At 65.6% G+C, this 111,493-nt stretch carries 111 protein-coding genes and 2 tRNA genes (2 of these 113 running past the window's edge); 61 read left to right on the plus strand and 52 right to left on the minus strand.

Annotated elements, in window-relative coordinates:
- The 3 genes in view from PV773_RS06650 to PV773_RS06660 are tightly spaced (at most 57 nt apart) and all read right to left on the minus strand, a layout consistent with a single transcriptional unit that may run on beyond the window.
- Positions 1–103, minus strand: partial view of a multicopper oxidase family protein gene (locus PV773_RS06650; RefSeq protein ID WP_347965582.1) — the start only. Its footprint begins 1,343 nt before the window's first position; 103 of the gene's 1,446 nt are visible here — the first part of the coding sequence; the start codon lies at positions 101–103; the stop codon falls past the left edge of the window.
- A 23-nt stretch (positions 104–126) separates the two neighbouring features.
- Positions 127–333, minus strand: a complete 207-nt coding sequence (locus PV773_RS06655) for a hypothetical protein (protein WP_347965583.1) — start codon at positions 331–333, stop codon at positions 127–129.
- Positions 334–390: 57 nt separating this feature from the next.
- A complete protein-coding gene (locus tag PV773_RS06660; protein ID WP_347965584.1) occupies positions 391–933 on the minus strand; it encodes a DUF305 domain-containing protein in 543 nt (180 codons plus the stop codon).
- A 295-nt stretch (positions 934–1,228) separates the two neighbouring features.
- Between PV773_RS06660 and PV773_RS06665 the strand changes: the two genes are divergently transcribed.
- The 8 genes from PV773_RS06665 (at position 1,229) to PV773_RS06700 (ending at position 12,289) form a co-directional block, all read left to right on the plus strand.
- On the plus strand, positions 1,229–2,659 hold the full coding sequence (locus PV773_RS06665) for a YfcC family protein (RefSeq protein WP_347965585.1): 1,431 nt from the start codon (positions 1,229–1,231) through the stop codon (positions 2,657–2,659).
- Positions 2,660–2,676: 17 nt separating this feature from the next.
- Complete coding sequence (arcA, locus tag PV773_RS06670; RefSeq protein ID WP_347965586.1) at positions 2,677–3,903, plus strand: arginine deiminase; 1,227 nt, start codon at positions 2,677–2,679, stop codon at positions 3,901–3,903.
- A 10-nt stretch (positions 3,904–3,913) separates the two neighbouring features.
- The gene (gene argF / locus PV773_RS06675; RefSeq protein ID WP_347965587.1) at positions 3,914–4,915 is read left to right on the plus strand and encodes an ornithine carbamoyltransferase; all 1,002 of its coding nucleotides are present in this window, start codon (positions 3,914–3,916) and stop codon (positions 4,913–4,915) included.
- 1 nt (position 4,916) lies between these two features.
- Positions 4,917–5,825, plus strand: coding sequence for a carbamate kinase (locus PV773_RS06680; protein ID WP_347965588.1), 909 nt, complete (start codon positions 4,917–4,919; stop codon positions 5,823–5,825).
- Positions 5,826–5,986: 161 nt separating this feature from the next.
- A complete protein-coding gene (locus PV773_RS06685) occupies positions 5,987–6,997 on the plus strand; it encodes a ribose-phosphate pyrophosphokinase (protein WP_347965589.1) in 1,011 nt (336 codons plus the stop codon).
- A 26-nt stretch (positions 6,998–7,023) separates the two neighbouring features.
- Positions 7,024–9,393: a xylulose 5-phosphate 3-epimerase gene (locus PV773_RS06690; protein WP_347965590.1), complete on the plus strand. Its 2,370-nt coding sequence runs from the start codon at positions 7,024–7,026 to the stop codon at positions 9,391–9,393.
- Between the two features lie 8 nt (positions 9,394–9,401).
- Positions 9,402–10,760 (plus strand): MBL fold metallo-hydrolase, encoded by a 1,359-nt coding sequence (locus tag PV773_RS06695; protein ID WP_347965591.1) that lies wholly within the window; start codon positions 9,402–9,404, stop codon positions 10,758–10,760.
- A complete protein-coding gene (locus PV773_RS06700; RefSeq protein ID WP_347965592.1) occupies positions 10,757–12,289 on the plus strand; it encodes a thymidine phosphorylase family protein in 1,533 nt (510 codons plus the stop codon). Before PV773_RS06695 ends, PV773_RS06700 begins: the two co-directional genes overlap by 4 nt.
- Before the next feature lie 20 nt (positions 12,290–12,309).
- Here PV773_RS06700 and cls read toward each other — a convergent pair whose 3' ends face one another.
- From cls to PV773_RS06725, 5 genes are all read right to left on the minus strand, one after another.
- A complete protein-coding gene (cls, locus tag PV773_RS06705; RefSeq protein ID WP_347965593.1) occupies positions 12,310–13,743 on the minus strand; it encodes a cardiolipin synthase in 1,434 nt (477 codons plus the stop codon).
- The gene (locus tag PV773_RS06710) at positions 13,740–14,447 is read right to left on the minus strand and encodes a DUF6629 family protein (protein ID WP_347965814.1); all 708 of its coding nucleotides are present in this window, start codon (positions 14,445–14,447) and stop codon (positions 13,740–13,742) included. The genes cls and PV773_RS06710 overlap by 4 nt, the downstream gene beginning before the upstream one ends.
- Before the next feature lie 104 nt (positions 14,448–14,551).
- Positions 14,552–15,679, minus strand: coding sequence for an ABC transporter permease (locus PV773_RS06715; RefSeq protein WP_347965594.1), 1,128 nt, complete (start codon positions 15,677–15,679; stop codon positions 14,552–14,554).
- Between the two features lie 2 nt (positions 15,680–15,681).
- Positions 15,682–18,459, minus strand: coding sequence for a ribosome-associated ATPase/putative transporter RbbA (gene rbbA, locus PV773_RS06720; RefSeq protein WP_347965595.1), 2,778 nt, complete (start codon positions 18,457–18,459; stop codon positions 15,682–15,684).
- Positions 18,449–19,435, minus strand: coding sequence for an HlyD family efflux transporter periplasmic adaptor subunit (locus PV773_RS06725; protein WP_347965596.1), 987 nt, complete (start codon positions 19,433–19,435; stop codon positions 18,449–18,451). Before PV773_RS06725 ends, rbbA begins: the two co-directional genes overlap by 11 nt.
- Positions 19,436–19,728: 293 nt before the next feature.
- Between PV773_RS06725 and PV773_RS06730 the strand changes: the two genes are divergently transcribed.
- Together PV773_RS06730 and PV773_RS06735 are read left to right on the plus strand one after the other, a co-directional pair.
- Complete coding sequence (locus PV773_RS06730) at positions 19,729–22,122, plus strand: heavy metal translocating P-type ATPase (protein ID WP_347965597.1); 2,394 nt, start codon at positions 19,729–19,731, stop codon at positions 22,120–22,122.
- A gap of 14 nt (positions 22,123–22,136) precedes the next feature.
- Positions 22,137–23,393, plus strand: a complete 1,257-nt coding sequence (locus PV773_RS06735; RefSeq protein WP_347965598.1) for an MFS transporter — start codon at positions 22,137–22,139, stop codon at positions 23,391–23,393.
- A gap of 42 nt (positions 23,394–23,435) precedes the next feature.
- Here PV773_RS06735 and PV773_RS06740 read toward each other — a convergent pair whose 3' ends face one another.
- From PV773_RS06740 to PV773_RS06770, 7 genes are all read right to left on the minus strand, one after another.
- Positions 23,436–23,999: a helix-turn-helix domain-containing protein gene (locus PV773_RS06740; protein ID WP_347965815.1), complete on the minus strand. Its 564-nt coding sequence runs from the start codon at positions 23,997–23,999 to the stop codon at positions 23,436–23,438.
- A 193-nt stretch (positions 24,000–24,192) separates the two neighbouring features.
- Entirely contained in the window at positions 24,193–24,810 is a 618-nt protein-coding gene (fixJ, locus tag PV773_RS06745; protein WP_347965599.1) for a response regulator FixJ, read from the minus strand.
- Positions 24,803–26,308 carry a PAS domain S-box protein gene (locus PV773_RS06750; protein WP_347965600.1) on the minus strand — a complete coding sequence of 502 codons (1,506 nt, stop codon included), beginning with the start codon at positions 26,306–26,308 and terminating at the stop codon, positions 24,803–24,805. The genes fixJ and PV773_RS06750 overlap by 8 nt, the downstream gene beginning before the upstream one ends.
- A gap of 211 nt (positions 26,309–26,519) precedes the next feature.
- Positions 26,520–26,906, minus strand: coding sequence for a hypothetical protein (locus PV773_RS06755; protein WP_347965601.1), 387 nt, complete (start codon positions 26,904–26,906; stop codon positions 26,520–26,522).
- A gap of 77 nt (positions 26,907–26,983) precedes the next feature.
- The gene (locus PV773_RS06760) at positions 26,984–28,234 is read right to left on the minus strand and encodes an MgtC/SapB family protein (protein ID WP_347965602.1); all 1,251 of its coding nucleotides are present in this window, start codon (positions 28,232–28,234) and stop codon (positions 26,984–26,986) included.
- A 10-nt stretch (positions 28,235–28,244) separates the two neighbouring features.
- Positions 28,245–30,227 carry a heavy metal translocating P-type ATPase gene (locus PV773_RS06765; RefSeq protein ID WP_347965603.1) on the minus strand — a complete coding sequence of 661 codons (1,983 nt, stop codon included), beginning with the start codon at positions 30,225–30,227 and terminating at the stop codon, positions 28,245–28,247.
- 17 nt (positions 30,228–30,244) lie between these two features.
- Positions 30,245–30,391 carry a hypothetical protein gene (locus PV773_RS06770; protein WP_347965604.1) on the minus strand — a complete coding sequence of 49 codons (147 nt, stop codon included), beginning with the start codon at positions 30,389–30,391 and terminating at the stop codon, positions 30,245–30,247.
- A gap of 167 nt (positions 30,392–30,558) precedes the next feature.
- On the opposite strand from PV773_RS06770, the gene PV773_RS06775 reads away from it, so the two are divergent.
- Positions 30,559–31,395 (plus strand): universal stress protein, encoded by an 837-nt coding sequence (locus tag PV773_RS06775; protein ID WP_347965605.1) that lies wholly within the window; start codon positions 30,559–30,561, stop codon positions 31,393–31,395.
- Positions 31,396–31,443: 48 nt separating this feature from the next.
- On the opposite strand, the gene PV773_RS06780 is transcribed toward PV773_RS06775, so the two are convergent.
- Both PV773_RS06780 and PV773_RS06785 read right to left on the minus strand, forming a co-directional pair.
- On the minus strand, positions 31,444–31,893 hold the full coding sequence (locus tag PV773_RS06780) for a pyridoxamine 5'-phosphate oxidase family protein (protein WP_347965606.1): 450 nt from the start codon (positions 31,891–31,893) through the stop codon (positions 31,444–31,446).
- 644 nt (positions 31,894–32,537) lie between these two features.
- The gene (locus PV773_RS06785) at positions 32,538–33,704 is read right to left on the minus strand and encodes an NnrS family protein (protein ID WP_347965607.1); all 1,167 of its coding nucleotides are present in this window, start codon (positions 33,702–33,704) and stop codon (positions 32,538–32,540) included.
- Between the two features lie 151 nt (positions 33,705–33,855).
- Here PV773_RS06785 and PV773_RS06790 point away from each other — a divergent pair, with 151 nt between their 5' ends.
- Positions 33,856–34,218, plus strand: a complete 363-nt coding sequence (locus tag PV773_RS06790) for a hypothetical protein (RefSeq protein WP_347965608.1) — start codon at positions 33,856–33,858, stop codon at positions 34,216–34,218.
- Positions 34,219–34,220: 2 nt separating this feature from the next.
- Here PV773_RS06790 and PV773_RS06795 read toward each other — a convergent pair whose 3' ends face one another.
- Together PV773_RS06795 and PV773_RS06800 are read right to left on the minus strand one after the other, a co-directional pair.
- Entirely contained in the window at positions 34,221–34,793 is a 573-nt protein-coding gene (locus PV773_RS06795) for a UbiX family flavin prenyltransferase (protein ID WP_347965609.1), read from the minus strand.
- 2 nt (positions 34,794–34,795) lie between these two features.
- Positions 34,796–36,298, minus strand: a complete 1,503-nt coding sequence (locus tag PV773_RS06800) for a UbiD family decarboxylase (RefSeq protein ID WP_347965610.1) — start codon at positions 36,296–36,298, stop codon at positions 34,796–34,798.
- A 152-nt stretch (positions 36,299–36,450) separates the two neighbouring features.
- Here PV773_RS06800 and PV773_RS06805 point away from each other — a divergent pair, with 152 nt between their 5' ends.
- From PV773_RS06805 to PV773_RS06820, 4 genes are all read left to right on the plus strand, one after another.
- Entirely contained in the window at positions 36,451–36,690 is a 240-nt protein-coding gene (locus tag PV773_RS06805) for a hypothetical protein (RefSeq protein WP_347965611.1), read from the plus strand.
- 125 nt (positions 36,691–36,815) lie between these two features.
- On the plus strand, positions 36,816–37,355 hold the full coding sequence (locus PV773_RS06810; RefSeq protein WP_347965612.1) for an SCP2 sterol-binding domain-containing protein: 540 nt from the start codon (positions 36,816–36,818) through the stop codon (positions 37,353–37,355).
- Positions 37,352–38,350: a peptidase U32 family protein gene (locus PV773_RS06815; protein ID WP_347965613.1), complete on the plus strand. Its 999-nt coding sequence runs from the start codon at positions 37,352–37,354 to the stop codon at positions 38,348–38,350. The genes PV773_RS06810 and PV773_RS06815 overlap by 4 nt, the downstream gene beginning before the upstream one ends.
- A gap of 4 nt (positions 38,351–38,354) precedes the next feature.
- Positions 38,355–39,254, plus strand: coding sequence for a U32 family peptidase (locus PV773_RS06820; protein WP_347965614.1), 900 nt, complete (start codon positions 38,355–38,357; stop codon positions 39,252–39,254).
- A gap of 19 nt (positions 39,255–39,273) precedes the next feature.
- On the opposite strand, the gene PV773_RS06825 is transcribed toward PV773_RS06820, so the two are convergent.
- On the minus strand, positions 39,274–39,555 hold the full coding sequence (locus PV773_RS06825) for a DUF2249 domain-containing protein (protein WP_347965615.1): 282 nt from the start codon (positions 39,553–39,555) through the stop codon (positions 39,274–39,276).
- Between the two features lie 212 nt (positions 39,556–39,767).
- Between PV773_RS06825 and hemN the strand changes: the two genes are divergently transcribed.
- Entirely contained in the window at positions 39,768–41,120 is a 1,353-nt protein-coding gene (gene hemN / locus PV773_RS06830; RefSeq protein WP_347965616.1) for an oxygen-independent coproporphyrinogen III oxidase, read from the plus strand.
- A 69-nt stretch (positions 41,121–41,189) separates the two neighbouring features.
- On the opposite strand, the gene PV773_RS06835 is transcribed toward hemN, so the two are convergent.
- The 6 genes from PV773_RS06835 to PV773_RS06860 form a co-directional block, all read right to left on the minus strand.
- A complete protein-coding gene (locus tag PV773_RS06835; protein ID WP_347965617.1) occupies positions 41,190–43,091 on the minus strand; it encodes a nitric oxide reductase activation protein NorD in 1,902 nt (633 codons plus the stop codon).
- Between the two features lie 9 nt (positions 43,092–43,100).
- The gene (locus PV773_RS06840) at positions 43,101–43,928 is read right to left on the minus strand and encodes a CbbQ/NirQ/NorQ/GpvN family protein (protein WP_347965618.1); all 828 of its coding nucleotides are present in this window, start codon (positions 43,926–43,928) and stop codon (positions 43,101–43,103) included.
- Between the two features lie 68 nt (positions 43,929–43,996).
- The gene (locus PV773_RS06845; protein ID WP_347965619.1) at positions 43,997–45,343 is read right to left on the minus strand and encodes a cbb3-type cytochrome c oxidase subunit I; all 1,347 of its coding nucleotides are present in this window, start codon (positions 45,341–45,343) and stop codon (positions 43,997–43,999) included.
- A 16-nt stretch (positions 45,344–45,359) separates the two neighbouring features.
- A complete protein-coding gene (locus PV773_RS06850) occupies positions 45,360–45,812 on the minus strand; it encodes a cytochrome c (protein ID WP_347965620.1) in 453 nt (150 codons plus the stop codon).
- Between the two features lie 152 nt (positions 45,813–45,964).
- Positions 45,965–46,234 (minus strand): cytochrome C oxidase subunit IV family protein, encoded by a 270-nt coding sequence (locus tag PV773_RS06855; protein WP_347965621.1) that lies wholly within the window; start codon positions 46,232–46,234, stop codon positions 45,965–45,967.
- A 5-nt stretch (positions 46,235–46,239) separates the two neighbouring features.
- On the minus strand, positions 46,240–46,797 hold the full coding sequence (locus PV773_RS06860; protein ID WP_347965622.1) for a cytochrome c oxidase subunit 3: 558 nt from the start codon (positions 46,795–46,797) through the stop codon (positions 46,240–46,242).
- A 112-nt stretch (positions 46,798–46,909) separates the two neighbouring features.
- Here PV773_RS06860 and PV773_RS06865 point away from each other — a divergent pair, with 112 nt between their 5' ends.
- The 4 genes from PV773_RS06865 (at position 46,910) to PV773_RS06880 (ending at position 49,800) form a co-directional block, all read left to right on the plus strand.
- A complete protein-coding gene (locus tag PV773_RS06865) occupies positions 46,910–47,065 on the plus strand; it encodes a hypothetical protein (protein WP_347965623.1) in 156 nt (51 codons plus the stop codon).
- Positions 47,066–47,086: 21 nt separating this feature from the next.
- The gene (locus tag PV773_RS06870; protein WP_347965624.1) at positions 47,087–47,524 is read left to right on the plus strand and encodes a hemerythrin domain-containing protein; all 438 of its coding nucleotides are present in this window, start codon (positions 47,087–47,089) and stop codon (positions 47,522–47,524) included.
- Positions 47,525–47,720: 196 nt separating this feature from the next.
- A complete protein-coding gene (gene nirK / locus PV773_RS06875; protein ID WP_347965625.1) occupies positions 47,721–48,839 on the plus strand; it encodes a copper-containing nitrite reductase in 1,119 nt (372 codons plus the stop codon).
- 88 nt (positions 48,840–48,927) lie between these two features.
- The gene (locus PV773_RS06880; protein ID WP_347965626.1) at positions 48,928–49,800 is read left to right on the plus strand and encodes an SUMF1/EgtB/PvdO family nonheme iron enzyme; all 873 of its coding nucleotides are present in this window, start codon (positions 48,928–48,930) and stop codon (positions 49,798–49,800) included.
- A 77-nt stretch (positions 49,801–49,877) separates the two neighbouring features.
- On the opposite strand, the gene PV773_RS06885 is transcribed toward PV773_RS06880, so the two are convergent.
- Together PV773_RS06885 and PV773_RS06890 are read right to left on the minus strand one after the other, a co-directional pair.
- The gene (locus PV773_RS06885) at positions 49,878–51,086 is read right to left on the minus strand and encodes an NnrS family protein (RefSeq protein ID WP_347965627.1); all 1,209 of its coding nucleotides are present in this window, start codon (positions 51,084–51,086) and stop codon (positions 49,878–49,880) included.
- Between the two features lie 85 nt (positions 51,087–51,171).
- Positions 51,172–51,615 carry a pseudoazurin gene (locus PV773_RS06890; protein WP_347965628.1) on the minus strand — a complete coding sequence of 148 codons (444 nt, stop codon included), beginning with the start codon at positions 51,613–51,615 and terminating at the stop codon, positions 51,172–51,174.
- Between the two features lie 210 nt (positions 51,616–51,825).
- Between PV773_RS06890 and PV773_RS06895 the strand changes: the two genes are divergently transcribed.
- Positions 51,826–52,530, plus strand: a complete 705-nt coding sequence (locus tag PV773_RS06895; protein WP_347965629.1) for a Crp/Fnr family transcriptional regulator — start codon at positions 51,826–51,828, stop codon at positions 52,528–52,530.
- Between the two features lie 10 nt (positions 52,531–52,540).
- On the opposite strand, the gene PV773_RS06900 is transcribed toward PV773_RS06895, so the two are convergent.
- The 8 genes from PV773_RS06900 to PV773_RS06935 all read right to left on the minus strand — a co-directional run bounded on the left by PV773_RS06900 (position 52,541) and on the right by PV773_RS06935 (position 58,312).
- Positions 52,541–52,741, minus strand: coding sequence for a DUF1858 domain-containing protein (locus PV773_RS06900; RefSeq protein WP_347965630.1), 201 nt, complete (start codon positions 52,739–52,741; stop codon positions 52,541–52,543).
- 90 nt (positions 52,742–52,831) lie between these two features.
- Positions 52,832–53,548 (minus strand): cytochrome c3 family protein, encoded by a 717-nt coding sequence (locus PV773_RS06905; protein WP_347965631.1) that lies wholly within the window; start codon positions 53,546–53,548, stop codon positions 52,832–52,834.
- Between the two features lie 4 nt (positions 53,549–53,552).
- Entirely contained in the window at positions 53,553–53,996 is a 444-nt protein-coding gene (locus PV773_RS06910; RefSeq protein WP_347965632.1) for a nitrate reductase cytochrome c-type subunit, read from the minus strand.
- 29 nt (positions 53,997–54,025) lie between these two features.
- Positions 54,026–56,530, minus strand: coding sequence for a periplasmic nitrate reductase subunit alpha (gene napA / locus PV773_RS06915; protein WP_347965633.1), 2,505 nt, complete (start codon positions 56,528–56,530; stop codon positions 54,026–54,028).
- A complete protein-coding gene (locus PV773_RS06920) occupies positions 56,527–56,793 on the minus strand; it encodes a chaperone NapD (protein ID WP_347965634.1) in 267 nt (88 codons plus the stop codon). The genes napA and PV773_RS06920 overlap by 4 nt, the downstream gene beginning before the upstream one ends.
- Complete coding sequence (napF, locus tag PV773_RS06925; protein WP_347965635.1) at positions 56,786–57,289, minus strand: ferredoxin-type protein NapF; 504 nt, start codon at positions 57,287–57,289, stop codon at positions 56,786–56,788. Before napF ends, PV773_RS06920 begins: the two co-directional genes overlap by 8 nt.
- A 4-nt stretch (positions 57,290–57,293) precedes the next feature.
- Positions 57,294–57,485, minus strand: coding sequence for a periplasmic nitrate reductase, NapE protein (gene napE, locus PV773_RS06930; protein WP_347965636.1), 192 nt, complete (start codon positions 57,483–57,485; stop codon positions 57,294–57,296).
- Between the two features lie 482 nt (positions 57,486–57,967).
- The gene (locus PV773_RS06935; protein WP_347965637.1) at positions 57,968–58,312 is read right to left on the minus strand and encodes a DUF6522 family protein; all 345 of its coding nucleotides are present in this window, start codon (positions 58,310–58,312) and stop codon (positions 57,968–57,970) included.
- A gap of 141 nt (positions 58,313–58,453) precedes the next feature.
- On the opposite strand from PV773_RS06935, the gene PV773_RS06940 reads away from it, so the two are divergent.
- The 3 genes from PV773_RS06940 to PV773_RS06950 all read left to right on the plus strand — a co-directional run bounded on the left by PV773_RS06940 (position 58,454) and on the right by PV773_RS06950 (position 61,040).
- Complete coding sequence (locus PV773_RS06940) at positions 58,454–58,918, plus strand: group III truncated hemoglobin (RefSeq protein WP_347965638.1); 465 nt, start codon at positions 58,454–58,456, stop codon at positions 58,916–58,918.
- 47 nt (positions 58,919–58,965) lie between these two features.
- Positions 58,966–59,397, plus strand: coding sequence for an Rrf2 family transcriptional regulator (locus tag PV773_RS06945; protein WP_347965639.1), 432 nt, complete (start codon positions 58,966–58,968; stop codon positions 59,395–59,397).
- A 1,103-nt stretch (positions 59,398–60,500) separates the two neighbouring features.
- Positions 60,501–61,040: a hypothetical protein gene (locus tag PV773_RS06950; RefSeq protein WP_347965640.1), complete on the plus strand. Its 540-nt coding sequence runs from the start codon at positions 60,501–60,503 to the stop codon at positions 61,038–61,040.
- 268 nt (positions 61,041–61,308) lie between these two features.
- On the opposite strand, the gene PV773_RS06955 is transcribed toward PV773_RS06950, so the two are convergent.
- Together PV773_RS06955 and PV773_RS06960 are read right to left on the minus strand one after the other, a co-directional pair.
- Positions 61,309–61,384: transfer RNA gene (locus PV773_RS06955), tRNA-Ala, on the minus strand.
- Between the two features lie 150 nt (positions 61,385–61,534).
- Positions 61,535–61,921 carry a TIGR02300 family protein gene (locus tag PV773_RS06960; protein WP_347965641.1) on the minus strand — a complete coding sequence of 129 codons (387 nt, stop codon included), beginning with the start codon at positions 61,919–61,921 and terminating at the stop codon, positions 61,535–61,537.
- Between the two features lie 193 nt (positions 61,922–62,114).
- On the opposite strand from PV773_RS06960, the gene aroA reads away from it, so the two are divergent.
- The 5 genes from aroA to PV773_RS06985 all read left to right on the plus strand — a co-directional run bounded on the left by aroA (position 62,115) and on the right by PV773_RS06985 (position 68,085).
- Complete coding sequence (gene aroA / locus PV773_RS06965; RefSeq protein ID WP_347965642.1) at positions 62,115–63,467, plus strand: 3-phosphoshikimate 1-carboxyvinyltransferase; 1,353 nt, start codon at positions 62,115–62,117, stop codon at positions 63,465–63,467.
- A 13-nt stretch (positions 63,468–63,480) separates the two neighbouring features.
- A complete protein-coding gene (locus tag PV773_RS06970; RefSeq protein WP_347965643.1) occupies positions 63,481–64,182 on the plus strand; it encodes an SDR family oxidoreductase in 702 nt (233 codons plus the stop codon).
- Between the two features lie 19 nt (positions 64,183–64,201).
- On the plus strand, positions 64,202–64,840 hold the full coding sequence (gene cmk / locus PV773_RS06975) for a (d)CMP kinase (protein WP_347965644.1): 639 nt from the start codon (positions 64,202–64,204) through the stop codon (positions 64,838–64,840).
- A gap of 170 nt (positions 64,841–65,010) precedes the next feature.
- Positions 65,011–66,708, plus strand: a complete 1,698-nt coding sequence (gene rpsA / locus PV773_RS06980) for a 30S ribosomal protein S1 (RefSeq protein WP_347965645.1) — start codon at positions 65,011–65,013, stop codon at positions 66,706–66,708.
- Between the two features lie 234 nt (positions 66,709–66,942).
- On the plus strand, positions 66,943–68,085 hold the full coding sequence (locus tag PV773_RS06985) for an alpha/beta fold hydrolase (protein ID WP_347965646.1): 1,143 nt from the start codon (positions 66,943–66,945) through the stop codon (positions 68,083–68,085).
- 44 nt (positions 68,086–68,129) lie between these two features.
- On the opposite strand, the gene PV773_RS06990 is transcribed toward PV773_RS06985, so the two are convergent.
- From PV773_RS06990 to PV773_RS07000, 3 genes are read right to left on the minus strand one after another with little or no spacing between them, the layout of a single operon-like run.
- The gene (locus tag PV773_RS06990) at positions 68,130–68,837 is read right to left on the minus strand and encodes an SDR family NAD(P)-dependent oxidoreductase (RefSeq protein ID WP_347965647.1); all 708 of its coding nucleotides are present in this window, start codon (positions 68,835–68,837) and stop codon (positions 68,130–68,132) included.
- A gap of 31 nt (positions 68,838–68,868) precedes the next feature.
- Positions 68,869–70,443: a 5-guanidino-2-oxopentanoate decarboxylase gene (locus tag PV773_RS06995; protein WP_347965648.1), complete on the minus strand. Its 1,575-nt coding sequence runs from the start codon at positions 70,441–70,443 to the stop codon at positions 68,869–68,871.
- Positions 70,440–71,087 (minus strand): TetR family transcriptional regulator C-terminal domain-containing protein, encoded by a 648-nt coding sequence (locus tag PV773_RS07000; protein ID WP_347965816.1) that lies wholly within the window; start codon positions 71,085–71,087, stop codon positions 70,440–70,442. Before PV773_RS07000 ends, PV773_RS06995 begins: the two co-directional genes overlap by 4 nt.
- 233 nt (positions 71,088–71,320) lie before the next feature.
- On the opposite strand from PV773_RS07000, the gene PV773_RS07005 reads away from it, so the two are divergent.
- From PV773_RS07005 to PV773_RS07030, 6 genes are all read left to right on the plus strand, one after another.
- Positions 71,321–72,133 carry an ATP-binding cassette domain-containing protein gene (locus PV773_RS07005; protein WP_347965649.1) on the plus strand — a complete coding sequence of 271 codons (813 nt, stop codon included), beginning with the start codon at positions 71,321–71,323 and terminating at the stop codon, positions 72,131–72,133.
- 54 nt (positions 72,134–72,187) lie between these two features.
- Positions 72,188–72,964, plus strand: a complete 777-nt coding sequence (locus tag PV773_RS07010) for a transporter substrate-binding domain-containing protein (protein ID WP_347965650.1) — start codon at positions 72,188–72,190, stop codon at positions 72,962–72,964.
- A 119-nt stretch (positions 72,965–73,083) separates the two neighbouring features.
- Positions 73,084–73,947 (plus strand): ABC transporter permease, encoded by an 864-nt coding sequence (locus PV773_RS07015; protein WP_347965651.1) that lies wholly within the window; start codon positions 73,084–73,086, stop codon positions 73,945–73,947.
- On the plus strand, positions 73,944–74,753 hold the full coding sequence (locus tag PV773_RS07020) for an ABC transporter permease subunit (protein ID WP_347965652.1): 810 nt from the start codon (positions 73,944–73,946) through the stop codon (positions 74,751–74,753). The genes PV773_RS07015 and PV773_RS07020 overlap by 4 nt, the downstream gene beginning before the upstream one ends.
- 3 nt (positions 74,754–74,756) lie before the next feature.
- Positions 74,757–75,782, plus strand: a complete 1,026-nt coding sequence (locus PV773_RS07025) for an Ldh family oxidoreductase (protein WP_347965653.1) — start codon at positions 74,757–74,759, stop codon at positions 75,780–75,782.
- Between the two features lie 186 nt (positions 75,783–75,968).
- On the plus strand, positions 75,969–76,352 hold the full coding sequence (locus tag PV773_RS07030) for a hypothetical protein (protein WP_347965654.1): 384 nt from the start codon (positions 75,969–75,971) through the stop codon (positions 76,350–76,352).
- 177 nt (positions 76,353–76,529) lie between these two features.
- On the opposite strand, the gene PV773_RS07035 is transcribed toward PV773_RS07030, so the two are convergent.
- Positions 76,530–76,727, minus strand: coding sequence for a CsbD family protein (locus PV773_RS07035; RefSeq protein ID WP_347965655.1), 198 nt, complete (start codon positions 76,725–76,727; stop codon positions 76,530–76,532).
- 199 nt (positions 76,728–76,926) lie between these two features.
- Between PV773_RS07035 and PV773_RS07040 the strand changes: the two genes are divergently transcribed.
- From PV773_RS07040 to PV773_RS07050, 3 genes are all read left to right on the plus strand, one after another.
- Positions 76,927–77,379 (plus strand): DoxX family protein, encoded by a 453-nt coding sequence (locus tag PV773_RS07040; protein ID WP_347965656.1) that lies wholly within the window; start codon positions 76,927–76,929, stop codon positions 77,377–77,379.
- A gap of 153 nt (positions 77,380–77,532) precedes the next feature.
- Positions 77,533–78,507 (plus strand): complex I NDUFA9 subunit family protein, encoded by a 975-nt coding sequence (locus tag PV773_RS07045; protein ID WP_347965657.1) that lies wholly within the window; start codon positions 77,533–77,535, stop codon positions 78,505–78,507.
- A 16-nt stretch (positions 78,508–78,523) separates the two neighbouring features.
- Positions 78,524–79,291 (plus strand): sulfite exporter TauE/SafE family protein, encoded by a 768-nt coding sequence (locus tag PV773_RS07050; protein ID WP_347965658.1) that lies wholly within the window; start codon positions 78,524–78,526, stop codon positions 79,289–79,291.
- A 47-nt stretch (positions 79,292–79,338) separates the two neighbouring features.
- Here PV773_RS07050 and PV773_RS07055 read toward each other — a convergent pair whose 3' ends face one another.
- Complete coding sequence (locus PV773_RS07055) at positions 79,339–80,145, minus strand: undecaprenyl-diphosphate phosphatase (protein WP_347965659.1); 807 nt, start codon at positions 80,143–80,145, stop codon at positions 79,339–79,341.
- 160 nt (positions 80,146–80,305) lie between these two features.
- On the opposite strand from PV773_RS07055, the gene PV773_RS07060 reads away from it, so the two are divergent.
- The 12 genes from PV773_RS07060 (at position 80,306) to PV773_RS07115 (ending at position 90,536) form a co-directional block, all read left to right on the plus strand.
- Complete coding sequence (locus tag PV773_RS07060) at positions 80,306–80,998, plus strand: glutathione S-transferase family protein (RefSeq protein ID WP_347965660.1); 693 nt, start codon at positions 80,306–80,308, stop codon at positions 80,996–80,998.
- Positions 80,979–82,142 (plus strand): tRNA epoxyqueuosine(34) reductase QueG, encoded by a 1,164-nt coding sequence (gene queG, locus PV773_RS07065; RefSeq protein WP_347965661.1) that lies wholly within the window; start codon positions 80,979–80,981, stop codon positions 82,140–82,142. Before PV773_RS07060 ends, queG begins: the two co-directional genes overlap by 20 nt.
- Complete coding sequence (locus PV773_RS07070; protein WP_347965662.1) at positions 82,139–83,053, plus strand: SDR family oxidoreductase; 915 nt, start codon at positions 82,139–82,141, stop codon at positions 83,051–83,053. Before queG ends, PV773_RS07070 begins: the two co-directional genes overlap by 4 nt.
- 90 nt (positions 83,054–83,143) lie before the next feature.
- Complete coding sequence (gene mepA / locus PV773_RS07075) at positions 83,144–84,241, plus strand: penicillin-insensitive murein endopeptidase (RefSeq protein WP_347965663.1); 1,098 nt, start codon at positions 83,144–83,146, stop codon at positions 84,239–84,241.
- Positions 84,242–84,320: 79 nt separating this feature from the next.
- On the plus strand, positions 84,321–84,704 hold the full coding sequence (locus PV773_RS07080) for a methylglyoxal synthase (protein WP_347965664.1): 384 nt from the start codon (positions 84,321–84,323) through the stop codon (positions 84,702–84,704).
- A 35-nt stretch (positions 84,705–84,739) separates the two neighbouring features.
- Entirely contained in the window at positions 84,740–85,756 is a 1,017-nt protein-coding gene (locus PV773_RS07085) for a glucokinase (protein WP_347965665.1), read from the plus strand.
- A 34-nt stretch (positions 85,757–85,790) separates the two neighbouring features.
- The gene (locus PV773_RS07090; protein WP_347965666.1) at positions 85,791–87,692 is read left to right on the plus strand and encodes an ABC transporter ATP-binding protein; all 1,902 of its coding nucleotides are present in this window, start codon (positions 85,791–85,793) and stop codon (positions 87,690–87,692) included.
- A complete protein-coding gene (dapB, locus tag PV773_RS07095; protein ID WP_347965667.1) occupies positions 87,689–88,498 on the plus strand; it encodes a 4-hydroxy-tetrahydrodipicolinate reductase in 810 nt (269 codons plus the stop codon). Before PV773_RS07090 ends, dapB begins: the two co-directional genes overlap by 4 nt.
- Positions 88,499–88,535: 37 nt before the next feature.
- On the plus strand, positions 88,536–89,153 hold the full coding sequence (locus PV773_RS07100) for a 2,3-bisphosphoglycerate-dependent phosphoglycerate mutase (protein ID WP_347965668.1): 618 nt from the start codon (positions 88,536–88,538) through the stop codon (positions 89,151–89,153).
- Positions 89,154–89,371: 218 nt separating this feature from the next.
- Positions 89,372–89,456: transfer RNA gene (locus PV773_RS07105), tRNA-Leu, on the plus strand.
- A 140-nt stretch (positions 89,457–89,596) separates the two neighbouring features.
- The gene (locus tag PV773_RS07110) at positions 89,597–89,866 is read left to right on the plus strand and encodes a hypothetical protein (RefSeq protein WP_347965669.1); all 270 of its coding nucleotides are present in this window, start codon (positions 89,597–89,599) and stop codon (positions 89,864–89,866) included.
- 184 nt (positions 89,867–90,050) lie between these two features.
- Positions 90,051–90,536 (plus strand): hypothetical protein, encoded by a 486-nt coding sequence (locus tag PV773_RS07115; RefSeq protein ID WP_347965670.1) that lies wholly within the window; start codon positions 90,051–90,053, stop codon positions 90,534–90,536.
- Between the two features lie 497 nt (positions 90,537–91,033).
- On the opposite strand, the gene PV773_RS07120 is transcribed toward PV773_RS07115, so the two are convergent.
- Together PV773_RS07120 and PV773_RS07125 are read right to left on the minus strand one after the other, a co-directional pair.
- Entirely contained in the window at positions 91,034–91,399 is a 366-nt protein-coding gene (locus PV773_RS07120; RefSeq protein WP_347965671.1) for a hypothetical protein, read from the minus strand.
- 177 nt (positions 91,400–91,576) lie between these two features.
- Positions 91,577–92,548: a glycosyltransferase gene (locus PV773_RS07125; RefSeq protein WP_347965672.1), complete on the minus strand. Its 972-nt coding sequence runs from the start codon at positions 92,546–92,548 to the stop codon at positions 91,577–91,579.
- A gap of 178 nt (positions 92,549–92,726) precedes the next feature.
- On the opposite strand from PV773_RS07125, the gene PV773_RS07130 reads away from it, so the two are divergent.
- Together PV773_RS07130 and PV773_RS07135 are read left to right on the plus strand one after the other, a co-directional pair.
- The gene (locus PV773_RS07130; protein ID WP_347965673.1) at positions 92,727–94,613 is read left to right on the plus strand and encodes a glycosyltransferase family 2 protein; all 1,887 of its coding nucleotides are present in this window, start codon (positions 92,727–92,729) and stop codon (positions 94,611–94,613) included.
- A 364-nt stretch (positions 94,614–94,977) separates the two neighbouring features.
- Positions 94,978–95,337 (plus strand): septal ring lytic transglycosylase RlpA family protein, encoded by a 360-nt coding sequence (locus PV773_RS07135; RefSeq protein ID WP_340038494.1) that lies wholly within the window; start codon positions 94,978–94,980, stop codon positions 95,335–95,337.
- A 31-nt stretch (positions 95,338–95,368) separates the two neighbouring features.
- Here the strand turns inward: PV773_RS07135 and PV773_RS07140 are convergent, their stop codons facing one another.
- The 6 genes from PV773_RS07140 to PV773_RS07165 form a co-directional block, all read right to left on the minus strand.
- Positions 95,369–96,424, minus strand: coding sequence for a D-alanine:D-lactate ligase-like protein (locus tag PV773_RS07140; protein ID WP_347965674.1), 1,056 nt, complete (start codon positions 96,422–96,424; stop codon positions 95,369–95,371).
- Positions 96,425–96,553: 129 nt separating this feature from the next.
- Positions 96,554–97,426, minus strand: coding sequence for an SMP-30/gluconolactonase/LRE family protein (locus PV773_RS07145; RefSeq protein ID WP_347965675.1), 873 nt, complete (start codon positions 97,424–97,426; stop codon positions 96,554–96,556).
- Positions 97,427–97,429: 3 nt separating this feature from the next.
- Positions 97,430–98,065: a 2-dehydro-3-deoxy-6-phosphogalactonate aldolase gene (locus PV773_RS07150; protein ID WP_347965676.1), complete on the minus strand. Its 636-nt coding sequence runs from the start codon at positions 98,063–98,065 to the stop codon at positions 97,430–97,432.
- Between the two features lie 4 nt (positions 98,066–98,069).
- Positions 98,070–99,008, minus strand: a complete 939-nt coding sequence (locus PV773_RS07155) for a 2-dehydro-3-deoxygalactonokinase (RefSeq protein WP_347965677.1) — start codon at positions 99,006–99,008, stop codon at positions 98,070–98,072.
- Complete coding sequence (locus tag PV773_RS07160; protein ID WP_347965678.1) at positions 99,005–99,772, minus strand: SDR family oxidoreductase; 768 nt, start codon at positions 99,770–99,772, stop codon at positions 99,005–99,007. Before PV773_RS07160 ends, PV773_RS07155 begins: the two co-directional genes overlap by 4 nt.
- A 221-nt stretch (positions 99,773–99,993) precedes the next feature.
- Entirely contained in the window at positions 99,994–101,334 is a 1,341-nt protein-coding gene (locus PV773_RS07165; protein WP_347965679.1) for an EAL domain-containing protein, read from the minus strand.
- 323 nt (positions 101,335–101,657) lie between these two features.
- On the opposite strand from PV773_RS07165, the gene gshB reads away from it, so the two are divergent.
- Complete coding sequence (gshB, locus tag PV773_RS07170) at positions 101,658–102,602, plus strand: glutathione synthase (protein ID WP_347965680.1); 945 nt, start codon at positions 101,658–101,660, stop codon at positions 102,600–102,602.
- Between the two features lie 15 nt (positions 102,603–102,617).
- On the opposite strand, the gene PV773_RS07175 is transcribed toward gshB, so the two are convergent.
- Positions 102,618–103,712, minus strand: coding sequence for a zinc metalloprotease HtpX (locus PV773_RS07175; RefSeq protein ID WP_347965681.1), 1,095 nt, complete (start codon positions 103,710–103,712; stop codon positions 102,618–102,620).
- A 215-nt stretch (positions 103,713–103,927) separates the two neighbouring features.
- Here PV773_RS07175 and dnaK point away from each other — a divergent pair, with 215 nt between their 5' ends.
- The 7 genes from dnaK to PV773_RS07210 form a co-directional block, all read left to right on the plus strand.
- A complete protein-coding gene (dnaK, locus tag PV773_RS07180; protein WP_347965682.1) occupies positions 103,928–105,844 on the plus strand; it encodes a molecular chaperone DnaK in 1,917 nt (638 codons plus the stop codon).
- A gap of 192 nt (positions 105,845–106,036) precedes the next feature.
- On the plus strand, positions 106,037–107,179 hold the full coding sequence (dnaJ, locus tag PV773_RS07185) for a molecular chaperone DnaJ (protein WP_340038504.1): 1,143 nt from the start codon (positions 106,037–106,039) through the stop codon (positions 107,177–107,179).
- A 99-nt stretch (positions 107,180–107,278) separates the two neighbouring features.
- Entirely contained in the window at positions 107,279–107,884 is a 606-nt protein-coding gene (gene pmtA, locus PV773_RS07190) for a phospholipid N-methyltransferase PmtA (protein WP_347965683.1), read from the plus strand.
- 131 nt (positions 107,885–108,015) lie between these two features.
- Positions 108,016–108,714, plus strand: coding sequence for an orotidine-5'-phosphate decarboxylase (gene pyrF, locus PV773_RS07195; RefSeq protein WP_347965684.1), 699 nt, complete (start codon positions 108,016–108,018; stop codon positions 108,712–108,714).
- Between the two features lie 23 nt (positions 108,715–108,737).
- A complete protein-coding gene (locus PV773_RS07200; protein WP_347965685.1) occupies positions 108,738–109,025 on the plus strand; it encodes a DUF1330 domain-containing protein in 288 nt (95 codons plus the stop codon).
- Between the two features lie 274 nt (positions 109,026–109,299).
- Entirely contained in the window at positions 109,300–110,577 is a 1,278-nt protein-coding gene (locus PV773_RS07205) for a polyhydroxyalkanoate depolymerase (protein ID WP_347965686.1), read from the plus strand.
- Positions 110,578–110,926: 349 nt separating this feature from the next.
- Positions 110,927–111,493, plus strand: the 5' portion of a protein-coding gene (locus PV773_RS07210) for a transglutaminase-like cysteine peptidase (RefSeq protein WP_347965687.1). The gene runs 3 nt beyond the window's last position; only the first 567 of its 570 coding nucleotides appear in the window; it begins with the start codon at positions 110,927–110,929; its stop codon lies beyond the right edge, outside the window.

Here is a 111,493-nt window from a genome sequence, read left to right on the forward strand (position 1 = left end):
TCGATGATGCAGGATTCGCCGCGGCAGCCCTCATCAGGAGCGTCGGAGCCGAAGCCGCGATCGACGCGGCGAACGATGCCTTCAAGAATGACCGGCGGTCCATTGCCATATCCTTTCGTCGACGGACTATTTGGCGCCGCGCGCGGCATCGCCCGAGCAGCAGCCGCCGCCGTGCTCGTGGGCAGGCTTCCGTTCGGAGCCTCCGCAACAGCCGCCGGACGCCTTCGGCGCGGCCTGCGCCTTGTCGCCGCAATGCCCGGCTGCCGCAGCGTGGTCGTGCGCATGCTCTTCACACCCGCCGTGGACGTGATTGGCTTTCGTTTCGGTGGTCATGGTCATTTCCCTTTGCTGGTGTTGCCTTGGCGCCGTTCCGGCGCAAACGTCTTGGTTTTACTGGCCGCGCTCGCGCAGCCACTTCTGCATTTCGTCGATTTCGCCCTGCTGGGCCTTGATGATGTCGTTCGCCCAGCCACGCACCCGCTCGTCGCGGCCGTGCTGCAGAACTGCCTTCGCCATCCCGATCGCCGCCTGATGGTGGGCGACCATCCCCTTGACGAAGGCCACGTCAGGGTCGGTCGCGACCATCGCTTCCATCATCTGGGCGTTTATGCCGCTCATGGCGGCCATGTAGGCCTTCGATGCTTCGGGCAGGCTGTTCATGCAGGCAGTCATCTGCTGCGCCATGTCGCCACCCATCATCTGCTGGCCCATGTTGCCGCCCATCATCTGCTGCCCCATGCCACTCATCATCTGCATCATCGGGGCGCATGGTCCAGCCATGGCATTCTGCTGGGGCGCAGTCTGGGCGCCGCCATCGGTCTTCGGGTGGTGGGTATCACTTTGGGCCAGGGCCAGGGCCGGCGACATCGCCAAGCCGATCGCAAGAGCCAGTCGTGCTGCATGTTTCATGGGGGCATCCTTTCCATTGTCCATCAGCGCTCGACCTGGGCGACGCACGCGAGGCCTTCCTCGCCGTGGCCATCGCCCGAACGGCTTCGAGCCGGATGATTTGCCGTCATGAAGGAACGATAGGCGGAGATGCGACCGCGGGATTTAATCTAGATCAAAGATAAACAGCCCCCCGGCGCGCATTGTCGCGACCACGGCACGAAGAGCGGGCGGCAAGAACCGCAGCGCAGTTCGAAGGAGCGGATCCCGATCAGCGGTCCTGCTCGCCACAGGGATTTGGGGGACATCGCTGCTCCCCGAACGCACAGGGGAACTTGTCATGACCTCTATTTCAGACACGTCGCAGAAGCGGCGATTCCGATTTCCGACCGCCTTCACGATCCTTTTCGGCCTGATCATCGTCGTCGCCGCGCTGACATGGATCGTTCCGGCCGGCCAGTACCAGCGCACCCTCAATGCGGCACTCGGCCGCGAGGTCCCGGTTGCCGGCACCTATGCGCTCACCGATCCCAACCCCCAGGGCGTGTTCGATGTGATCATGGCCCCCATCGCCGGCCTCTACAATCCGGCGACCAACCAGGCCAACGCCATCGACGTCGCCTTGTTCGTGCTGGTCATCGGCGGATTCATCGGGGTGGTCGCCTCGACCGGCGCAATCAACGCCGGCATCGTCCGCGCCATGACGGCGCTCCGGGGCCGGGAGAAGTGGATGATCCCGGTGCTGATGGCACTGTTTGCCATCGGCGGCACCACCTACGGCATGGCGGAGGAGACGCTTGCCTTCTATGTCCTGCTGATCCCGATCATGATCGCCGCCGGCTACGACGCCGTGACCGCCGTCGCAATCATCCTGCTCGGGGCAGGCGTCGGCGTGCTGGGCTCGACGGTCAATGCCTTTGCGACGGTCATCGCCTCCGATGCCGCCGGCATCCCCTTCACCCAGGGCATCGTGCTGCGTTTCGCCATACTGGGTCTCAGCTGGCTTGCCTCGGTCGTCTACGTCATGCGCTACGCCGAACGAGTACGCCTCGACCCGTCGAAGTCGCTCGTCTACGACCGCAAGGCCGAAAACGAGGCGCATTTCCTCTCGACCCAGGTGGCGACGCTGGAGTTCACCGGCCGGCACAAGCTGATCCTCGCCGTCTTCGCGCTGACCTTCGCCGTGATGATCTGGGGCGTGCTGCTCGGCGGCTGGTGGATGGGCGAGATGAGCGGCCTGTTCCTGGCATCGAGCGTCCTTGTCGGCCTGATCGCCCATCCGGGCGAAGCGAAGTTCGTCGATGCCTTCCTCAGCGGCGCGCGCGACCTGCTCGGCGTTGCCCTCATCATTGGCCTGGCGCGCGGCATCGTCGTGGTGATGGATGCCGGAAAGATCACCGACACGATCCTGAACTGGGCGGAGCTTTCCGTCGCCGGGCTCCCGCAGGTCGCATTCATCAACGTGATGTACTGGATCGAGGTACTGCTCTCCTTCTTCGTGCCCTCCTCCTCCGGGCTGGCAGTGCTGACCATGCCGATCTTGGCACCCGTGGCGGATTTCGCCGGTGTCGGCCGCGAGCTGGTCGTTACCGCCTATCAGTCCGCCAACGGCCTGGTGAACCTGATCAACCCGACCTTCGCGGTGGTGATGGGCGCGCTGGCCATCGGGCGCGTCCCCTACGAACGCTGGCTGCGCTTCATGTGGCCGCTGCTTCTCATCCTGACCGTCATCATCGCTGCGAGCCTCAGCTTCGCAGCCCTGCTGAGCTAACTCCAACGGAGCCTTCCATGTCCATCACCTATGGCGTCCACTCCGAAGTGGGCAAATTGCGCCGCGTGCTCGTCGACCGCCCGGGTGCGGCGCTGTCGCGGCTGACACCGTCGAACTGCCGGGAGCTGCTGTTCGACGACGTCATCTGGGTCAAGCAGGCCCGCGTCGAACACATGACCTTCGTCGACGCCATCCGCCATCGCGGTGCGGAGGTGGTCTTCCTGCGCGAGCTGTTGGCCGACACGATGAGGATACCGGAGGCACGCCGCTGGCTGCTCGAACGTCGCGTCAACGACGATACCGTCGGCGTCGGGCTGGCCGACGACCTGAAGGCGCATCTGATGGAGGTCGATGCGGATGCCCTGTCCATGATCCTGATGGGCGGCATGAGCCGGGCCGAGCTGCCGATGCAGCCCGGCGGCCTGCTGGCGCCCGTGCTGCGGCCGGAGGATTTCGTCCTGCCCCCGCTGCCCAACCACCTCTTCACCCGCGACACCACCTGCTGGATCTATGGCGGCGTGACGCTCAATCCGATGCGCTGGAACGCACGCAAGCTGGAGACCGTCAACATCGCCGCAGTCTACCGGTTCCATCCGGATTTCCGCGACGCGGGCTTCCCCGTCTGGTGGGGAGACCCCGACCAGGATCATGGCCTGGCGACGCTCGAGGGCGGCGACGTCATGCCGCTCGGCAACGGGCTCGTGCTCGTCGGGATGGGCGAGCGCACCACCCCGCAGGCCATCGGGCAACTGGCTCGGTCTCTCTTCGCCCAGGGCGGCGCGAGCCACGTGGTCGCCTGCAAGCTGCCGATCGAGCGTGCGTCCATGCACCTCGACACGGTCTTCACCTTCTGCGACCGCGATCTCGTCACCGTGTTTGCCGAGGTGGCCGACAGGATCGAGCCCTATTCGATCCGGCCCGGCGAGAAGGCCGGCACCCTCGATGTCCGCGCCGAAAACCGGCGGCTGGTCGAGGTGGTGGCCGAGGCGCTCAGCCTGGAGAAGCTCCGCGTCGTCGAGACCGCCGGCGACGCCTACATCGCCGAGCGCGAACAATGGGACGACGGCAACAATGTCGTCGCTCTCGAACCCGGCGTCGTCGTCGCTTACGACCGCAACACCTACACCAACACCCAGCTGCGCAAGGCGGGCGTCGAGGTCATCACCGTGCCCGGCGCCGAGCTGGGCCGCGGCCGCGGCGGCGGCCATTGCATGACCTGCCCGCTGATACGCGATCCGGCTTGAGGAGGACGATATGCCAGTCAATCTGCAGGGCCGCAGCGTCCTCAAGCTGCTCGACTTCACCCCCGACGAGATTCGCTTCCTGCTTCGCCTGTCCGCGTCGCTCAAGCAGGCCAAATATGGCGGCTACGAAAGCCAGCGCCTGAAGGGCAAGAACATCGCTCTGATCTTCGAGAAGGATTCGACGCGAACCCGGACGGGCTTCGAGGTCGCCGCCTATGACCAGGGCGCCCATGTCACCTATCTCGGGCCGACAGGCACCCAGATCGGCAAGAAAGAATCGATGAAGGACACCGCGCGCGTGCTCGGCCGCATGTATGATGCCATCGAGTACCGTGGCTTCGGGCAGCAGCAGGCCGAGACCCTGGCCGCCTACGCGGGGGTTCCGGTCTACAACGGCCTGACCGACGAGTTCCACCCGACGCAGATACTCGCCGATTTCCTGACCATGCGCGAGTTTACCCGCAAGCACCTGTCGCAGATCGCCTTCTGCTTCCTCGGCGACGCGGGCAACAACGTGGGCAATTCGCTGCTGGCCGGAGCCGCCCAGATCGGCATGGACGTCAGGCTCGGCGCACCCAGGGCATGCTGGCCGGACGAGGCACTCGTCGAACAGTGCCGTGCCATCGCCGGCAAGACCGGCGCAAAGATCACCTTGACGGAAGACCCGGTCGAGGCCGCGCGCGGCTGCGACTATGTCTACACCGATGTCTGGGTGTCGATGGGCGAGCCGGATTCGGTCTGGGCAGAAAGGATCAAGCTCCTGACGCCCTACCGCGTCACCACCGGGATCATGGCGGCGACCGGCAATCCCCACGCCAAGTTCATGCATTGCCTGCCGGCCTTCCATAACCGCGAGACCGAGATCGGCGAGAAGATCTTCCGGCAGTTCGGTATAGACTGCATGGAAGTCGCCGAAGCGGTGTTCGAATCGGAAGCATCGGTTGTCTTCGACCAGGCCGAGAACCGCATGCACACGATCAAGGCCATCCTGGTCGCCACACTGGGTGCGTGAGATGCTGATCGTGGCAGCCTTGGGCGGCAATGCCCTCCTCAAACGCGGCGAGCCGATGACGGCCGAGGTGCAGCGCGCCAATGTCCGCAAGGCGGCACTTGCCCTCGCCGACCTCGCCAGGGACCACAGGATCGTCGTCGCCCATGGCAACGGCCCGCAGGTCGGGCTGCTGGCCCTGCAGGCCGCCGCCTACACCGACGTCGCGCCCTACCCGCTCGACATACTCGGCGCCGAAAGCGTCGGCATGATCGGCTATCTGGTCGAGCAGGAGATGGCGAACGCGCTGCCGCAAGGCGCCCGGCTCGCCACGCTCCTCACCCAGATCAAGGTCGAGCGCAGCGACCCCGCCTTCGACAAGCCCGAGAAGCCCATCGGCCCGTCCTACGATGCCGCCGAGGCCAAGGAGGTCTCGCGCCTCCACGGCTGGCCTCTCGTCGAGGAGAGCAAAGGGCGCTGGCGTCGCGTGGTGCCCTCGCCCTTGCCACGCAAGATCACCCAGATCGACACGATCCGGCTCCTGGTCGAAAACAGCGTCACCGTCGTCTGCGCCGGCGGCGGCGGCATCCCGGTCATCGAGAACGGGGCTGGCGACCTGGTCGGCATAGAGGCCGTCATCGACAAGGACCGTGCCGCGGGCCTGCTCGCGGACGAGCTCTCGGCCGACGCGTTCCTCATGCTGACCGACGTCGAGGCCGTCTACCAGCACTGGGGAACGCCGCGACAGGCTCGGATCAGCCGCGTCCGCCCCGGCGACCTCGATTCCGCTTCCTTCCCGCCCGGCTCGATGGGCCCCAAGGTCGAGGCCGCCATGGCGTTCGCAGCCAGGGACGGCCGCATGGCCGGCATCGGCCGACTCGAAGATGCCCGCGCCATCCTCGAAGGCAGGAAGGGAACGCTCTTCGCCAGGTGACGGGCGGCGTCGGCGGGCACAGCCCTTTCACGCATCCGGCGCGTCGATCGCGCCGGATTTAACCTGGATCAAGGACTGCCGGCCGGGGAGCGGCAAAGATCGGTCACGATAGAGCCCTGCCGCCTTGGTGCGGTTGGCACGACCGAGTGGGAAATTTCGACATGCGCCTCATCCTGCCGATGCCGGGCAACGAGACCCTCGCCAGCGATCTGGCGACGACCGGGGGATGGGAGCTCGGCCGCCTTGAGACGCGCCGCTTTCCCGACGGCGAAAGTTATGTGCGCATCCTTTCGGACGTCGCAGATCGCCCCGTCGATTTCGTCTGCACCCTGGCGCGGCCCGACGAGGGCTTCCTTGGCCTCGCCTTCGCCGCCGATGCTGCCCGCAGCCTCGGCGCGACGCAGGTAACGCTGATCGCCCCCTACCTGGCCTATATGCGCCAGGACCGCCGGTTCCAGCCGGGCGAGGCCGTCACTTCGAAGACTTTCGCACGGCTCGTATCCTCCACCTTCGACCGGCTCGTCACGGTCGACCCGCACCTTCACCGCTATCCGGCGCTGTCCTCGCTCTACGGGATTGCTGCCGTTGTGCTGCATGCCGCACCCCTTCTGGCCGCCTGGATCGCCGCCGAGGTCGCAAGCCCGCTGGTTATCGGCCCGGACGAGGAGAGCGAGCAGTGGGTTGCGGCCATCGCGGCACGCATCGGCGCGCCCTATGCGGTGCTGCGCAAGATCCGGCACGGCGACCGCAATGTCGAGGTCGCCGTGCCCGACCTCACGCAATGGCGCGGGCGCCAGCCGGTTCTCGTCGACGACATCGCCTCGTCCGGCCACACGCTGATCGACGCCGCGCGCCAGCTGCCGCTCCAGGGCTTCCCACGGCCGGTCTGTGCGGTCGTCCACGGCATCTTCGCCGAGCAGTCCTATCGCAATCTCCTCCAGGTGGCCGACCGCATCGTGTCGACGGATTCGGTCCGGCACGAAAGCAACGCCATCCGTCTCGCGCCGCTGATTGCGGGGACCATCGATGCGCTGGGCGCAGCCGATGGCGATCTCGTGCGCCACAGGCGCCCGCCCGAGCCGATGGACGAAGTCGAGGGTGCCGGCTTCGACTCCTTTCCGGCAAGCGACCCGCCGCCATGGACGAGCGGCGTCTCCAGGCCCGGCGAATAGACCCGACACCGAAACGAGGTGGCATCATGACCGACAGACCTTCATCCGCATTCGAAACCTGGCGCAGGGAATACGGCCCCATCATCCACTCCGATCAGACGGTGGAGCGCATTGTCCGATTGGCATCGGACAGACGGTTCGACCCTGAAAAGCTCTACGGGCTGCTTGCGGCCGCCGACAGGCTGGCCTGCGCGGCGATGTGGACCGTCGTCCACATGACCTATGCGCGCCGCGTCGACCTGTCCGGTGCGCCTCTCGCGCCAGAGGATTTCAAACCTTCTCCGGAAGGCCATACCGGCGGCTCGCTCAACATGGTCCCGGCCTTCGTCGGCTATCTCGCCGCCAACACGCTGAGCGCCAAGACCAGATCCTGGGTGATGGGCCAGGGCCACTGCGTCGCCGCGGTCGAGGCGGTCAACGCGCTGACAGGCGATGTCTCGCCGGCACAGAAAGGCCGCTACGACCGGACGGAAAAGGGACTGTCGCAGCTCGCCGCCGACTTCTATTCCTACGCGATCGATGCCGAGGGCCGGCCGGCCGTTCCGATTGGCAGCCATGCCGGGCCGAACACCGCAGGGGCGATATCCGAGGGAGGCTATCTCGGCTTCGCCGAGGTGCAGTATGCGCACATGGCACTGCCCGGCGAGAGCCTCGTCGCGTTCCTGAGCGACGGTGCCTTCGAGGAGCAGCGGGGCTCGGACTGGACGCCGCGCTGGTGGCGCGCCGAGGATTGCGGACTGGCCATACCGGTGATGATCCTCAACGGACGGCGGATCGAGGAACGCGCCCAGATCGCCCAGCAGGGCGGCACCGGCTGGCTCGAGGCCCATCTGCGCCTCAACGGCTTCGATCCGATCGTGATCGACGGCAGGGATCCGGCGGCATTCGTATGGGCGATCCTCACCGGCGAGGGCCGGCTGGAGCAGTTCCGCGACGGCCCCGATCGCCGCTATCCGGCACCTGTCCCCTATGCGATCGCCGAAACGGTCAAGGGCTTCGGCTTTCCAGGAGCCGGCACCAACGCCGCGCACAACCTGCCCCTCGGCGGCAATCCGTCCCGCGACGAGGCCGCCCGACATGCGTTCAACGAGGCGGCCAGGGCGCTCTACGTATCTCCCCAGGACATCGAACGTTCCGTCGCGGCGCTGGCGACCCACCGGTCCCAGGTCCGGCCGCGCGAAAGTGGTCACCCACTGGCTGTCCGGCATCCCGCGGCGCCGAGCCTGCCCGAGCCCAAATGGGCGATGCCGGACGCGCCCGCGGATTGCGCCATGCACGCGCTGGACCGCTGGTTCGTCCGCGTCGTCGACGCCAATCCGCAGTTGCGGCCGCGCGTGGGCAATCCCGACGAACTGAGCTCGAACCACATGGGTGCAACGCTCGAGAGGCTGCGGCACCGGGTCAACATCGCCGAACCGGACGTCGCCGAGGCCAGGGACGGCGCGGTGATCACGGCCCTCAACGAGGAAGCCGTCGCCGGGGCGGCGGTCGCCAACAAGGGCGGCATCAACCTGATCGTCAGCTACGAAGCCTTCGCCATGAAGATGCTCGGCGGCTTGCGCCAGGAGATCATCTTCGCGCGGCGGCAGCGCGAGGTCGGGCATAAACCCGGCTGGATTTCGGTGCCGGTGGTGGTGACCTCCCACACCTGGGAAAACTCCAAGAACGAGCAGTCCCACCAGGATCCGACCATCGGCGAGGCGCTGCTCGGCGAGATGTCGGACACTGCACGCGTGCTGTTCCCCGTGGACGCGAACAGCGCGATGGCGTCTCTGCAGTCGGTCTACCGGGGCCGCGGCCAGGTCGCGTGCATCATCGTGTCGAAGCGCGACATGCCAAACCGCCTCGACGGCGAGGCGGCGCAGCGCTTCATCGCCACGGGCGCGGCCCATGTCGAAGGCGACCCGGCAGCCGCCGACTTCCAGTTCGTCGCCATCGGCGCCTACCAGCTCGAGGAAGCGCTCAAGGCGGCCGAGAGGCTGAAGGCGCGCGGCCGGCGGGTGGCGGTGACGGCGGTGGGCGAGCCGGGGCGCTTCCGCATCCCGCGCGACCCGCTCGAAGCGGCCTTCACCGCAACCGACGAGGAGCTCGCAAGGCTCTTCCCGCCGCACCTGCCGCGCCTCATCATCACCCACACCCGGCCCGAGCCGATGATCGGCCTCCTGCGCCGCCTCGATGGCGGACCGCTGCGGACCAAGGCGCGCGGCTACATCAGCCGCGGGGGAACGCTCGACGTGGCGGGGCTTCTGTTCGCCAACCGCTGCTCCTGGGCGCATCTCGTCGACGGCGCGGCAACACTCGCGGGCTGGCCGCGCGACGGCCTGCTCACGCCGGCCGAGCGCGCCGCCGTTGATGGAAGCGGCAATCCCGCCGACCTCAAGACACCAGGGAAATGAGATCAGAGATGCTCACCTTAAGCAGCCTCGGCGGCGCCGGCACGGTCACGGGTTCGAAACACCTCCTCAGTCACCAGGGCAGCCGCATCCTGGTCGATTGCGGCCTGTTCCAGGGCCTGAAGAACTTGCGCGAACTCAACTGGGCGCAGCTTCCCGTCGAGGCGTCGAGCATCGACGCCGTCGTCCTGACCCACGCCCACCTGGACCATTCGGGCTATCTGCCCAAGCTGGTGCGGGATGGCTTCCGCGGGCCGATCTTCGCCACGGCGGCAACGAAGGACGTCAGTGAACTCATCCTGATGGACAGTGCGCATCTCCAGGAAAAGGACGCCGAATACGCCAACCGGAAGGGCTATTCGAAGCACAAGCCGGCGCTGGCGCTCTATGGCGTCGCCGATGCCGAGCGCGCCTTGTCGCTGTTCAGGCCCGTGTCCTTCGACAAACCCGTCAAGCTTCCGGGTGGAGCCACCGCAACCTATCGTCACGCGGGGCACATTTTGGGCGCGGCCACGGTGGATATCGAATGGGCAGACCGCCGCGTCGTCTTCTCGGGCGATCTCGGACGCTACGACGATCCGATGCTGCCCGACCCGGTGGCGGTGCCGGAAGCGGACTACGTCATCGTCGAATCCACATATGGCAATCGGGTGCACGAGGCGGGCGACCCGTCCGAGTTGCTCGGCGCGATCATCGAGCGGACCGTCCGCCGTGGCGGCACCCTTTTGATACCGGCATTCGCGGTCGGCCGCGCCCAGTCGCTGCTCTATCATCTGTGGAAACTCAAGACGGCCGGCCGGCTTCCCGACGTGCCCGTCTTCCTTGACAGTCCGATGGCCATCGATGCCACGGAACTGCTTCATACGCACAGCGCCGATCACCGCCTGCCGCCCGAGGTCTGCGACGCCATCTGCGCCGTCGCGACCTATACGAGGGATGTCGAGGCGTCCAAGGCGATCACCGCGAGCCGCTACCCGAAGATCGTCATCTCGGCGAGCGGCATGGCGACCGGCGGCCGCGTGCTGCACCACCTGAAGGCCAACGCCCCGTCGCCCAAGAACACCATCCTGTTCGGCGGCTTCCAGGCCGCGGGAACGCGCGGCCGCGCCTTGGTTCAGGGCGCACAGGAAATCAAGATCCATGGCGAGTGGATTCCGGTCCGCGCCGAGATCGCGGAGCTGCCGATGCTGTCGGCCCACGCCGACTCCAACGAACTGGTGCGGTGGCTTTCGGGCTTCCGCAAGCGGCCCAACCGCGTCTTCATCGTTCACGGCGAGGACGAGGCATCGGAAGCGCTGCGCGTGCGGATCGACCGTGAGCTCGGGTGGGAGGCCACCACGCCGCGGCAGGATCAGGTCTTCGAGCTATGACCCAGTCGCACGGTTCCGCCGCTCCCTTCGCGCAGCCCGCACTGCACGCCAGGCGGCTCGGCCTGCACACCCAGCACCAGCCGGTCGTGGTGATGCGCACCGATTGCCACGTCTGCCGGGCCGAGGGGCTTTCGGCCCGCTCGCAGGTTCTCGTCTCCGCCGGCGGGCGCCAGGTGCAGGCAACCTTGTTTCAGGTCGAGGGCGGCACGATGCTCGGCATCGACGACGCCGGCCTGTCGGAAACCGCCTGGACGGCCCTTGGGGTCCAGGAAGGCGAGGAAGTGCGCGTGACCCATGCGCCTGCCATCGAGTCCCTCGCCAATGTGCGCCGGCGCATCTATGGCAACCGCCTCGACGCACGCGCCCTCACCGACATCGTCCGGGACGTGACCGCCGGTCGCTACACCGACGTGCATCTCGCCGCCTTCCTCACCGCGAGTGCAGCCCTGCCCCTCGACGAAGCCGAAACGGCCGACCTTACCGCCGCCATGGTGGGCGTTGGCGACCGCCTCGGCTGGGATGCCCCTATCGTCGTAGACAAGCATTGCATCGGCGGCCTGCCGGGCAACAGGACCACACCCATCGTGGTGGCGATCGTTGCCGCGAACGGGCTGCTCATGCCCAAGACCTCGTCGCGCGCCATCACCTCGCCGGCCGGCACGGCCGACACGATGGAGACGCTGGCACCGGTGGACCTCGACGTCGTGGCCCTCAAGCGCGTCGTCGAAGTCGAGGGCGGCTGTATCGCATGGGGCGGTGCGGTGCATCTGAGCCCGGCCGACGACATCTTCGTCCGCGTCGAACGCGAACTCGACGTCGACACCGAGGGGCAGCTCATCGCCTCCGTGCTTTCCAAGAAGATCTCCGCCGGCTCCACCCATGTCGTGATCGACATTCCCGTGGGTTCGACGGCCAAGGTGCGCAGCGAGGAGGCCGCCGACGGCCTTGCGGCGCGGATGCGCGCGGTCGGATCGCGCTTCGGCCTCGATGTCACCTGCATCCGCACCGACGGCTCGCAACCCGTCGGGCGCGGGATCGGGCCTGCGCTCGAGGCACTCGACGTGCTTGCCGTCCTGCAGAATGCGCCGGGTGCGCCCGAGGACCTGCGCCGGCGCGCCGCCATGCTGGCGGGAGCAGCCCTCGAAATCGGCAGCAAGGCGGAGCGCGGAACCGGCGCCGCATTGGCGCTCGAAACGCTGAGGAACGGTCGCGCCTGGGCGAAATTCGCGGCGATCTGCGAGGCGCAGGGCGGCCTGCGCACGCCGCCGAAGGCAGCCATGGTCCACGCGCTCGTCTCACCGCGCGCCGGACGCGTGGTCCACATCAACAACCGCAAGCTTGCCCGATTGGCCAAGCTCGCAGGCGCGCCCGACACAAAGGCAGCCGGCATCCACATGGAGATTCGCCTCGGCGACGAGATCGACCGGGGCCAGCCCTATTTGCACGTCCATGCCGAGACCTCCGGCGAGCTTGCTTACGCGCTCGACTACGCCGGATCGGCCGGCGACATCATCGAGGTCGAGTCGTAAGGCCGTTCAGCCCGCTCCACTCACAGGAGCGGGCTTGCCAGCCGTGCGATGTTCTCGCCGATCTTCCTGAAGACCGAACGCGTCTCCCAGATGTCGAGCTTGAGGTCGGTGCTTGTGGCGAAGTAGCGGTCCTGCACCCGTCGCAACTGGTCGACGACCTTCGGGGCAAAGGCGACCAGGCTGATTTCCGCGTTCAGCACGAACGACCGGATGTCGAGGTTGCTGGAGCCAACAAGGGCGATGTCATCGTCGAAGGTGACGTGCTTGGCGTGCAGGAAGCGCCCTTCATAGAGGTGAATACGCACCCCGGCGGTGAGAAGCTCCGCGTAATAGGACCGCTGGGCCCAGCTTACCAGGACCTGGTCGACGAGCGAGGAGACGACAAGGTGCACCTCGACCCCGCGCAGCGCGGCGATCTTCAACGCCTGGAGAAGCGCTTCATCGGGCACGAAATACGGGGTCGTCAGCACGATCCGCTCGTTGGCGCCGTGCACGAGCGCGACCATGAGGTGACCGATGCCGGCGTCTGGATGGTCTGGTCCGCTCGCCAGCACCTGGGCGACCACCTTGGCGCCGGGAGCGTTGTGGGGGAACAGGGCGGGTGCGTCGAGCTTCTCGCCCGTTTCCATGTACCAGTCGGCGACGAAGACGGCCTGGAGTTCGGCGATGACCGGTCCGACGACCCTTGCGACGAGTTCCTCATTGATCAGGCCGCTGCGGAACTCCGCATTGGTGATGTTCTGCGAGCCGACATATCCGATGCGGCTGTCGACGACGGCGATCTTGCGGTGGTTCCTGAGGTCGGCGCGTGCCGACCTGCGGCGGAATATCCCCACTTCCAGCGCCAGCTGGACCTGCACGCCGGCGGCCGCGAGTTGAGCGGACACCGGCCCCGCCCATCGCCGCGAACCGATTGCATCGATAAGCACACGACACTTGACCCCGCGCCGGGCGGCGCGGTCGAGCGCATCGATGACCCGGCGGCCGGTTTCGTCGTCGACGAAGATGTAGAACATCAGATGGACGGTCTCGCGCGCCCCGTCGATGTCCGTGATCAGCCGGTCGATCGCCTCGCCATAGTCGGAGACGAACTCGATCTCGTTCCCCGACAGGGCCGGAAAATGCCCGAGCTTCTCGATCAGGGCGGCCGGACCCTCCAGATTGGCGGGCAGGTCCGGACGCCGGCAGAACTGCGAGTGCCTTATCTCCTTCGAGGCCGCCGAAAGGACTGCGTTCAACCTGCCAAACCGCCTGCGGCGCCAGGCAGGATAGGTCGGCCTTCCGATCAGAAGGTAAATGAGCAGCGCCGGAATGGGCAGGAAGAACACCAGAAGCAGCCAGCTGCGCGATGCCTCCGCCGAACGCCGCAGGGGCACCACCACCACCATCACGAGGCGGATTGCCCACTCCACCGACAGATATGCAATCGCCCAGACATCGCCATTTCCAATCATTGGGTCCTCGAGCAACTCCCGTCTGGCTGGGCTGCGTCCCGGCTGCCTGTTCCATGTCCCTTGCGCCAGACCACGAAGATCAGGTGGAAAGAGACGATGGCCGCGCCGAAGCAGAATACCGAGATGTAGGCATAGGAAAAGAAGACATAGGTGACGATCACGACCGCCATGACAAGCAATCCGAAAATCTTGACGTCGCGATCACGCACCAGAAGGAACGGCACGATGACGAGCGTCAAATAGATCGCGTATGTCACCGCGCGAGGAATGAGGTAATCGAGCAGGTTGATATCCTGATACCGCACCGACCATTGGAAGAACGATGTCGTCAGCCAGCCCTGATGGGCGAAATAGGGCAAATATTGCAGGCCGCCCAGCATCGCGCCTGCGATGATGAAGGGGATGAGGATGCGCCGTCGTGCCCCGGTTTCGAGCGCATAGGCCGAGAGCGGCACCCAGATGGGCCAGACGATCCAGGTGAAGAACATGTAGACGAGCGAATATTGGCTCGCGAGAGCGGCGTCACCGGCGGCACCGGCCGTCCAGACGAGCCCCTCCACGAACTGCTGCAGGCCGAACAGCAGCGGCAGCGTGCCGATCGCCAGGTAGCGCACATCGCTGCGGATGGCTCGGACCATGGTGGCGGTCCCGGCAGGCACCAGGACGGCCGCCGCGGCGAAGCTGACCTCAGCAGATAGGCACATGTCGGACCTCGATGGTTGGAGGGAGAGCCTCGGAAAACGGCCTGGGCCGCATTGGCAACGGCGGCTTGTCGCGCGTGCCGCCATGCCGATCCGAATTTGCGAGACTAGGTCTGCCGCGCCAGCATGATCCGGAAGCGTGACAGTGCCGTCGCCAGAAAGGCGGCGCCGAGCAATGCCATGATCGAAAGATCCATCCATGCGACGTCGAGGCCCGCACCTCGGAAGAGCACGGCCTGGGCAAAACGCACGAAATGCGTCGACGGCGATATGTACATGATGTCCTGCAGCAACGGCGGCATGCTCTCGAACGGGGCGAAGCTGCCCGACAGCAGGAACATCAGCACGAACACCGGGATGGACAGGAGCGAGAACTGGGGCATCGAGTTGGCGATCGTGGCGAGCATGATCCCGAGCGAGGTCACCGCGAACAGGTAGACGGCGGCTCCGACGAGGAACAGCTCGACCGAACCGACGATGGGGATGCCGAGCGCGGTGTTGACCACGACGCGGAGCGAGAAGGCGGCCGCGAGCAGTACGACCAAGGCATTGGCCCATATCTTGGCGACCGCGATCTCGCTCGATCGCACGGGCATCACCAGGAGGTGCTCGATGGTGCCGCGCTCGCGCTCGCGCATGACGGCCGCACCGACCAGGATTATGGAAAGGATGGTGATGTTGTTGATCACCCCCATGCTTGCCGAAAACCGCATCGCCTCCAGGTTCTGGTTGAACATGGCGCGGACAACCGGCTCGATGGGAATGACCGAACCGGCGCCCTCGGCCTTGAGGAACGCGGCGGTCTCGCGGGCGATGATCTGCTGGATGTAGGCCGTGCCCACGGCGGCCTGGCTCACGGCTGTCGCATCGACGTTGATCTGGATGGATGGGCCCTGGTTTGCTATCAGATCGGCTTCGAGCTTCGGCGGTATCTCGAGAATGAACGTGAAGTAGCCCTTGTCCAGCAACCGATCGACCTCCGAGCGGTCGATCTCGCGCGGCGGCTGGAAGAAGGGCGGCTGGAGCGCATCCTTGATGCGGGCGGACAGCGCCGACTGGTCCGCGTCCACGACCGCGACCAGCGCGTTGTTCACGTCGGTCCGCATGGCGGTCGATTCGGTATAGACCGCGAAGGTGAAGACGTAGGCGATGAGCGCCATCATCACCACGTCGCTCGACAGGCTGGCGAGTTCCTTGAAGCCGAGCCGAAGCACGTTCTGCAGCCAGCGCAGCATGGTCAGGCCCCCTGCTTGCGGACGGCGAGGCGGGCCGCCAACAAAAACAGCATGCCAAAGCCGAAGAGCACGCCCATTTCCTTCAGGAATGCGCTCATGCCCAGCCCCTTGGCGAACACGCCGAGGCTGACGGTCTGGAACCACAGCGACGGGAAGATGAGCCCCATCAGGCGTCCCGGGCCCTCGAGCGCCGACGGCGGGATGAGAAAGCCCGAATAGTGCGCAGCCGTCATCGCGGTTACGACGGCGGTGCCGAAGATGGCCGCCACCTGGGTCGACACGAAAGCCGAAACCAGAAGGCCAAAGGCGGTTGCGGCGAACACGTAGAGAGCCGCAGCAACCGAAAGGGCGACGATCGAACCTTTCGGCCAGACGCCCAAAATGCCGCCCGCCATGACGAGCAAGCTCGCATAGGTGAGCAGGCCGATGGCGATGTAGGGCAGTTGCTTGCCGAGCAGATACTCGCCGACGGTCGCGGGCGACGCATAGACGTTGGTGATCGAGCCCAGTTCCTTCTCCCGCACCACGCCGAGCGCGGTCAGCATTGCCGGGAAAATGATCAGCAGGAGCATGATGCTTCCCGGCGTGATCGCAAACACGCTGCGGAAGTCCTGGTTGTATCGGAACCGAGGCTCGACGGAGACCGGAAGCAGTTGCGGCTCCCTGCCCTCCGCGCGGCGGTAGCGCTCGTTGGTATAGGCCAGCACCGCGCCGCCGATATAGGCGCGGGCGGTCTCGGCAAGGAAGGTATTGCCGCCTTCCAGCCAGAAGCTGACCTCGGGCTGGCGTCCTTGCAGCAGATCCCGGCCGAACCCCGGCGGGATGTCGACGGCAAAGCGCAGTTCCCCCGACTGCAGGCGCCGATCGATCTCGAGTTCGCTCGCCAGCGGCGACCGCTCGGCGAAATAGCGGGAATTGGAGAACTGTTCCAGAACGAGCCGGCTTTCGTAGGATTGGTCGCGGTCGAGCACGGCATAGCGAAGATTCTCGATGTCGAACGAGATGCCGTAGCCGAAGGCCGCCATCAGGATGATCGGTCCGAGCAGCGCGAACGCCAGTCGGATGCGATCGCGTAGCACCTCGATCGCTTCGCGCCGCGCAAATGTCCAGATCCGGTAGAGGGACGCAGCGACAGTGCGGTCGGACGCGCTGCGGTCGCGTCCCGCCGCCCGCTCCGGACGGGCAATGGCTGCCACCTCGGCGCGCAGGGGAGCCTGGTTCGCCGCGGGCAGCGCCGGGCTTTGGGCCTCCTCCTGGAGATAGGCGATGAACGCATCCTCGAGGCTCGCCGCATTCCGGCCTTCGCGCACGTCGTCCGGGGTCCCGATCGCCAGCACGCGGCCGGCATTCATCAGCGACACGCGATCGCAGCGCTCCGCCTCGTTCATGAAGTGCGTCGAGACGAAGATGGTCACTCCGTCCCGGCGCGACATCTCGGCCAGAAGGCGCCAGAAGCGGTCGCGGGCGGCCGGATCCACGCCGGAAGTCGGCTCGTCCAGGATGAGCACTTCGGGCCTGTGCAGGCAGGCGGCGGCGAGCTGGAGCCGCTGCCGCATGCCGAGCGGCAACGCCGGCGGAAACGCATCGGCGACGGCGGCCAGGTCGAAGCGCCCAAGCGCAGCGTCGACCCGCTCTTGAAGTTCGCCGCGGGAAATGCGGAACAGCCTGCCGTTCAGCTCCAGGTTGCCGCGCACCGTCAGCTCCTCATAGAGCGAGAAGGACTGCGACACGTAGCCGATCCGCATGCGCGTAGCGATATCGCGGGCGTCGACAGGCTTGCCCAGCAGCTCGGCGCGTCCCTCGGTCGCCGGCAACAGTCCCGCGAGCATCTTCATGGTCGTCGACTTGCCGCAGCCGTTGGGACCCAGGAAGCCGAAGATCTCGCCCCGTTCGATCTCGAAGCTGACATGGTCGACGGCGGTGAAGTCGCCGAACCGCATGGTGAGGTTCTCCGCCGAGATCGCCGGCGGACCGCCCGCCTGAACCAGCTTTGGGATGACCAGCGGCGAGCGTTCGCCGCGGCGTTCGGGCCGTTGCAGGGCGACATAGGCCTCCTCTAGGGTGCCGGCGCCCACGCGTGCGAGAACCTCCGATGTCGGGCCGGCGGCCAGCACCTTGCCCTCGTCCACCGCCACGATGCGCTCGAAGCGCGCGGCCTCGTCCATGTAGGCGGTGGCGACCAGGATCGTCACCGAGGGGCGGCTCGCGCGCATCCGGTCGATCAGGTCCCAGAACTGGCGGCGCGACAGCGGATCGACGCCGGTCGTCGGCTCGTCGAGGATCAGAAGGTCGGGATCGTGGACCAGCGCACAGCACAGCCCGAGCTTCTGCTTCATTCCCCCGGACAGCTTGCCGGCAGGCCGATCCGGGAACGGCGCGAGGCCGGTGGCTTCGAGCAGAACCGCGATCCTGGCCCGGCGCTCCTCGGCGCTCTGCCCGTAGAGCCGACCGAAGAAGTCGATGTTCTCGACCACCGAAAGCGACTGGTAGAGATTGCGGCCGAGCCCTTGCGGCATGTAGGCGATGCGGGAAGCCACCGCGTCGCGATGGGCGCGCGAAGCCATGTCGCCGGCAAGGACCGTGGCCGATCCGGACTGGATGCGGCGCACGCCGGCGATCAGGCCAAGCAAGGTCGACTTGCCGACCCCGTCGGGACCGACGAAGGCGACGCTCGCCCCGGCCGGGATCGCGAGGCTGACGTCGTCGAGCGCGAGCGTTTCGCCATAGCGGTGGACGATCTGCTCGACGCGAACGGACGTTTCGGTGTCGTCAGGGGACATTCGGCAGCCTCGGCGCGAGATTGGCCGGCCACGTGGCGGTGCTGTTGACCTTCACATAGGCGGTGCCCGTCATGCCCGCCTTCACGTAGCCCTGATAGGCCCGCAGCAATTGCGGATCGACATGCAGGTTGACGCGATACATGAGCTTTTCCCGCTCATTCGCCGTCTCGACATATTTCGGCGTGAACTGCGCCTCCGCGGCGACGAATTCGACCATGGCCGGAACGACGTATTCGGGGGCGCTGTCGAGGACGATGCGCGCCTCCGACCCGAGTTCGACCCGCCCGGCCTGGCCGGTGGGCAGAAAGATCGTCATGTGGGCATCGGACAGGTCGAGCAGCGTCAGCACGCGTCCGCCGGGCGGGACGACCTCGCCTTCCTGGGCGAGCTGGTACTCGACACGGCCGGCGACCGGCGCCTTCAAGGTCATGTCGGCGATCACGGCTTCGATCTGCGTCACCTGGGCCAAGGCTGCCTCGGTGGCGGCATTGGCATCCTCGACGGCGACCTTGGCGTTCTCGAGGATCGCTTTCGCGACGTCCCGCTGCGCCGTGCGCCGGTCCAGCTCCGCCGGAGCCGAGGCGCTGGTGCGCACCAGTTCGACGACCCGTCCGAGTTCGGTCTCGGCAAGTTTCAGCTCGGCCTCGCGCAGGACGACGTCGGCCTGGGCGCGGGCGATGCTTTGGTGGGCGCGGTGGACGGCGGCCTTCGCCGCGGCCAGCTGAGCCAGGGTCTCGGTCGTGTCGACACGGACGAGAACGTCGCCCTTCTGCACGACCGCCCCCTCGTCGACGCGCACCTCGGCCAGGCGGCCGGCATATTTCGTCGCGACGTCGACGCGCTCGACCTCGATGCGGCCGTTGGCGCGCGCCAGCCCTTCGGGGATGCGGGCGGCCTGCAGCTGCGACCAATACGCATATCCGCCGCCGGCGGCAGCACCCACGACCAGAATTGCAAGCACTGGAGCAATACGCATGACGAAGGTTCGCAGCTGGAGTGGTTGTCAAAGGTTCACGTCCGGTCCCGCAGCCACAGAATTGTCGACTGCCGGGCCTTCGATCACCGGAACGCTACATCAGGCGGACCAGGCTGAATTTAATCTGCATCAAGGTTTTGCGGACGCCCTAGCGATAGCCAGGAGGTCGACCGGCTGGCAGCCCCGGCAACGTCTGGTGGCGCAATCCGGTCGCGAACGCGAGGCGGCGGAGCCGTCGCAACACGATGACCAGTCAAGCAACCTGGTCGACCCGGTTAAGAGGAGTCCCAGGGATGAAGACGGCCACTCTCGATGTCGGCGGCATGCTGTCCATGCTCGACTATCAATGCGTCGAAAAGCAACTCGGCCAGTTGCGCGGGGTAAAGCGGGCGACGTCCAACATCGCCTCCAACAGCGTGACCGTCGAGTACGATGATGCCGTCGTCGGCATCTCGCTGCTCAAGGAGAAGATCGACGAGTGCGGCTTCCACTGCAAGGGCGAGGTCGTGCCCAGTCACATCCGTGCGACGCACCCCGACGGTGCGCATGCCGAGCCCGCAGCCGCGGCGGGTGCGAAGGGGCATGGCCACGACCATGGCGGCCACGCCGCCCCGGGCGCGGCGAAGCCGTCACGCCCGATGGCGCCCGAGGTGGCGCACGAAATGGGCCATGGTGCCGGCATGGACATGCAGGGGATGGTGCGCGACATGCGCAACCGCTTCTGGGTCAGCCTCGTCTTCGCGGCACCGATCTTCCTGTACTCGCCCATGGGAATGTTCACGCCGCCGGCGCCGCCGTTCGGGCTGAGCCTCGACCTCTGGCTGTTCTTCCTGGCCACGGCGGCGATCCTGTACCCCGGCTGGCCGTTCGTCGTCGCCGCGGTCCGGGCGCTGCGCAACGGCGTCCTCAACATGGCCGTGCTGGTGCTGCTCAGCGTCGGCACGGGATATCTGTTCAGCGTCGGCACGACGTTCCTGTTCGAAGGCCAGCAGTTCTACGAGGCATCCGCGGTGCTTCTGGTCTTCATCCTGCTGGGCCATTGGCTGGAGATGCGGGCGCGGGCGGGCGCTTCGGAAGCGATCCGGGCGCTGCTCGATCTGGCGCCGCCCAAGGCGACGGTGCTCCGCGACGGCCGCGAGCTCGAGATCCCGACCGCCGAGGTGGTCGTGGGCGACACCATCGTCATCCGCCCGGGCAACAAGATCCCGGTCGACGGGACGGTGACGGACGGCGTCTCGCAGGTCGACGAATCGATGCTCACCGGCGAATCCATGCCGGTCGGCAAGAAGCCAGGAGACGCGGTGATCGGCGCGACGATCAACAAGAGCGGTACCTTCCGCTACAGCGCCACCAAGGTCGGCGCCGACACGGCCCTCGCCCAGATCGTCAAGCTGGTGCAGGAGGCGCAGAATTCCAAGGCGCCGGCGCAGCTGCTCGCCGATCGTGCTTCGCAATGGCTGGTGCTCATCGCCATCGTCATCGGGCTCCTCACCTTCGTGGCGTGGTATTTCTGGCTGGGTCAGCCGCTGCTTTTCGCCCTGACGCTGACGATCACCGTGTTCGTGATCGCCTGTCCCGATGCGCTCGGCCTTGCAACGCCGATGGCGGTGATGGTCGGCACCGGCCTCGGCGCCATGAACGGGATCCTGTTCAAGAATGCCGCGGCGCTCGAGGACGCGACGAAGCTCGACGTCATCATCTTCGACAAGACCGGCACCCTGACCGTCGGCCAGCCGGAAGTCGTCGAGGTGGTGACCGCCCCTGGGGCCAGCGCCGACGGCGTGCTTGCAGCGGCCGCCGCCGTTGAGCAGGGCTCCAGCCATCCGCTGGCACAAGCCATCCTTCGTCGTGCACAGGGCCTGACAGTGCCGACGCAGAAGGCCTTCGAGAACCTGGAAGGCATGGGCGCCCGCGCCGACGTCGATGGCGATACGGTGTTTCTGGGCAACCGCAGGCTGATGGACCTCGAGAAGCTCGATCTCGGGCCGATCGAAGCGGATGCGCAGAGGCTGCAGGGCGCCGGCCGCACGGTGGTGCACGTGGCGCGCGCCGGTAAGGTGATCGGCCTGGTCGCCATCGCCGACGCGCCACGTCCGACCGCTGCTGCGACCGTCGCCAAGCTGCGGGAGCGTGGCGTGCAGGTCGCCATGCTCACCGGCGACAATGCCGGCACGGCCCAGCGTATCGCCGGCGACCTCGGGCTCGACATGGTGCTCGCCGACGTCCTCCCCGGACAGAAGGCCAGCAAGATCAAGGAACTGCAGGCGCAGGGCAAGAAGGTCGGCATGGTCGGCGACGGCGTCAACGACGCGCCCGCGCTCACCCAGGCCGATGTCGGCTTCGCCATCGGCGCCGGCACCGACGTCGCCATCGAGAGCGCCGACGTCGTGCTGATGAAGAGCGACCCCTACGACGTCGTCGGCGCGGTCGAACTCTCGCATGCGACCTTGCGCAAGATGCACCAGAACCTGTGGTGGGCCGTCGCCTACAACGTCGTCGCGTTTCCCCTCGCCGCCGGCGTCCTCTACCCTGTCCTGCTCAGCCCGGAGGTTGCCGCGCTGGCCATGTCGGGAAGCTCGGCGATCGTCGCCGTCAACGCCCTGATGCTGAAGCGCACAAGGCTGGCCGGCATCACGCGCCATAACGCGCAGGAAACGTCCCTGCGCCCGGCCCAGGCCGCGGCCTGACACCGGAGGCCAGCGTGCGTGGTCTATCCTGGCATGCCTTCTTTGCCATTCTGGTCGCGATGTTCGCGATCAGCGTCGGCTACGGCATCGTGCTGCCGGTCCTGCCGTTCCTGCTCGAGCGGGTGGCCGGCACCGCCGACCCGGCCGCTCTTTCCCGCCACACGGGGTTGCTGACCGGAGCCTATATCCTCGCCATTTTCCTGTTCGCGCCGATGTGGGGCAGGCTATCGGACCGCAAGGGGCGTCGACCCGTCCTGCTGATCGGCCTGCTCGGCTTCGCAGCGACGGCCTTGCTCTTCGCGGCGGCCGAAAGCCTGCCCCTGCTCTACGCCGGCAGGTTTCTCAGCGGCCTCTTTGCCGCCGCCATCACCCCGGTGGCCTATGCGCTGGTCGGCGATCACGCGCCGTCGAAGAGGTGGCGCGCCCACCGGTTCGCCATGATCAACATCGCCGGCATGGCCGGCTTCTTCGTCGGCCCCCTGCTCGGCGGTCTTGTTGTCGGCGATGCCGGCAAGCTCCCGGTCACGACAGGCGATCGCCTGCTGTTGACCCCGTTCATCGCCATCGTCGCCCTCGCCCTGGCGGCGGCGCTCATGGTTCGGGTGTTGCTGCCGGCCGCCGTCGGGCGCCAAGCCTCCATGGCCGCGGCTCCTCGCGTTCAAGCCGATCGGGCGGTCGTGCTTCGTCTGCGCGTTATCGCTTTCGTGACGGCACTGGCGGTCGGCTCGTTCGAGGTCGGACTGGCGCTGCGCGGCAAGCAGATCCTCGGACTCGACGCCGCTCATGTCGGCGCCATGTTCGCCGAATGCAGCCTGATCATGTTCATCGTCCAGGCGCTGGTCTTTTCGCCCTTCATCGATCCCGCCCGCACGCGCTGGCTGATCGCTCCCGGCCTCGCGACCCTGGCCGCGGGCCTGGCGATGGTTCCGCTTGCCGAGAGTGCGCTCGCCATGACGGTCGCCGTGGCCCTGATTGCGGCCAGCGCCGGCACCCTGTCGCCGATCGCCACCTACTGGGCATCGCTCGGCTCGACCGAAACGCAAGGCGCCGATCTCGGCCGGATGACAGCCGCGGCGAGCCTCGGCCAAGCCGTTGGCTCGACTGCGGGCGGTTTCCTGTTCGACGTTACGTTGCTGCCCTATGCGGGATTTACGGTCACGGCGGTGATCGTTGCCGCCGGCCTGCTGGTGAGCCTGCGCCTGCCCCGGCTGCTCCGACCAATCGCGGACGAGCAAGCCGATCGCCAGCGGAGCCAAGGCCTGCAGCAATGATGGCGTGTATCGTCCCGGGTCGTGAATGTCCAAGACGTGCGGTCAGCCGCCCGTGGCAGCCGCCAGCGCCCGGGGCTTCAGGATCTTGACGGTCCGCAACGTCGTGAGCTCGATCATGCCGAGCCCCTTGAGCTTGGTCAGGACCCGGGAGACGGTCTCGAGCGAGAGGCCGAGATAGTCGCCGATGTCCGAACGCGACATCGGCAGATCGATGAGGTCGGTGTCGCCCTGCCGAACCGACATGTCCAGCAGGAAAGCAGCCACGCGCTCGACGGCGTTCTGCCGGCCAAGGACCAGGAGGTGCTCCTGGGCCCGCACCAGGCCGCGCAAGGCCAGGGGCAGTATCTGCCGGGACAGGTCGTTCGTGGCGGCAAGGCGAATCGAACATACCGCAGTGGTCGCGACGGCATCGGCAGAAAAATGATGCGTCCGGTCCGCTTCGAACCCGAACACTTCGCCCGGCAGGTAGAATGCCGCGATCTGCCGCCGTCCGTCGTCCAGCAGGCGATAAGTCCTGACGCAGCCGAACTTGACCTCGTAGAGGCAGCTGACCTCGTCCCCTTCGCAGAATATCTCGGAACCGGCGGGATGGAACGAGACGGGCATCGGGTCGCCGAACAGGCTTTCCCGATCCCAGCTGGCCGCGTCCAAGGCCTGGCGATCTTTGAAGGACTGTATCCTGCGGTGCAGCGTCATGGTTCCCTCCTGCGTATGAGGGCTTTATGGCTCGCCCGCGAGCGCAGGAAAATTCGTTTACATCCCTACGTAGCTCTACGTAGTCCGCCGGCGGACGATGCTGCTAGCGGGAGTCCAGGCCGGCTTCGAGCGCCATGCGGACGAGCTCGGGCAGGCTTTTCGCCTCCATCTTCGCCATGACGTTGGCGCGATGCACCTCGACCGTCCGCGGGCTGATGTCGAGGTCGAAGGCAATGGTCTTGTTCGGCAACCCGGCAACGACCGCCGCAAAGACCTCCCGCTCCCGCTCGCTCAGCGTCGCCGCGCGGCTGCGGATCGCGGTCGCGTCCTCCTGAACCGCCACCTTCGCAAGGGCCGCGATGGCGCGTTCGATCGCCGCGATCAGGACTTCGTCCTGGAAGGGCTTTTCGATGAAGTCCACAGCCCCCGCTTTCATGGCCTCCACCGCCAGCGGCACATCGCCGTGTCCGGTGATGACGATCGTGGGCACGTGGTTCGGAAGCTGGCGCAACCGTCGCAGCAGTTCGATGCCATCCAGGTCCGGCATGCGCAGGTCCGTGACGAGGCATCCGTTGCGTATGTTCGGCGCGATGCCGAGGAATGCGAGGGCCGACTCGTGCTGGCGCACCGTGAACCCCGACATGGTCAGGAGAAAGGCCAGCGATTTCCTGACGGCCTCCTCGTCGTCGACGATGTGAATGACATAGTCGCCCTTATCCATTGCTCGCCCCTTCCTCGTATGCAGGCAGGGTGAATCGGAACGTCACGCCGCCATGGGCATTGCGTGTCATGCTGATGCCGCCTCCATGGGCCTCGACGATCCGTTTGGATATCGACAGGCCGATCCCCATTCCGCCCGGCTTCGTCGTGGTGAAGGGCTTGAACAGTTGCGAAGCCACCTCTTCGGAAATCCCGGAACCCGTATCCGAGACCTCCACCACGACCTCGCCCGCCTCGCCCGGCGACGTACGCACGGTCAGGAGCCGTGTCTCGCTGTCGCGCATGGCCTCCATCGCATTGCGCATCAGGTTGGTCAGGACCTGCTGCATCTGCACCTTGTCGGCCATCACCATCGCCGCGCCGGGGGCGAATTCGAAGATCGAACGAACGCCGCGCTCCTTCGAGCCCATGAGCGCGAGCGCCCCGGCCTCCTCGACGAGCGTGCGAATGTCCACAGGGGCCTTCTCGGTCTCTCCACGCATGACGAACTCGCGCAAATGCCGGATGATCTGGCCTGCCCTCAGCGACTGGTTGGCCATTTCCGAGAGCGCCTCGGGCAGATAGGCCATCGCCTTCTCCGGGCTGTCGCGCAGCATGCGGTTCGCGCCCTGGGCATAGTTCGCGATCGTCGAAAGGGGCTGGTTGAGCTCATGCGCCAGCGTGGAGGCCATTTCGCCGAGTTCGTTCAACCGCGCCAACCGGGCCAGTTCGCCCTGGATCTCCTGCAGGCGAGCAGCCGACTCCTCTCGTTCGGTCAGGTCGCGAATGAAGCCGGTGAAGTAGGTCTTGCCGTCGACCTTCATCTCTCCCACCGCAAGCTTCATCGGGAAGGTGGACCCGTCCTTGCGACGGCCGACAACCACGCGATCCACTCCGATGATGCGCCTTTCGCCGGTGGCCAGGTAGCGCTGGATGTAGCCGTCGTGCCCGCTCCGGTAAGGTTCCGGCATCAGCATGCGGATGTTCTGGCCGCGGACTTCTTCTTCCTTGTATCCGAACTGCCGGACGGCCGCCGCATTGAAGGAGACAACGGTCCCGTCGCCCTCGATGACGACAGTGGCGTCCAGGACCGTGTCCAATATGGACCTGAGATGAACTTCGCGTTCCTCCAGAGCCTTCCGCGTGACTTCGATGGAATCCCAGGCGCGGTGGAGAAGTTCGCCGATAGCCGCTATGGCAACACCGACGGCGACAAACAGCAGCACGGCCGCCGCGTTGTCGGTCCGAGACAGGTCTTCCCCGAAGAAGTACGAGCCTGCGAAGACCGACATTGCCACCGACAGCAGGCCGGGACCGATGCCGCCCAGGATCGAGGCGAGAAGTATTGCGGGCACGAAGAGCGTGAAGGCCGCCCGCTCGGCAAGCACATCCTGCAGTACGATGCGGACAAGGAGAGCCGCGGCTACCGTGAGGAACGCAACAAGATAGCCTGCCATCCCCTTGTATCGCAAAGGGAAGGAATGCGGGCTGACGCGCGTGGACAGGGAACCGCCATCCATGATGCGATCTTCTCAAATGTCATCGGTTGCCGGACGTAAGCGCCAGGGTCGACATATAACAGCCCCTGCCGCTCAGCCATCGAATCTGCCTCGACATATGAAGACATCGCGCGTTTGTTGATTTCTATCAATGCGCTACGAAGGTATTACAAGAATTCAACAGCATTGCCGTCCGCAATGCCCGACCGACGGGCAGGCATAGGCGGGCGAGCTACGGGTGTTCCACCCGGGCGACACGGTAGGTGTGCGTGGCTCCCTTGCGGCCGATCGACAGGTATTCGCCGACGATGAACTGCTCCTCGCCGAGCCGAAATCCGATCTCGTCGTCACCCTCGCCTTCGGCATAGTCGAAGTACCATTGGCCGCCGGGCTTGCGCCGGACGAGGCCGATCAGGTCTTCCGCCCGTCCGGAGAATTTCCTGACGCGACAAAGCGTCTGGTGCGATTTCCACTCGGCGGCGGCAATGCGTCCGACATCGTCCAGGGGAATGAGCAGGTCATAGCCCGCGTCCCGGTCACCCTCGGGATGCCCCTTCTCGCGGGCGAGGAGCAGCCGGACACTGCGGAAGCCCGGGGTGAAATCCTTGATCGTCGGCATGGCAGGTTCCTTTCCGATCCATGACTACCGCACGGTGCGCAAGCGGCGTTGATCGAGGTCAATCCCGATTTGCTCCCTCATTCGATCGGGGACAGCGCAAACGCGGCCACTCCCAGGGCCAGGGCGGTCACGGTGGCCGCCAGGAACGCCGCCGAGAAGCGCGGCGGTCCCGCGATGGCCGCCAGGGTGAAGCGCCCGGCCGCGTTGGCGGCGAGCGCGACGAGGACGGCCAAGGCCGACGCACCGACCAAACTCTCCGCGACGCGGCGAAGCGCGCTGAGGACTGCGACGTCGACGTCGAAAAGACCTGAAACGGCCGAAGCGGCGACCATGCCCGCGTCTCCGAAAAAGCCCGACAGGATGGCGCTAGCCACCGACACCGTAGCGAAGAGGCCGGCAAAGACGAGCAGCGGTCCCAACTCGAGCGGATTGCGCATCGCAGCTTCGGGAAGCTGCTTCGCACCGGGGATCGAAAACAGCAGCACGCCGCTGGCAACGAAGCCGGCTGCCGCCGCCACGGCGGGCAGCGCCACGACGACCGCCACGGCCGGCTGCACGAGCAGCGCGATGGTGAGGACACGGACGACGGATACAGCGGCGGCAAAGGACGCAGCGCCGGCCATCGGCCAGACACTCTCGCTCGACTTCGCGGCCCGCGCCAGTGCCACCGTCACCGCGGTCGACGAAACCACCGCGCCAGCGACCGCACTCACCAAAAGCCCTCGCGCGGGCCCGAGCACGCGCACGGCCACGTAGCCCAGGTAGGAAATCGCGGCGATCAGGACTGTGAAAATCCAGACCTCGCGCGGATTGAAGCCTTGCCACGGATCGATCGCCCGGTCCGGCAGGAGAGGCAGGACGATCGTGGTCATCACCGCCAGGATCAGCGCCGACCGAAGCTCGACCCAGGTGAGCCGCCTGAGCAGGCCGTGTAGCACCTCGCGGCTGGCCAGCAGGGCTGCGAGCGCTGCACCGCCGGCCGCCGCCGCGCGATAGTCCCCCGCGACCGCCAGCGCGCCAAGGCCGAACACGGCCAGCCCCGCCATCACGCTGGTCACGCTGAAGTCGTCGTCGTGGATCGCCTCCCTGGCCTTGAACCAGGAGAAAACCGCCGCAAATCCGAGGAAGCCCGCGATCAGTATCGACGATGCGGACAGGGCTATTGCGAGCGCCGCGAGAACGCCGCCGAGCAGGCTCGAAACGCCGTAGGTGCGGATGCCGGCCGTCCGGCTGCCCTCCGGCGCGTTCCTTTCCTGCCAGCCGCGCTCCAGGCCGACGAGAAGGCCGATTGCCAGCGCGAGTCCCAGGCGGGCTATGATCGCCTCCATGTCCGTTCTTTCATCGGCGCGTGGCCGTCTTGCGGCTGTCCGGGCCCCGCGACTTCGCGAAGCCGGCAACGGCATCGTCGGAGCGGCGCCGACGGTCCGGTTGCGCTGCCCCTTCGCTCTTCGGCCCAGGCACATCGCTTCGCCAGCGAGGTGGTTGACCCGGCCCAAGGGCGCGCAGGGCGTTGGCGATCACCGCCACGTCGATCGCCTCCTGCAGCAGCGCACCGGCAACCGGGGTGATGAAGCCGGCGGCGGCCGCCACCATGGCCGCGCCGGATAGTATGAGCCCGACGACGACACTCTGGGAAGCGATGGCCCTTGTGCGCTGGGCGATCTCGACGGCGTCGGCCACTGGGCGCAGGCGATCCGCAAGAACGATGACGTCGGCGGCAGCCGATGAGGCGGTTGCCCCCTTGGCGCCCATCGCTATTCCGACCGTGGCGGTGGCGAGCGCCGGGGCATCGTTGATGCCGTCGCCGACCATGATGGTCGTCGATTTCTCGTTTTCGCGACGCACGATGGCAACCTTGTCGGCAGGCGCTGCATCGGCCAAGACCTCGTCGAGGCCGAGCGTCGTGCCGACGCGCTCCGCCGTTTCGGCATCGTCGCCCGTCAGCATCAGAAGCCGGTCCACACCGGCCTTCCGGAGACCAGAGACCGTCTCGACGGCATCGCCACGCAGCCCGTCGCCGAAGATGAAGATCCCGGCGAGCCGTCCGTCCACCTCGACAAAGACGGTGAGCACCGGCTGCTGCCGATAGCGGGCAAGCACGCCCTCCGCCCAGCTTGGCACATCGCGGTCGGAAAGGACGAGGGATTTCGATCCGGCGCACAGCTCCTGCCCGCAGACCCGGCCCCTCAGTCCCGAGCCGCGAAATTCGCGAACGTCCGTCGGGTGGCCGAGCACGAGGCCACGCCGCCTGGCCGTCGCGACGATGGCTTCCGCGAGCACATGGTGGGAAGCCTGTTCGAGCGAAGCGAGAAGGCGGAAGAGCTCGTCGCTGTCGCGCCCCGGCGCGGCCGTCGCTTCGATGAGTTCCGCGCCGCCATGCGTCAGCGTACCGGTCTTGTCGAAGATCGCGGTGCGGGCCTTGGCCAGCGCCTCCAGCGCGGCACTTCCCTTCACGAGAACCCCTCGCCTTGCCGCCTGCGAGATTCCGGCGACGAAGGCGATCGGAGCGGCGAGGATCAGCGGGCAAGGCGTCGCAACCACCAGCACGGAGAGCGCACGGATCGGGTCTCCGGAGAGCAGCCAGGCAATCGCCGCCACCGCCAGGGTCAGCGGCAGCATGACGATGGCGAAACGATCCGCCATCCTGACATACGGCGCCTTGGCGGTCTGGGCCGCCTCGACCATGCGCACGATGCCGGCATAGGTGCTCTCGCGCGCGATGGCGGTCGCGCGCATGTGGAACGGCTCGCCCGCATTGACGGTGCCGCTACGGAGCGGCTCCCCGGTTTGGCAGCGCTTCGCCAGGGGCTCTCCCGTGACCGCCGATTCATCTATCCGGGCGGACCGCTCCAACAGGACGCCATCGACCGGCACAAGCTCCCCGGCGCGAACCAGAAGGCGGTCCTCCATCCGGACTTCGTCGACGGGAATTCGCTGCAGACCCGCAGCCGAGAGCCGATGGGCGATGCGGGGTGAGCGGTCGGTCAAGGCCCTGAGATCGCGTTCGGCCTTACCCCTTGCAAAATCCTCGATGACCGTGCCGCCGACATACATGATGGCGACCACGAGCCCCGCCAGGCTCTGGTCGAGGACGATCGCGGCAGACATCGAAATCAGGGCGATCACGTCGACGCCGACGCGACCAGCTAGAAGATCCAAGGCAATGGACCTGGCAAGACTCACCGCAACAGGCACCGTCGCCAATATGCGTATCGTGTCGGAGGGAATGCGTACGACGGTCTGGACCTCGTCCAGGAAGCCTGCAACGAGCCCGGCCAGTGCGATCGCAAGCAAGGTTTTCCTGAGCAGCGGCTCGTTCACGGCGGTCTCGCGGCCTACTAGGTCCAGCTGGGATGCGTTCCGGTTGCGAGCGAACGCTCGAAACCGACCGTCGCCGCATTCAGGCAGCCGAACGGCGTCGCGCCGCCGATGTCGCGCGTCTTCCAGCCGGCACCTGCTCCGCAGGCAGCCATAACGTTTCCCATCGCAGTTCCATCCCTCCTGTCGTTCCTCTTTCGGGGATCGCCGGGCTTCGCGCCTTGACGCACGTCAATCCTGCTCGGCGACGCCGTGCCTTGACCTAGCGCAAGGCACGACGGCTCGCTTCGCGCTAGTTCTGGCGCCAGGCAAATCCTTCGAAAGGTCCCAAGCCATGCCATTCAGGACAATTCTTGCGATCACGGGCGTCCGCGACGGAGACGGCGACATCAAGCTGGCCGCCGGACTGAGCGAACAGACGGGAGCCCATCTTTCCGTGATGGCCGTCGCGCTGGCCGCTCCGCCGCCGATCGGCGACTATGCAGCCCCGCTGTCCGACGCCTGGGCGGAGGAGCGGCGGATGGACATGGCGAACCTCGACAAGCGGACCCAGGCGGTGCAGGGCCTCCTGGCGGCCATGCCGATCTCCAGCGACGTGACCAGCGCATATGCCGAGATGGGCTGGTCGGACGAGATCATCGGCCGGCGTGCCCGCTATGCCGATCTGACCGTGATCGGCCCGGAGATGCTTTCAGGCGGAACGCTCAGGAACAAGGCTTTGGAAGGGGCACTGTTTTCGTCGGGAAAGCCGGTTCTTCTGGCACCCGCCGGCAGCATGCCGAGCTTGAGGCCCAAAAAGGTCATGGTTGCCTGGGATTCCCGCCTCGAGGCATCGCGCGCCGTTCGTGAAGCTCTGGAAATCCTGACCCGGGCCGACGAGGTCCGTGTCGTTCTCGTCGACCCGGTGGAGGGGGAAAATGACCATGGCGAGGAACCGGGAGCGGACGTAGCAGTGTATCTCGCCCGCCATGGCGCCAACGTCGCGGTGGACCGGCTGCCAAGGTCCGGCCAGGATGTCGCCGACGTGCTCAGGCGCCACGCCGGCGACATGTCCGCCGACCTGCTGGTCATGGGGGCCTACGGGCATTCGCGGCTGCGCGAGCGGATCTTCGGTGGCGTGACCAAGTCCATGCTCGGCGAGCCGTCCTTGCCAATCCTCATGGCGCGGTAGAAGCATGACGCCGGGGGCAGCTGCTTCAGGCTGCCCCCTCGAAAAACGTCAGTCTTCGAGCGCCTCGCGGCCAGACATCTGCTCCACGAAGATGCGGAAGAACAGGTGCGACGAGTGGTCGGCCATGGGCTGCTCGACCAGCTTGAGGCCGCCTGGCTCCCACCAGTTGACATGGGCGCTGAGAAGCCGCCAGGCATGTTCGCGTAGCTGCTTCTCCTCCGGCGAATCGCCGAGCTCCTCGTATCGACCGTCGACGAGCACGCTCCGCCACTGCCGCCCCTCACCGCGCTCCTCCACCAGAACGCAGACTTGCGGGTTGGCCCGCATGCATTCGATCTTCTTACCCGGCATGGAGAAGGCGTACAGCCAGTTGCCCGAGTAGCAACAGTAGATCGGCACGACGTAGGGCCGGCCGCCGTGAGCGCATGCCAGATGGCACAGGTGACTGTTCGTCAGAACCTTGGTGCATTCGATGGTCGTGAGTGCCCTCAGTTTCATCGCCTAATCTCCTCGGGCCTGCACGGCGAGGCAGCCCGAAGGCCGGCCGCCGCGCGTCGTCGCATTAGGGCGGCAACGCCAAGACCCGCGTAAGCCGCGGTAGCTCCGGATCGAGAGATTGCGCCTCCCCGCCAAGGCGGCATTGACCTGGATCAAAAATGCCGTGCCCATTCCGCCGGCGTTCCAAGGTGCCCCCCCGGCGAGCCTCCAGGCCCGGCGCGGCCAACCGCCGTTCATGCACGGGGAGCCGGCGCAGCGGGTCAATGTGCGGCGGGCGGCGGAGAGGCCTGCCCGTAGCAGTCCGCGCCCGTCTTGGTTCCGCAGGGCTTGTTCCAATGTCCGGACGGCACCTGCTGGCAGGCGGCAACGATCAAGGCCACCGCGAGCAGCGTGAAGGCCCTCGTCCGGCGCGTTGCCAGCCTCGGGCCCGGCGAGGTTTCGATCCGGCCGCTCATTGGAGTTGCCCCACTAGTCACTTTCATCTCTTGCTCCCACTGGCCAGTTGAAGACCTCTCGACAGCCGAGCATCAACGCCGCCGGCTGAGAGGCGATTGCGGCAATATATCTCCGGCAATCGATGCCGCTTTGAGCCAGGTCAAAAATCGACTGCGGGAGCTACTTGGCGAGTAACGACAATCACTGGATCAAACATGACGCGAGTATCGACTACAACTGCGTTGCCGCCGGACACAGGAAACTGCGCCCCGTAACCCGCCGACACTGCAGCTGAAAACAATGAACAAAGCCCATGCGGCAACCCAACAAATGCCGGATAGTTGCAGCGCGTATGGCAAGGCTGGGGAGAATTCGACGACCTGACGCAGGACGGCGGCAGAGGACATCGCCACGAACGCCGCCGTGGCCGGAATGGAGGCAGCGAAGGCACGTCCGGCATGTTTGCGGACCATGCTTGCCATGATGCCCATGGCCATGGTGCCGACCGCTCCGACCGTCCAGGTGTGGACGGCAGCCGCCGGCCCGACAATCGCCGGAAGGAAGCTGCTCGCGGCGGCGAGCATAAAGCCCACGACTATCCAGAGATAACCGATATGCAGCACCAGAATCGCCGCCGATCTGCGGCTCCGCCAACCGCGCCATGCGGCCAGGCGCCCGAGTTGCAGGCATGCTGCGGCGATGCAGGCGATCGCTGCGAGCCATGACCCGGGTGCTGCGGTCCATGCGGCGAGTGCGCCGACAGCGGCAAGGGCCGCGGCCGTTTCGACACGGGCGCGCGCGATCTCGGCTCCTTGCGCTCCGCTCTGCAGATAGGCCTCCGTCAGGGTCGGCACGACGCGGCCGCCGATGACCATGACAAGCCCGACGATGGCCGCCAGCGCCGTGCGCGTCGCCAGTTCTGCCTGCCACCCGACGATGATGAGCAGCATCGCCGTCCAATAGAGCATCAGCAGAGCGAGGACCTTCAGGTTGCGGCGATCGCGCCCGACACGCATTGACCTTGCCAACACGAGCATCACGAGAAGCAAGAAAAGGGCGAAAAGGGCCGACCCCGTCATCTGGTCGACGAGTACAAAGACCATCCTGCCAAGGACCCAGACGCCGACCAGGCGCCAGGTGACGACCGGCGGCACCGGTTTCTGTCCTGTCCAGCGCGGAAGTGCGGTCAAAAGGAATCCAGCGAGGATCGCTGGCAGGGTGCCGAACAGGACCACATGGCGATGCCAGTTGCCGGCAGATCTCACACTGAGAACAATTATCTCCGCAGGCAATGCCCAGACGGCACCTCCCAGCATCGCGTCCAGCGCCGCAAGCATGAAGAAGGGACGGAATGGCGCTCCGCGCTCGGATTTCATCCGCGGCGTCCGGCCTGGATACGCAGCATTTGCTCTGGCGCAACGAATTGCCGGACCAGGCGGGCACACTTCCGGAACTGTCTCGGAAGCTCCAGCCAGGCCCGGCATACGGAACCTCGCCTGCAAGAAGGATAAGAAGATGACCCGACAAATGGACGACGTCCAGCCGACCCAACCCGCCAGCGGAACGGTCGTCCGGCGGCTCGCCACCGTCCTGCAAGGCGTGGAATTGGACTGTGACTGCCGCAGCCGCCTTGACCAGGCGCTCGCCCGTTTCGAGGCGCTGGAAAACAGGCGGTCGGCGCGCCAGCAGCTTGCCACGGCCCGCCGGCAGCGCGAGCGCATCGAGGCCGTGCTGCATTTCCTGCAGGACCTGGACATGCTGGCGCCGACCGAACAGGACCATGGCCTCTACGAGGAGATCGCCCTCCTGTTCGACGACTTGGCAGAGGCCGCCGCGGAAGGTGCCAGCGCGATGCGCCGGCTTGCGGCATCGCCGGTTGCCATGCCGTAATATCAGTCATCGCCGCCCCAGCGGGTCAGCGCCTCCCCCGGATCGACGCCCGCCCAATTGACCAGCCGCGCGGCGATCTCGCGCACCATCTGCCCGAGCGAGGCGGGCCTGGCATAGAAGGGCGGAACCGGCGGCGCGATCACTGCCCCCATGCGGGCCAGCCGGAGCATCGCCTCCAGATGCCCCTCATGCAGCGGCGCCTCGCGCGGGGCCACGACCAGCCGGCGCTTTTCCTTCAGCGTGACGTCGGCTGCGCGCGTGAGCAGGTTGTCGCCGAGCCCATGCGCCATCGCCGCAAGCGTGCGCATCGAGCAGGGCACGACGATCATGGCGTCGGCCCTGAACGAACCGCTGGCGATAGGCGCCGCGAGGTTGCCCGCTTCATGCACCCGGCTGGCGGAGGCGGCGAGCAGGGCAAGGCCATCCTCGCCGAGTTCGTGCGCGATGCTGGCCGGTGCCCCGGGCGAGACGACGAGATGGGTTTCGACGCCCACCCCGCCCAGCAGGCGCAGGGACTCCAGTGCGAGGACCGAACCGGACGCCCCGCTCACGCCGACGATCACACGCTTGGTCATGGCTATCGCGCGTTCTCCGCATTTGGAAAAAGCTCCGCCCAGCGCTGCGACACCTGCCGTTCGACATCGGCCGACATGCTGAGTTCGCGGCCCCATTCTCGCGCCGTTTCGGAGCCGATCTTGCGCGTCGCGTCGAGGCCCAGCTTGCCGCCGAGGCCCTCCAGCGGAGAGGCGAAATCGAGCAGGTCGATGGGCGTGCGCTCGACGAGCATCACGTCGCGCGAAGGGTCCAGCCGCGTCGACACGGCCCACATCACGTCCGGCCACGAGCGGATGTCGACGTCGTCGTCGACCACGATGACCAGCTTGGTCATCGAGAACTGCGGAAGCAGCGACCAGAACCCCATCATCACCCGTCGCGCCTGACCGGGGTATTTCTTGGCGATCGAAGCGACCGCGATCCGGTAGGAACAAGCCTCGGGCGGCAGCCACACATCGACGATCTCGGGAATCTGCTGGCGCAACAAAGGCTTGAAAACTTCAAGCATCGCCTCGCCGAGTACCGAAGGTTCGTCCGGCGCGCGGCCGGTGAAGGTAGTGAGGTAGCTCGCGCCCTCGCGGAGGCGCATGCCGGTGAGGCGGAAGACCGGATAGTGCTCCGGCGCATTGTAGTAGCCGGTGTGGTCACCGAACGGACCTTCGAGTGCCGTCTCGGTCGGCGAGATCGTGCCTTCGAGGACGATCTCGGCGCTAGCCGGGACATGCAGCGCAATGGTCCGGCACGATACTAGCCCGACCCGCCTGTTGTTGATGAGCCCCGAAAGGGCAAGTTCCGACACACCTTCGGGCACCGGCATCACCGCCGCGAGCAGCGTCGCCGGATCGGCGCCAATGACCACGGCCACGGGCATGTCCGCGCCGATCGCCGCCCATTGCCGGTGATGCGCGGCCGCGCCCCGCATCGGCAGCCAGCGCATGATGGCGCGGTCGCTGTCGAGCACCTGCATGCGGTAGATGCCGAGATTGTAGCCGGCCGGATCGTCGCTGCCCGGAGGGCGAGTGACCACAACAGGCCAGGTGATGAGCGGACCGGCGTCGCCGGGCCAGCAGGTCTGCACCGGCAACTGCGAGAGGTCGGGCGCGGCGTCGCGCAGCACACGGTCGGCAAAGGCCACGCGCGGCCGCGACGAAAGCGCGCCGCGCGCTGCAGGCAGAAGCGAACGCGCCTCGGCAAGCGTGCGTGGCGCTCTCGGCGAACGCATCCAGGCAAGCAGGCTGCCCAAGCTCGCGAGCCCCTCGCGGTTGGTGCCGAGGCCCGCCGCCACACGTTCCACGGTGCCGAACAGATTGGCGACCACCGGTATGGGCGAGAGGCTGCCCGCGCCAGTCTGCGGCGCGCCAAACCGCAGCGCCGGTCCGCCTCGTGCGATGACACGGCGATGGATTTCGGTCGCTTCGAGATGCATCGACACCGGGCTGTCGACATTGCGCACCGCACCTTCCCGGTCGAGATGGGCAAGGAAGGACGAAAGGTCGGGAAAGGATGGAAGGCTGCGTTCGTGCATTCTCGATGTATCCATCGCCGCAACAGCGGGCCCGGCTCTATGGCACGGCACATCGGGACCAACTTTGCTCCACAGCAAAGAAGCCCGGCCTCAATTCGCCTAGCTGTTACCGGCGCCGGCATCGTGGCGCGCGTTCGGAACAGGAGAACAGCATGAGCATTCCGGCGGCGGAGAGTTGGGATCTGGTGCGCGAAGCGGCGATGGCTTTCCGGCAGTGGCGGCATCGGCACTTCGCCCGGCGGGCCATACCGTCGGAGGAAGGCATCGAACGGGACATGCGGCGCGAGAATTTCGACGCTGCAATCTTATCACCCTTTGCCTCGAGCATCCTCTTCTCGGACGCCATCCAGACTTTCGGCCTCGATGCTTCGGATGATCGCAACGCGCCATGAGGCTACGAGGCTCGCGAGCCGGCCTCGCGGCTTTCGCGCTTCTGTTTGACCTTGATCAAACATGCTGTCCAGGCGCGCACCTATGCTGCAGCGAATGATTTGAACATAAGAACGGAGCGCCGGACTTGGTCGCCGAAGGACAATTGCCGGCATTCGTGCGGCGCCTGATACCGAGCTTCATGGGCCGGCCGCTCGGACCGATGCTGACGCTATCGCTGCGTTCGCTGGCCCGGCGGCGGCCGCAGCTGTTCGACCGGCTCGGCGATCACCGCGGGGCGAGCTACCGCATCGATCCCAACGACCTGGCCTTTTCGTTCATCGTCGTGCCGGACGGTGCAATGGCGTTCGTCCGGGTCGTCGGCAGGGACGATCCCGCAACGGCCGACGTCACCATCAAGGGGCCGATCCTGATGCTGCTCGGCTTGCTTGACGGCACACTCGACGGCGATGCCCTGTTCTTCCATCGGGTGCTCTCGGTCAGCGGCCGCACCGAGGCCGTGGTCGCCCTGCGCAATGCCATCGAGGACGCCGAACTGCGCCCGTCCGACCTGCTTGGGCTGCACGGCACCCTGGCGCGACTGGCCGATGCAGGCGTGCTAGCCGGCCTGAGCGCGGCGCGCCATCTGGCCGAACGAACCGCCGTCCATTCGAAGGCGGAAGCATGAGCGACCCCGGACGCATGGAGCTCGTCTGCCCTGCCGGCACGCCGGCAACGCTGAGGGCGGCCGTACTCGCCGGCGCGGATTCTATCTATTGCGGTTTCCGCAACGAGACGAATGCGCGCAATTTCCCGGGCCTGAACTTCTCGACCGAGGAGCTCGCCGAGGGCGCGCGCTTAGCTCACGCGCATGGCAAGAAGGTGCTGGTCGCGATCAACACCTTCGCGCAGGCCGGCCGCGTCGATCTCTGGCGCAAGGCGGTCGATGACGCGGTAATCAGCGGCGCCGACGCCATCATCGCAGCAGACATCGCCGTACTCGACCATGTGGCACAGAACCACGACGTCCGGCTGCACCTGTCCGTGCAGGCCGCCGCGGCGACGCCCGAATCGATCGGCTTCTACGCCGAGGCCTTCGGCGTGCGCCGCGTGGTGCTGCCACGCGTTCTGTCGATCCAGGAGATCGCAGCGCTCAACAAGCAGATCGACGTGGAAACCGAAGCCTTCGTCTTCGGTGGCCTCTGCGTGATGGTCGAGGGCCGCTGCTACCTCTCGTCTTATGCCACCGGCAAATCGCCCAATCTCAACGGCGTCTGCTCGCCGCCGGAGTGGGTGAACTATGTCGAGGACGGCAGCGGCACCACCGCCCGGCTCGCGGGCTTTGCCATCGACCGCTATGCGCCCGGCGAACCGGCCGGCTACCCGACACTCTGCAAGGGCCGCTTCAAGGCCGGCGACAGGACCTCCTACCTCTTCGAGGACCCGGTCAGCCTGAATGCCGGCTCCATGCTAGCGGGCCTGAAATCGGCAGGCGTGACGGCGCTGAAGATCGAAGGACGCCAGCGCGGCAAGGGCTACGTCACGGAGGTCGTGAGCGCCTTCCGCCGCGCGGTCGACGCGGTGGAGACCGGCGGCGACGCCATCGAGATCGACCGCATCCTGGCCGGCATGTCGGAAGGCGGCAGGCAGACGGCTGGCGCCTACCGAAAAACGTGGAGATAGACCGATGTGGCCGACGAAACTGACCCTGGGACCGGTTTTTTACCACTGGCCTGCCGAGCGCCTCAAAGATTTCTATAGGCGCATCGCCGACGAGGCGCCGGTCGACCGGGTGCACGTAGGCGAGGTCGTTTGCGGCAAGCGGCTGCCGTTCTCCGATCCGGTCTGGCCGGATGTCATCGAGCGGCTGGAACGAGGCGGCAAGGAGGTAGTGCTGTCCACGCTCGCCGCCCCCGCAAACGTACGCGAATGCAAGGTCGTCAGGGAACTCTGTCATGACACCCGCATGGTCGAGATCAACGACCTGACGGCCCTGCCCAGCAGGCGCGGCCAATCCTTCGTCGCCGGTCCCTTCATCAACGTCTACAACGAGGGGACGGCGCGTTACCTCATCGGCCAGGGCGCCCTGACGATCTGCCCGCCGGTGGAACTGTCTCTGGCCAGTATCGGCAGCCTTGCGCGCGCCTGCCCGGAAGCGGAGTTCGAGGTCTTCGCATTCGGGCGCCTGCCGCTGGCGCTGTCGGGGCGCTGCTACCACGCGCGGCTGCACGGCCTGCACAAGGATTCGTGTCGCTTCACCTGCGAGAAGGATCTCGACGGGCTGGCGGTGGACACCGCCGAGGACCAGGAATTCCTGGCCATCAACGGCGTGCAGACGCTGTCCAACCAGGTTCAGGCCGCCTGCCCCACGCCCGAGAAGCTGGCAGCCATCGGCATCAGGCGGCTGAGGCTGTCGCCGCAGACCTGCGACATGGTCGCAGTAGCGAAGGTCTATCGCGACCTTATCGACGGCAACGAGGACGCCGATGGAGCGCGCTTCCTGCTGTCCTGCCTCGAGCTGCCTGGGCGCATGGTGGACGGCTTCTTCCACGGCAAGCCCGGCTGCCAGCCGGTCGCCATGCCCTGAGACAACCGGCGGCGCCCGGTCAGCGGCTACCGCAGCAGCAGTCGCAACCCGAACCGTCCTTGCGGCCGACCTCGACACGCCAGACCTCCGGCCCCTGTTCCAGGTACTCCCAGGTGAGCTGGCCGGGAAACGCCATTTCGAGCTGGTAGTGCAGCGGTCGCGGGTCGTGGTCGCTGGCGATGACGAAGGCGGCGCCGGGGGCCAGCGCATCGACCATGGCGAATATCCTCGGATGACGCTCCATCCGTGGAATGGTCCTGACATCGATGACGGAGATGGTTCCAGCTTCGGCGGTTGCCATGTGTTTTCTGTCCTTCGGCCCGAAAAGGGAAAGCCGGGAGCAGCGGCCGCCCTCCCCCCCGACGCGGGGACCCTAAGGCGGAGGGCGGGCGGCGAGATTGCCGAAACGCAAACAAATCCGGGAAACGGCACCTGCTTGGCATTTCGCAAAGAGGCCGGACGGCCTTGGGACTAGAACCGTCGCAAGGCAAACGCGACAGAACTGGAAATGCCATGCCCGCAACCATCCTGGAGAAGTACGGCGAGGCGCGCCTGCCCCGCTATACGAGCTATCCGACGGCCCCACGTTTTTCGCCAGCCATCGGAGCCGGTTCCTATGGCGACTGGCTCGGCCAGCTGCCCGCCGGCGACCCGGTGTCGCTCTACCTGCACATCCCGTTCTGCCGGTCGATGTGCTGGTACTGCGGCTGCCACACCACGATCACGAGACAGGACCAGCCGATCCTCGACTATCTCACCGTGCTGCGCGACGAGATCCGCATGGTGGCGGGGCGCATCCCGCATCGCCTGCCGGTGGGCGAGGTGCATTTCGGCGGCGGCACGCCGACCATCATGGAGCCGGCGGAATTCCTCTCGCTGATGGCGCTGCTGCGCGAACACTACGATTTCTCCGACACGACAGGTATCGCCGTCGAGATCGACCCGCGCCGACTGACGGCCGAGATGGCGCAGGCGCTGGGCGCGGCGGGCGTCACCCGCGCCAGCCTCGGCGTTCAGAGCTTCGATCCTGTGGTGCAGAAGGCGATCAACCGCATCCAGACCGAGAAGCAGACGGCAGAGGCCACCGACAATCTCCGCCGCGCCGGGGTCGGCGGCATCAATTTCGACCTGATCTACGGCCTGCCGCACCAGACGGTGCAGTCTTGCATCGACACGGCCAATGCGGCCATCGCCATGCTGCCGGACCGCTTCGCGGTGTTCGGCTATGCGCACATCCCATCCTTCAAGAAGCACCAGCGGATGATCGACGAGGCCGCCCTGCCCGATGGCGCAGCGCGCAACGAACAGGCCGAGGCGATCGCCGAGACGCTGGTCGCCGCAGGCTACAGGCAGATCGGTCTCGACCATTTCGCGCTGCCGGGCGACGACCTCGTGCGGTTTCAGCAAGCGGGACGGCTCAGGCGCAATTTCCAGGGCTACACGACGGACAGTTGCGAGACGCTGATCGGCTTTGGTGCATCGGCCATCGGGCGCATGAAGGACGGCTACGTGCAGAACGAGGTGGCGCCCGGTCTCTACGCCCAGCACATCGCCTCCGGTCGGCTGGCAACCGCCAAGGGCTATCGCCTGACGGAAGAAGACCGGCTGCGGGCCGAGATCATCGAACGCCTGATGTGCGATTTCAGCGCCGACATCGGAGCCATCTGCAGGGTCCATGGCGTCGACGTTTCGGGACTGCTCGCCGGCAACGACAGGCTGGCCGAATTGGCCGGTGACGGAGTGCTCACCATTGCCGACGGCGTGTTGCGCGTCAGCCGGGAACATCGCTTCGTCATCCGCGCCGTCGCCGCCGCCTTCGACGCCTATATCGACCATTCGACCCGGACGCATAGCAAGGCGGCCTGACCGCCGATCAGGAAGCGAAAAGGCCCGGCGTGGGAGCGCCGGGCCTTCCGCCATCACAGCCTTGTTCCCCTAACCTGCAAGGCTGCGATAGACGGCGGGAAGAGCTGCCGGCAGCTTCGCTATGTTGCCGACCACGGCGTAGCCGTTCTGGCCAAACAGCGCCGGTATGTAGGATTTCGCCTCCCGGTCGACCGTAACGCCGAACACACCGAGGCCGCTGCGTCGTGCCTCGATCACGGCACGGCGGCTGTCCTCCAGCGCGAAGCGGCCCTCATAGTGGTCGATGTCGTTGGGCTTGCCGTCGGTCAGCACCAGAAGCAGCCTCTTGCGGTTCGGCTGCCTTGCCAGCTCCGCCGCTGCATGCCTGATAGCCGCGCCGATGCGGGTGTAGTAGCCCGGCTTGAGGGCAGCGATGCGGGCCTCGACCGTGACACCCATAGGCTCGTCGAAGGCCTTCACCGTCTCGATGCGCACCCAGTCGCGGCGACGCGAGGTGAAGGTCAGGATCGCATGGTTGTCGCCGCAGGCGGCAAGCCCGTTGGCCAGGATCAGCAGCGCCTCCTTCTCGACGTCGAGCACCCGGCGGTTGTCGAACCAGGCATCCGTCGAGAGCGACACGTCGACGAGGATGGTAACCGCCAGATCGTGTGCCTGGGGCCGGCTCATCAGGTGGATGCGGTCGCTGCCCTGGCCGCCGGCGGCGAGATCGCAACGGGCCCGCACCACCGCGTCGAGGTCGAGATCGATGCCGTCGAGCTGGGTGCGCAGCATCTCGCGGCGCGGCCTGAGCACCTCGAACTGGCGGCGCACGCGCCGGATGAGGCGCCTGGTCTCGACATCGGGCTCGCCGACGGTTCCAAGGATCGCGGCCGGTGCGGCCAATACCCGACAGTGATCGGAAAGGTATGTGCCGGTGCGGAAATCCCATTCCGGATAGGTGCATTCCGCCGTCAGCGGCGTGCGGTCCAGCGCCTCGGGCGGGAGGTCGAGATCGAAGCGGAAGCGCGACGCCGGCCGGCCCTTGCGCTCGCCCAGCGTCATGTCGTCGAGATCCTCAGCAGCCTTGGCATCGTCATCGCTGTCGTCCGAGGGCCGGTCGACATTGACCATCTCCGCCATCGCCAGGATCTTCTCGAAGCGGTTGAGGATGAAGGGGCTGCGTTCGTCCTTGCGTGCCTCCTGGTTCTCGCGAACTGCGACCTGGCGCTCCGTTTCGGCACCGGCGACGTCCTTTCCACCAATGACGGGCTCGTCCTCGCCGCGGCGGGGCGCTGTTTCCTGGCGGAGCAAGGCATCGGGCCAGAGCGGCACCGGAAGCATTGGCAGGTACCCCGCCGGGGCGCGGTGCGGGAAGATCAGCGGCAGCGCGTCGTCGGCTTCTTGCGCCCCTTTCCTGAGAAGGCTCGCGATGCGTACCTCGACCTGCGCCTCGACCGACGGCAACGGACCGCGATGGCGCGCGGCAAGCGTTGCCGCCGCCAGGTGCCGGTAGCGGCGGCCAAGCCCCGGAAAGCTCGCGATCACGCTGGCAGCCGTCGCCTCCGCCCGCCGCAGCGCTGCAAGGTCGCGCAGCAAGGGATCCGTCGTTTCCGCGATGGGGTCCAGCGGCATGACCGCCATGTAGGCAGCCAGCCAGACATAGAGGTCGCGGTTGAGTGCCTTGTCGGGGAACAGGTCGATCACCGCTGGCAGCATCAGGGAGGAGCCATCGCGCGCGGGCTGGACGAGCTTTTCCTCGCCGAGCCCCATGCGCTGCCGCCAGCCGAGGCGATGGCCCGAGGTCCTGCCGCGCACCGTCGCGATCTGGACCGCACCCTCACCGCCGAAGCCCCGGAAGCAGATGGCCAGCACCGGCTGCATGGCAGCCAGGTGCACTGCATGTTCCGGATGGCGCGGCCAGGTCTGCACATGCCCGATGAGGCGGTGCCAGGCGCGGCCGACCGTCTCTTCGAGTTCGAGGAAATCCAGCATGGCCGCGCCTCAGCGGATCAGGGAGTCGGCCAACTCGACCAGCGCCGTCTTGACGTCGGGCTCGTCGGTCAGCGGCTCGATCAGCGCCGCAAGTACGGCTTCGCGCAGGGGCAGGCCGGCCTCGATGAGGCTGGCGCAGTAGACGAGCAGGCGGGTCGACGCCCCCTCCTCGAGGTCGTGGCCCTTGAGGGCCCGAATGCGCCGCGCCAGCTCGACCAGCGGCGCGACCTGACTTTCGGCCAATCTGCTCTCGGTCGACACGACGGCGATCTCCTCGGCCTTGGGCAGGAAATCGAACTCGATGGCGACGAAGCGCTGGCGGGTGCTCGGCTTCAGGCTCTTCAGCAGATTCTGGTAGCCCGGGTTGTAGGACACGACGAGCATGAAACTCACCGGCGCCGTCAGCTGCTCGCCGGTGCGTTCCAGCGGCAGGATGCGGCGATCGTCGGTCAAGGGATGTAGCACCACGGCGACGTCCTTGCGCGCCTCGACAATCTCGTCGAGGTAGCAGATGCCGCCTTCGCGAACCGCACGGGTGAGCGGTCCGTCGACCCAGACGGTGTCGCCGCCCATCAGGAGGTAACGGCCAGTGAGATCGGCGGCAGCGAGATCGTCATGGCAGGAGACAGTGGAAAGCGGCAGGCCGAGCCTGGCCGCCATGTGGCTGACGAAGCGGGTCTTGCCGCAGCCGGTCGGACCTTTCAGCAGCAGCGGCAGCCGTCGCGCCCAGGCACGCTCGAACAGGCTGCATTCGTTGCCCGACGGGCTGTAGTAGGCGGGGCTGTCGGCGATGGGGCGGACATTGGGCACCTTGGTGGCGATTGGGGCGACGGTCATTGGGGGAACTCCGCGGGAAACAGGCAGTGGGTGCATGGCCCCGGCGATTCCGGGGCCATGCGACGGCTCTATTCGGCGGGCTGCAGGACCCGGGCGGGCTTCTCGCTGCGCTCGCGACTCGGCACGAGCACGGCCCACATGAACAGCAGCGCCGAGACGACCACGACGACACCGGAACCGAGGCGCACCCAGTAGAACAGGGCGAGCTGATCCTGGACGTCCATGTAGCTCTCGCCCAGCACGCGCTGGAGATGCACCTGGACGACGCCGGCGAAGGTCAGCGCGAAGGTCATCACCGACATGGCCGTGACCATCATCCAGAAGCTCGCGACGGAGAGCCACTGATTGTAGGGCGCGCGGCCCTTAATCTCGGGGATGGCGTAGGCCATCATCGCCAGGTTGAGCATCACATAGGCGCCGAAGAAGGCGAGGTGTCCGTGGGCAGCCGTCACCTGCGTGCCGTGGGTATAGTAGTTCACCGAGGACAGCGTGTGCAGGAAGCCCCAGACGCCGGCGCCGAAGAAGGCCATGACCGAGCAGCCGATGGACCACAGCAGGGCGGCCTTGTTGGGATGGTTGCGGCCTGCCTTCCAGGTCATGTGGAAGGTGAACACCACCATCGAGAAGAACGGCGCCACTTCGAGCGTCGAGAACAGCGAGCCGATCCACTGCCAATAGCCGGGCGCGCCGATCCAGTAGTAGTGGTGGCCGGTGCCGAGGATGCCTGAGAACAGGGCGAGGCCGACGATGATGTAGAGCCACTTCTCGACCACCTCGCGGTCGACGCCGTTGAGCTTGATCATCAGGAACGCCAGCACCGACGCCATGATCAGCTCCCACACGCCTTCGACCCAGAGGTGGATGACGTACCACCAGTACATCTTGTCGAGCGCGAGGTTGGACGGGTTGTAGAAGGAGAACAGGAAGAAGATCGCCAGCGCCCACAGTCCGAAGAGCAGGATGTTGGTGACCGTGGTCTTGCGGCCCTTCAGCGACGTCATGGTGATGTTGAAAAGGAACATCAGCACCACGACGACGATGCCCACCTTGATGACGAAGGGCTGCTCGAGGAACTCGCGGCCCTCGTGTATCCTAAACAGGTAGCCGACCACGGCGACGCCCGCCGCGACGAAGAACATCCAGAACTGCACGATCGCCAGCTTCGGGCTGAACAGTTCCGTCTCGGCCTCCTCCGGTAGCAGGTAATAGGTCGCGCCCATGAAGCCCATCAGCAGCCACACCACCAGCGCGTTGGTGTGGATCATGCGGATGATATTGAACGGCAGAAGCTCGGAGAGCGTATTGGGCAAGACATAGATGGTGCCGGCGAGCACGCCGAAGGCGACCTGGGCCAGGAACAGCACAAGCGCACCGTAGAAATAGGTCATCGCGACCTTTTGCGTTTGGTATTTCATGTCTCTCTCCTGGCGTTCAGCCGGCCTCGTTCGGCGGCCAGTTCTGGGTCTTGATGCGGCTGGTCCATTCGAGGAAGTCGGCGAGGTCGTTGAGTTCCTGGTCGGTCAGGTTGAACTGCGGCATCTGGCGCCGTCCCTCGATCCCCGAAGGCTGGGCGGCCATCCATGCCTTGAACGTCTCGCGGGCACTCTCGGGATCGGCTTCGCCGCCGTAGCGCTTCCACACATTGCCGAGTTCGGGCGCGAAATAGGCGCCCTCGCCCAGGATCGTGTGACAGTTGATGCAAGAGTTCTTCTCCCAGACGTGCTTCCCGCGCGCGACCGAGTCCGTCAGCGTCGTTTCGTCCGTCGAGGTCGTCCGCATGTAGAAATGGCTATGGGCGGTTAGCCCCACAAAAATTGCGAAGAAGAAGAACGAACCGCCGTAGAAGACGTTCCGAGCCCCCGTTTTGGTGAGGCGTTCTGCCATCACGCGATCCTTTCCAGTCAGATTTCCGCGAGGCGGAATTGTCCGATCGATTCATCCCCGCGGCTGGCCACCAGTCTCCGGAAGCCGTCCCGGTTCGGAACCTTCTATGGGTTTGGGGAAGGCGTTCTTTGCGATTTGGCAAACAAAGCGGCTCAGCCGAGGGTGGCGGCGAACAAGGCCTTGGCGGCGGCCGAGACGGCAAGCACCAGGCACCAGCCTGTCAGCGCGCGCCGCATCGCCGCCTGCCGCCGCAGATTCATAAAGTCGAGGATGACGAAGCGGGCCTTGAAAAGGGCAAAGCAGAGCACCAGCGCCAGCCCAGCGGCGTTGCCTCCGTAGCGAACCGCAAGCACGCTCGCGCCGGTGAGCACGATCAGCGTCAGCCAGGTCCGCAGCAATTGTCGGTTGGATCCGTCAGTCATGCCGGTCACGCCAGGTAGACGATCGGGAACATGACGATCCAGATCAGATCGAACACGTGCCAGAGCGTGGTGATGAGGATCACGTTCGACCTCTCCATCCGCCAGCCGACCAGCAGAAGCACCTGCGCGCCGAACAACACGTGCAGCAGGTGGAAGCCGGTGAGCAGGAAGTAGAGTTCGAAGAACACGCCGTAGCCCTCGTCGCCGGCGTGACCGATCTCGCCACCATATTCGAACAGCTTGATTACGACGAACAGGAAGCCGAGCAGTGCCGCAAGCACCAGCGCCAGCCGCGCCTCCCCGCGCGAGGCATCCGGACGCGCCGCGCGCGCCGCCTGCCAGCCGCTGGTGAGAAGCACTGCTGTGTTCACAGCAGCGAGCGGGGCATTGAGATGCTGCCGCGCCGCCGCGAACTGGTCCGGCTGGACGATGCCGGCGACCATGAAGGCAACGAGCAGGATGCCGAATGCGGCAAGCTCGCTCCACACCAATATCCAAAGCAGGAAATCTCCGGCGTCCGGCGCCTCTTCTTCCTGCCGGCTCGTCGAAACCGTCATGTCCATGCCGCTTATTAGGCATGACCTCGCCGGGCTTCTTTGCGATTGCACAAGGTAGCGGGGACGAAAAACCTGCACGATCGCGACGTGACAATTTCAACCGCCTCGGAGCCCCGCGATGAGCAACGCACAATTCGGCCTGTCGGTCGCCACGCCGATCATCGTCGGCTTCGCACTGCTGCTCTATCGCATGGGCGTCCTGCAGCGCACCGGAGCGGCTTCCGCCGTGCTCGCCTCGATCGCGATCGCGGCCATTCTATTCCTCAACCAGTAGAACTGACTGCAGGCCGCGGCGATGAACCACTCAACGGCATCGGACGACCTCGCCGCACTTGAACGCCTCTATGGCAAGATGCTTCGGATCTGCGACGACCTCGAGACGGTCGCCGACACCTTGCCCAAGCCCGATCGGCGGTTCTGCAGGCGGCTGGCCAGCGAACTCGACACGACAGTTGCGGTCGTCAACCGGCGCGAAGAAAGTGACTTGTTTCCCCTGCTTGCCGAGCAAGCCGGCACGATGATCACCGCCAGGCTGCGCGAGGAACATGAGCAGGACCGCTCGGCGGCTGCCGGGATCGTCCGTGCGCTCGTCAGCATTTCCCGTGGCCGAGCCATAGGTTCGCATGAGGCGACCGGTTACATGCTTCGCGCCTATTTCCTCGGCGTCCGCCGGCACATTGCCTTCGAGCAAGCCCTGCTCGCATCGCTCAAATCCGTCTCCGAGCCCTGCTAGTCGCTGGATGCTTGGCAGCAGCCGAGCCTTTTCGCTCGGCGGCGGTTGCATGCCTGCGCGCCAAGTATTCGCCGCTCACCTGCCAAAATGTCGCACCGCAACATCTGTTTGCGCTGCAACAAAGAAGGGTTGCCGACACGCCTCTAGTCTCTGGATCGTAACAACAGGCAACGTCACGCCAGAAGGAGATCTAGAAATGTTGACGCGACGCGAAGCACTCTTGGGTACGGCCACAGGTGCGGCAGCGGCCGCGATCCTGGGCTCGATCATCGCCACGCCCGCGCTGGCTCAGGCCCGCGCAGCCGATATCGCCGGCCTGCCGCGGGTCAAGGTCGACCTCGTTGCCCCGCCTTTCGCCCACCCCCACGACCAGGTCGCCAAGGGCGGTCCGAAGGTCATCGAGTACCGGATGACCATCAAGGAGCAGCCGATGGTGATCGACGGCGAGGGCACGACGCTCAGGGCCATGACCTATGAAGGCTCCATGCCCGGACCGCTGATGATCGTGCATGAGGGCGACTATGTGGAACTCACGCTGGTCAATCCCGAGACCAACGAGATGCCGCACAACATCGACTTCCACGCCGCCACCGGCGCGTTGGGCGGCGGTGCGCTGACCCACGTCAATCCGGGCGAGCAGGCGGTGCTGCGCTGGAAGGCGACCCGCACCGGCACCTTCGTCTACCACTGCGCACCGACGGGCATGATCCCCTGGCACGTGGTCTCGGGCATGAGCGGCGCGGTCATGGTGCTGCCGCGCGACGGGTTGAAGGACGAGAATGGCAAGCCGCTGAAATACGATCGCATCTTCTATATCGGCGAGCACGACCTCTACGTCCCCCGCGACGAGAACGGCAAGTACAAGAAGTATGAGTCCCTGGGCGACAGCTATGACGATACGCTGAAGGTGATGCGCGGCCTGATCCCGACCCACGTCGTCTTCAACGGCAAGGTCGGCGCGCTGACCGGCGACCATGCGCTCAAGGCCAAGGTCGGCGAAACGGTGCTGTTCGTGCATGCCCAGGCCAACAGGGACACCAGGCCCCACCTCATCGGCGGCCATGGCGACCATGTCTGGGAGGAAGGCAAGTTCAACAACGCGCCCGCCAAGGATCTCGAGACCTGGTTCATCCGTGGCGGATCGGCGGGAGCTGCGCTCTACACCTTCCTGCAGCCCGGGGTCTACGCCTACGTCAACCACAACCTGATCGAGGCGGCCGAACTCGGCGCAACCGCCCATGTGATGGTCGAAGGCGAGTGGAATGACGACCTGATGAAGCAGGTCCAGGCACCCGGTCCGATCCCGACCAACTGACCGGCGGGCACCTTTCACTGTCCAACTCGGCCCGCCGGCATGCCTGCGGGCCCTTTTTCTTGAAACGGGTAAAAACAGGAGCCGAACCATGAAACTGGGCAGCTTGCTTCTGACCACGGCAGCCGTCTTACCGGCACTCGCGCTGGCGACCTACCTGCCCTTCCGCGAACCCGTCGGGCCGGCGACCATGCCTGCATTGGCGTCCCCGCAGACTGTCGCCGTTGCTCCGGGCCGGCTGGCCTACAGGCTGCCGGGCGAATTCCTCAGCGCCGAGCGCCCCGTGGATGCGCCGGAGAGCCAGATCCGGTTCCGCCGTTCGTTCGACATCATGACCTATCAGGTCAGCGCCGCCGACTATGCGCTCTGCGTCGCGGACGGCGCCTGCGACGCTGCCGACGGCGCCGCCGATCAGGCCGGGAACCTGCCGGCCACGGGCATCAGCTTCCGCGATGCCAACGCCTATGCGCAGTGGCTGTCGGACCAGACAGGAGAAAGCTGGCGGCTGCCTACCGACGAGGAATGGACCTACGCCGCGGCCGAACGCTTCAGCGACGAGACGCTGGGTGAGGACGGCGACACCATCGCCCGCTGGCTGGCGCGCTATCGCAACGAGTCCGAGGCGGCCAGGGGGCGCGATCCCGAGCCCAGGCCGCAGGGCCATTTCGGCGCCAACTCCAACGGACTCTATGATGTCGGCGGCAACGTCTGGGAATGGACCACGACCTGCTATCGCAGGGCGGCACTCGACGAGAGTGGGCGCATCGACACCAGCACCGACAATTGCGGGGTGCGCGTCGTCGGCGGCAAGCATCGCGGCTACATGTCCTTCTTCATCCGAGACGGCAAGAGCGGCGGCTGCGCGGCCGGCCTGCCGCCCGACAATCTCGGTATCCGGCTGGTCAAGGAGCGTCCGTCGATGCTCTCGGCTATCAAGGCCTTGTGGCGCGGCGCAGCCGGCTAGCCTGGCTCACATGAAGGCCCGGACCTCCTGTCTGAGATCCGGGCCTTTCTCATTCCAACGCAAGGCAAATCCGAGCGTCACTGCGACGGCGCCGGGTTGGGCTGGCGAGGCCGCAGGCGCGGACGCACGAGCATGCCGCCATAGAGCGCGGCATAGCCGAGGAAAGCCAGCGTCCAGGCTGCGGCCGAGGCGTGCAGCAACGCCGTGGCCCCGGGCATGAAGGCATACGCCACACGCAGCACCGCCGAAACGACGATCGCAACAAAGACCAGGCAAGTGGCATTGCTGGCTTGCAACTCGCGGCCCGTGTGGCCGAGCGTCGCCCGCGCCATCACCGCCAGCGTCATGGCCCCGATCGCCCCTGTGCCGAAGGCATGCAGACCGGCAGCCGGCGGCACGGCATCGGGCAGGAGGGCCGCAAGGCCGGCCAGCACGAAGCCTATCGGCACGAAGGCATAGGCCACATGCAGGATGATCACCAGCGGATCGCGCCAGCTACGCTCGCCGGCCCAGCGGCCAAGCCTTGCGATGTTGAGCCCCCCTGCCCCCAGCAGCAATGTTCCGCTCGCAAGGTGGTCGGGCGCAAACGTCCAGGCAGCGATTGCGAACACCGAGAAGACGATGGTCGCGGCGTCGAAACGATTGAACGGCACCGGCAGCCGGCCGGGATTCTGGCGCGCCAGCCAGTTGCGGGTGAAGCTCGGGATGATGCGCCCGCCGATGATCATGACGAGTAGGACGGCGGCCCCGATGCCGAGCCTGCGCGCCATGTCGGCACCACCCGCGAAGCGCACTTCCAGATGGAACATGACATTGGCAGCGAACAGGACGCTCACCGGCGCCAGCACCTTGAGGTTGCGCCAGTTGCGGCCGGCGACGATCTCGACCGCGGCCGCCGCGGCGACCGCAAGCAGGAAGGCGCTGTCGATCACGGCCGCGGCCAGCCAGCCGATATCGTCCGAGAAGAACACCGCCAGTCGGCCTGCCAGCCAGAGCAGCGCCAGAGCCAGCAGCGGCAGGCCTTGCACCGGCAGCCGGCCGGTCCAGTTGGGGATGGCCGTAAGCAGGAACCCCGTGACGATGGCCGCGACATATCCGAAGATCATCTCATGGATATGCCAGTCGACCGGCGCAAAGCCGCTCGCGGTCTCGAGCCGACCGGAAAGCATCGGCAGCCACGCCAGGATGGTGAGGCCGGCATAGAGCGAGCCGAGCAAGAAAAACGGTCGGAACCCGTAGGACAGGATCGCAGGATAGTTGCCCGGCCGGACGCGAGGAATGGCCATGATGCACTCCTTTGAAAAGCAAAGGCCGGGCAGAGCCTGTCTACCCGGCCGTTTCTGAAAATCCGTTCGGCGTGAACGCCGGGACTCAGTTGCCCGCGGGCACCTGAGCCAGCAGCGCCTCGAATGCCTTCTTGGCCTTGCCGGTCTGCTTGACCGCCTTGGCCTGCTCGAGATTGGCCGGCTTGCCCACCACGATCAGCGCCACCATGCCCATGCCATAGTGCGGCGAGCACTTGACGCCGTAGACGCCCTCCTTGTCGAGGGTGACGGAAATCTGCTCGTTCATCTTGCCCTTGAACGGCGTGGCGCCCTCGGGGATCATGTCCTTGATGCTCTCGGCGTCGTGCGACTTGTCGGTGGGCACGAAGGTGATGGTGTCGCCAGGCTGCGCGACGACGAAATCGGGCTGGAATACCATTGCACCCTTCTCGCCCTTGTTGAGCATCTCGATCTTGATCTCGGCTGCCTGGGCGGCACCGGTCAGGAGGGCGGCGGCAAACGCGGCCACAATGGCAACTGCATGTTTCATCGTGTTTTTCCTTTGTCCTTGCATGACGGCTCCAGCCGTTGGCCCTCTCTAGGGCTCGGGTGCGTCGAGAACTTTGATCCAACGCAAACTTGACTGGAATTTCAGGAATTCCGCGCCGCTTGCCGCAGTCCGCCGGCCTGTGACATTCTGGCGCTCGACAGCGATTGGTGAATTCGAGCACTGGGTTCGTGCACCGACCAGGAGGGACACTTGAGCCGACTAGATCGCTCGCTGATTGCCGGCATGCCGATATTCCAGGGAATGGCCCCGGCCGACCTGGACGGCATACTCCAGAAAGCGCGATCGCTGCGCATCGCCAAGGACCAGACCGTCTTCGAACAGGAAGGCGAGGCGCATTCGTTTTTCCTGCTGCTCGACGGCCATGTCCGCGTGGTCAAGACTACCCCTGACGGCCAGCAGGTGATCGTCCGCTACATCAGCCCGGGCGAACTGATGGGCATTGCGCATGCGCTCGGGCGCACCACCTATCCGGCAAGTGCTGTCGCTGCCGTCGATTGCGTCGTGCTCGCCTGGCCGGGCAGCCTCTGGCCGGAAATGGCGGCGAGCTTCCCGAACTTCGGTTCCGGCACTTACAGGACGGTCGGCGCCCGCCTCCAGGAAACGCAGGCGCGTGTCGTCGAACTCGCCACAGAGCAGGTCGAGCAGCGTGTCGCCCACGCCCTGCTGCGACTGGTCAAGCAGACGGGCAGGAAGACCGAGGAAGGCATCCTCATCGATTTCCCGATTTCGCGGCAGGATATCGCCGAGATGACCGGCACGACGCTGCACACGGTTAGCCGGCTCCTCACCGCCTGGGAGGAGAAGGGACTGGTCAAGAGCGGCCGCCAGAAAGTGACCGTGGTCGAACCGCACCGGCTGTTCGCACTTGCCGAAGGCCAGGCCGACAAGGACTGACCTTTCGCCCCTACTTCATCGCCTTGGTAAGGTCGTCGACAAGCATGTCCTCGTCCAGGGAATGTTCGCGCGCGGCGTCCATCACCGTATGGAACGACGCTATCGGGCAACCGACGCAAAGCAGGCCATGGCCGAGGATGACCCGGATCGAACCGGGCCATCGACGCATGATGGTGTCCATCGTCATGTCGTAATCGAAACGTGACTTCATCGTCGCTCACCGCTTGTGAAGCCCGACGATGAACGAAGTGGCCCGCTGTTTCGTTGCGCGCCGACAAACAGGCACGCGATCGCCATGCCCTCAGTCCAGCGTCATCGCCTCTATGGGTAAACCGGCATGCGACGCCTTGACGTACCGGTCAAGCGCATCGACGGCCGAGGATTGCGGCAGTTGCTCGCCTCGCAGTTCCGGCAGCACCTGCCAGCCAGGAGCTATGCCCTGCATGTTGGGCAGCTCATGGGCGATGCCCTTGTGGCAGTCGATGCAGGTGGCCTTCCCAGAAAGCAGATAGCGCGTATGGATCTCGGCAGCGCGCTGTGTCTGGCGTGTCAGGTCCATCGCCACCGAAGAGTGGCAGTTGCGGCATTCCAGACTGTCATTGGCCTTGAGCCGGGCCCATTCGTGCTGGGCCAGTTCCAGCCGCTTGTCGAGGAATTTTCGCCTGGTGTCGATGGTGCCGAAGATTTTACCCCAAACCTCCTTCGAGGCCTGCATCTTGCGGGCGATCTTGTCGGTCCAGTTGTGTGGCACGTGGCAGTCGGGACACGATGCGCGCACTCCCGAGCGGTTGGAGAAATGGATCGTGTGGGTCAGTTCCTGATAGACGTTGTCGCGCATCTCGTGGCACGAGGTGCAGAACTTCTCGGTGTTGGTGACCTCGAGCGCCGTATTGAAGGCGCCCCAGAACATGACGCCGCCGATGAAGCCGCCGAGCGTCAGGAAACCGAGGCTCAGCGTCCCGGCCGGCGTGCTGACGATGCGCCAGGCCCACAACAGCCGCTCCTTCAATCGTTGCATGGGCCTACTCGCTGCCGGCGGGCTTGACGCCCAGTTCGATCATGTCCTTGAAGCGGTTCTCGACCAGTGGGCGCACATCGGCCTGCGGCACGTGGCACTCGGTGCAGAAATAGCGGCGCGGTGACACGTCGGCGAGCATCTGGCCGTCGCGCGTCTGGAAATGCGTGACGCTGATCATCGGCGCCCCGGATCCTTGCGTGAACTCGCGCTTGTGACAGGAGAGGCAGCGGTTGGTGTTGACCGACAGCTGATAGCCCTCGATCGAATGCGGGATGACAGGCGGCTGCTCGGGATAGGCGCGCATCTGGCGCACGTCGTCGGTCACCCATTTGGGCACGGCCGGAGCCGGTACCGACTCCATCGGCGACGGCGGGCCAATCAGTTCGGGCGAACTCTTGGCGGCCATCTGGGCGAGCGCGGCAGTGCCTGCACAAAAGATGACAAGCATGACAAGCGCGGGAACGCTGCGCCGCAAGCTCATGCGACCGGAACGATCTTGACTGCGCATTTCTTGAAATCCGTCTGCTTGGAGATGGGATCGGTGGCGTCGAGCGTGACCTTGTTGATCAGCTGGCTGGCGTCGAACCAGGGCACGAAGATCACCCCTGATGGCATGCGATTACGGCCGCGCGTCTCGATGCGCGAGCGGATCTCGCCGCGCCTGGAGATCACGCGCACCTCTGCGCCCTGGTTGATGCCGCGCTTGCGCGCGTCGTCGGCATTCATGAAGCAGCGTGCGCCGGGAAAAGCGCGGTAGAGCTCCGGCACGCGCAGCGTCATCGAACCCGAATGCCAATGCTCGAGCACACGGCCCGTCACCAGCCACAGGTCGAACTCATTGTCCGGGGATTCGGCCGGCGGCTCGTAGGGCACGGCCAGGATCACCGCCTTGCCGTCGGGACGGCCGTAGAACTTGACCCCCTCGCCGGCCTTCACATAGGGGTCGAATCCCTCACGGTAACGCCACAACGTCTCCTTGCCATCGACCACCGGCCAGCGCAGGCCACGCACCTCGTGGTAGCTGTCATAGGGCGCCAGGTCGTGCCCATGGCCGCGGCCGAAGGTGGCATATTCCTCGAACAGTCCCTTCTGGATGTAGAAGCCGAACTCCCTGGCCTCGTTGTTGTCGTAGTCGGGATCGATCTCGCTGCGCGGGAACTTGTCGACATTACCGTTGCGGAACAGCACGTCGAACAGCGTCTTGCCGCGATAGATGGGGTTGGCGTCGAGGATCTCCTGCGACCAGACCTCGTCGGTGGTGAAGTGTTTCGAGAACTCGGCGAGCTGCCAGAGATCTGAGCGTGCCTCTCCCGGCGCCCGCACCAGCTGGTGCCAGACATGGGTGCGTCGCTCCGCATTGCCATAGGCGCCTTCCTTTTCCACCCACATCGCAGCCGGCAGGATGATGTCGGCCGACATGCCGGTCACCGTCGGATAAGCATCGGAAACGACAACGAAATTGTCCGGATTGCGATAGCCGGGATAGGTCTCGTTGCTGCTGTTGGGCGCAGCCTGCACGTTGTTGTTGACCTGCACCCAGTAGAAGTTGAGCTTGCCGTCCTTCAGCATCCGGTCCTGCTCGACCGCATGGAAGCCCGGCTTGTCGGGCAGCAGTCCGGGTGGGAGTTTCCAGACCTCCTCGACATGCTTGCGGTGCTCGGGGTTGGTCACGACCATGTCCGCCGGCAGACGGTGGGCGAAGGTGCCCACCTCGCGCGCAGTACCGCAGGCGGACGGCTGTCCGGTCAGCGAAAACGGGCTGTTGCCGGGCTCGGAGATTTTGCCCGTCAGCAAATGCAGGTTGTAGACCATCTGGTTCGCCCAGACCCCTCGCACATGCTGGTTGAAACCCATGGTCCATAGCGACATGACCTTTCGGCTCGGATCGGCATAGAGCTCGGCCAGTTCCTCCAGGAAGCCTTTCTCGACGCCACTGAGTTCGGCAACCTTGTCGAGCGTGTACTCCGAGACAAGCTGCTTGAACGCTTCGAAGTCGGCGGGCTCCATCTTGGCGGCATCGGCTGCCCCCTTTGCAGATGTCTCGCGTGGATCTTCGGGTCGCAATCCGTAGCCGATGTCGGTCTGGCCGTTCATGAACACGGTGTGGTTCTTGACGAAATCCTCGTTGACCCTGCCGGTGCTGATGATGTGGTTGGCGATGTAGTTGAGGATTGCGAGATCCGTGCCTGGCTTGAACACGATCGGAATGTCGGCCAGATCCATGCTGCGATGGGTAAAGGTCGAAAGCACCGCGACCTTTACGTGCTCGTGTCCCAGCCGCCTATCGGCCAACCGCGTCCACAGGATCGGATGCATTTCGGCCATGTTCGAGCCCCAGAGTACGAAGGCATCGGCGTTCTCGAAATCGTCGTAACAACCCATCGGCTCGTCCATGCCGAAGGTGCGCATGAAGGCGTAGGCGGCCGAGGCCATGCAGTGGCGGGCATTGGGGTCGAGATTGTTGGAGCGGAAGCCGGCCCGCATCAGCTTGGTTGCGGCATAACCTTCGAAGATCGTCCATTGGCCGGAACCGAACATGCCGATTGCCGTCGGCCCTTTCTCCTTCAGCACCTTCTTGACCCGCTCGGCCATCAGCGCAAAGGCCTCGTCCCAAGTGACCTGCTCGAACTCGCCATCCTTGTCGTAGACGCCGTTGCGCTTGCGCATCAGCGGCGTCGTCAGCCGGTCGGCGCCATACATGATCTTGGAGAGGAAATAGCCCTTCACGCAGTTGAGGCCGCGATTCACCTCTGCCTGCGTGTCGCCATGGGTGGCGACCACCTGACCGTCCTTGACGCCGACCATGACGCCACAGCCCGTTCCGCAAAAGCGGCACGGCGCCTTCGACCACCTGATCTCCAGCGCACCGACACCGCCGGGGATCGGCTGCGCTGCCGCCGGCAGGGCGATTCCCGCGGTTGCGGCCGCCACTGCCGCCGCCTGCGCCTTCAGGAGCTCACGTCGGTTCAACTCTGCCGTCATGACTTGGAGCCCTCCAGTTCCTCGATATGTTCAAAGACCATGTTGGCCGCGACGACGCCGTCGAGAGCGCCAAGCACGGCAAGCTGCGCGCCCAACTGGCCGGCGCTCTCGCCTTCCATCACGACCACGATGCGGTTGTTTTCCTGGGCACGGATCTCAGGGCCGTTCATGGTTGCGATTGCCGCTGCAACCTCGTCGAGACGGCCGGGCATGACGGCAATCACCGCGCTGGAAATGTGGTGATATCGCCGTTCGTCAACCATCGGCGATCTCCAGTGCCATTGGCGAGACCGAGATCGCCTGTACCGGACACGGTGCGATGCAGGCGCCGCAGCCCGTGCAGGCGGTCTTGTCCAGCTGTGGAAGAAAAGGGCCGCCAATTCGCGGTCGAAGGGCGATCGCCGTTTGGGGACAAGCGTCGCGGCAGCTCATGCAGGACACGCCATTACGCGCCAGGCACGCCTCCGCGATGGCTACTACGTGGGCAAAGGCCGGCGGCACGGCGCGGTCGAACACAGGTTCCGGACAGACCGAAGCGCAGTCCCCGCACAGCAGGCATTCTCCAGCCTGGAAGTCCAGAGATGGCTTGCCTTCGACCAGTCCGATGATCTCGGTTGGACACGCCTCGGCACAAGCACCGCAGCCCGTGCAAGCGGCCAGCATGTTTTCGGCCATCCCGGGCGGCAGGATTCTCAGTGACGCTGTCGGCACCCGTCCGGTCAGGAAAGTCCGGCGGCTGATACTGGTTCGGGGGTCCATCCGCTCATCCCCCGGGGGGCCCGGGAGGACCGAAGACCAGCTGCCACATCCAGACGATAAAGCCGTAGCCGCCGACGACGCCTACGGCAACGATCGGCCAGATTCCGAATGCAAGCACCAGAAAGGCAATGAGTTCTCGTCGACGCTTGGCTGCACCGCGATGTGCGACATCGACGTTTCCCTGGTCCTGGGTCATGACTTGCCTCATGTGCCTTGGACGAGAAGATGAACTCGTAGCGCAAAGGTTACCCAAACGTCAGGGCATTGCAACTCCACCATTTGCTGTTTGGCAGATGCGCAACAAGTATGTCGAGACGCGCGACCCTGACCTGCGCATCGCCGTCCTTCTGAGCGACGGCGAAAGCTGTCCGCAGCTTCGCGTGAGCGTCGCTCACAAACGGCCAGTCGCTTCCTGCCGGCGCGGTAGCGCGTGGCCAAAACGGGATCGACCACAACCGACGAATGGTTAACTCGGGCAGGCGCGGTCATATCGCAGCCGGCGCCTTTAGAAGTTCGATAGGGGTCCGTCTCCGGGCGCCGGGCGCTCCGGCCACCACCTGACTTCCAATGCCAGTTCACACGAACATCATGATCACCACGTAGCCTACGGTCACCAGCACCAGGCCAGCAACCAGCATCGGCACGAGAGTTCTGCCCGAATGCTGATCGTTCATGATTTCATTCCCTGCTTCTGTTCGTGAACTGACTTTGATGGGCGCCGCCGGGCGCCACGGGATGAGATTGGTGGGGTGGGTCTGCCACAGCCGGAGCTTGCCTCAGGTCGAAGGCTTCCTCGCTGACGATGCAGTTGCCGGCGTCGACGATGATGCGCCAGACCGAGTTGCGGTTGCGCACGGTCAGCCGCTTTCGGCCTTCGTCGCCATCGATGCCGCACTCCACCATGCTGGTTATGAGACCGAGGCGCATTCGTCGTTGAAGTTCCTTCACTTCCAGCGAGAGCCGCACCGCCAGGAATGCCGGTTCCAGGACATAGTCTCCGGTCTGGTCGAGCTCGAGCTTCATCGGGTTTCCTTCATTGCGGGCGCAGCCGTGCGACATTAAGATATATTGACGATATATGTTTTAGTTCGCATCGTGAAGCCCGCACCTCATCAAACATGGACGACAAGGGGCCGCTTGGCCCGCCGGCGATGGAACCCAGGCATGAGCGAAGACGCTAAGCACGAAACAACGATCGTCATCGATGGCCGCGTGCTACCCGAAGGGCTGGATGAGCGGATGATCCGCGACGTGGTACATGGCTTCTATGCCGAGATCCGGAACGACGCCCTGCTCGGACCGCTTTTCAACGGGGCGATCGCGCAGCATGACTGGCCGCCGCATCTGGCAAAAATGTGTGACTTCTGGTCGTCTTTGATGCTCCGCACTGGCCGCTATGACGGCCGCCCGCTGCCGCCGCACCTGGCCCTTCCTAGCCTGGGCGAACAGCATTTCCGGCGATGGCTGGGTCTGTTTCGCGCAACCGTCAACAATCTCTGTCCGCCGGAGATCGCGGCACTGTTCATAGAACGGGCATTGCGTATCGCCCATTCCTTCCGCCTTGCGCTGGCCTACAATCGCGGTGAAAACACGTTGACCGTCGCGCCGATCACGGCCGACAGCCTGTGACCTGCCGGACGGCCGGCAAGTAGGCATGCGGCGAAGGTTGGAGTGAAATGAGGCTAACGAATTTTTCCGACTACACGCTCAGAATGCTGATGTTTGCGGCGTCCGCCGGGGACCAGTTGTTCACCATCGAAGAGACGGCTCGTGCGTTCGGTGTGTCGAAAACGCATCTCAACAAGGTGGCCAACACGCTGACCCGCGCTGGCTATCTCGTAGCGGTTCGCGGCAGGTCGGGAGGGTTAAGACTCGGTCGCCGGCCAGAAGACATCCGGATCGGCGACGTCATCCGGTTGACCGAGCCGGATTTCGCACTGGTCGAGTGCTTCGCTACCGGGAACCAGTGCACAATTACACGGTGCTGCAAGTTGTCCGGCATGCTGCGCGACGCACTGTCGTCGTTCCAGAGTACCCTCGATCACTATACACTCGCCGACATCGCACTGATGCCCGGTGACTTCCTGGGTGATGCGTCCCCCGCCTAGCAACGGTCTCGCCGCCGCTTGAGGATGCGGAAGGCCTCCTCTGCGGCTGCGGCCTGCCGGTAGAAGTGCTTTCGTGACGGCCCGCCCCGGGTTGACATAACGGAGATGGCGGATAGTTTCCTGCCCGCGAGGTAACGCCCTCCCCCGGTCGGGGAAAGAATGTCCGGGAACGGCCCGGCCTAATCAAACGGCCGTTCATGTCTTGCCTATATCTTCCCCTCGCACGTCTTCCCGAGATCGGCTGGCTCCTAGCTGAGATTTGGCGAGAACTCCGGTTCGCGGTTGAGAAGGGACGGCGGTCGCTAATGCCCCCATGGCCGCGGCAGCCTCCCAGGCAGCTGTCACAAAACGCATTTGAGCGTCACGCCATTCCGATGGGGGGCCGCTTCCGGTCAGGCAGATTCTGGCAACTCACGATGGTATAGCTGCCGTCGGCTAATGCTCGGCGCATCAGTCAGGTGCCTACCCCTTTTTAGCCGTTCAGACGCTATTTCATTCCCCGCTGCGGACGGGCAGCTCTACGGCCTGCTGGCGCGCGAATCAACAGAAACTGACCGCCTTAATAGGCAGTACTGCTGCACTAGCTGGTATCCACTTTCTATGCAAAAGCATTTCGAGCTATTTAAGCGTCATACATCCGGGATGCGAAGAAGGGGGACGCATGCCTTCGCTGGATTACGAGAACGAAAAGATCGTCTTTAGGAATTTCTACGACGCCTCCCGTGACAAGATGGCGTCCGCCAAAGCCGCAATGTAGACGCTCCTCCGCTCACTTTTAGCCACCGATCCGGCGATTGCCGCAGCCAAGCTGGAAGGGCGCGTGAAGGATCGAGAGGAGTGTCTCAGCAAGTTCCGTCGAAAATACCAAACGGAACTGGAAAGCTCCAAGACTCCCTATTCGATTCGAAACCACATCACCGATCTTCGGGGCTTCGGATCGTCTGCTTCTATGAAGACGAGGTTGAGCGCGTACGCGATCTCGTCTCTGGGGAATTCGAGGTGATCGAGATCACCGACAAGACGGCCCAGATGCACGAAACGGACAATGCCTTCGGCTACAAGGGCCTGCACATGGACCTAAGACTCACCGAGGCAGGCGCGGAATGAAGGAGTATGCCGCCTACGCCGATTTTCCCTTCGAGTTGCAGATCCGTACAGTGGTCCAAGATTCCTGGAGTGTGCTGGACCACAAGATCAAGTACAAGAAATCTATTCCTATCGAGTTGAAGCGGCGCATCAACACTTTGGCCGCCCTATTCGAACTTGCCGACCGCGAGTTTCGTGAAATCCGCGAAGGAACGACGGAGGCGTTGAACCGCACCGAGGAGTACGGCACGATCGAGGCCGAGAGTGCGAGCCCGGAACCGGAACCCGCCCGCACGCCGACAGGAAAGAAATCAGGCGGCTACACCCCTCTCGACGCGTTTAGCTTGCTCCGCATCGCAAAACACTTTTTCAAAGACGAGGAATTCGAAGCTTACAAAATTGATGGCTTCACGCAGGAGGTCACGAAACTTGATCCCGGCATATCGCGGGGCAAGTTCAACTTCTACATGTGCATCATGGGCGATGCTGCCGCGCATCGTGGCGATGCACCAACCATCGAACGAGAAAACAAGTGGACGTGGAACAGCGCCCATTGAGACGGCTAGCCAAAATCAGCTGAAATCGCGCCGACACCCTCGTCTCCGGGCCACGTCTCGGCTGAAACCAGAGCCTAACCTACTGAAAAGTCGAGGCTATTCAAAGAATGAGGAAACAGTCACATTTGCGGAAGACTGTTTGGTGGACCAAATCGGGAACGAAGATCTTTCCTCTTGGGCCTTGCAAGCCTCGGAAACCTTTATCGAATTCGCGGCGGTTGTTGCAAAGGCGCAAAACTGGCGCAAGTCTCTGATATTAAAGACTGTTTGGTGGAGCCAATCGGAATCGAACCGACGACCTCTTGAATGCCATTCAAGCGCTCTCCCAACTGAGCTATGGCCCCACACCCGGCGTTGAGCCGGCGCCGTTTCCGGCGAAGAGGTCGGCGCGGATTTCGTGGCCCGCGCCGTATTTGCAGGGCGGCTTCTAGCGCCGCATTCTGCCCTTGGCAAGCCTTGTTCGAAACCTTTTTTCGGTTTCTCCCAAAGGCCTGTCAGATCTCGTCTTCGTCGTCGCCGACGCCGATCATGTCGGAGACGTCGTCGTCTTCCTCCTCCTCGTCGGCGAGGAAGGTGTCATCGTCGTCGTCGCCGAGGTCAACGTCGTCGTCACCCATATCCGGCAGTTCATCGGAACCGCCCTTGGCTTCGTCGTCGGCGTCTTCCAGCGAAACGACTTCCGCGCCTTCGTCCTCGGCGTCCAGTTCCTTCTGGTCGACGTCCTCCTCTTCATCGAGGATCTGCACCTTGCCGTCGTCGAAATAGGAACGCGGATAGGTCTTGCCCGTGTAGGGCGAGACGATCGGGTCCTTGTTCAGGTCGTAGAATTTGCGGCCCGTTTCCGGGTCGATACGCTTTGTGCCAAGCTCGGATTTTGCCACGTCAGGCCTCGTCTTTGTAGAAGTTGGTCCCCTTAGCGGCAGTTTGCGGCGCTGTCAAAGCCAAATCCCGGCGATTCGGCCGAGCCGCAAATCCTTGCCGCGCAAGGGGGATGACCGCCATGGCAATCGATGCTACGACACCGCCGCAATCGTCGGGAAAGCCCGCCCAGGGCATTCCGCAAGAGGAACAATCATGTCGCACAGCGCCGTGCCGCAGCCGGCAGTCGCCCGGAAGTCGCAACCCTTGTCCGGAACCGCCCGCGTGCCGGGCGACAAGTCGATCTCGCACCGGTCCTTCATGTTCGGCGGCCTCGCCGCAGGCGAAACCCGCATCACCGGCCTGCTGGAAGGTGAGGACGTCATGCGCACCGGCGAAGCGATGAAGGCGATGGGCGCCCAAATAACAAAGAGCGGCGGCGAATGGATCATCAAGGGTACCGGCAACGGCGCCCTGCTCCAGCCCGAAGGCCCGCTCGATTTCGGCAATGCCGGCACCGGTTCGCGCCTCACCATGGGCCTGGTCGGCACCTACGACATGGAAACCACCTTCATCGGCGACGCCTCGCTTTCTGGCCGGCCGATGGGCCGCGTGCTCGACCCGCTGCGCCAGATGGGCGTGCAGGTGGTCGACGCCGCCCCCGGCGATCGCATGCCGCTGACGCTGCGCGGCCCGCGCCAGGCAGCCCCCATCACCTACCGTGTGCCGATGGCCTCCGCGCAGGTGAAGTCCGCGGTGCTGCTCGCCGGTCTCAACACGCCGGGCATCACCACGGTGATCGAGCCGGTGATGACGCGCGACCACACCGAAAAGATGCTCAAGGGCTTCGGCGCCAACATCGAGGTCGAGACCGACGAACAGGGCGTCCGCCACATCTTCGTCGAGGGCCAGGGCAAGCTGACCGGCCAGGTCATCGCCGTTCCGGGCGATCCGTCCTCGGCGGGCTTCCCGCTGGTGGCGGCCCTCATCGTGCCGGGCTCGGACGTCACCATCGAAAACGTGCTGATGAACCCGACCCGCACCGGCCTCATCACCACGCTGATCGAGATGGGCGGCAAGATCGACATCCTCAACCGGCGCAATGCCGGCGGCGAGGACGTGGCCGATCTGCGCGTGCGCGGCTCGGAACTGAAGGGCGTCAAGGTTCCCGCCGAGCGCGCTCCGTCGATGATCGACGAGTATCCGGTGCTTGCGGTCGCGGCCTCCTTCGCCGAGGGCGAGACGCTGATGCAGGGGCTCGAGGAGCTGCGCGTCAAGGAATCCGACCGCCTGGCAGCCGTCGCCCGCGGCCTCGAGGCCAACGGCGTCGACTGCACCGAAGGCGAGGTGACCTTGTGCGTGCGTGGCGTGCCCGGCGGCAAGGGCCTTGGCGGCGGCACGGTGAAGACGCATCTCGACCACCGCATCGCCATGAGCTTCCTGGTCATGGGACTGGCGTCCGAAAAGCCCGTCACCGTCGACGACCAGGCCATGATTGCCACCAGCTTCCCCGAATTCATGGGGCTGATGGCAGGGCTCGGGGCTGAGATCGACCAGACTGTCGCCTGAAAAGGAGCATCTCATGACCAACAAAGTAGCCATGATCGTCGGCGGCGGCAGCGGCATGGGAGCTGCTGCGGCACGGAAGCTGGCGGCGGACGGCTATTCGGTTGCCATCCTGTCCTCCTCAGGCAAGGGCGAGGCGCTCGGCAAGGAGCTCGGCGGCATCGGCTTCACCGGCTCCAACCAGTCGAACGACGACCTGAAGCGTTTCGTCGACCTGACCATGGACAAATGGGGCCGCATCGACGCGCTGGTCAACGGCGCCGGCCATGGCCCGCGCGCGCCGCTCTTGGAGATCACCGACGAGCAGTGGCACGCCGGCATCGACGTCTATTTCATGAATGTCGTGCGCGCGGTGCGGCTTGTCGCTCCGGTCATGGTCGACCAGAAGGGCGGCGCCATCGTCAACATCTCGACCGCCTGGGTGAGCGAACCGGCGGCGATGTTCCCGACTTCGGCGGTCGCACGCGCCGGCCTCAACGCCTACACAAAGCTTTTCGCCGACCAGTATGCCCAGCACAATGTGCGCATGAACAACGTGCTGCCGGGGTGGATCGACAGCCTCCCGCAGACCGACGAGCGCCGCGCCGGCGTGCCGATGGGCCGCTACGGCCGCTCGGAAGAGGTCGCCGCGACCATTGCGTTCCTTGTCTCGGAGGCTGCCGCCTACATCACCGGCCAGAGCCTCAGGGTCGACGGCGGCCTGATGCGCAGCATCTGAAAGGCGGATCGCGCGAACGATGCCGAACTCCATCACCATCGCCATCGACGGACCGGCAGGCGCCGGCAAGGGTACGCTCGCCCGCCGCCTGGCCGACTATTACCACCTGGCGCTGCTCGACACCGGGCTGACCTATCGCGCGGTTGCGCAGATGCTGATTGAGAAGGGCTGGCCGCTCGACGATGTCGGCCATGCCATCGAGGCAGCGAAGCTGGTCAATCTCGGGCAGCTCGACCGCAAGGTGCTCTCTGCCCATGCCGTCGGCGAGGCAGCCTCCAAAGTCGCCGTCATTCCCGAAGTCCGCAAGATCCTGGTCGACAAGCAGCGCGAGTTCGCACGCGCGCCGCAAGGGGCGGTGCTCGACGGCCGCGACATCGGCACCGTCGTCTGCCCGGACGCCGAAGTGAAGCTCTATGTCACGGCCAGCGCCGAAGTCAGGGCCCAGCGCCGACTGGCCGAGATCGAGGCCAATGGCGGCACCGCCGATTTTGCCGGCATCCTCGCCGACATCCAGCGCCGGGACGAGCGCGATACCGGCCGCGCCGATTCGCCATTGCGGCCCGCCGACGACGCGCACTTGCTCGATACGTCGGAAATGGATATAGAAGCCGCGTTTTCTGCAGCCAGGGACATCGTCGATCGGGTCCTTGGCGGCTGAGAACAGGCCGAAGTCCTAGGATTTGGCCGCTCAACCGACTTGCCAGCATTCTTCTTGCGCCGATTTGCCGCCTCAGGCGGCCAAGGGCTTTCAGCCCGGAATGCAGGCAGGCCAACGCAACACGAACCCACGGCGCCGCTCCCGCAAGACGGGACGCACCAGGAGATCCAATGTCACAAGCTAATCCCTCCCGCGACGATTTCGCGAGCCTGCTCGAAGAGTCCTTCTCGGACGGTCACTCGGGCGAAGGCCAGGTCGTCAAGGGCATCGTCACGGCCATCGAAAAAGACATGGCCATCATCGACGTCGGCCTGAAGGTCGAAGGCCGCGTGCCGCTGAAGGAATTCGGCGCCAAGGGCAAGGACGGCACGCTCAAGGTCGGCGACACCGTAGAGGTCTATGTCGAGCGCATCGAAAACGCGCTTGGCGAAGCCATGCTGTCGCGCGACAAGGCTCGCCGCGAAGAAAGCTGGGTCAAGCTCGAAGAGAAATTCACCAAGGGCGAGCGCGTCGAAGGCGTCATCTTCAACCAGGTCAAGGGCGGCTTCACCGTCGATCTCGACGGCGCCGTTGCCTTCCTGCCGCGTTCGCAGGTCGACATCCGACCGATCCGCGACGTCACCCCGCTCATGCACAACCCGCAGCCCTTCGAGATCCTCAAGATGGATCGCCGTCGCGGCAACATCGTCGTGTCGCGCCGCACCGTTCTCGAAGAGAGCCGCGCCGAGCAGCGTTCGGAAATCGTGCAGAACCTCGAAGAAGGCCAGGTGGTCGAAGGCGTGGTCAAGAACATCACCGACTACGGTGCGTTCGTCGACCTCGGCGGCATCGACGGCCTGCTGCACGTCACCGACATGGCCTGGCGCCGCGTCAACCATCCGACCGAGATCCTCAACATCGGTCAGACGGTCAAGGTGCAGATCATCCGCATCAACCAGGAAACCCACCGCATCTCGCTCGGCATGAAGCAGCTCGAGAGCGATCCGTGGTCGGACATCGGCACCAAGTTCCCGATCGGCAAGAAGATCACCGGCACCGTCACGAACATCACCGACTACGGTGCGTTCGTCGAGCTCGAGCCGGGCATCGAAGGCCTCATCCACGTGTCCGAGATGTCGTGGACCAAGAAGAACGTGCACCCCGGCAAGATCCTGTCGACCACCCAGCAGGTCGACGTGGTCGTGCTCGAAGTGGATCCGGCCAAGCGCCGCATCTCGCTGGGCCTCAAGCAGACGCTCGAGAACCCGTGGGAAGCTTTCGCCCGCAACCACCCGGTTGGTTCGCAGGTCGAGGGCGAGGTCAAGAACAAGACCGAGTTCGGTCTGTTCATCGGCCTCGACGGCGACGTGGACGGCATGGTGCACCTTTCGGACCTCGACTGGAACCGTCCGGGCGAGCAGGTCATCGAAGAGTACAACCGTGGCGACATGGTCAAGGCTCAGGTGCTCGACGTCGACATCGAGAAGGAGCGCATCTCGCTCGGCATCAAGCAGCTCGGCCGTGACTCGGTCGGCGAAGCCGCGACCTCGGGCGAACTGCGCAAGAACGCCGTCGTGACCTGCGAAGTGATCGCGATCAAGGACGGCGGCCTCGAAGTCCGTCTGGTCGAAAGCGGCATCGAGACGTTCATCAAGCGTTCCGACCTGTCGCGCGACCGCGACGAGCAGCGCCCCGAGCGCTTCGTCGTCGGCCAGAAGGTCGACGCCCGCGTCATCGCCTTCGACAAGAAGACCCGCAAGCTTCAGGTCTCCATCAAGGCGCTGGAAATCGCCGAAGAGAAGGAAGCGGTTGCCCAGTACGGCTCGACCGACTCCGGCGCTTCGCTCGGCGACATTCTGGGTGCTGCCCTGAAGAACCGCGGCACCTAAGTAGCCCGGGCTTCAAGCAAGCTGACATCGAAACCCCGCCGGAGCGATCCGGCGGGGTTTTTTCTTGTTTCGGCCGCAGCCGCGACGAGATTGCGAAGCCGAAGTGATGCCGGAATGCTTCAGGACGAAAGCAGAATTCATCACCGCGCCATCGTGCGGCCGCCTCTGCGGTTGCCGCAGCCGGGAATTGCTGCTCTTAAATCGCGGAATTGCGCCCGCGTTCAGAGCCAGACCATGCCCAAGTTGCGTTTTCTGACGTTTGTCCTGGTGTTTCTGGTCCTGTCGGGCTGCGGCGGCCGGGCAGTGCTCGGCCTCGACGACGGCAAGGAAGGCGAATCGGCTGCCGTCGTGCCGATCTATGTCGCGACGATGCGGGCCCGGTCGAACGACCTGTCGCTGCCCTATTCGTCCGAGCGCGCCAAGCAGCTCACCTTCGCCAAGTTCGAGATCGGCATCCCCAAGACGCATGTCGCCGGCGAGGTTGAGAGCGCCAGCCGGTCGCCCAGCCCGGCGCGCAACTTCGTCGCCCGCACCTTCCAGCCCTATGACGAGAAGGTTGGGTTCGTCGCCGCCCTCGACGCCGACCTGATGCGGCGCCCCGAAGCCGAGCGCGAAATCTTCATCTTCGTGCACGGCTACAACAACAATTTCGCAGACAGCATCTTCCGCAACGCCCAGATCGTCCACGACTACAAGGTCAAGTCGGTGGCGCTGCACTATGCCTGGCCGTCGGCCGGCTCGCTGCCGCTCTACGTCTATGACCGCGACAGTGCCGCCTACAGCCGCGACGGCCTCGCCGACACCATCGAGATCGCCGCGCGCACCAAGGCCAAGCGCATCGTGCTGGTCGGCCATTCGATGGGCAGCTATGTGGTGATGGAGGCGCTGCGCAGCCTGTCGCTCAGCGGCCGCGACAAATACATCAGCCGTATCAACGGCCTCGTGTTGGCTGCGCCCGACATCGACATGGACGTGTTCCAGAGCCAGATGCGCGACATCGACGACCTGCCGGATCCGTTCACGATCCTCGTGTCGACGCGCGACAAGGCGCTCAACCTGTCCGGCGGGCTGACGGGCGGCCATCCACGCGTCGGCTCCGGCGCCGACGTCGCCGCCCTGCAGGCCGAGAACATCACCGTGCTCGACACGTCCAATCTCGACGGCGGCACTCACGGCGTCTTCGCCAGCTCGCCCACGCTGATGGCGCTGACGGCAAAGGGCGGGCTGATGAACGACGTCACCGAGAGGGGCGAGGGCGCACCGGCCGAGACGATCCTGGCCGACGGCGGCCAGGTCATCAAGGGCGCTGCGTCGCTGGTCATCTACCTGCCGGCCAAGCTGCTCGGCGTGCCGAACGGCGGGCTGCTGACGCAGTAGGCCAACAGGCCTCTCGATCGAACCGGGCGGAGGTTGGCTGCGTTTCAGGCGCGTCCGTAGATCGCCGCCACCGTGCCGCTGGTGACCAGGTTGGCCGGCGACGCCAGCTGCACGATCGCCGCCGCGGCGGCTTCGAGGCTGACCCATTTGGCAAAATCGGCCTTCGGCATGGCGTCGCGGTTGGCTTTGGTGTCGAGTGTCGACGGCGCCACGGCGTTGACCAGAATATCGGCGACCTTCAGCTCCTCCGCGAGGGCCACAGTCAGCGCCGCAACCGCCGCCTTGCTCGCGGCATAGGCAACCATGCCGCCACCCTTGCGCGGCTCGATGCCGGCACGGGCCGAGACGTTGACGATGCGGCCGCCAGCGCTGCCGGCAATCATCGAGCGGGCGGCTCCGCGGCAGGAGAGGAAGGTAGTTCTGGCGTTGAGGTCCATCATCCGGCCGAACTGGTCGGGGTCGACCGCCTCGATCGCGCCCATGTCGAAGCCGCCGGCCGCATGGACCGAGGCCCAGAGGCCGGGGACGGCGTCGTAGAAGGCGTCCACCGCCCTGGCATCGGTCAGGTCGACGCCAGTTGCGATATGGATGCGGTCATGGCCGGCGAACTCGAAATCGTCTGGCGCTTTCGCCCGGCTGACGGGCAGGTGGCAGATGGCGCCCTCGGCCAGCAGGTGCCTGGCGATCGCCGCGCCCAGCGCACCGGTGGCGCCGGTGACGACGACATGCCGGGCTTCGAAACTCTTCGTCATGATGGACTCCCGCAGTGAGCCGCGACGCGGCCTATTCCACGGCAATTTCTATCAGACAGGGCTTTCCCGTCGAGCGTGCCTTCTTCAGGGCGCTGCCGAGGGCTGCGACATCGGTAAGGCGCTCGGCCCCGAGCCCGTAGGCCTGGGCAATCAGCGCGAAATCCGGCGGCACCGGCGACACGCCGACCGGCTCGACGCCGGCCTCGAGCATCGAGGTCTCGATCTCGCGATAGCCGCGGTTGTTCCACACGACGAAGATGACGGGCGCCGCGGCATCAAGCGCGGCCCCCAACTCCGGCAGGGTGAACTGGAAACCGCCGTCGCCGCTGAGGCAGACGACGGGCGCATCCGGCACGGCCAATGCCGCGCCGATCGCCGCCGGCGGCCCGAAACCGAGCGCGCCGTAGCCGGTCGCGGCGTTGAACCAGCCGCCCGGCCGGTCATGGTCGTAGTAGAGATTGGCGGCGTAAACCGGCTGGGTGGAATCGCCGACGATGATCGCGCCCGGCAGGGCGTCGCGGATCGCCTCGACGGCGCCCACCTGCTCCTGCATGGCGGGCCCGATCTCCTGCCATGCCGATTCGCGGGCGGATCGGGCGCGCAGCGCGCCTCCTGCCTGGCGCGACACGCCGATATCGGCGCCCAGCCCCGCAAGTGCTGCTCCGGCATCGGCCAGGATCGAAACCGCGGCAGGGCGCCGGGCAAGCTGCATCTCGTCGACGTCGATGCGGATCAGGCTCTTCGGCATCACGAAGCCGCCGTCGCCATACATGTCGTAGTCGGTCGGACCGAACTCGGTGCCGACGGCGACCACCAGATCGGCCTCCGCCATCAGCGCCCTGACCGCCTTGAGGCTCGGACTCGCCGGAACGTTGAGCGCGTGGCCGTGGAGCAACCCGCGGCCGTTGGCTGTCGTGACGACCGGCGCGTCGAGCTTTTCGGCCAGGGCCTTGAGTTCAGCCTCGGCCCGGCGCGTCCCGCCACCCGCCAGGATCAGCGGCCGCTTCGCCGCACTGACCAAGAGTCGCGCTTCGGCAAGCGCGCGCTCGCCGGGAACGTGCGCAACGGCACGCTTCGGCAATGGCCTCAACCCCTCCGCCGGCTTGCCCATGACATCGAGCGGTATCTCGATATGCACCGGTCCCGGGCGCCGCGCCGCAAAGATCTCGAACGCCCTTGCTATTGTGCCGGGCAGTTCGGCTGCGTCGGCTATCCGCCGCGACGACAACGCCACCTTCTCCATCATGCCGCGCTGGTCGGGCAGTTCGTGCAGGTAGCCCAGGCCCTTGCCCAAGGTGGGCATGGCGTTGACGCCCGAAATCACCAGAATCGGCACCGAATCGGCACGCGCCTGCGCCATGGCAGTGATGGTGTTGGTCAGTCCCGGCCCGGTGATCACGAAGGCGACGCCCGGCTTGCCCGAGGCACGGGCGTAGCCGTCGGCCATGAAGCCCGCGCCCTGCTCGTGGCGCGGCGTGACATGCCGGATCCTCGATCTTGCCAGCCCACGATAGAGCTCGATCGTGTGCACGCCGGGGATGCCGAACACCATGTCGACGCCATAGGCCTCGAGCAGCCCTATCAGCGCCTCGCCGACCGTCGTCATGCGACCTCCTTCTCGTTCAGTTTCAAGCCCAGCATCGCCTCGACGGAGCTCACGCCGATTTCGGCCAATTCGCCGTTGGCGAACATGTCCCCTGCGAGGCAGCCTTCTATCCAGAGCCCGTCGATGATGGCGTTGATGGCGATGGCGTGCCGACGCAACTCGGCCATATCCGCCCGCCTGCCGGCCTCGGCAAGCACCTCGGCCACGAGTACCTCGACCTCGTCGCGAAACCCCAGGTAGCCGGCGCGGTGCGCAGCCCCGAGCGCGGCATCCGAACCCGCCCGCCCGATGAAGCTCGCCCACAGCGAAAAGCTACGCGCGTCGACCACCGGGGGCACGAGGCTGGCCTCGACGAAGGCCGCGAGCCGGCGGCGCGGCGCCCGCTCGACATTTTCGAGGGCCGATTTCGCCAGCTCGGTCATGCGCCCCATTACAGTGGCGTAGGCCGCCTGCAACAGGTCTTCCTTTCCCGGAAAATAGTGCCTGATCAGCCCGGCGGTGACGCCCGCACGCAATGCGATGGCACGAACCGTGGCGCCGGCGAGCCCGTTTTCGGCGACGCAGTCCAGCGTCGCCTCGATCAGGTCCTGCCGGCGGCGCTCCTCGCCCTCTCGGCGGAATTTTCTCCGCGCGGCGACTGCCATGTCCACCTTCGCTGTTCCGGAAAAACCGCCGAACTTGGCCCTTCCAGTATTTATACACTTGCATAACAAGGCGGCAAGTGCCGTAATGGGCGCACAAAAGAAGCGGGAATGGTGCCGTTGACGCCGCAAGGCCGAACGGTCCATCTTCTCCGCCCAGGGGAACATCGCGACGCGACCATGAGCAGCCGATTGCCAGCTGACGGGAAGACGTTCACGCGCCGGAGCCATCGCTGATGGCTGCCGTCGATGCAGCCCAGCGCCCGATCCACACCGACGGCACCGCCGCCGAAGCCATCCACGTCGAGAACCTGCACAAGCGGTTCGGCCAGTTGCATGTGCTGAAAGGCGTCTCTCTTTCGGCGCGCGATGGCGAGGTGGTGGCGATCATCGGCGGCTCAGGCTCGGGCAAGTCGACGCTGCTGCGCTGCATCAACTGCCTGGAGAGCCCGACGAGCGGCATCATCCGCATCAACGGCGAGGAGATCCGCCTCAAGCCCAACGGCCGCGGCGACTGCGTGCCGGCCGACCGCCGCCAGATCGAGCGCATACGCTCGCGGCTCGGCATGGTGTTCCAGAGCTTCAACCTCTGGAGCCACATGACGCTCATCGAGAACGTCATCGAGGTGCCCGTGCACGTGCTGGGCATCAAGCGCGCCGAGGCCATCACTGAAGCCGAGCGCCTGCTCGCCCGCGTCGGCCTTGCAGAGAAGCGCGACGTCTATCCGGCCTTCCTGTCGGGCGGGCAGCAGCAGCGCGCCGCGATTGCGCGGGCGCTCGCCATCCAGCCGCGCGTCATGTTGTTCGACGAGCCGACCTCGGCGCTCGATCCGGAACTGGTCGGCGAAGTGCTCAAGGTCATCGGCGATCTCGCCCGCGAAGGTCGCACCATGGTGCTGGTCACGCACGAGATGAAGTTCGCCCGCGAGGTGGCGACCCACGTCATCTATCTGTGCAACGGTCAGGTCGAGGAAGAAGGCCCGCCCGAGCAGATCTTCGGCGCCCCGAAGTCCGAGCGCCTCAAGCAATTCATCCGCAGCATCGGATAGCGCGGAGGAAGATCAGGGGAACATCCGAACAACGAAAAAGACGGGAGTGAAAGCATGAAAGCACTGCTTGCAACTGCGGCCATCGCCCTTGCGCTCGGCTTCGCCGGCACCGCGAGCGCCCAGGCGATCAAGGTGGGCATGGCGCCCGAGCCCTATCCCCCCTTCGCCTCGCCCGACGCCTCCGGCAAGTGGGGTGGCTGGGAGATCGACATGATCAACGCGCTCTGCGCCGAGGCCAAGCTGGAATGCGAGATCAGCATGACCGCCTGGGACGGCCTCATCCCGGCGCTCAACTCCAAGAAGATCGACGCGATCATGAACTCGATGTCGATCACCGAGGAGCGAAAGAAGTCGATCGATTTTTCGGACAAGTACTACAACACGCCGACCGGCATCATCGGTTCCAAGGACGCCAAGTTCGACGCCACGCCGGAGGGGCTGAAGGGCAAGATCCTCGGGGTCCAGGTGTCGACGGTGCACGAGGCCTACGCCAAGAAGCACTTCGCCGACGTCGCCGCCGAGATCAAGATCTACCAGACCCAGGACGAAGCCCAGGCCGACCTGGCCGCCGGGCGCATCGATGCGGTCCAGGCGGACTCGCTGTCGCTGAAGACCTTCCTCGACAGCGACCAGGGCAAGGCCTGCTGCGACCTGAAGGGCGACGTCGCCGAAGATCTCGAAGTGCTGGGGCCGGGTGTGGGCGTCGGTCTGCGCCAAGGCGACACCGAGCTCAAGGACAAGTTCAACGCCGCCATCAAGGCGATTCGGGATAACGGCAAATACGCCGAGATCACCAAGAAATATTTCGACTTCGACATCTACGGCAAGTGAACGGCGCTCCGATCCGGCCCCGCACCAGCACCGGATCGAATGCGTCGCCGACGTGAGCACGGCGCTGGCAACCTCCCTCCCCCTTGTGGGGAGGGAGATAGGGTGGGGGTCCTCTCGGGATGTCCTACCAAGTTCCTGTCCCGGCAGCTTTCGCATCCGGCGTTGACCCCACCCTAGCCCCTCCCCACAAGGGGAGGGGAACCTCCATAGCCCTCCTGAGGACCGCGCCCATCGAGCACCTGCTGAACCCGCTGCTGCAATCCGCGACGGTCGAACTGCTGTCGATCTCCCCGCCAGGGTGGGGCGGCAATCTCCTGCGCGGCCTGGCGAATTCAATCCAGATCGCCGTCGGTGCTTTCGGGCTCGGCCTGGCCATCGGCATCGGCGGCGCCTGGGGCAAGCTTTATGGCGGCCCGATGATGCGCGACCTGATGGAGATCTACACCACCATCGTACGCGCCGTGCCGGAGCTGGTGCTGATCCTTCTGCTCTATTATGCCGGTACCGACCTCATCAACCGGGGCCTGGAAAGCTTCGGCTACGCCGCGATCGACATCAACGGCCTCGTTGCCGGCATCGCCGTGCTCGGCGTCGTCCAGGGCGCCTACGCCACCGAGGTCATCCGCGGCGCCATCCTCGCCATCCCGCAGGGACAGCTCGAGGCCGCGCGGGCCTATGGCATGCCGCCCGGCAAGATGCTGAGGCGCATCACCTTGCCCGCCATGCTGCCCTTCGCCATTCCGGGCCTCGCCAATCTCTGGCTCATCGCCACGAAGGACACCGCGCTTCTCGCCGTGGTCGGCTTCAACGAACTCACCCAGGAGACACGCCAGGCCGGGGCGACCACCAAGGCCTACTTCACCTTCTTCGTCGCCGCGGGCGTGCTCTATCTGCTCCTGACCCTGTTCTCCAACGTCATCATCGGCCGCATCGAACGCTGGGCACGGCGCGGCATGCCGCCCGTGGCGGAGGCCGGCCGATGACGACGGCGGCCGACGCGCATCCGCTCGAAGCCTCGCGCTCCGCCTGGCTGCAGCCGCATCGCATCGTGCTCATCGGCATCGCCCTGGCGCTGGTGGCTTGCGCGGCGCTCTTCCTGCGCTGGGAGTGGCTGCCCACCTATTACGACCTCGCCCTCCTCGGCATCTGGCGCACGATCTGGATCCTCGTCGTCACCTCGGTGCTCGGCTTCCTTCTCGCCGTGCCGCTGGGCCTCGCCCAGGCCGCCGGGCCGCTCTGGCTCGCCTGGCCGGCCAAGGCCTTCTGCACGGTCATCCGCGGCACGCCGCTGCTGCTCCAGCTCTGGCTCCTCTACTACGGGCTCGGCTCGCTGTTTCCGCAGTTCCCATGGATCCGCCAGTCCGAGCTGTGGCCGATCTTGAGACAAGCCTGGCCCTATGCCGTCGTGGCGCTTACCTTGTCCTATGCCGCCTATGAGGGCGAGGTGATGCGCGGCGCACTCGCTGGCGTGCCGCGCGGCCAACTCGAGGCCTCGCGCGCGTTCGGCATGAGCCCCTGGAAGCGGTTCCGCCGCATCTGGCTGCCGCAAGCCATCCACCGCGCCCTGCCGACGCTCGCCGGCGAGACGGTGCTGCAGCTCAAGGCGACGCCGCTCGTCGCCACCATCACCGTGATCGACATCTACGCCGTGGCGTCGCGCGTCAGGCAGGATACCTTCATCGTCTATGAGCCATTGCTGCTGCTCGCCTTGATCTATCTGGTGATCACGGGAATCATCGTCTTCGCCTTCCGCAAGCTGGAGGCGCGCATTCCGTCTCGATTGGGATAGGCCATGACCGAAAAGCAGCCCGAAACCGTCACCCTCGATCTCGAGCAGGCCCGCTCGCTCTGCATCGCCGCGGCGATGGGCGCCGGCGCCTCCGAGGAAACCGCGCGCTCGATCGGGCTGGCCGCCGTCGCCGCGGAGGCCGATGGTCAGGCCAGCGTCGGTCTTTCGCACTACATCGACTATCTCGAGTCGCTGGAAGCCGGCCGCATCGACGGCAAGGCCGAACCGGTGATCACGAGACCGGCGCTCGCCATCTATCTTTCCGACGCGCAGGGCGGTGCCGCGCACACCGGCTTCGACCGCAGCTTCGACGAGATCGCCAAGGCGGCGCGCCTGTTCGGCGTCACCGTCTTTGCGCAGAAGAACGCCTATACCTGCGGCGCACTCGGCTATTTCACCGGGCGCCTGGCCGAAGCCGGGCTGGTGGCGATCGCGGCAACCAATGGCCCCGCGCTCGTCGCCGGTTCGGGTTCGACCAAGCCGGTCTACTGCACCAACCCGATGTCGCTCGCCGCACCCGCCGCCGACGGCCCACCGCTGGTCATCGACCAGTCGTCCAGCGCCACCGCCTTCGTCAACGTCCGCAAGGCGGCCGAGGCGGGCGACGAAATACCCGAAGGCTGGGCACTCGATGCCAGGGGCAAGCCGACCACGGACCCCAAGAAGGCGATGAAGGGCGTGCTGCTCGCCTTCGGCGGCGCCCGCGGGGCCAATGTCGCCTTGATGGTCGAGGTGCTTGCCGCCGGCGTCTCGGGCGCCAACTGGTCGGTCGACGCGCCATCGATAACCTCGGGGGACCGCACGCCGGGCACCGGCCTGTTCATCGTGGCACTCGATCCCAAGCTGTTCGACCCGGACTTCGAGCAGCGCATGCGGGCGCAGCTCGGCCGCCTGTCGGAACAATATCACGTCCATATCCCCGGCCCGGCCAAGGCGGCCGCGCGCGCCCGCTCCGAAGCCGAGGGCATCACCGTGCCGGCCGCCATCCACGCCCGCATCGCGCGATTCGCCGCCCGAAATCCCGCCTGACCCGATACCTCGAAAAAAATCGAACCCCGATTTGAACCTTTCTCCCGGCCGCTGCGACCCAGCCATGTCCAGGGCGAGGTGAGCTCGCCCGATCAACACCGGGGGGAACCCAAACCGAAAGACCGTTCCGACGTGGAAGCGTGTGCTTCCGCGGCCCCGAAACGCAACCTCGAAAGGGAAACAATCATGAAGACCAAGATCACCATCCTGACCGCAGTGCTTCTCCTTGCTGGCGCCATCGGTAGCGCCAACGCCGCCGGCGGCTTCTCGGCCGGTTCGGGCGGCGGCGACCGTCCGTCGGGCCCGAGCGACATCTCCGATGCGCCTGGCGGCGGCGGCCCCTCGGGTCCCGGCGACATCTCGGACAAGCCGGGTAACGACAAGCCGTCCGGCCCGAGCGACAAGGCGTCGTCCAACGGCGGCGGCGCCACCGAAGACAAGTACTGCAAGAACGGTTCGAGCAAGTTCCCGGCCTGCAACGCCAAGTTCGTCCAGGCGTGCAAGGCCGCAGGTGGCACGATGTCGGGTCAACAGGGCTGGGGCGGCAAAACCTGCTGGGAGCCCTCCTGACGCCGGCCTCGGCGACGGCCTGACCAAAGCGTCGGTCGCCCGCATCAGCGCCACCCGGAAAACCCCGCCCCTGGCGGGGTTTTCTGCATCAAGGCACATGCTTGCATCAAAGAGCCCCGCCTCGGGCGGGGCTCTGGGGGCGGGCGCATCGACCCGCCGAAAGTCGGCCGTCGCCGCTCAGTGACGCATCAGCCAGTTATCGATCTCGCGCTCGGCCTCTTCCTGAGCCTTGCCGTAGCGGGCCTGGAGCTTTCCGGCGAGTTCCTTGCGCTTGCCGTTTATGACGTCGAGATCGTCGTCGGTCAGCTTGCCCCACTGGGTCTGGACCTTGCCCTTGAACTGCTCCCAATTTCCTTCGATCTGGTTCCAATTCATTCTGTTTCTCCTTCCGGATTTGCACGACAGGTCCGCCGCACTGGTTCCTGAACGCCTCCGATCAGGCTCGGTTCCCCTCTTCACAATCCCGCATTCACAAAAAGATGACTTGCAACGTCATCTTCCGGCCAGATCGAGTTGATTTGGGTTGCCGGCGCCTGCGCGGGGCGGCAACACGACAACGAACATGGAGACCTCTTTGGCCCTAACGACCGAGACGACCGGCCGCCGCCTGTTCATTCCCGCCCTGCGCGGCCCCTATGCGAGCCTGCACGATTCCGCCGAAACGATCCTGCGGGTCACAGCCGGCGCTGCCCTCGTCACGCATGGCCTCGCCAAGATCGCCGACCCGTTCGGTGCCGCCGGCATGGTCGAAGGACTGGGCTTCCATCCGGGCGCGTTCTGGTCGCTGCTCCTGTCCGGCACCGAATTCTTCGGCGGCATCTTCATCGCGCTCGGCCTGCTGACGCGACCGGCCTCGGTCGCCGCCATGTTCGTGCTCGCTGTCACGGTCTGGTTCCATTGGGTGACCATGGGCCAGGGCTACGAGGGCGCGGAAAAGTCCATTCTCTGGACGGCGATCTTACTGTTCTTCGCCGTCCGCGGCGGCAACCGGCATTCGGTCGACGCGCGTCTCGGTCGCGAGTTCTGATCCTCGGGACAAGAATGCCTCCCAAGGCTGTCCACCCGCCCGCGCCACATCGGCGCGGGCCGCTCCAGGCGGTCGCTCGATGATTGCCTTTTCCGCGAAACGGGCTAAGAAACGCTGACAATCCAAGCCGTTCAGGCGCCACCGGAGCCAGCGATGACCGATATCCTCCAGACCCCGCAACTCGTCACCGTCTTCGGCGGGTCCGGCTTCATCGGTCGCCACGTCGTCCGCGCGCTGGCCAAGCGCGGCTATCTGGTGCGCGTCGCCTGCCGCCGCCCCGACCTCGCCTACCACCTCCAGCCGCTCGGCAATGTCGGCCAGATCCAGCCGGTCCAGGCCAACCTGCGCATGCGCTGGTCGGTTGACCGCGCCGTCCAGGGCGCAGCGCATGTCGTCAACCTCGTCGGCATCCTGCACGAAAGCGGCCGCCAGCGGTTTTCGACAGTGCAGGAATTCGGCGCCCGCGCCGTCGCCGAGGCCGCACGTGCCGCCGGCGCCACGCTCACCCACGTCTCTGCCCTCGGCGCCAATGCAAACTCAGCCTCGCTCTATGCCCAGACCAAGGCGCGCGGCGAAAAGGCGGTCCACGACACGCTGCCGGACGCGGTGATCTATCGTCCGTCGATCGTCTTCGGTCCCGAAGACACCTTCTTCAACCGCTTTGCCAACATGGCCCGCTTTTCGCCGGTCCTGCCGCTGATCGGCGGCGGCGAAACCCGCTTCCAGCCGATCTATGTCGGCGACGTCGCCGAAGCGGTGGCGCGCGCCGTCGACGGCAAGGTCAAGGGCGGCACGATCTACGAGCTTGGCGGACCGCAGGTTCTGAGCTTCAGGCAGTGCATGGAAGAGATGCTCGAGGTCATCGACCGCAAGCGGACGATGGTCGCCGTGCCGTGGTGGGCGGCCAACCTGCAGGCCTCGATCCTGGGCCTGCTCCCCAATCCGCTGCTCACCAAGGACCAGGTGATCCTGCTGCGCAGCGACAACGTCGTCTCCAAGGCCGCGCAGGACGAGGGCCGCACAATCGCCGCCGTCGGCATCGCGCCCAAGACCACCGCCTCGATCCTGCCGAGCTATCTCTGGCGCTACCGCGCCGCCGGCCAGTTCACGCACAGGACGATGGCCTGACGCCGGCGGGGCGCAGATGGACGCCCTGGCCGCCCTTCTCCCCGATGGACTCGACCCGCTTGTGGCGGGCCTGCTGGTCGTCGCCAGCGCCTTCACCTCGGCCTTGACCGCCGCCTTCGGCGTCGGCGGCGGCGTCGCCATGCTCACGCTGATGGGCCTGTTCGTGCCGGTCGCCCCCCTCATTCCGGTCCACGGCGCGGTCCAGCTCGGCTCCAACACAGGCCGCGCCTGGCACCAGCGTGCCAATGTGCGCATGGATGTGGCTGCGCCCTTCATCGCCGGCAGCGTCATCGGCGCGATCATTGGCGCCTTCGTGGTCGTGCAGCTGCCCGACGCCCTGCTCAAGCTGGTGCTCGGCGTGTTCGTCATCGCGATCACCTGGACCAAGATACCCGGGATAGAGAAGCTGACGCGCACGGGACTTGCCATCGGCAGTGTCGTCGTGGCGCTCGTCGGCATGCTCGTGGGTGCCACGGGGCCGCTGGTTTCGGTGCTGTTCGCGCAGTTCTTCGCCAACGACCGCAAGGCGCTGGTCGCCACCCATGCCGCCGGCATGGTAGCCCAGCACGGGCTCAAGATCGTGGTCTTCGGGCTCGCGGGCTTCGCGTTCCGGGACTGGCTCCCGCTCATCGCGGCGATGATCGTGTCGGGCTATCTCGGCACCGTCTACGGCACCAGGCTGCTCGAGCGCATGCCGGAGGAGAGCTTCCGCAAGTGGTTCAAGATCGCCATCACCGTTCTGGCGCTGGACCTGCTGCGAAGGGGAGTGGCAGGGTTGGTCTGAGGGGCGCGTTGCCTTCTCCCGCAAGGGCTACAAGGCAAAGGCGGCTCTCAGCCCCAGATCATCAACGCGATCAACCCGACGCCGCCGACGAGCAGCCGCCACCAGCCGAACAGGGCGTAACCGTGGCGCGAGACGTAGTCGAGCAGATGCCGCACCACGAACAGCGCGGTGATGAAGGCTGCGGCAAAGCCGATGCCGATCACCGGCAGGTCGGCCGCCGACAGGACGTCGCGGTTCTTGTAGAGGTCGTAGGCGAAGGCGCCGGCCATGGTGGGCATGGCGAGGAAGAACGAGAATTCCGCCGCCGCACGCTTGTCCACGCCCATGAGCAGCGCGCCGACGATGGTCGCACCCGAACGCGACGTGCCCGGGATCATCGCGAGCGTTTGGAACAGGCCGATCTTCAGGTAGACCGACAGCGGGAACGCGGTGATGTCGTGGTACTTCGCCTCGAGCTCGAGCTTGTCGAGGACCAACAGCACCAGCCCGCCGAGGATGAGCATGATGCAGATCAGTATCGGAGACTCGAACAGCACAGTCTTGATGAAGCCGTGCAGCAGGACGCCGAGCACGGCCGCCGGCAGGAAGGCGATGAGGATGCCTGCGACGAATCGCTGCGTCTTCGGGTCGCGGGGCAGGTCTACCGCCATCCGCCAGAGCTTCGCGGCGTAGACCGAAAGGATGGCCAGGATCGCGCCGAGCTGGATCAGGATCTCGAAAGTCTTGCCGGTGGAGTTGAAGCCCAGGAAATGACCGGCAAGAAGGATATGTCCCGTCGAAGAAACGGGAATGAATTCAGTCAGCCCCTCGAGCACCCCGAGAAGTAGCGCGTCGATGATCGTCTGGTTTTCCATCGCATCCCTGCGAGCTGGTTCATTCGCGATTGCTTGTCACGGAACGGAACTCACCCTATAGGTCGGTTCGCCCGAGAGCCCGGTGAACCGGGCCCAGTTGCTCTAGCGGCCAAGCGGGCGATTCGCCAGAGCGCCCTCGTTCACGAAATTTCGCAGGACCATGCTGACGCTTTTCCATCACCCCATGTTCGCGACGTGCCGCTTCGTCCGTCTGGCGTTCGGAGAGTACGGCGAGGAATTGGCGCTGATCGAGGAGAAGCCTTGGACGCGGCGCAAGGAATTCCTGACGCTCAACCCCGCCGGCACGCTGCCGGTGCTGCTTGCCGAGAGCGACGTGCCGATCGTCGGCGCGATGATCATCTCGGAATATGTCGACGAGACGCGCGGCGTGCTCAAGCGCGACCGGCGCCTGTTTGCCGAAGACCCGATGGAGCGCGCCGAGATCCGCCGCCTGACGGACTGGTACCTGACCAAAACGGAAGGCGAAGTGACGCGGCATCTGGTGCGCGAGCGCGTGCTGAAGCCGCAGATGCCGGAATCGGCCGGTGGCGGTTCGCCCGATTCGGCGGCCATCCGCGCCGCCCGCGCCAACATCCGCCAGCACATGAAATACACCAACTGGCTGGCCGGCACGCGCCACTGGCTCGCCGGTCCGCGCATCACCTATGCCGACCTCGCCGCCGCCGCCACCCTCTCGGTGCTCGACTATCTCGGCGAGATCGACTGGCGCGAATATTCGTCCGCCCGCGAGTGGTACACCAGGGTCAAGTCGCGGCCATCGTTCCGGCCGCTGCTCGCCGACCGGGTGCGCGGGCTTACCCCGGCATCGCACTATGCGGACCTCGATTTCTGACAAGGCGCTGCGCCAGCTGATCGAGCGCGAAGCGACCCGCGCCGGCTTCGCCGCGGTCGCCGTCACCCGACCCGACACCATCCCGCTTGCACCGGCACGCCTCGCGCAGTTCCTCGGCGAAGGCCTGCACGGCTCCATGGCCTGGATGGCCGAGACGCTGGAGCGCCGCGCCGCCCCTTCCGTGCTCTGGCCCGAAGTGCGCTCGATCGTCGTGCTCGCCATGAACTATGGGCCCGGCGAGGATCCGCGCGAGCTGCAGGCCAGGCCCGACCGCGCCGCGATCTCGGTCTACGCCCGCAACCGCGACTATCACGACGTCATGAAGGGACGGCTCAAGGAGATCGCCGGCAAGATCGTCGCCCGCGCCGGCGGCGACGTGAAGGTGTTCGTCGATACCGCCCCGGTGATGGAGAAGCCGCTCGCCGAGGCGGCAGGGCTGGGCTGGCAGGGCAAGCACACCAACCTCGTCAGCCGCGAATTCGGTTCCTGGCTGTTCCTCGGCACCATCTTCACCACCGCCGAACTCGCGCCGGACGCGCCCGAGATCGATCGCTGCGGCTCCTGCCGCGCCTGCCTCGACGCCTGCCCCACCGATGCCTTTCCGGCTCCCTACCGGCTCGATGCGCGGCGCTGCATCTCCTATCTCACCATCGAGAACAAGGGGCCGATCCCGCACGAGTTCCGCGACAAGATCGGCAACCGCATCTATGGCTGCGACGACTGTCTCGCCGCCTGCCCGTGGAACAAGTTCGCGAGAGCCGCTTCCGAAGCCAAGCTCGCCGCACGCGACGACCTGCGCGAGCCACGCCTTGCCGAGCTGCTTGCGCTGGACGACGCCGCCTTCCGCACGCTGTTCTCCGGCTCGCCGGTCAAGCGCATCGGCCGCGACCGGTTCGTCCGCAACGTGCTCATAGCTGCCGGCAATTCGGCCGATCCCGCGCTCGCCGAGCCGTGCCGGGCGCTGCTGTCCGATCCGTCGCCGCTGGTGCGGGGCACGGCCGTCTGGGCATTGTCGCGGCTCCTCCCCGAAGCGGCGCTTTCTGCCCTTGCGCAACGGGCTCTGAAGGCAGAAAGCTCTGCCGACGTCGTCGCCGAATGGCACACGGCATTGGCAATCCGGGAAGCGAAGCAGGCGCAGGCATGAGCGAGCAAAAGGTCTTCATCTTCGGCGCCGGCTATTCCGGCAAGGCCTTCGCGCGCATGCGGCCGCAAGCCGTAGCGGTCACAGGCACCACGCGATCGCGGGAAAAGCTTGCCGGCCTCGAGGCCGCCGGCATCGAGCCGTTCGTGTTCGACGGCCGGCTGTCCTCGGAAATCAGGGCCAAGCTCGAGGAGACCACGCATCTCGTCGTCTCCGCCGCCCCCAACGACGACGGCGATCCGGTGCTCAACGTGGCGCATGATGCGATCACCCACCATATGCCGCTGCTGCGCTGGGTCGGCTATCTCTCCACCGTCGGGGTCTATGGCGACTATGGCGGTGCCTGGATCGACGAGACGGCACAATGCCGGCCCAAGCCCGGCCGCTCGCAGATGCGGCTGGACGCCGAGCGCGAGTGGCATGAGCTCGGCGAGGAAACGGGCCGGCCGATCGCCATCCTGCGCCTGTCGGGCATCTACGGCCCGGGTCGCAACGCCTTCGTCAATCTCGCCAACGGCACGGCGAAGCGCCTGGTCAAGCAAGGCCAGGTATTCAACCGCATTCATGTGACCGACATTGCCGCAGCACTCTGGTTCCTGGCCGACGGGGAGTATGGCGGCACATTCAACGTCACCGACGACCTGCCCGCGCCGCCGCAGGACGTGGTCGCCTACGCCGCCGGATTGATGGGCGTGGCGCCGCCGCCGGAAACTCCTTTCGAGACCGCCCAACTTTCGCCCATGGCGCGATCCTTCTATGGCGAGAACAAGCGCGTCTCCAACACGGCTATCAAGGCCCTGGGCTACACGTTCAGCTTTCCCGACTACCGCGCCGCACTGGACAGCATGTGGGCGGACGGCTCGTGGCGCGGCGGGGGTGACGGCGACAAGCGCAGTCCGATACGGCGTGCCTAGTGCGGGCGGCGATTCACGTGGGACAATGACGCCGGGATTTACCATTAGGTAACCATGGCGGCGCAAGCTTTGCGGAGAGGGTGAAACCGCATGACGTCATTTTTTCGCAGATTTGCCGGACGGACGGCGCGACTCGCGATAGTCGCGGCCACACTCGGCATGATCGGCCTCGACCTGCACGCAGCCGGCGCCGCCGAGCTTGCCAAGGATCTGTTCGGCAGCACGAAATTGCCGGCGGCGACGGCCGCACGCTCCTATGGCTTCTATTCCAAGGGCTGCTTCGCCGGCGGCGTGGCCATCGCCACGGACGGCCCGACATGGCAAGCCATGCGGCTGTCGCGCAATCGCCGCTGGGGCCATCCGGCGATGATCTCGCTGATCGAGAAGCTGTCGCGCGACGCCATCGGGGATGGCTGGCCTGGCCTGCTGATCGGCGACATCTCGCAGCCGCGCGGAGGCCCGATGCTGACCGGCCACGCCTCGCACCAGATCGGCCTGGACGCCGACATCTGGCTGACCCCGATGCCCGACCGCAAGCTCTCCGCAACCGAACGCGAAAACATGAGCGCGGTGTTGATGGTCGACGAGAAGACCCACCTGGTCAAAGACAAGCTCTGGACGCCGGCGCATACCCGCCTGATCAAGCGGGCGGCGAGCTATCCCGAGGTGGAGCGCATCCTGGTCAATCCGGGCATCAAGAAGAAACTCTGCGACACGGTCACGGGCGACCGTTCGTGGCTGCGCAAGGTGCGTCCCTTCTGGGGCCACGACTATCATTTCCACATGCGCATCGGCTGTCAGGCCGGGTCGAAGGGCTGCAAGGAGCAGGATCCGACGCCGGTCGGCGACGGCTGCGACAAGTCGCTGGCCTGGTGGTTCACCGAAGAGCCCTGGCGTCCGGCAACCGGTCCCGAAAAGCCCAAGGCGCGCGACATCATGACCATGGCGAGCCTGCCTAAGGAATGCCGCGCCGTGCTGGCCGCGCCCTCGCCCGTCAACGAAGCGGCGGTTACCGTCTATGGCGGCGGCGCCCCTTCGGCGGTAGTCGCCGCTCCGGCACCGGCAGCGCCAGAGGTCGCGGAGACCCCGACCATCACCGATCCCGGCACGCCTGTCAGCGCAGATGCCTATGCGCCCCGGCCATCGGTCGACATTCCCCTGCCGCGGCCCCGCCCGGCGAAGCAATGAGCCGGGCCGCTCGGCGCTTCCAAATGCGCGGAAATCCGTTTATGGGATTTCAACCGATTTAAGCAGCACGGAAACGACTGTGACCCCAGCCCTGCGCGTCGCGCTGATCGCCCATGACCAGAAGAAGGACGACATGGTCGCCTTCGTCGGCGATCATGCCAGGTTCCTCGAGACCTGCCATATCGTCGCCACCGGCACGACCGGCCAGCGGGTGCTCGCGGCCTGCCCCAGCCTGAACCTGACGCCCTTGAAGAGCGGCCCCCTCGGCGGCGACCAGCAGATCGGCGCGCTGATCAGCGAAGGCAGGATCGACGCACTGATTTTCTTCGTTGATCCGCTGACGCCGATGCCGCATGACGTCGATGTCAAGGCATTGATGCGGCTTGCCATCGTCTACGACATTCCGATGGCGTTGAACCGCGCGACCGCCGAGATCATTCTGGAAAATCAAGAGAACGGCTGAACGCCGCCGCCAACCATCTGGGAACCAGACCGGGCATGTCACAATCGAACGAGCAGGCACTCCCCTTCCCGATCCTGATCGGCGACATCGGCGGCACCAATGCGCGCTTCGCCATCGTCGAGAGTGCCGACAGGGAGGCGGGGGAGCCGCGCATTGTCCAGACGGCCAGCTACGCCAGCATCGACGACGCCATCCTCGCCGTTCTCGACGGGCAGCCGGTGCGCCCGCGCTCGGCGGTGCTCGCCGTGGCCGGACCGGTGGAGGGCGAGGAGATCGCGCTCACCAACTGTCCCTGGGTGGTGCGGCCGAAAGAGATGTTTTCAACCATCGGTCTCAGCGACATCCTGGTGCTCAACGACTTCGAGGCCCAGGCGCTGGCAGTCGTAGCCCTCGGCAACGAGCATATGGAGAAGATTGGCCCCGGCGAGCCCGAGGAGGGCGCCGGCCGCGTCGTGCTCGGGCCCGGCACCGGGCTGGGCGTCGCCGGCCTGGTGCATGCGCTCGGCCGTTGGATTCCCGTCCCCGGCGAAGGCGGCCACATGGACATCGGCCCGCGGAGTGCGCGCGACTTCGAGGTGTTTCCCCACCTCGAGAAGATCGAGGGCCGCATCTCGGGCGAGCAGATCCTGTGCGGCCGCGGCCTGGTCAACACCTATCGCGCCGTGGCCAGGACCGACGGCAAGACGCCGAAGCTCACCCAGCCGGCGCAGGTCACCGCAGCGGCGCTCGACGGCAGCGACGCTATCGCCGAGGAGGCGCTGGCGCTCTTCGTCACTTGCCTCGGCCGCACCGCCGGCGACCTGGCACTCGTTTTCAAGAGCAAGGGCGGTGTCTATCTCACCGGCGGAATCGCCCAGAAGATCGTGCCGGCGCTGAAAAAGGGCAATTTCCGCGAGGCCTTCGAGGACAAGGCACCGCATCGCGAACTGATGCGATCGATGCCGGTCTATGTCATCACCCACCCGCTGGCGGCCCTCGCCGGGCTGGCGGCTTATGCGCGCACGCCGTCACTCTTCGGCATCGAGACGGGCGACCGGCGCTGGCACGTCTAGGCGCAGCCAAAAGGCGGTTTCCCCGCCGGGCTTCATGCTCTATGAGGGCATCGCGAGCGTGCGGGAGGCCAATGGGATAACCGGCTTGAATTCGAGTAAGTCAAAACGCGGCCGGGCAGTCCCCGGCGAGGTCGTCGCCGTCATCAAGCGCATCGCCGCCGAGAACGGTCGCGACTTCGTCTGGCACTATGCACTTGCGGCGGCGTTCCTGGCCATCATCGCCGGGACCACGGCGTTCACCGCATGGATCATGCGCGATATCGTCGACGAGATCTTCTACCGGCAGCGCGCCGACCTCATCGTCCTCATCTGCCTGTCGATCGTCGCTGCCTTCGTGCTGCGCGGCATCGCTACCTACGGTCAGGCCGTGATCCTCGCCAAGGTTGGCAACAACCTCGTCGCCCGCTACCAGCGCCGGCTCTTCGACCACCTGATGAAGCTCGACATGGAGTTCTTCTCCGCGACGCGCTCGGGCCAGGTCGCCGCCCAGATCAACGAAAATGTCAGCGGCATCCGGTCGATCCTCAACATCACCGTCACCTCCATCGCCCGCGACTTCGTATCGCTGATCGGGCTGATCGCAGTGATGGTGTTCCAGGATCCTGTCCTGTCGCTTTTCGCACTGTTGATCGGCCCGCCGTTGGTCTACTTCGTCGGCCACCTGATGCGCCGGCTGCGAAAGCTGAACCGCGACGCCATCCTGGTCAATTCGCGCCTCATCGGGGCGATGCAGGAGGCGGTCCAGGGCATGGCCATCGTAAAGGCCTTCACCATGGAAGACCAGCTGTCGGGAAAGATGCACCACCTGGTGTCCGACTCCGAGGCGCGCTCCAACAAGATCGCCCGCGTGTCCGAGCGGCTGTCGCCGATCTCGGAAATGCTCGGCGGCTTCGTATTCGCCACCGTCATTGCCTATGCCGGGTACCGTGCAACCTTCGGGGCTCAGCCGCCCGGCACGATCGTCGCCTTCCTCACGGCGATGATCCTCGCCTACGATCCGGCCCGCCGCCTCGCCCGCACCCAGGTCGGGCTGGAACGCGCCCTGGTCAATGCGCGCATGATCTACGAGGTCCTCGACACCGAACCGCGCCAGGACGACGCCATCGGTGCAGGCCAGCTCCAGGTCGGCAAGGGCGACATCGTCTTTGACGTCGTCGCGTTCTCATACGGACCCGAGGCTGCGGTGCTGCGCGACCTGAGCTTCACCGCGCAGGGCGGCAAGACCACGGCCATCGTCGGCGCGTCCGGCGCCGGCAAGTCGACGCTGGTGGCGCTCCTGCAGCGCTTCTACGACGTCGACAGCGGCAGCATCAGCATCGACGGCCAGGACATAGCCTCCGTCACCAAGCGCTCGCTGCGCCAGTCGATCGCCTTTGTCTCGCAGCAGCCCTATCTGTTCGAAGGCACGATCCGCGACAACATCCGCTACGGCCGCGCCGACGCCACCGACGCCGAGATCGAGCAGGCGGCTCGCCTGGCCTTCGCCGACGAATTCATCCGCCAGCAATCTGAAGGCTACGACACAGCCGTCGGCGAAAACGGCGCGACGCTGTCGGGCGGCCAGCGCCAGCGCGTCTCCATCGCCCGCGCGCTCGTCCGCAACGCCCCGATCCTGCTTCTCGACGAGGCGACGTCGGCGCTCGACAACGAATCGGAAGCGCGCGTCCAGGCGGCGCTGGCCGCAGCCACCAAGGGCCGCACCACCATCGTGATCGCCCACCGCCTCTCAACGGTGGTCAACGCCGATCATATCGTGGTGCTGGACCAGGGTCGGCTTGTCGAAGAAGGCACCCATGCCGGATTGATGGCCAACCCCAACAGCGTCTATGCCCGCTTCCACAACCTCCAGGACGAGGTCGGACTCGGGCTGGTGGACGACCTGGGCACCGATGAGGAACTGTCGCGCGCCGGCGCCGGCACAGGGAGCAAGCTATGAGCGACATGGGACTGGTGATCGTGGGCGCAGCCGGCCGGATGGGCCAGGTGCTGCTCCGCACCGTGCACACGATGGACGGCGTGCGCGTGGTCGGTGCGGTCGAACGTTCCGGCTCGCCGCATCTCGGCAAGGACGCAGGCGAGATCGCCGGCGTCGGCATCATCAACGTCGGGATCACCGACGACCCGCTGGCCGCCTTCGCCAAGGCCGACGGTGTGCTCGATTTCACCGCGCCTGCGGCAACCGTCGAATTCGCCGGCTACGCCGCCCAGGCGCGCATCGCCCACATCATCGGCACCACCGGCTGCTCGCCCGAGGACGACGCGAAGATCGCCGCGGCGGCGCGCCACGCCACCATCGTCAAGTCCGGCAACATGAGCCTCGGCGTCAACCTGCTCGCCGTGCTGGTCGAGAAGGCCGCCCAAGCGCTCGGCCCGAGCGACTTCGACATCGAGATCCTGGAAATGCACCACCGCCACAAGGTCGATGCGCCGTCGGGTACGGCCCTGCTGCTCGGCGAGGCGGCGGCGCACGGCCGCAAGATCGCGCTGGCCGACAAGAGCGTGCGGGTGCGCGACGGCCATACCGGCGTGCGCGAGAGCGGAACCATCGGATTCGCCACGCTGCGCGGCGGCTCGGTCGTCGGCGACCATTCCGTCATCCTCGCCGGAACCGGCGAGCGCATCACCATGTCCCACCAGGCCGAGGACCGAGGCATCTTCGCCCGCGGCGCCGTCAAGGCGGCGCTCTGGGCGCATGGCAGGAAGCCCGGCCTCTACTCGATGCGTGACGTCCTCGGCCTCTAATCCAATCCAAATCCAGTCCTCATCCAAGGGAGCAAAAATGTCCGGTACCCTCGTGCTTGTCCGCCACGGCCAGAGCGAATGGAATCTCAAGAACCTGTTCACCGGCTGGCGCGACGTCGACCTGTCCGAGAAGGGCCACGCCGAAGCCAAGGCAGCCGGCGAAAAGCTCAAGGCCCGCGGGCTCAAGTTCGACATCGCCTTCACTTCGGCGCTGATGCGCGCCCAGAAGACCTGCCAGCACATCCTGGACGTGCTCGGCCAGAGCGATCTCACCACCATCCGCGACCAGGCCCTCAACGAGCGCGACTACGGCGACCTCAACGGCCTCAACAAGGACGATGCGCGCGCCAAGTGGGGCGAGGAGCAGGTGCATGTCTGGCGCCGCTCCTACGACACGCCGCCTCCGGGCGGGGAAAGCCTGAAGGACACCGGTGCACGCGTGTGGCCCTACTACCTGCACGACATGCAGAAGCATGTGCTGTCCGGCGGTACTGTGCTGGTGGCCGCCCACGGCAATTCGCTGCGCGCGCTGATCATGGCGCTCGAAGGCATTTCGGGCCCTGACATCGTCAAGCTCGAACTCGGGACCGGCGTGCCGATCGTCTACAAGCTCAACGCCGATTCGACCGTCGCCTCGAAGGAGGTGCTGGCCTGACACGTCAGGCCGGCGGGAATACGCGATCGGGCGTCGAGCTGTCGCCCGGTCGCTTCAGGGCGCACAAACGCCGACGTTTGCGGGCTCCGGATAGACTACCCCTGGGGAATATCCGCGGCCGGAATGCCGACAAATTGCGGGGTGCGGCGCATTCGCCGGCAAAAGCTGAAAAAGCGCGTTGACACCGTCGCTTCGCCCGCTTACATCAGCGCCCACCAGCCCAGATGGCGGAATTGGTAGACGCGCACGGTTCAGGTCCGTGTGCCGCGAGGCGTGGAGGTTCGAGTCCTCTTCTGGGCACCAGTTCACAGCGAAAAGCCCTGCAACTTCAATGTGTTGCGGGGCTTTTCCTTTTATGCATCCTCCCACCAATCCACCTTTCACGCTTTGGTTGAGTTGGGATTCACATTTCGTCCCTGCAGAACGCTACGGAAGGTCGGATTATGACAATCCGCTTCCCCATCCAGCCGCGCATGGTCCCACCTTCGAAGATCGCGCGACGGCTCGGCATCACCATGGCCACGTTTCTCGAGAAGCGGGCCGAACTCGAACATAGCGGTTTCCCGAAGCCCGATACTATCCTGGGCAACTACTGCCTCGACGCCGTAGACCAGTGGATTGACGGTCGCGCCGGGCTGTCCCGCCCCGGCGATCCATTGTCGGCCCAGGTCGAAATGCTCCAGGCCATTCGCGGAAAAGCATGGGCAAGGTGACGACGAAAAACCGAACTTGTTACGGTTTAGCGAAAGTCGTGGGCGGGCCGGTTGCCAGGTGCGCTGTCTCCAGGGAATGGCCCTCCCCCCGTCGGCTGACACACGAGTAGACCTCTAGTCCTGCTTGCAGGTTTAGCCTTGGCGCGCGATGCTGGGTTTCTGCCTTGGGGAGGGCTTTGGGGTGGTGGACATCTGGAAGTGGGGCATATTGGGCGTGGTCGCGGCCGCAGTAGCGACAGCTGTGAGCATGCAAACAGGATTCTTCAATCCGTTCGACTCGCGAATGACTAGGGCTTGCGAAGCGACGCTCAAAAAGCGCCTTCGGTCACCATCTATGTACAAACGTGTCGAGATCAGCGACTCCAAAGAGCCGATGTCGTTGGACACATATTTGAAGATGGAGTCTGCCTCAGATCAATCGGCGGTGAACCTTTATACCCAGATGTACAAGGATGCGGTCGCGCGAGGAGACCAGCCCACTGTTTTCACCTCATTCATCACCTATGACGCCCCCAATGCTTATGGCACCCCAGTTCGGGGAATTGTAGCCTGCGCATACTCGTCTTCAGATGGGAGCAAATCCTCGGCCAGCGAGTTCAATGTGCAGATCGACGGGCTCACGCACATACGTTGGCTGGCTGATCAGGTTCGCAAGTTGCGCAGCGGATAGCGGGCGCGTGGGCGAGATCTACCGTTTCACTCTGCGGCGAAAGCGACCGTCTTGGTGGCGACGGTTGTTGCAGGCCCGCCGAGCGTAGCCACCGCCCGAGCGCTCAGCCTGTTCATCGCGCGCATTGCCGATCAACCTTTCGATCCACCTTTTTCAATCCCCCCGCCAATCCACCTTTCGGCGTGCGCTTGGCTGCAATTTCGCGAGAAAGGCTGAAGTGGAACGAAACAGGAAAGGTTGGCGGCGTCAACCCCTTCGATAAGGGGTGATAAAGTCTGAAAAGCGCAGCAATTTCAACCTGATGCCTCTTCTGGGCACCAGTTTCCGTTTCAGGATGCTCTCGATGCATCCATGAGAACGCAAAACCCCCGGTCACCCCGGGGGTTTTTTGCTATCCCGGGAAGCTTAGCCTTGGGCCAGGCGCGACGCCATCCCGTCGGCGGACTGGCCGAGTGGGCTCGGCCCCAAGCGGGGGCCAAGCCCCGGTCGTCGAAGCATCAGGCCTCGAGATTGCGGTTGCGGTCCTGCCAGAGCTCCAAGATGGCCAGCAGGGCTACGGCGATGCCGAGGCCCATGTGCCAATTGCGCAGCGCTCCGCCATATTCAAAGGTGAAGGGCGAGGCGATCATCCAGAGGCCGCAGAACAGCGTCAGGATTTCCTCCCAGCGCCGCAGGAATATCTGCTCGAGACCCCCGAGCACCACGATCGCTGCGCCCACGAGAGCCGTCGCTGCGGCCATCGTGGTGTTGCCGCCGATGTCGAACCACATCGGCGATACCAGGACCATGGCACCAAGGATCATCAAGGCGACATCCTCCCAGCGCCGGTGTTGCATCAGTCCCATGTTGTCAAGAGTTGCCATGACGAAGATCCTCTCAGGCTAAGTTCGAGTATAGCTCAAACGCCCGTGAGGACTTGTGCGTGGTGCCGAACTCCTCAACGGGCGTTCTTCGCACTGACGCCAGTATCTCAAAAAACCCCAACAAGTTCAATTAACCCTGTTGAACCGCCGGGGAACGGCGCCGGCGCGGGGCAACGCCTATCGGCCCGTGACCCGCGCATAGAGCCGCGAACGGGCACCGAACAGACCGAGTATCCGGCCCATGGACCAGCCGGCCGCCCGCGCGCAGGCAACGATACCTGGTCCGCCGCGAAACGGAACCGCGAGCGTCGCCATGGCGACCGCGACCAGCCTATAGGGCAGAATCGCCATCCCGGGCGCGGCGCGCCATCCCCTGCCCCGCTTGCGGGCAAGCGATGCAAGCGACTGGTCGCGGGCGCGGCGGAACTGGTAGGCGAAGGTCAGGCGCTCCGGCGGCATGGTTTCGTACACCAATGCCCGGTCGGCCCAGGATTTCGTCAGGCCGCGGCGCGTGACTTCGCGATCGAATGCTGCGTCGCTGCCGCCGGTCAGCGGGTCGCGCTCGTCGAACCGAAGCCCATGAACCACGAACAGGTCGCGGTGCGCGAGCCAGTTGTTGGTGACGACAGTGACGCGGTCGGCCCTGCCCGCCAGGTTCTGGCGGCGGGCAACTTCGGCCTTGTGACCGAAGCGATGCTGCACGCCGCGCAGGATCGCCTTGCGCCATCGCGACAGCGGCGTGGCAGGCGCCTGCGCCTCGACCGGCCCACCGATGAGCAGAGCCCGGCTGCGGCGATATTCGGCGACGAGTTCCACGAGCCAGTCCACCGCCACGCGCTCATCATCGTCGACGAAGGCGATCAGGTCGGCGCCGCAAGCGACCGCATGCTCCACGGCGCGGTTGCGCGCAATCGGGATGCCGATGCGCGGTTCGAGCCGGTAGTCGATCTTCAGACCGCTGTGCGCGCCGGCCACCACGTCGCGGCAATCGGGTCGCGCCGCATTCTCCACCACGACGAAGTTCACGTCGACGCAAGGCGGTGTCTCGCACGTAGCCCATGATGCCATGAGCTGGGCGAGCATGAGAGGCCGTTCGCGGGTGATCGCCGCAACGCAAAGCCGCAAGCGCGGCATGGAACTGGAGGACATCTGCCCTGACTCCGCATTCAACCGTCGACATTGCGTCGCCAGGGCAGCGGCAACGCGGTTCTTGGTGCGGGGGCGGCTCCGTATCCCACAGCTTGATGCATATTACAAGTAGCAACAAGCATGGACCACAACCATAGAATCGGAATATCTGGCGCGTCCGATGGAAGGCGTGCGAGCCATGATGAAGCCGATCCTGTCTTACTGCATACCGGTGCAGAACCGCCTGGCGGAGGTGGAGGCCACCCTGTGGCAAAACCTTGATGCCAACCGGCAATTCGGTCAGGCAGTCGAGTTCGTCATTGCCGATTTTGGCGGCGACCCGGCGCTCGATCGCCATATCCGGATGAATTTCGCGCCGGAACTCGCCTCGGGATATCTCAGGATCGTAACGGTCAAGCGCCTGCATCCCTGGCATTTCGGCCGGGCCAAGAACGTGTTCCGAGACCATATCGCGGCCGAGCTCTATTCGAGCCTCGACGCCGACAACTTCGTTTCGGCTGCAGAAACGCAGCAGATCCTCGACCTTCATGCCGAACATGCCGGCCGGCTGCTGATCCATCATTTCAGCGGCAACTGGGGTGACGGGACCTGCGGCAGGATCACCCTGCCGGCTGATCTTTACCGTTCGGTCGGCTACGACGAGAGGTCGTTGCCGCGCCAGTACGACGAAATGGACCTCATCCTGTCCGCACTCCGGACCGAGCCCGGGCTCGCCTATGTCTCCTACTTCCCGGGAGGCGCGCTTCGGAAATCGAAGGCCACGGCGAGTTTCCTGCGCAACGAAGGTGTCGGCATAGACTGCAGGGTGGTGGCTGACCTGCGTACCGCCAAGCCGCTCAACCCCAAGCAGAAGCGCTACATCGAGGATGGCGGTCTCCTCGAAGCGATGCAGCGGTTCAACCGGTCTTCCAGTTTCGCCAGGAACGCCCGCAACAGCGATGGCAGGGAACGCTACTTCGCCCAAGCGATGACGGGAGCGCATGCGGCCGTGCGGGCACTCGACCCGGTGGCGGCGCTGCAATGCTTCTTCGAAGCGCTCGCCCGACCGCTTTCGCGACTCGACGATGGCCTGGTCCCTGTCTTCGCCTGCGTCAAGGACGACACCTTCGTGCTTGAGGAATGGTACAGGCACTACCGCCGCATCGGCTGCGGACCGTTCTTCATCGTAGACGACGACTCAGCCACACCCGTCTCGGAAACCTTGCCTTATCCCGACGTGCACGCGCTCACGCCGAGGGTGGGACACTACCGCACCTGCAAGGCAGCCTGGCTGATGGCGGCGATGAAAGCGGTGCTGCCGCAAGGCCGATGGGCACTCACGATCGACGCCGACGAATTCGTGGATGTGCCCTCGAGGCTCGGCAGGTCCATGGCGGATGCGGCGGCCGCCGCCGAAGGCGCTGGTTCGCCGTGGGCGCCGGGGCTGCTCGTGGACATGCTGCCGGCGCCTTCGGACCAGCCGGGGGAGCCGGCACGCGGCTCCTTTCTCGATGAATTCGACCGCCACCTGTTCGACGGCAGCGGCGACGAGTCCGCGTACCGGCGCAACAATTCGATCCGCTGGGCCTTCGGCAGGCACTGGCGGGCAAGCTACTGCATCGATGCCCGGTATCGCCTCGCCGGCACCATCGACGTGCTGCGCAAGGTTCCGCTCGTCAGATACAGTCACGATATCAGGCTGCATCACGGCTTCCATGACGTCGCCTTCTGCGATGCGGCCAAGACCGGGCGCGAGCGCTGGCACAGTCCACTGCTCCTGCCGATCCGGCACTACAAGCTCGTCAAGCTTTTCGATGCGCGCGAGCGCGAACGCATGGCGGCGCACGCCAGCCTGTGCTTCATCCACGATTTCAAGACGACGGCCAATCTGCGCGAGCTCGTCGCCGGGGACCGCGCCGGCGACTGGGACAAACTGCATTTGCTGCACACGGTCCCGTATGACCCCGATCGCTTCTCCGATCCGGAGTTTTTCCGCGATGCGCTGGGTGTGGCGGCTGCGGTGCCTGGCTTGGTGCGCCGCACCATGCACGCCCTGCTCGGCGGAGCGCAAAAGTCCCTGCGCTAGCTTTTTGCCCGGTCGCGGTGGCTCGCAGACGCGCGGTTCATGTAGTCACTCTTGCGAGCGCCGCGACGATTTTTTGCCATTTTACGAAAAACCTTCCGACATCCGCATGTGTAAAAGTATAAATCAGCAATATTGCTTCGCGTATCCTTCAGCGAAGATTCTTCCATGATGCAGCCGATCTGGCTTTCACCCCGGAAATTGTGAAAAAATTCCTTACGGGATTTACGATTCTTCCTGACAAACTGTTACCTTGAGACTCCAAACGTGTCCGTTCGCCACGGAACCGCCCGAGGCTCGCCCCATTCGCTGCCACATTTCGTCCGAAACCGTTCCGTGTGTTCAACAACGGGGCGTTAACCAGAAGATGAAGAAGCGCGCTAAGCCAGCGATCGTGGCGGCCTCCGTCGCCGCCGGAATGATGATATTCGCCTCCACCGGAAACGCCTCCGCCCAATGCGGCAGGGCGTCCTGGTACGCCTTGACGTCGAAGACTGCCTCGGGCGAGCGCATGAATCCATCGGCCATGACCGCGGCCCACCGCTCGCTCCCCTTCGGCACCAAGCTCCGCGTCACCAATCAGAAGAACGGCAAGAGCGTCATTGTCCGCATCAACGACCGCGGCCCGTTCATCAAGGGCCGCGTGCTCGACCTGTCCAAGGCCGCCGCGCAGCAGATCGGCTTCGTCCGCTCGGGCCACGCCGCCGTGTGCATGGAACGCGCCTGATGCGAGCCCGCGCCATTGCGCGGGACAGGGGCTAGCCGAACCGACGCGCCGCCGTCTCGGCCATCGCCTCGGCGAGACTCATGCCCCACTGGCTCCGGCAATAGGCACGGAAGTCGAAGCAGGGCAGGCCCGGGCTGACCTCGAATTCGATGAGATGGACCGTGTCGTCGGCCTCGACGCGCAGGTCCATCGAGAAGACGTCGCGCAGCCCGAGGCCGATCATCAATGTCGCGGCGATATGCCTTATCGTCTCCGCCGCTCGCGGCTGAGCCGACGCCACCGGCACGAGTTCCGGCTCGGCATAGCTCCCCTCGCCCTTGGCCGCGGCGCCCGTTTCGCCATAGAGCGCCATGCTGTCGGCCATGGTCTGGAAGTCTCCGCCGGAATCGACGAAGGCTAGGCCCAGCACCTCAGGCCCCGCCGCAGGATCGACCGCGAGGAAGCTTGCCCGGACGTTGCGGCCCGCCACGTAGGACTGCACGACGACGTCGTCGCGATAGGCTTCCAGCACGCGCCGGCCGAGCGCCAGCGCCTCCCCGGCCGTGCGACAACGCGAATCCTCCCATATGCCGATCTTGGCCCCGAGCCGATTGGGCTTGACGAAATAGCCGCCATGCGCGGCCGGCGGCTCGACCAGCCAGTGGCCACCGCGGGCAAGGCCGGCTGTTGGAACGGGCAGTCCGAGGGCGCCGAGCACCGCGCCGGACCGAAACTTGTCCTGGCAGAGCGCAAAGACGGAATCGTCGGCGCCGATCGTCGCGAGCCCGTTGAGCCGCGCCAGCGCAGGTGCGACGCCGCCGCGGAAATAGGCGACACCGTCGGTGAGCGTCCAGACCAATGTGCCGGAGCGTTCGCAGGACGCGAGAGCGCTGACCGCATCATCCAGCTCGACGGCGCGAAAACCAATGCCGCGGCGCGCGCAAGCTTCGCCTATCGCGTCGAATTCGGGGGCAAGATCGGTCGATTGCGCCAGATAGGAAGCGATCTCGGTCGCGGCGCGGCGGTCAAACCCTTCGGCCAACAGCCGCTCGAAGCAAGCCCGCTCGGGTTCGTAGACGAGCACGAGCGTCGGGGGGTGTCCGGCCATCGGTCATTCCTCCTGATGCGGACGCCAACGGCATTCCGACAGCCCGAGATTGGCATCGTCCCGATCCCGGTCCTGCCGGGAAATCGACCTTGAACCTGCGCTCCGGCGACACTCCTGCCCGTGCGGATTTCAGATCAGCACGCGCGGCTCGTGGCGGCCGTTGACCGCTATGTCGAGCAGGAAGGTCTTGCCCGCATATGGGTCGGCGCGCCGCGCTTCGGCATCGAGCCCTGCCGCAGCCGAGGTCACGGCCAGCCGGTCGGCCCCTGCCCCGACGAAGGCCGGGCAAGACGCCTGCACCGCCGGCACCGCCACGCTGCGCAAATGCCTGCCGTCGGGTGCGTAGGCATCGACGCGGCCGCGGCCCCAGCAGGCGTTCCACAATATGCCCTCACGGTCGAGCACGGAGCCGTCGAGCCCGCCCTCGTCGCCGCGCCTGTCGACGAACAACTTGGGCTCGCCGACTGGCAGGCCGGTGTCGGCGTCGCAGTCGACCCGGTAGAGGATGTTCACGGCAGTGTCCGTGAAGTAGGCCGTCTTGCCGTCCTCGGTGAAGCAGATTGAGTTGGGAATGCTGATCGCCGGGTAGAGCAGGCGCAGCTCGCCGCGGAAATACCAGTAGATCGCCCCGGCCCCGGCCTCGGCCTTCTTGCCCATGGTGCCGAACCACAGCGCACCTGAGGGATGCACCCGCGCGTCGTTCGACCGGGTGGAGCCGTTGGAAGCTTCGACCGGATGGTGCATCGTCAGCTTGCCGGTCGCGGCATCGCGGATATGGAGCCCCGTCTCCGTAAGCAGAAGCTGACGTTCGCCGTCGATGACGGCGATGGCGCTCGCCATTTCGCCGAACTGGTGGACGCGCGTCTCACCACCTGAGACCTTCTTCTCGAGCATGCGGCTCGCGACGATGTCGAACCAGTAGAGCGTGTCGGTCGCAGGATCGTAGCTCGGACCCTCGCCCAACTCGCAAACCACGTCGGAGAAGATCGAAGCGCCGCCCATTGGTCAGCTCCCCCTGCCGATGGCGTCCCAGCCGGCCACCGCCGCGCGGGCGCGGGCACCGACCTCGGCCGCCGTCATGCCGGGCTTGTAGAGGCTCGAGCCCAGCCCGAACAGCTGCACGCCGACCTTGGCGTAGGCGGCGAAATCGACCTCCGACACGCCACCGACGACGCCGACCTGCGTTTCGGCTGGCAGCACGGCGCGTATGGCGGAAATGCCGCCGGTGCCGAGCACGCTCGCCGGGAAGAACTTCAGCGCCGAGGCGCCCAGCTTGAGCGCCAGGAAGGCATCGGTCGGGGTGAAGACGCCAGGCATCGTCACCATCTTGTGCACCATCGCCCGGCCCATCACCTCGGCGTCGATGTTGGGGCTGACCAAGAGCCGCCCGCCGGCATCGTAGAGGCGATCGACATCCTCGCCGCGCACCACCGTGCCGCCGCCGACCAGCGCCTCGGGCAAGGCATTCGCCAGCATCTCGATCGAGCGGAACGGATCGGGCGAATTGAGCGGCACCTCGATCGCCTCGATGCCGGCGTCACGGACGGCGCGGCCGACGTCGAACGCCTCCCCGGGTTTCAGCCCGCGCAGGATGGCGACCAGGCCGCGGCCGAGCCTTGGAAATGGAGCCGTCACGTTCATGTCGCTATCCTTTTGCAAGCATTCCGTTGCGCCGCGCCGCGGCCACCAGCCCAGCCATCACCGCCTTGTCGGCGTCGGCGATGCGAACTGCGAGGCCGCCGAGCTTCAGCGCTTCGGCATAGAGCGCGCCGAGCGATCCCGAGCCGACCAGCACGACAGGCGTGTCGCGCTGCCCGAAGCGGCGCGTGGCCGAGGCGATCTCGGCGCCGATGAGAAGGCCCGACAGCGCCGCCGCCGCATCGGCCTGGCCGAGGCCTGACAACAGGCCGGCGGCGCGGATGCCGAACAGGCGGGCGCCGATGTCGCCGTCGGTCAAGGCTTCCCGGCACCAGTCGCGGAACACCTGGTTGCCGGGCGCCACCGCCGCCGGCTTCTCGCCCAGCGAATGGCGCAGGATCGAATGACCGGCAAACACCGAAAACATCTCACCGGTCGGCCAGGTGCCGAAGCCGCTGACCCTGCCGTCGTCGACGGCGACCCATTTGCAGTGGGTACCCGGCATGCAGACGAGATGGCTGCCGGAACCAACCTCGGCGGCGACGCCGGCAAGCTGGGTCTCCTCGCCGCGCATCACGTCCGGCGCGCCTGCCTTGCGCTGGGCGAGGCCCGGCACGATACGGACATCGCGTCCGGTACTGGGCACCGGCACCGCGGCGCCCAGGATGTCGGCCAGCGACGCCGGCACGTCGACATAGGGCGCCTCGACCCAGCCCTGGCGGGCGCCGGCCATGCCGCAGACGATCGTCGGCAGGTCGGCGGGCGCCCCCATGCTGGCGAGGTGATTGTCGAGGATCGGCGCAAAGCCCTTGTGCTGGGCGGTCAGCAGGCCCTCGTCGCCGCGGCGCTCGTCGAGCACCGTGCCCTTACCGTCCAGCAGCCAGACGCGCAGCCTGGTGGTGCCCCAGTCGACGGCGGCAATCGACGCCTTGGAATCTCTGCTCACAAAAGTCCTCCATCGACGATCAGCGTCTGCGCGGTCAGCATTCTCGAAGCGTCCGACGCCAAGAACAGAACCGGGCCCACCATGTCGCCCGGCAGCATCATCTCGGGAATGCTCTGCCGCCCGATATGCTCCTTGAGGTTTTCCTCGTTCACCCAGAGTGCACGCTGGCGCTCGGTGATCACCCAGCCGGGCGCCAGGGCATTGACCCTGATCCTGTCGGGGCCGTAACGGCCGGCCATGCCCTTGGTGAGCCCGACGATCGCGGCCTTGGCCGCGGTGTAGGCCGGCATGGTGCCGATGTTGAGCATGTAGGCGGTCGAGCTGAAATTGATGATCGAGCCGCCGCCGGCGGCCGCCATGCCCGGCGCCACCGCCTGGATGGCGAAGAACTGCGGGCGGAGGTTTACCGCCTGGTTGGCGTCCCAGCTTTCGGGGGTCACGTCGGCCACCTCGTGGCGTGCATCGTTGGCGGCGTTGTTGACCAGCACCGTGACCGGCCCGTGCGCCTCGACGGCTGCGGCGACGGCGCTGCGCAGTTCATCGATGTCGGTCAAGTCGGCGCGCAGGTAGAGCGGACGGTTGCCTGTCTCAATCGCGAGGCGGTCGACAAGCGCATGGCTCGGCTCGTCGGCAATGTCGATGAAAGCGACCTTGGCTGCCTGGAGGACAAAACCTTCGGTCAATGCCGCGCCGATGCCCGAACCGCCGCCGGTAATCAGCACCGAGCGCCCCGCGAGATCCGGAAACCGCGCCGATGGCATCATGAACCTGTTCCTCCGCATGGCTGGGCCCGACCAGGGAGGACGAAGCACGCCCAGCTTGGATTTTCATCATACAAATCCTAGACTATCATCATACAAAGCGGAAACGCTTTTCCGCCGCGGAAGCCGTCTTTTTCAAGCGAGAGAAGGGGCGACGAAGCGGCAGGGCCGCGAGCACCAAGGAGCACGCTTCCTGCCCAGGGATCAGCTCCGGCGCACCGGATTCAGATCGCCTTGGCGTAGGCCGCGCCGCGGTGGGCCTCGCGCAGGTAGCCGAGCGTGGCATCGGCATCGACCGGGCGGCCGAACAGATAGCCCTGCCCGCCGGCACATCCGAACTGCATCAGCCTCTCGGCCTGGGCCTCCTTCTCGATGCCCTCGGCGACGACATCCATGCCGAGGCCCTCGCACATGGCGAGGATGGCGCGGATGATGTGTTCGGAGGGGCGGTCGTCGAGGATCGACGCCACGAAGGCCCGGTCGATCTTGAGCTTGTCGAAACGGAATTCGCGCAGGCGCCCGAGCGACGACTGGCCGGTGCCGAAATCGTCGAGCGACACCCGGATGCCGACGCGGCGGAGGTCCTCGACGATCTTCTCGGCCGAAACCGGATCGGTCATCAGGCCGGTCTCGGTGATCTCGATCTCGAGCCGGCGCGGATCGAAGCCGGTGCGCTCGAGAATGGACAGGATGTGCAGCCCGGTATTCTGATCGACCAGTTGCGAAGGCGACAGGTTGAAAGACAGAAACATGTCCTGGGGCCAGCTGCGTGCCGCTTCCGCCGCCTTGCGCAGCACCAGTTGCGACAGCGGCCCGATGATGCCGCGTTCCTCGGCGATTGGGATGAACACCGCCGGGGAGACGAAACCGAGATCACGGTCGGTCCAGCGCGCCAGCGCCTCGAAGCCGATGGTGCGGCGGGTGCTGAGATCGACGATCGGCTGGAAATGCGGCGTCACTTCGCCGGCGGCCACGGCGCGCCGCAGCGCCTGCTCGATGCGGGTGACGCGCTTGGCCGCCTCCTCCATCTCGCGGGTATAGACCACGACGCGACCGCGGCCGGAGCGCTTAGCGTGGTAGAGCGCCGTCTCCGCCTTGCGCATCAGCGTCTCGGTGGTGTCCTCGGTCGACTGGAAAAGCGAGCAGCCCACGGAGGCCGACAGGCGCGCGGTGCGCTCGCCGAGATCATAGGGCGCGGACAAGATTTCGATCAGCATGCGCGCCTTGTCGGCCGCCGCTTCCTCGCTGAACACCAGGGGATAGAGGAAAGCGAACTCGTCGGCTCCGATACGCGCCACAGCGGAATAGCCGTCGGACGCCGCCCTCAAGCGCATCGCCACCTGCACGAGGATATCGTCGCCGGCCCGGTGGCCGAACAGGTCATTGATCGGCTTGAAGCCATCAAGGTCGAGAATGCCGACGGTGAAGGGGGCGGGATCCTCCGCGCGGTCGTCGATCAGCCGCTCGATCTTGTCATGGAAGCGGCGCTGGTTGCCGAGCCCGGTCAAGGCGTCGGTGAATGCCTGATCCGTGTCCCTGTCCGCGTGACCAACGCCGAATGACATGCTCGTCTCTGTCTCGATAAGGTGTTTCGGCGGACAGTGGCATCCAACCGTTTAGAATTTGTATTCAAAATGCAGCTCCGTCTGGATTTCGACACTGGTGTCGAAATCGGTTTCATCGGTGCGGGCACGAGTCGAGCGCCCTTCGCCAGCGATTCGAACCGCCTGATTGAGGGCGGATGCAGCCGCGGGTGAGAAGCCATGGCGAGGCGAGCGAGCGCCCGACCATTGCATAAGGCAGGCAAATCGCTACATCCTCGCCATCACCAGCGCCGCCGCAACACGGCAGTGCGCATCGACCACCGACAGCCGCGCCGGAGACCTCCATGCCGCTCAAGATCGCCGTCCAGATGGACCACATTGCAACCATCTCGATCGCAGGCGACACGTCGTTCGCACTGTCGCTCGAGGCGCAGCGCCGCGGCCACGAACTCTATCACTACACGCCCGACCGGCTTTCGATGCGCGACGGCAAGGTCTTCGCCCGCCTCGAGAAGCTCGAGGTGCGCGACATCAAGGGCGACCATTATTCGCTCGGCGAGCCGGTGCGCACCGACCTGTCGGAAATGGACGTGATCCTTTTGCGCCAGGATCCGCCCTTTGACATGAACTACATCACCACCACCCACATCCTCGAACGCATCCATCCCAAGACGCTCGTCGTCAACGACCCGGCCTGGGTGCGCAACAGCCCGGAAAAGATCTTCGTCACCGAATTCGCCGACCTGATGCCGGAGACGCTGATCACCAAGGATCCGCAGGAAGTGGCCGCCTTCCGCAAGGAATTCGGCGACATCATCGTCAAGCCGCTCTACGGCAATGGCGGCGCCGGCATCTTCCACCTGCACGAGGCCGACCGGAATCTCGCCTCGCTGCTCGAAATGTTCGGCCAGATGTTCCGCGAGCCCTACATCGTCCAGCGCTACCTCAAGGACGTGCGCAAGGGCGACAAGCGCATCATCCTGATCGACGGCGAGCCCGTCGGCGCCATCAACCGCGTGCCGGCCGAGCACGACAGCCGCTCCAACATGCATGTCGGCGGCCGCGCCGAGAAGACCGAACTCACGGCGCGCGAGCGCGAGATCTGCGCGGCAATCGGCCCGTCGCTGCGCGAGCGCGGCTTCATCCTCGTCGGCATCGACGTCATCGGCGACTACATGACCGAGATCAACGTCACCTCTCCCACGGGTATCCGCGAGGTGAAGCGTTTCGGCGGCGCCGATATCGCGGCGCTGTTCTGGGACGCCGTGGAGGCGAAGCGGGCCAGATAGCGGCCACCGGCAAATTCACCACCAGACGCCGCCACGGGTGACGCGGATGCGCGGGCCGCCGTCGGGCGGGTTCAGCGGGCCTCCGCAGGCTGGGCGCGTGTCGTCGGCGAAGTCGGTGTTGGCGGCGTTGATGAAGCCGCGCGCGCCATGCGGCAGATAGGTGCCGGGATGGGCGCGGATCCTCGGCACCATCGAAGGCCGCCGGGTGCGCGGCAGGTCGCCGGCCTCGGCGGCGATATCCGCCGACTTCAGGGCCCTGAGCCGGGCCACGCGGTCGGCGGTGAGCGGATGGGTCCTCAGGATCGAGGGATCGGGGATGCGCCCGCTCGGCAATAAGATGTTTTCCCACACCCTGCCCTGCGCGCGTTCGAGCTTGGTCAGTGCCGAGGCAAGCCCGTCCGGGTCGCCGGTGAGTGTCACGGCACCCAGGTCGGCATCGAACTCGCGGGTGCGCGAAAGCGCCATCTGCAGCAGGCCGCCTATCGTGGGTGCGGCAAGGAGCACCAGCACGGCGAGCCACGGCACCTGCGCGCGGAAGCCTCCGGCAAAGCCGGCCAGGTTGAAGAACAGCGAGATCAGGCCGACGGTCGACATGAAGGAAGTGAAGCGCGACACCATGTCGGCGAAGGCCATGACCTTCACGTCCTCATGGGCGATGTGGCTGACCTCATGGGCGAGCACGCCGGCTAGTTCGCGCGGCGTCAGGTTGCGGGCGAGCGCGTCGGTGACGGCGATGGCCGCATCGTCGCGGCGGCCGACGGCAAAGGCGTTCATCATCTTGGACGGGATGACATAGAGCTTCGGCACGGCCGGCAGTTCGGCGCGGCGGGCAAGCTCCTCGACGATGCGGAAGCCGGCAGGAAAATCTGCAGGGATCACCTGCCTCGCCTTGTACATGGACAGCACCATCTGCGGGCTGATGCGGCGAACCGCCCACATCGACACGGCACCGAAGACGACGGCATAGAGGATGCCGGTGCCGCCGCCGAAGGCCCAGGCGGTGACTGCGAGCAAAAGCAGGCTGCCGGCGCCGAGCAGCCAGGTCTGCAACGTGTTCAGGGCCCGGTTGCGGCGATGCTCGAATAGGTTGATTGAACGAAGCTCGCCCATGGGCAGAATATGAGTGCGCGGCAGGCTTTTGCCGAGTCCCCCGGAATGGAAAGTTTCGGAACGCTTGCGCTGTCAGAAGCCTGTTCTTATATACGCCGCAACACCGCTTCGGCCCGGAAATCCGGCATCCGGAGCGGAATTTCTTGTGACAAGGGGCTCTCGACGGAACGCCTCAATGGGTCCAGAGAGCCTGCTAAGCGGAGAGAAGTGCTAAAATGGCAAAAGTTATCGGCATCGACCTGGGAACGACCAATTCCTGCGTCGCCGTCATGGACGGCAAGGACGCGAAGGTTATCGAGAATGCGGAAGGCGCGCGCACGACCCCGTCCATCGTCGCTTTCAGCGGCGACGGCGAGCGCCTCGTCGGCCAGCCGGCCAAGCGCCAGGCGGTCACGAATCCTGAAAACACCGTCTTCGCGGTCAAGCGCCTGATCGGCCGCCGCTACGACGATCCGGTCACCGAGAAGGACAAGAAGCTGGTCCCCTATCACATCGTGAAGGGTGACAACGGCGATGCCTGGGTGGAAGCCGGCGGCAAGAAGCAGTCGCCCAGCCAGATCTCGGCGATGATCCTGCAGAAGATGAAAGAAACGGCGGAAGCCTATCTCGGCGAGAAGGTCGAGAAGGCGGTCATCACCGTTCCGGCCTATTTCAACGACGCACAGCGCCAGGCCACCAAGGACGCCGGCAAGATCGCCGGCCTGGAAGTGCTGCGCATCATCAACGAGCCGACGGCTGCGGCACTCGCCTACGGCCTCGACAAGAAGGACGGCAAGACCATCGCCGTCTATGACCTTGGCGGCGGCACGTTCGACATTTCCGTGCTGGAGATCGGCGACGGCGTGTTCGAGGTGAAGTCGACCAACGGCGACACCTTCCTCGGCGGCGAAGACTTCGACATGCGCCTGGTCGAGTACCTGGCGGCCGAGTTCAAGAAGGAACAGGGCATCGACCTGAAGAACGACAAGCTGGCCCTGCAGCGCCTCAAGGAGGCTGCGGAGAAGGCCAAGATCGAGCTGTCGTCGGCGTCGCAGACCGAGATCAACCTGCCCTTCATCACCGCCGATGCCTCAGGGCCGAAGCACCTGACGATGAAGCTTTCGCGCGCCAAGTTCGAGCAGCTGGTCGACGACCTCGTCCAGCGCACGATCGATCCGTGCAAGGCAGCGCTGAAGGATGCCGGCCTCAAGGCCGGCGAGATCGACGAAGTGGTCCTGGTCGGCGGCATGACCCGCATGCCCAAGATCCAGGAGATCGTGAAGCAGTTCTTCGGCAAGGAGCCGCACAAGGGCGTCAACCCCGATGAGGTGGTGGCTCTCGGCGCCGCCATCCAGGCCGGCGTGCTGCAGGGCGACGTCAAGGACGTGCTGCTGCTCGACGTCACCCCGCTGTCGCTGGGCATCGAGACGCTGGGCGGCGTGTTCACCCGCCTGATCGAGCGCAACACCACGATCCCGACCAAGAAGAGCCAGGTCTTCTCGACAGCCGAGGACTCGCAGAACGCGGTGACCATCCGCGTCTTCCAGGGCGAGCGCGAAATGGCCGCCGACAACAAGATGCTCGGCCAGTTCGACCTCGTCGGCATTCCGCCCGCACCGCGCGGCGTGCCACAGATCGAAGTGACCTTCGACATCGACGCCAACGGCATCGTCAACGTCTCGGCCAAGGACAAGGGCACCGGCAAGGAGCACCAGATCCGCATCCAGGCATCTGGCGGCCTCTCCGACGCCGACATCGAGAAGATGATCAAGGACGCCGAATCGAACGCCGAGGCCGACAAGAAGCGCCGCGCACTGGTCGAGGCGCGCAACCAGGCCGAGGGTCTGATGCACTCTTCGGAGAAGTCGCTGAAGGAATATGGCGACAAGGTCACCGAAGCCGACCGCACCGCGATCTCCGATGCGATCGCAGCGCTGAAGACCGCCGTCGAAGGCGACGACGCCGAGGCGATCAACGCCAAGTCGCAGGCCCTTGCCGAAGCTTCGATGAAGCTCGGCCAGGCGATGTACGAGGCTTCGCAGAAGGAAGCGGCCGAATCCGACGCCGCGGCCGACGCGGCCAAGGACAGCGACGTGGTCGACGCCGATTTCGAAGAGATCGACGACAACGACGACAAGAAGAAGTCGGCCTAAGTGCCGGTTTCGAGGCTCTGACAAGGAAGCCCGGCGGTTTGGCCGGGCTTTTTTGCAACCTGAAGCGAAAAAATGCGGCGAATGCCGTGCAAACTCTGGCATTGCGGCCCCCGGCTCACTAAATCGAAGCCTGTCGCCACAACACCGGCAAACAATGCCACAAGACATTGAGCGTCCGGGCAGCGGGAAGATATGAAAGCTGATTTCTACGAAACGCTGGGCGTTCAGAAGGGCGCCGACGACAAGGAGCTGAAGTCGGCCTTCCGCAAGCTCGCCATGCAGTTCCATCCCGACCGCAATCCGGGCGACGATGCCTGCGAGCACAGGTTCAAGGAAATCAACGAGGCCTACGAGACGCTGAAGGACCCGCAGAAGCGCGCGGCCTATGATCGTTTCGGCCACGCCGCCTTCGAGAATGGCGGCATGGGCGCCAACGGATTCGGCGGTGGCGGTTTCGGCGCAGGCGGCTTCGCCGACATCTTCGAGGACATTTTCGGCGACATGATGGGCGGCGGCGGCCGTCGCCGCTCGTCCAACGGCCGCGAGCGCGGTGCCGACCTGCGCTACAACATGGAAATCACGCTCGAGGAGGCCTTTGCCGGCAAGACCGCGCAGATCCGCGTGCCGACCTCCGCCTCCTGCACCGAGTGCAACGGCTCCGGCGCCAAGCCCGGCACCCAGCCGGTGACCTGCTCGATGTGCCAGGGCCACGGCAAGGTACGGGCGAGCCAGGGCTTCTTCTCGATCGAGCGCACCTGCCCGCAGTGCCAAGGCCGCGGCCAGACGATCAAGGACCCTTGCGGCAAGTGCGCCGGCCAGGGCCGCACGGTCGAGGAGCGCTCGCTCTCGGTCAACATCCCCGCCGGCATCGAGGACGGGACACGCATCCGCCTTGCCAATGAGGGCGAGGCCGGCCTGCGCGGCGGGCCGCACGGCGATCTCTACATCTTCCTATCGGTCAAGCCGCACGAATTCTTCCAGCGCGACGGCGCCGACCTCTATTGCAAGGTGCCGATCTCGATGACCACGGCAGCGCTCGGCGGCTCCTTCGAGGTGGCGACGCTCGACGGCACCCAGACTCGCGTCAAGGTTCCCGAAGGCACGCAGAACGGCCGCCAGTTCCGCCTCAAGGGCAAGGGCATGCCGGTGCTGCGCCAGCCGCAGATCGGCGACCTGTACATCCAGACCGCCGTCGAGACGCCGCAGAACCTGACGCGCCGGCAGCGCGAGCTACTGGAGGAATTCGAGAAGCTGTCCTCGACCGAGAACTCACCGCAATCGAGCGGGTTCTTCTCGCGGATGAAGGATTTCTTCGAGTCCTTCGGGGATAAGTGAAGCTTACCGCTGCCGTAACGTAAATTGAGTTGGCTTTGGGCTTGCCATGATCCGAGTTGCTGGTATTTCTCCGGCAGCAGGGGTGAGGAGATCCAAGCGATGCTACGCGGTTCCGGAATACGCAAAACCCTTGCAGCCAAGTTCGACGACGAGCTGAAGTTCTTCAAGGGCTGGATCGACAAGCCCAAGACCGTCGGCTCGATCGTGCCGACCAGTTCGATCACCGCCCGCCGCATGGCTTCGGTGGTGGACCTGCGTTCGGGCCTGCCCGTGCTCGAACTCGGGCCAGGCACCGGCGTCATCACCAAAGCCATCCTGGCCCGCGGCGTGCGACCGGAAAACCTCTATGCGGTTGAATATTCGGCCGATTTCGTCCGCCACCTCAATCGCCTCTATCCCGGCGTCAACGTCATCCAAGGCGACGCCTTCAATCTCGACGACACGCTGGGCGCCCTGAAGGGCCAGAAGTTCGATTCGGTCGTTTCCGGCGTGCCGCTGCTCAACTTTCCGGTCAAGCAACGGGTCAAGTACGTCAACGACCTGCTCGACCGCATTCCCGCCGGTCGGCCGATCGTGCAGATCACCTATGGTCCGAAGTCGCCGGTGCCGCCCGGCCAGGGCGACTACGTCATCGAACATCTCGATTTCGTCTTCCGCAACATCCCGCCGGCGCAGCTGTGGGTCTACCGCCGCCGCAAGCACTGAACCGCGCCTTGATTTGACTGGGCATTGCCTATACCCGACACCTCGGCGCGCCTTGGTGGGGCACGCCGATGGAATGGCTTTGCCGTATATCGATGGGAAAGGGCGACAACGATGTCGACGCGGGTGGAAGCATGACCGTTGAAGCGATGCGCGACCGTCTCATCGTCGGGCTCGACGTGCCCACGGTCAGGGAAGCCGAACAGGTCGTGCGCGATCTCGACGGCACCGCCAGCTTCTACAAGATCGGCTACCAGCTCGCCTTTGCCGGCGGGCTCGACTTCGCCCGCGAGCTGGCGAGCGGCGGCAAGAAGGTCTTCCTCGACATGAAGCTTCTGGACATCGACAACACGGTGGCCAAGGGCGTCGAGAACATTGCCAAGATGGGCATGACCATGCTGACCCTGCACGCCTATCCCAAGGCCATGCGGGCTGCGGTGGAAGCCGCCAGGGGCAGCGACCTGTGCCTGCTCGCCGTCACCGTGCTGACGTCGATGGACGAACAGGACATGATCGACGCCGGCTATGAATACGACCCGCACACGCTGGTGCTGCGTCGGGCGGAGCAGGCCCTGCAGGCTGGAATGGGCGGCATCGTCTGCTCGGCCAGCGAGGCCTCGGCCGTGCGCCGCATCGTCGGGCCGAACATGGCGGTCGTAACTCCGGGCATCCGCCCCGCCGGCGCCGAACACGGCGACCAGAAGCGCGTCGTCACGCCCGCCGATGCCATCCGCAGCGGCTCGAGCCACCTCGTCGTCGCCCGCCCGATCGTCGGCGCGGTTGACAGGCGGGCCGCCGCCCAGGCTATCCTGGAGGAGATGGCGCAAGCCTGAAGACTGAACTCGGGGAGAAACAAATGACCAAGGCTTACTGGATCGCACGCGTCGACGTGCGCGACCCCGAGGGCTACAAGGGCTATGTCGCGGCCGCCAGGCCGGCCTTCGAGCGCTTCGGCGCCAGGTTCATCGCCCGTGGCGGCGCCCATGAGGCAGTCGAGGGGCCGGGCCGGGGGCGCAACGTCATCATCGAGTTCGCCTCGATGGAAGACGCCCGCAACTGCTACTTCTCGCCCGAGTACCAGCACGCCAAGTCGATCCGCCAGCAATTCGCCGACGGCGAGATCTTGCTGGTCGAAGGTGTCTGACCCCAACACCATCAGCTTCTGGTCCTGAGGGCCGGGTAGGGGCCCGCGATCCGGCGACCGCGCTTGCCCGTTCCTTTGGCACTGCACAAAATCGAAGCATTCGCATGCTAAGCCGGCGGCGCGCATTGGAAACGTATTTTCAACAGTTTGGACCAAAGATGGGCCCGTTTCTCGGAGCATGAGATATTGCATCGCAGCAGATGTTTGTTAACCTCGCTGCACTGCATGACGGGCCCCATGCCGGCTCGCCGCCCCGATGACCGGATGGGACAGCATGTTTTACCAGCTCTATGAATCGACGCATGCGGCCCTGCAGCCGGCGCGTGCCTATGCCGATGCCGTGCGGCTCTTCTACTCGAACCCGCTCAACCCGTTCGCGCACATGCCGCTCGGCCGCTCGGTAGCGGCGATGGCCGAATTGTTCGAGCGCACGACGAGGCGCTACGGCAAGCCGCAATTCGACCTCGACAAGACGGTTGTCGACTGGAAGCCGGCTGCCGTGACCGAGCGTATCGTCTGGTCGCGGCCCTTCTGCAAGCTGATCCATTTCGAGCGCGCCCTGCCCGCGGGACGCCGCCCCGACCCCAAGCTCCTGATCGTGGCGCCGATGTCCGGCCACTATGCGACGCTTCTGCGCGGCACCGTGGAAGCGATGCTGCCGCATGCCGACGTCTACATCACCGACTGGACCGATGCCCGGATGGTGCCGGTGAGCGAAGGCAAGTTCGACCTCGACGACTACATCGACTACGTCATCGACATGTTCCACATGCTCGGGCCGGACACGCATGTGATGGGCGTTTGCCAGCCCTCCGTGCCGGTCCTGGCCGCGGTGGCGGTCATGGAGGCCCGCGGCGACCGCTTTGCTCCGGCGACCATGACGCTGATGGGCGGGCCCATCGACACGCGCCGCAACCCCACCGCGGTGAACCTGCTGGCCGAGAAGAAGGACATCGACTGGTTCCGCGACAACGTCATCACGCAGGTGCCGTGGCCGGCGCCGGGCTTCTCCCGGGACGTCTATCCGGGCTTCCTGCAGCTTTCGGGCTTCATGACCATGAATCTCGACCGCCACATCATCGCCCACAAGGACTTCTTCATGCACCTGGTGAAGAACGATGGCGACAGCGCCGAGAAGCACCGGGACTTCTACGACGAATATCTGGCGGTGATGGACCTGACCGCCGAATTCTACCTGCAAACGGTGGAGACCGTGTTCATGCGTCACTCGCTCCCCAAGGGCGAGATGACCCATCGGGGGCAGCCGGTCGACCTGGCGGCGATCCGCAACGTCGCGCTGTTCACGGTCGAGGGCGAAAACGACGACATCTCGGGCCTGGGCCAGACGCAGGCCGCGCACGACCTGTGCATCAACATCCCCGACGAGATGAAGGCGCACTACATGCAGCCGGCCGTGGGCCACTACGGCGTCTTCAACGGCTCGCGCTTCCGCGCCGAGATCGTGCCGCGTATCGTCGACTTCATGGCGAGCTACGGCGCGGCCGCGCGCAAGAACGCCAAGCCGAGGCTGGTTCGCGAAGCCAAGGCCTGAGCCGACCACGCCCAGAGCGTTTCCGCTATTCCACGAATGGCGGAAACGCTCCATATCCTTGGTTTGACGCAATTCCGGACGGAAAACCGCTCCGCACTTTTTCTGGACTTGCTCTGAGTTTTCCACAGCGAGGCCCGGCGCCCGATCGCCGGGCCTTGGCGTTTCTGTTGCACAATAGTCGCGCCACGGCCGCCCCGGTAACCATGTCTGCAAACTGTTTCGGGCTCCGATTGACTCCCGATGCCCCTCGACCTTAACGTTTTGTTAACGATACGAAGGGGCGAGCGGGGCAATGATTTCCGCAGCAGGCGTGCGGTGCGCGGCAGTGCGTGCCGGAGTTATGGTAGGCATGGCGGCCGTGGCCCTGCTGTCTGGCGGCGAGGCGAACGCGGCCCAGCCGATGGTGACGGGGGGACTGACCTCGCAGCCCATCGGCCACTACGATTTCTGCCGCATCAACCCGGCCGAATGCTCGATCAAAGAGCGTGACTCCGGCCCCGAGCAGATGAACGGCGACCTGTGGCGCAAGCTCGTCGCCATCAATGTGGCCGTCAACGCCGCGATCAAGCCGATGAACGATATCGACATCTACGGCCGCGACGAGTTCTGGACCTATCCCGAAAATGGCCAGGGCGACTGCGAGGACTATGTGCTCGAGAAGCGCCGCACGCTCAGCCAGGAAGGCGTGTCGCTGTCCAACCTCTTGATCACGGTCGTGCGCAAGCCGGACGGCGAAGGGCATGCAGTGCTGACCGTGCGGACCACCAAGGGCGACTTCGTGCTCGACAACCTGACGGACCTGGTGCGCCAGTGGGACGAGACGGGATACCGCTTCCTCAAGCGGCAGTCGACCGAGAACACGGGCCGCTGGGTATCCATCCGCGAAGGCCAGGCAACCTTGGTCGGTTCGGTCAAG

Source organism: Mesorhizobium sp. CC13, assembly GCF_039907765.1.
Lineage (GTDB): Bacteria > Pseudomonadota > Alphaproteobacteria > Rhizobiales > Rhizobiaceae > Aminobacter.

What these genes read in the sequence shown, in the direction of transcription:
- PV773_RS06655 (WP_347965583.1), bottom strand. Translation starts at nt 333, where the DNA reads ATGACCACCGAAACGAAAGCCAATCACGTCCACGGCGGGTGTGAAGAG.
- PV773_RS06660 (WP_347965584.1), bottom strand. Translation starts at nt 933, where the DNA reads ATGGACAATGGAAAGGATGCCCCCATGAAACATGCAGCACGACTGGCT.
- PV773_RS06665 (WP_347965585.1), top strand. Translation starts at nt 1,229, where the DNA reads ATGACCTCTATTTCAGACACGTCGCAGAAGCGGCGATTCCGATTTCCG.
- arcA (WP_347965586.1), top strand. Translation starts at nt 2,677, where the DNA reads ATGTCCATCACCTATGGCGTCCACTCCGAAGTGGGCAAATTGCGCCGC.
- argF (WP_347965587.1), top strand. Translation starts at nt 3,914, where the DNA reads ATGCCAGTCAATCTGCAGGGCCGCAGCGTCCTCAAGCTGCTCGACTTC.
- PV773_RS06680 (WP_347965588.1), top strand. Translation starts at nt 4,917, where the DNA reads ATGCTGATCGTGGCAGCCTTGGGCGGCAATGCCCTCCTCAAACGCGGC.
- PV773_RS06685 (WP_347965589.1), top strand. Translation starts at nt 5,987, where the DNA reads ATGCGCCTCATCCTGCCGATGCCGGGCAACGAGACCCTCGCCAGCGAT.
- PV773_RS06690 (WP_347965590.1), top strand. Translation starts at nt 7,024, where the DNA reads ATGACCGACAGACCTTCATCCGCATTCGAAACCTGGCGCAGGGAATAC.
- PV773_RS06695 (WP_347965591.1), top strand. Translation starts at nt 9,402, where the DNA reads ATGCTCACCTTAAGCAGCCTCGGCGGCGCCGGCACGGTCACGGGTTCG.
- PV773_RS06700 (WP_347965592.1), top strand. Translation starts at nt 10,757, where the DNA reads ATGACCCAGTCGCACGGTTCCGCCGCTCCCTTCGCGCAGCCCGCACTG.
- cls (WP_347965593.1), bottom strand. Translation starts at nt 13,743, where the DNA reads ATGATTGGAAATGGCGATGTCTGGGCGATTGCATATCTGTCGGTGGAG.
- PV773_RS06710 (WP_347965814.1), bottom strand. Translation starts at nt 14,447, where the DNA reads ATGTGCCTATCTGCTGAGGTCAGCTTCGCCGCGGCGGCCGTCCTGGTG.
- PV773_RS06715 (WP_347965594.1), bottom strand. Translation starts at nt 15,679, where the DNA reads ATGCTGCGCTGGCTGCAGAACGTGCTTCGGCTCGGCTTCAAGGAACTC.
- rbbA (WP_347965595.1), bottom strand. Translation starts at nt 18,459, where the DNA reads ATGTCCCCTGACGACACCGAAACGTCCGTTCGCGTCGAGCAGATCGTC.
- PV773_RS06725 (WP_347965596.1), bottom strand. Translation starts at nt 19,435, where the DNA reads ATGCGTATTGCTCCAGTGCTTGCAATTCTGGTCGTGGGTGCTGCCGCC.
- PV773_RS06730 (WP_347965597.1), top strand. Translation starts at nt 19,729, where the DNA reads ATGAAGACGGCCACTCTCGATGTCGGCGGCATGCTGTCCATGCTCGAC.
- PV773_RS06740 (WP_347965815.1), bottom strand. Translation starts at nt 23,999, where the DNA reads ATGCCCGTCTCGTTCCATCCCGCCGGTTCCGAGATATTCTGCGAAGGG.
- fixJ (WP_347965599.1), bottom strand. Translation starts at nt 24,810, where the DNA reads ATGGATAAGGGCGACTATGTCATTCACATCGTCGACGACGAGGAGGCC.
- PV773_RS06750 (WP_347965600.1), bottom strand. Translation starts at nt 26,308, where the DNA reads ATGGATGGCGGTTCCCTGTCCACGCGCGTCAGCCCGCATTCCTTCCCT.
- PV773_RS06755 (WP_347965601.1), bottom strand. Translation starts at nt 26,906, where the DNA reads ATGCCGACGATCAAGGATTTCACCCCGGGCTTCCGCAGTGTCCGGCTG.
- PV773_RS06760 (WP_347965602.1), bottom strand. Translation starts at nt 28,234, where the DNA reads ATGGAGGCGATCATAGCCCGCCTGGGACTCGCGCTGGCAATCGGCCTT.
- PV773_RS06770 (WP_347965604.1), bottom strand. Translation starts at nt 30,391, where the DNA reads ATGGGAAACGTTATGGCTGCCTGCGGAGCAGGTGCCGGCTGGAAGACG.
- PV773_RS06775 (WP_347965605.1), top strand. Translation starts at nt 30,559, where the DNA reads ATGCCATTCAGGACAATTCTTGCGATCACGGGCGTCCGCGACGGAGAC.
- PV773_RS06780 (WP_347965606.1), bottom strand. Translation starts at nt 31,893, where the DNA reads ATGAAACTGAGGGCACTCACGACCATCGAATGCACCAAGGTTCTGACG.
- PV773_RS06785 (WP_347965607.1), bottom strand. Translation starts at nt 33,704, where the DNA reads ATGAAATCCGAGCGCGGAGCGCCATTCCGTCCCTTCTTCATGCTTGCG.
- PV773_RS06790 (WP_347965608.1), top strand. Translation starts at nt 33,856, where the DNA reads ATGGACGACGTCCAGCCGACCCAACCCGCCAGCGGAACGGTCGTCCGG.
- PV773_RS06795 (WP_347965609.1), bottom strand. Translation starts at nt 34,793, where the DNA reads ATGACCAAGCGTGTGATCGTCGGCGTGAGCGGGGCGTCCGGTTCGGTC.
- PV773_RS06800 (WP_347965610.1), bottom strand. Translation starts at nt 36,298, where the DNA reads ATGCACGAACGCAGCCTTCCATCCTTTCCCGACCTTTCGTCCTTCCTT.
- PV773_RS06805 (WP_347965611.1), top strand. Translation starts at nt 36,451, where the DNA reads ATGAGCATTCCGGCGGCGGAGAGTTGGGATCTGGTGCGCGAAGCGGCG.
- PV773_RS06815 (WP_347965613.1), top strand. Translation starts at nt 37,352, where the DNA reads ATGAGCGACCCCGGACGCATGGAGCTCGTCTGCCCTGCCGGCACGCCG.
- PV773_RS06820 (WP_347965614.1), top strand. Translation starts at nt 38,355, where the DNA reads ATGTGGCCGACGAAACTGACCCTGGGACCGGTTTTTTACCACTGGCCT.
- PV773_RS06825 (WP_347965615.1), bottom strand. Translation starts at nt 39,555, where the DNA reads ATGGCAACCGCCGAAGCTGGAACCATCTCCGTCATCGATGTCAGGACC.
- hemN (WP_347965616.1), top strand. Translation starts at nt 39,768, where the DNA reads ATGCCCGCAACCATCCTGGAGAAGTACGGCGAGGCGCGCCTGCCCCGC.
- PV773_RS06835 (WP_347965617.1), bottom strand. Translation starts at nt 43,091, where the DNA reads ATGCTGGATTTCCTCGAACTCGAAGAGACGGTCGGCCGCGCCTGGCAC.
- PV773_RS06840 (WP_347965618.1), bottom strand. Translation starts at nt 43,928, where the DNA reads ATGACCGTCGCCCCAATCGCCACCAAGGTGCCCAATGTCCGCCCCATC.
- PV773_RS06845 (WP_347965619.1), bottom strand. Translation starts at nt 45,343, where the DNA reads ATGAAATACCAAACGCAAAAGGTCGCGATGACCTATTTCTACGGTGCG.
- PV773_RS06850 (WP_347965620.1), bottom strand. Translation starts at nt 45,812, where the DNA reads ATGGCAGAACGCCTCACCAAAACGGGGGCTCGGAACGTCTTCTACGGC.
- PV773_RS06855 (WP_347965621.1), bottom strand. Translation starts at nt 46,234, where the DNA reads ATGACTGACGGATCCAACCGACAATTGCTGCGGACCTGGCTGACGCTG.
- PV773_RS06860 (WP_347965622.1), bottom strand. Translation starts at nt 46,797, where the DNA reads ATGGACATGACGGTTTCGACGAGCCGGCAGGAAGAAGAGGCGCCGGAC.
- PV773_RS06865 (WP_347965623.1), top strand. Translation starts at nt 46,910, where the DNA reads ATGAGCAACGCACAATTCGGCCTGTCGGTCGCCACGCCGATCATCGTC.
- PV773_RS06870 (WP_347965624.1), top strand. Translation starts at nt 47,087, where the DNA reads ATGAACCACTCAACGGCATCGGACGACCTCGCCGCACTTGAACGCCTC.
- nirK (WP_347965625.1), top strand. Translation starts at nt 47,721, where the DNA reads ATGTTGACGCGACGCGAAGCACTCTTGGGTACGGCCACAGGTGCGGCA.
- PV773_RS06880 (WP_347965626.1), top strand. Translation starts at nt 48,928, where the DNA reads ATGAAACTGGGCAGCTTGCTTCTGACCACGGCAGCCGTCTTACCGGCA.
- PV773_RS06885 (WP_347965627.1), bottom strand. Translation starts at nt 51,086, where the DNA reads ATGGCCATTCCTCGCGTCCGGCCGGGCAACTATCCTGCGATCCTGTCC.
- PV773_RS06890 (WP_347965628.1), bottom strand. Translation starts at nt 51,615, where the DNA reads ATGAAACATGCAGTTGCCATTGTGGCCGCGTTTGCCGCCGCCCTCCTG.
- PV773_RS06900 (WP_347965630.1), bottom strand. Translation starts at nt 52,741, where the DNA reads ATGAAGTCACGTTTCGATTACGACATGACGATGGACACCATCATGCGT.
- PV773_RS06905 (WP_347965631.1), bottom strand. Translation starts at nt 53,548, where the DNA reads ATGCAACGATTGAAGGAGCGGCTGTTGTGGGCCTGGCGCATCGTCAGC.
- PV773_RS06910 (WP_347965632.1), bottom strand. Translation starts at nt 53,996, where the DNA reads ATGCTTGTCATCTTTTGTGCAGGCACTGCCGCGCTCGCCCAGATGGCC.
- napA (WP_347965633.1), bottom strand. Translation starts at nt 56,530, where the DNA reads ATGACGGCAGAGTTGAACCGACGTGAGCTCCTGAAGGCGCAGGCGGCG.
- PV773_RS06920 (WP_347965634.1), bottom strand. Translation starts at nt 56,793, where the DNA reads ATGGTTGACGAACGGCGATATCACCACATTTCCAGCGCGGTGATTGCC.
- napF (WP_347965635.1), bottom strand. Translation starts at nt 57,289, where the DNA reads ATGGACCCCCGAACCAGTATCAGCCGCCGGACTTTCCTGACCGGACGG.
- napE (WP_347965636.1), bottom strand. Translation starts at nt 57,485, where the DNA reads ATGACCCAGGACCAGGGAAACGTCGATGTCGCACATCGCGGTGCAGCC.
- PV773_RS06935 (WP_347965637.1), bottom strand. Translation starts at nt 58,312, where the DNA reads ATGAAGCTCGAGCTCGACCAGACCGGAGACTATGTCCTGGAACCGGCA.
- PV773_RS06940 (WP_347965638.1), top strand. Translation starts at nt 58,454, where the DNA reads ATGAGCGAAGACGCTAAGCACGAAACAACGATCGTCATCGATGGCCGC.
- PV773_RS06945 (WP_347965639.1), top strand. Translation starts at nt 58,966, where the DNA reads ATGAGGCTAACGAATTTTTCCGACTACACGCTCAGAATGCTGATGTTT.
- PV773_RS06950 (WP_347965640.1), top strand. Translation starts at nt 60,501, where the DNA reads ATGAAGGAGTATGCCGCCTACGCCGATTTTCCCTTCGAGTTGCAGATC.
- aroA (WP_347965642.1), top strand. Translation starts at nt 62,115, where the DNA reads ATGTCGCACAGCGCCGTGCCGCAGCCGGCAGTCGCCCGGAAGTCGCAA.
- PV773_RS06970 (WP_347965643.1), top strand. Translation starts at nt 63,481, where the DNA reads ATGACCAACAAAGTAGCCATGATCGTCGGCGGCGGCAGCGGCATGGGA.
- cmk (WP_347965644.1), top strand. Translation starts at nt 64,202, where the DNA reads ATGCCGAACTCCATCACCATCGCCATCGACGGACCGGCAGGCGCCGGC.
- rpsA (WP_347965645.1), top strand. Translation starts at nt 65,011, where the DNA reads ATGTCACAAGCTAATCCCTCCCGCGACGATTTCGCGAGCCTGCTCGAA.
- PV773_RS06985 (WP_347965646.1), top strand. Translation starts at nt 66,943, where the DNA reads ATGCCCAAGTTGCGTTTTCTGACGTTTGTCCTGGTGTTTCTGGTCCTG.
- PV773_RS06990 (WP_347965647.1), bottom strand. Translation starts at nt 68,837, where the DNA reads ATGACGAAGAGTTTCGAAGCCCGGCATGTCGTCGTCACCGGCGCCACC.
- PV773_RS06995 (WP_347965648.1), bottom strand. Translation starts at nt 70,443, where the DNA reads ATGACGACGGTCGGCGAGGCGCTGATAGGGCTGCTCGAGGCCTATGGC.
- PV773_RS07000 (WP_347965816.1), bottom strand. Translation starts at nt 71,087, where the DNA reads ATGGCAGTCGCCGCGCGGAGAAAATTCCGCCGAGAGGGCGAGGAGCGC.
- PV773_RS07005 (WP_347965649.1), top strand. Translation starts at nt 71,321, where the DNA reads ATGGCTGCCGTCGATGCAGCCCAGCGCCCGATCCACACCGACGGCACC.
- PV773_RS07010 (WP_347965650.1), top strand. Translation starts at nt 72,188, where the DNA reads ATGAAAGCACTGCTTGCAACTGCGGCCATCGCCCTTGCGCTCGGCTTC.
- PV773_RS07015 (WP_347965651.1), top strand. Translation starts at nt 73,084, where the DNA reads ATGTCCTACCAAGTTCCTGTCCCGGCAGCTTTCGCATCCGGCGTTGAC.
- PV773_RS07020 (WP_347965652.1), top strand. Translation starts at nt 73,944, where the DNA reads ATGACGACGGCGGCCGACGCGCATCCGCTCGAAGCCTCGCGCTCCGCC.
- PV773_RS07025 (WP_347965653.1), top strand. Translation starts at nt 74,757, where the DNA reads ATGACCGAAAAGCAGCCCGAAACCGTCACCCTCGATCTCGAGCAGGCC.
- PV773_RS07030 (WP_347965654.1), top strand. Translation starts at nt 75,969, where the DNA reads ATGAAGACCAAGATCACCATCCTGACCGCAGTGCTTCTCCTTGCTGGC.
- PV773_RS07035 (WP_347965655.1), bottom strand. Translation starts at nt 76,727, where the DNA reads ATGAATTGGAACCAGATCGAAGGAAATTGGGAGCAGTTCAAGGGCAAG.
- PV773_RS07045 (WP_347965657.1), top strand. Translation starts at nt 77,533, where the DNA reads ATGACCGATATCCTCCAGACCCCGCAACTCGTCACCGTCTTCGGCGGG.
- PV773_RS07050 (WP_347965658.1), top strand. Translation starts at nt 78,524, where the DNA reads ATGGACGCCCTGGCCGCCCTTCTCCCCGATGGACTCGACCCGCTTGTG.
- PV773_RS07055 (WP_347965659.1), bottom strand. Translation starts at nt 80,145, where the DNA reads ATGGAAAACCAGACGATCATCGACGCGCTACTTCTCGGGGTGCTCGAG.
- PV773_RS07060 (WP_347965660.1), top strand. Translation starts at nt 80,306, where the DNA reads ATGCTGACGCTTTTCCATCACCCCATGTTCGCGACGTGCCGCTTCGTC.
- queG (WP_347965661.1), top strand. Translation starts at nt 80,979, where the DNA reads ATGCGGACCTCGATTTCTGACAAGGCGCTGCGCCAGCTGATCGAGCGC.
- PV773_RS07070 (WP_347965662.1), top strand. Translation starts at nt 82,139, where the DNA reads ATGAGCGAGCAAAAGGTCTTCATCTTCGGCGCCGGCTATTCCGGCAAG.
- mepA (WP_347965663.1), top strand. Translation starts at nt 83,144, where the DNA reads ATGACGTCATTTTTTCGCAGATTTGCCGGACGGACGGCGCGACTCGCG.
- PV773_RS07085 (WP_347965665.1), top strand. Translation starts at nt 84,740, where the DNA reads ATGTCACAATCGAACGAGCAGGCACTCCCCTTCCCGATCCTGATCGGC.
- PV773_RS07090 (WP_347965666.1), top strand. Translation starts at nt 85,791, where the DNA reads ATGCTCTATGAGGGCATCGCGAGCGTGCGGGAGGCCAATGGGATAACC.
- dapB (WP_347965667.1), top strand. Translation starts at nt 87,689, where the DNA reads ATGAGCGACATGGGACTGGTGATCGTGGGCGCAGCCGGCCGGATGGGC.
- PV773_RS07100 (WP_347965668.1), top strand. Translation starts at nt 88,536, where the DNA reads ATGTCCGGTACCCTCGTGCTTGTCCGCCACGGCCAGAGCGAATGGAAT.
- PV773_RS07110 (WP_347965669.1), top strand. Translation starts at nt 89,597, where the DNA reads ATGACAATCCGCTTCCCCATCCAGCCGCGCATGGTCCCACCTTCGAAG.
- PV773_RS07120 (WP_347965671.1), bottom strand. Translation starts at nt 91,399, where the DNA reads ATGGCAACTCTTGACAACATGGGACTGATGCAACACCGGCGCTGGGAG.
- PV773_RS07125 (WP_347965672.1), bottom strand. Translation starts at nt 92,548, where the DNA reads ATGTCCTCCAGTTCCATGCCGCGCTTGCGGCTTTGCGTTGCGGCGATC.
- PV773_RS07130 (WP_347965673.1), top strand. Translation starts at nt 92,727, where the DNA reads ATGATGAAGCCGATCCTGTCTTACTGCATACCGGTGCAGAACCGCCTG.
- PV773_RS07135 (WP_340038494.1), top strand. Translation starts at nt 94,978, where the DNA reads ATGAAGAAGCGCGCTAAGCCAGCGATCGTGGCGGCCTCCGTCGCCGCC.
- PV773_RS07140 (WP_347965674.1), bottom strand. Translation starts at nt 96,424, where the DNA reads ATGGCCGGACACCCCCCGACGCTCGTGCTCGTCTACGAACCCGAGCGG.
- PV773_RS07145 (WP_347965675.1), bottom strand. Translation starts at nt 97,426, where the DNA reads ATGGGCGGCGCTTCGATCTTCTCCGACGTGGTTTGCGAGTTGGGCGAG.
- PV773_RS07150 (WP_347965676.1), bottom strand. Translation starts at nt 98,065, where the DNA reads ATGAACGTGACGGCTCCATTTCCAAGGCTCGGCCGCGGCCTGGTCGCC.
- PV773_RS07160 (WP_347965678.1), bottom strand. Translation starts at nt 99,772, where the DNA reads ATGATGCCATCGGCGCGGTTTCCGGATCTCGCGGGGCGCTCGGTGCTG.
- PV773_RS07165 (WP_347965679.1), bottom strand. Translation starts at nt 101,334, where the DNA reads ATGTCATTCGGCGTTGGTCACGCGGACAGGGACACGGATCAGGCATTC.
- gshB (WP_347965680.1), top strand. Translation starts at nt 101,658, where the DNA reads ATGCCGCTCAAGATCGCCGTCCAGATGGACCACATTGCAACCATCTCG.
- PV773_RS07175 (WP_347965681.1), bottom strand. Translation starts at nt 103,712, where the DNA reads ATGGGCGAGCTTCGTTCAATCAACCTATTCGAGCATCGCCGCAACCGG.
- dnaK (WP_347965682.1), top strand. Translation starts at nt 103,928, where the DNA reads ATGGCAAAAGTTATCGGCATCGACCTGGGAACGACCAATTCCTGCGTC.
- dnaJ (WP_340038504.1), top strand. Translation starts at nt 106,037, where the DNA reads ATGAAAGCTGATTTCTACGAAACGCTGGGCGTTCAGAAGGGCGCCGAC.
- pmtA (WP_347965683.1), top strand. Translation starts at nt 107,279, where the DNA reads ATGCTACGCGGTTCCGGAATACGCAAAACCCTTGCAGCCAAGTTCGAC.
- pyrF (WP_347965684.1), top strand. Translation starts at nt 108,016, where the DNA reads ATGACCGTTGAAGCGATGCGCGACCGTCTCATCGTCGGGCTCGACGTG.
- PV773_RS07200 (WP_347965685.1), top strand. Translation starts at nt 108,738, where the DNA reads ATGACCAAGGCTTACTGGATCGCACGCGTCGACGTGCGCGACCCCGAG.
- PV773_RS07205 (WP_347965686.1), top strand. Translation starts at nt 109,300, where the DNA reads ATGTTTTACCAGCTCTATGAATCGACGCATGCGGCCCTGCAGCCGGCG.